Raw genomic sequence first — 114,628 nt, forward strand, 5'->3', positions numbered from 1 at the left:
GCGGGCGTAGACGTGGCGCTCGACGTCGTTGCGCCGCAGCGCCGGGTCGGGGCCGACCTGCACGGCCAGGGCCGCGCCGACGGGGACGTCCGCGACCGTGACGTGCAGGTGCCCGTCGGTGCCGCGGACGACGTCGGTCTCGACCGGGGTGCCGTCGACCGTCGCGGTGGCCGGCGGCAGGTCGGCGGCGACGGACAGGAACGTCGCCGTCCAGGTGCGGGTGCGCGGGAGGAAGCCGCCCGCGCCGGTGACCGGTCCGGCGGTGAACACGCCGGCGGCCTGGTCCCAGGTCAGCGGCGTGCGGGCGACGTGCGCGTCGTCGAGGCCGTCGCCCGTGCCGTCGTCCTCGACGAGGGTGAGCGCACCGTCGGCGCCGACGACCACGAGCACCTCCAGGTGCGCGGGCTCGACCGGGTCGTTGCCGGGCACCGCGGCGCCGTCGAGCGGCACGAGCGCCCCCGCGGGTGCGAGCACGGGCAGGTGCGCGAGGTCGCGGTGCAGGAGGGTCTCGCGGTCGCCGTCGTAGACCAGGCCGGTGAGCACGTCGACCCAGGAGCCGGGCGGCAGCCAGGCCCGCGCGGATGCGGTCGCGGAGGCGGGGGCGCGCGGCGTGGTCATCGGGACCACGAGCAGCTCGGAGCCGAAGCACGCCTGCTGCGGGACCGTGTACGCCTCGTCGGCGTGCGGCCAGCGGTGGTAGACGGGCACGACGAGCGGCACACCCTCGCGGGCGGCGCGGTGGTTCATGGTGTGCAGGTACGGCACGAGGCGGTGCCGCAGGCGCAGGTAGCGGGTCTGGACCTGCTCATGCTCGGGCCCGAACGTCCACGGCTCCTTGGTCATGAACGGGTTGTTCGAGGAGTGCAGGCGCAGGATCGGGGAGAACGTGCCGAGCTGGACCCACCGGGTCGCGAGCTCGTCGTCCTTGACTCCCCACAGGTGCCCGCCGACGTCGTGGCTCCACCAGCCGTACCCGATGTTCGCGGCCGTCGCGGTGAACTCCGGCTGGAACGCCAGGGACGCCCAGGAGACCACGGTGTCGCCGGAGAACCCGACCGGGTACCGGTGCGACCCCGGGCCGGCGTAGCGGGAGAACGTCAGCGGCCGGCGACCGTCGCGCGCGGAGTCGAGGAAGTGCCGGTGGTTGAGCACCCACAGCGGGTCGACGCCGGGCAGGCGCGAGTGGCCGCCCTGCTGCCAGTCGAGCCACCAGAAGTCGACGCCCTGCGCCTCGAGCGGGTGGTGCAGCAGCTCCAGGTACGCGGTGAGGAAGGCCTCGTCGGTGACGTCGAACGCCACGGGGTCGCCGGACTCGGGGTCGCGGCCGAGCGCCGCGCACATCGCGGCGTAGGCGTCCTCGTGCGCGCCGACGCCGTCCGCCGGGTGCACGTTGAGCGTGACGCGGTGACCGTGGTCGTGCAGCCAGCGCAGGAACGCGGGCGGGTCGGGGAACAGCTCGCGGTTCCACGTGTAGCCGGTCCAGCCGCTGCCGTGCGCGGGGTCGATGTCGACGAGGTGCCAGTCCATGTCGACCACCGCGACGGAGAACGGCAGGCCCGCGGCGGCGAACCGCTCCATGAGCGCGCGGTAGGAGTCGGCCGTGTAGCGGTGGTAGCGGCTCCACCAGCTGCCGAGCGCCCACCGCGGCAGCACCGGCTGCGGGCCCGACACCGCGTACAGCGCCCGCACCGCGGCGGCGTGGTCGTGGCCGTAGGCGAAGACGTACAGGTCGTGGCGCGAGCCGTCGCGGGGCACGGGCGTGCCGTGGTCGTCGAAGACGAAGGAGCGCGAGTCGTCGAGCACGGCGTACCCCCAGCGGCTGACGACGCCGGGGTCGAGCGGGATCGCGCCGTCCGCGAGGTCGAGGGTGCGGGCGGTGCCGCCGAGGTTGCCGCCGCGCCCGTCGCGGCCGCCGTCGCCGAACCGCCACACCGAGTCGTACGCGCTGACGGCGCCCAGCACGGCGACCTGCAGCCCGTGCGGGGCGAACGGGCCGCGGTCGTAGGTGAGCCGCAGCCGCGACGTCACGACCTCGACGTGCGTGGCGTGCTCGACGACCCGGACGTCCGGCACGGGCTGTGCGCGGTGCAGCGCGAACGTCGACGGCCGGTCCTCGAACACCCCGTCGGCGGCGTGCTCGAGGCGCAGCAGGCCGTCGGCCAGCACGGTGATCCGGTAGGTGTCGCCCTGGACGACGGCTCGGGGGTCGGCGACGGGGCGGGCGGGGAACGGGAGCACGGGGCCGGCCTCCGGCGGGTCGGGGGCGCCGTCCGTGCGCCGTCGCACGGTCTGGTTTAGCGCTATACCCGATCACGCTAGGCTCACCGCGTCCGGACCGTCAACCACGGGGGTCACGATGGCGCGGGTCACGCTCGCCGACGTCGCCGCGCACGTCGGCGTCTCGGTGATGACCGTGTCCAACGTCGTCAACGGCCGCCTCGGACGCGTCTCCGCTCCCACCGCCGCGCGCGTCCAGGACGCCGTGGCGTCCCTCGGGTACGTGCCGCACGGCGCGGCCCGATCGCTCGCCGCCCGCCGCACGCACCTCGTCGGCCTGCTCCTGCCGACCCGCGGCACGAGCCTGCTCGGCTCGCCCCACGACCAGACGCTCGTCGGCGCGCTCGAGGTCACGCTGCGCCGGCGCGACCACCACCTGCTGCTGCGCGGCGTCGAGACCGCCGCCGACGTGCGCGACTCCGTGCAGCGGTGGAGCCTCGACGGGATCGTCGTCCTGGGGTTCACCGACGACGAGCTCGCGGCCCTCGACCTGCCCCGTGGCGTGCCCACCGTCGTCGTCGACGCGCACGACGACGCACCGGGCCGCGGGCACGTGCGCTCCGACGACCACGAGGGCGGGCGGCTCGCCGGTGCGCACCTGGCCGCGCTCGGGCACCGCGACGTCGTGCTCGTCGGCCCGCTCGCCGGGGGCAGCCGGGTCGTCGCCGCCCGCCTCGACGGGCTGCGGCAGAGCCTGGGGGTCGGGCACGTGCCGGCCGTGGACGCCGCCACCACCTACGACGCCGGCGTCGCGGCCGCCCCTCGGGTGCTGCGCGACCACCCCGGCGCCACCGCCGTCGTCGCGACCGCCGACACCCTCGCCGCCGGCCTCTGCCGCGGGCTCGCCGACGCGGGCCGGCGCGTCCCGGGCGACCTGTCCGTGGTCGGCTACGACGACGCCGAGCTGGCCCGCTGCGTCACGCCCGCGCTCACCACGGTGCGGCAGGACGTCGCGCGCAAGGGCGAGGCCGCCGCCCGCCTGCTGCTCGCAGCGATCGGCGGCGCGCCGGACCTCCGCACCGAGCACGTGCACGTCGACCTCGTCGTGCGGGCCTCCACGGCCGCACCCCCTTCCTGAGGCCGGGACGGAATCCGGGCGGTGCGCGTCGCGTTGCCACCGGCATGACGCTGACCGGTGAGTACGCCCCGAGCCCCGACGACTTCACGCGCGAGCACGCCGCCCTGTACGAGTCCTCCGGCGGCACGGAGGGCACCACGCTGAACGGCCGCCCCGTCATCGTGCTGACCACGGTCGGCGCGAAGACCGGCAAGCTCCGCAAGACCCCGCTGATGCGGGTCGAGCACGACGGCGAGTACGCCGTGGTCGCGTCCAAGGGCGGCGCCCCGGAGCACCCGACGTGGTTCGGCAACCTCCTCGCGCACCCGCGCGTCGCGCTGCAGGACGGCCCGGTGGTCCGCGAGTACGACGCCCGCGTCGTCGAGGGCGACGAGCGCGCGACCTGGTGGGCGCGGGCCGTCGAGGTCTGGCCCGACTACGAGCGGTACACGACGCTCACCGACCGGCAGATCCCGGTCGTCGTCCTGACCCCCGCCTGACGCGCCGGGCCCGGGCCACCGGGCCACGGACGCAGCGACGCCCCCGCCGGCCGGCGGGGGCGTCGTCGTGCGTGCGGTGCGTCAGGAGGCGGTGCCGCTGCCCGTCGACGCGGTCGCGGTCGGCTGCGCCGTGATGCTGGAGACGAGCGCGCTGAGGTCGAGGCCCGTGAGGGACTTGATGACCTCCTGGCCCTCGCCGAGCACCTGGCCGACCGTGCGCGTGATCTGCGACGCGCCGTCGGTGGAGACGACCGTGAGCTGGTCGATGCCGCTGATCGGCTCGGCCGCGGCCCGCACGATCTCCGGCAGCAGCGCGATGACCTGCTGCGCGAGGACCGCCTGGCCCTGCTCGCGCAGCGCCTCGGCCTGCGCGCGGGTGGACTCGGCGGCGGCCAGGCCCTCGGCCCGGGCGGCCGCGGCGCGGGCCAGACCGAGCGCCTCGATGGCCTTGGCCTCGGCGACCTGGCGGTCGCGCTCGGCGTTGCCGGCGCGGATCGTCGCCTCGGCGGCGGCCTCGGCGTCCTGGACCGTGGCGATCTTGTTCGCCTCGGCGATCTTCATGCGCTTGAACGCGTCGGCCTCGGTCGACGCGTTGGCCGCGTCACGCTCGGCGTTGGCGCGCTGGACCGCGGCGTACGCAGCGGCCTCGGCCGGCTTGCGGACGTCGATGTCGAGCTGCTCCTCGGTCACCTTCGCCTTCTCGGCGAGGGCCTCGCGCTCCTGGGTCGCGACGAGGCGGTCCTGCTCGGCGCGGGCGAGCTGGCCGGCGGCGTTGGCCTCGGCGTTGGCCCGGTCGGTCTCGGCCTTGATCGCGGCCTGCTTGATCGCGAGGTCGCGCTGACGGGCCGCGATGGCCTCCATCGCCTGGATCTTGGCGAACTCGGAGACCTGCTGCGCCTCGGCCTCCTTGACCTCGGCGACCTGGCGGGCACGCGCGGACTCGGCGCGGCCGAGATTGGACAGGTAGTCCGAGCCGGGCGTCGAGATGTCGGAGATGTTGAGCAGGTCGACCTGCAGACCCTGCTCCGCGAGGTCCGCCTTGGTGGAGGCGACGACGCCGTCCTGCAGCGACTTGCGGTCGCTGATGATCTGCTCGATCGTCATGTCGCCGATGATCGAGCGCAGCGAGCCCTCGAGGGACTCCTTGATGACGTCGGTCAGCGTGGCCTGCTGCGAGAGGAAGCGCTGCGCGGCACGGCGCACGCCCTCCTCGTCCCCGCGGACCTTGAAGTTGATGGACGCCTTGATGGCGAGCTTGATGCGGTTCTTGTCGACACCCTCGACCGTGATGCCGATCTGACGCTGCTCCAGCGAGATCGGGAAGCCCTGCTGCAGCACGGGCCAGACGAACACGCGCCCGCCGACGACGACGCGCTGGCCGGCCTGCGCGTTGGCGCCCTTGCCCGCGCCGCGGCCGACGATGATGAGCGCCTCGTTGGGTGGCACCCGGCGGATCCGCTTGGTGATGAGCGCGATGACCGCGACGAACGCGATGATCAGCGCGCCGACGGCGAGGATGGTGGCGCCGTTCTCGACGATGTCCAGCATGGTGGGTCCCGGCCGGGCCGGGGCTCCTTCCTGTCGGTCCTGCGGGTGCGGCGCCGGCCGCGGGGCGGCCGCGCGACGCCATGGTCAGGGGCGGGGTCGGGCCCCGGTGCCGGGCGGGTGCGTCAGGCGCGGCGGACGAGCACGCGGGAGCCGCTGACGGCCACCACCTGCACGCGCGTGCCGGCCGGGATCTCGTCGTCGGCCCACGCCAGGCGGGCCTCGAGGTCCTGCACACCCTCGAGCCGGACCTCCCCGCCGCCGGGACCGGTGGTCGCGGTCGTCATGCCGAACGCGCCCTCCAGCGGCGGCGGCGGCGCGTCCTCCGTGGCCGCGAGGCGGTGGATGAGGCGCTGCGAGACGAACGCCGCGACGAGCGCGAAGCCGATGCCGATGACCGACGCCCACACGAACCCGAGGTCCGCGGAGAACGCGATCACGCCGCTCGCCCCGAAGACGACGGCGCCCACGCCGGCGGCGATGCCGGACAGCCCGCCCTCCCCGACGCCGAAGGACTCGAACAGGTCGCCGAACACGAGGGACGCCAGCAGCAGCACGAGGCCGATGCCGCCGATGACGAGGAAGAGGGTCACGTGCGCGGGGTCCCTTCGATGGGTGGGCGCGGTCAGTATGCCGCAGCGCGCCTCGCCCCACGGGGGCCCTGTGGACCACCCGACCGACCCGGTCGGGTGAACCTGCCGTCAGTGACCGTCGGCCGGCAGCGGCGTCGGGTCGGGTGCGCCCCGCCCGACGAGCGAGCGCCGGTAGGAGTAGAGGAAGTAGATGAGCACGCCCGCCGCGAGCCACGCCAGGAACCGCAGCCAGGTCAGCGTCGTGAGGTTGAGCATGAGCCACAGGCACGCGACGCCCGCGATCACCGGCAGCGCCGGCGACCACGGCACGCGGAACCCGCGCGGCAGGTCGGGGCGGGTGCGCCGCAGGATCGGGATGCCGAAGCTGACCAGCACGAACGCGGACAGCGTGCCGATGTTGATCATCTCCTCGAGCAGCTCGACCTCCGCGAGCCCGGCGATGAGGGCGACCACCACGCCGGCACCGACCTGCAGCGCCAGCGGCGTGCCGAACCGCGGCGACGTCCGCGACAGGCCCCGGGGCAGCAGCCCGTCGCGGCTCATCGCGAAGATCACGCGCGTCAGGCCCAGCAGCAGCACCATGAGCACGCTCGTCAGGCCGACGAGGATCCCCACGGAGATCACGCGCCCCGCCCAGTCGGCGCCCACCAGCACGAACGCCGTGGTCAGGGACGGGTGGTCGGCGGCCGCGAGGTCGCGATAGCTGACCATGCCCGTCACGACCACGGTCACGAGGATGTACAGCACCGTCACCAGCGCCAGTCCGCCGAGGATGCCCCGCGGCACGGCACGCTGGGGGTCCTTGGTCTCCTCCGCGGTGGTCGCGACGACGTCGAAGCCGATGAACGCGAAGAACACGAGCGCGGCGCCCGACAGGATGCCCATGACGCCGTACGTCGTCGGCTCGAACCCCAGCAGGAAGCCCGTCAGCGGCTGGTGCAGCCCCGTCGTCCCGGCGGCGGCCGGCTCGGCGGGCGGCACGAACGGCGTCCAGTTCTCGGCCTTGACGTAGAAGAACCCGACGACGATCACGAACACCGTGATGCCGACCTTGATGATCGTGAACACGCTGTTCACCCGCGAGGACAGGCGTGTGCCGATCGCGAGCAGCGTGGTGAAGACCGCGACGATGAGCACCGGGCCCCACGCGACGTCCACGCCGAGCAGCGTCACCGTGGGCGGCACGTCGAGGCCGAACAGGCCGAACGCGTCGGACAGGTACACGCCCCAGAACTTCGCGATCACCGCCGACGCGAGCAGCATCTCCAGGATCAGGTCCCAGCCGATGATCCAGGCGACGAGCTCGCCCATCGTCGAGTACGAGTACGTGTACGCCGACCCGGCGACGGGGATCGTCGAGGCGAACTCGGCGTAGCACATGATGGCGAGCGCGCACACGAGCGCGGCGACCAGGAACGACACGATCACGGCCGGGCCGGCGTAGTTCGCCGCCGCCGTCGCGCCCACGGAGAAGATGCCCGCGCCGACGGCCACCGCCACACCCAGCACGGCCAGGTCCCACGCGGTCAGGGTGCGGCGCAGGCGGCGCTCGGGGTCGTCGACCGCCGCGAGCGAGGACTCGACGGACTTGCGGCGCAGCACGCTGCGCGGCCCCGGACCGCGGGAGGCGTACGGGCGGTCCGGCGGCGGGAAGGCGGGTCCTGCGCTCATGAGTGTGCTCCGGGGCGGCGGGTTCGGGCCGCGGACGGCGGCGGGTGCGTGCGGTGGGTCGCGGTCGGGCCGCTCGGTGCGCGGCGCACGGGCCGCGGTGGCGGCGTGCGGTACGACGGCCGCGGGTGGCGGCGCCGGGTGCGACGGCCGGGGGGTGGCGGCCTCGCAGCCGAGCATGGCGCGATCGGGCGCGGGCGGCCACCGGGTGCGGGCCGTGCGCGACCGACCGAGCATGAGGCATGGCCGAGACGGAGAACCTGGACGAAGGGCCCGACGCCGCGCACCGCGTGCCGCCCGGGGTGGACGACGCGACCGTGGAGGCGGTCGGCGCGGTGACGGCCGCGTTCGAGGTGGTCGAGCACGCCCGCGGCATGCTCTACGCGTTCCACCGGCTGCTCGGGCGTGCCGACCTCGAGCTCGGCGATGCCCTCGACCAGCTCGAGGCGGCCGGGCACGGCGAGCTCGCCGACCGGGTGCGCGCGGACGTGCTGGGGCGCAACGTCCTCGACGGCCGCTGGACGTTCCAGGTGGTCGAGGAGTTCGACGACGGGTACCACCGGGCGTTCGCGGACGCCGAGCGCGCAGTCCGCGACGAGCTGCTCGGCGGGCGACGGCACGTCGCGGAGGCGCAGATGAAGGAGCGCCGACGCACGCACGGGCGCCCCGGCCACGAGGCGCTGCCGCCGTCCTGACCGGCGCGGCGACCCGCCCACAGCCACACCGCGGACCGGGGACGACCCCGTCGCGGCCGACGCGACGGCACGTCCCCGGACGCCGACGGCGCACCCTGACGCCGTGGACCTCGCGACGATGCTCGCCCCGGAGCTCGCCGCGCACGCCGAGCACCCGGTGCCCGCGCGCACCGGTGCACCACCGCGCGTCCGGGACGCACGCACCGGCGCCTGGGTGCTGGCGCTCGTCGTCGCGCTCCTGCTCGGTCTGGGGCTGCCCTGGTGGCAGGGGGAGCGCGCGGCGGCCCAGCACCCCGTCACGGCGACCGACCTCGCGGCGGGCCGGGCGGCGCTCGACCGGGTCGCCGTGCGGACCGGCCCCGGGCCCGGCGGGTACGAGCGCGAGCTGTTCGGCGACGGGTGGGTCGACGTCGACGGCAACGGGTGCGGCACGCGCGACGACGTGCTGGTCCGCGACCTCACGGGCCCGGTCGTCGACGAGGACGGGTGCGTCGTCCTCGCCGGGACGCTCGACGACCCGTACACCGGCGCCGTCGTGGCGTTCGCGCGGGGCGAGCGCTCCGCGGACGTGCAGGTCGACCACGTCGTCGCCCTCGCCGACGCGTGGCGGTCGGGCGCGCAGGCGTGGAGCGCCCCCGCGCGCACCGCGTTCGCGAACGACCCCGCCAACCTGCTCGCCGTCGACGGGCCGGCGAACCAGGACAAGGGCGCGTCCGACGCGTCCGCGTGGCTGCCGCCCGAGGTCGGCTACCGCTGCGTCTACGCGCTGCGCCAGCTCCGGGTCAAGGACGCGTACGGGCTCAGCGTGACCCCGGCGGAGCGGGACGCGCTCGACGACGCGCTGGACGGCTGCGTCGTCGTGCCCGGGTGACGAGCGTGCGGCCCGGCGGCGTCAGCCGGCCCAGACGGCCAGCAGCAGCGCACCGCCCGCGACCAGCAGCCCCAGGCACACCAGCAGGAAGACGCCCACCCACACGACCGCCGGCACGTGCGTCAGCCCGGCGAGCAGGCCCGCGTCCGAGACGTCCCGGCCGCCCTGGCGCCGCACCCGCGCGCGCTGCGCCTGCAGCTCCAGCACCGCGCGCGGCGCCCCCAGCAGCAGGAACCACGTGATCGCGGCGGCGGTGACCTGCTGGACCGACGACGGCGCGAGCACCGTGACGACCCCGACCACGACCCCCGCGACGAGCACCGACCACAGGCCGTACCAGTTGCGGATCTGCAGCAGCACGAGCGCCAGGACGACGAGCAGCAGCCACAGCAGCCCGACGGCGTACCCGCGCGAGAGCAGCCACGCCGCCGCGAGGCCGAGCACCGCCGGCGCCGGGTAGCCGGCCGCCACGGTCGCGACCATGCCCGGGCCCGTGGGGCGCCCGCGCGAGACCGTCAGGCCCGAGGTGTCGGAGTGCACCCGGATCCCGGTCAGGCGGCGGCCGACGAGCACGGCCACGGCCGCGTGCCCCGCCTCGTGCACGATCGTCAGCCCGTGCCGCAGCAGGTGCCACACCCCCGGGGCGGCGAGCGCGACGAGCAGCACGACCCCCGTGATCACGACCGTGCGGACCTCGGGGGCGGGCTGCGGGGTCGTGACCTGCGCCCACACGTCCCCGACGGAGCCCGGCAGGTCCTCGCCCCAGCCGGTCACGGTGCCACCTCCAGCGTCACGTCCTGCCCCGCCGCGACGACCCGCAGGCCGTCGGGCACCACGGACGTCGACTCCAGGACGACCCCGTCGGGGAGACCCCCGACGGGGATCTCGATGCCGGTGAGCCGCCCGCCGACCGCCAGGTCGGCGACGTCGACCACCGCACCGCCGACCGTCACGTCCACCACGTCGGCGAGGAGCCGGCCGTCCTGGACGTACGGCTGGACGCCCGCCGTCAGCTCGACGCCGAGCACCTCGCCCGACGCCCGCAGCAGGTCGCCGTCGACCGTCAGGTCCACGGCCAGCCCCGACTGCTCGGCGACGACCTGCTGCACCGTCGCCGTCGGCAGCGTGAGGGCCAGCGTCGCGTCGGCCACCGTGGACGGCTGCCGGAGGGTGACGCCGCGGGCGTCGAGGCGCACGTCGACCGCGTCGACACCGTCGAGGCGCACCCCGTCGACGGTCGCGTGCACCTCGTCCAGCTCGCGCGCCAGCAGCTGGGTGAGGAACGGGAAGCCCTCGACGTCGACGGCCGGGGTGCCCGTCACGTCCAGACGCTCGGCGATCACCTCCGAGGCCCGCTCCTGCGCCACGCCCCGCGCGACCTGGTCGGCGACGACCAGACCGACCGCGCCCACCACCAGGACTCCCCCGGTCACCAGCACTGCCCTGGCACCCACCGTGCACCTCCGTCGTCGTCCCGCGCCCGCCGTCCGGGCCCACGCCTGCCCCGACCGGCCCTCACGGTAGGCGGTGCAGCCGTGCGGCGCCGGGGCACGGGCCCGTCGGTCGCACCCGACCCGGCAATCCTGTGGCGCCGGTCACAGGTCGTTCGTAGGCTGGGCACAGGCACGACGAGGGACGCGCGATGACCTGGGCACTCCTCCTCCTGGTGGCGACGACGCCGGCGCTGCTGCTGTGCGCCGCCTGGGCGCTCATCCCGTCCCCCGACGACACACCCCGCTGGCAGCTCGCCCTGGCCCGCCGGCTCGAGCACGTCGCCGACCGGCTGCGCCGGGAGCCGCCGCGCACCTACGACCCGTTCGCGACGCTGCGCGTGCAGGAGCGGCTCGGCGTCGTGGCCGCGCACGTGCGCGAGCTCGAGGGCGACGTGCACGCGTTCGCCCGCGCCGAGCGGATCATCTCCTCCCAGCTCGCCTACGACCAGCTGCTGGCCGAGGCGTGCCGGCTCGCCGAGGTCGAGGTGCGGCCCGCCGCCACGGGCGACCCGCACGAGCGGTTCCGCGAGGAGGTCGAGCTCACCGCCCGCGGCTGGAGCTGGTGACCGTCACCCCGCCAGGACCCGCAGCGTGCTCGGCCCCTGCCGGGTCGGGCGGACCTCGACGCGGTCGGCGATCGCCTGCTTGAGCGCCTCCACGTGCGAGACGACGCCGACGACCCGGCCGCCCGCGCGCAGCCGGCCCAGCTCGACGAGCACCTGGTCGAGCACGTGCGGGTCGAGCGCGCCGAAGCCCTCGTCGACGAACAGCGTGCCCAGCTCGATGCCGCCCGCCTCGGCCGTGACGACGTCGGCCATGCCCAGCGCCAGGCACAGCGACACGTAGAACGTCTCGCCGCCGGAGAGGGTCCGCGGGTCGCGCTCCTGCTCGGTCCGGTGGTCGACGACCCGCATCGACAGCCCCGTGGTGCGGGTGCGCACGTCCTCCTTGGCGTCCGAGCGCACGAGCTCGTACCGGCCGTCGGACATGACGCGCAGGCGGTCGTTCGCCGCCGCGACCACGTCCTCGAACCGCCGGGCCAGCACGTACGTCGGCAGCGACAGGGCCCGGGCGTTGTCGCCGCCGGTCCCTGCCGCCAGCGCCGCCATCCGCGCGACCGGGGCCGCGTGGGCGGCGGCCGTGTCGAGGGACCGGGCCGCCGCGAGCACGCGCGCGGCGGCCGTCGACGCCGCCCGGGCGCGCTCCCTCGTGACCCGGGCGCGGCCCGCGACGTCGTCCGCCGCGGCGCGGGCCGCCCGCTCGGCGGCACCCGTCGCGTCCAGGTCGACGGCCAGGTCCTCGGCCAGCGACGCGAGCGCGGGCTCGGCCAGACCGCCCAGCAGGCGCGCGCGCTCCGCGGCGACGTCCTGGACCTGGCGCTCGAGCGCGGCCAGCGCGTCGGGGGCGCACCACGCGTCGCGGGCCTCGTCCGCGGTCGAGAACCCGTGCTCGGCGAGCGCGGTCCGCAGCTCGGCCGTGCGGGCGGCGGCGTGCTCGGCCGCGGCACGCTCGTCGGCGAGGGCCTCCAGCAGGGCCGCCGCGAGGGAGGCCCGGGCGTCGAGCACCGCGTGCCGGGCAGCGACCGTCGGGTACCCGTCCCGCCCCTCGACGACCTCGGCCTCGGCGCGGTCGAGCTGCTCACGCCGGGCGACCAGCGCGAGCTCGGCGGTGCGCTGCTGGGCGTCGACCTCGTCCCGCAGCACGTGCCGGGCCTGCGTGGCGGCGTCGAAGGCCTCGGCCTGCGCGGCCAGGTCGGTCGCGGTCACGTCCGCCTGCTCGGCCTCGGCCAGCGCGGCCCGGGCCGCGTCCCGGGCGGCGGTGACGGCTGCCGTGTCCTGCCCGCCCGTCCGCGCGGCGAGCCCGGCGACGCGCTCCACCAGGGCCGCGTGGCGCGCACCCGCCTCGGCGAGCACCCGCTCGGCGCCTTCGCGCACCGCCTGCGCGGCGTCGACCTGCTCGTCCGTGACGTGGCCGTCCGGCACCGCGGCGGGCGCGGGGTGCTCGGTCGCACCGCACACCGGGCAGGCGCAGCCGGGGGTCAGCCCTGCGGCGAGCTCACCGGCGAGGCCGGCCACCCGCGCCGACCGCAGCTCCGCCTCGGCCCGGACGGCGGCGTGCGCGGCCCGGGCCGCCTCGTCGCGCGCGGCGGCCGCGACGGTCCGCTCGGCGTCGGCCGCCCGGTGCGCCTCGACGTCCTGGACGAGGCGCTCGGCGGCCTCCAGGCGTGCTGCGCGCTCGCCCGCCTCCGCGGCGGTGGCCCGTGCCGACTCCAGCCGCGTCACGAGCGCGGCACGACCCGCGGGGCGCCCGGCGAGCCACGCGTCGGCGAGCGCGACCTCGCTGCGCAGGTCGTCCAGCACCGCCGCCAGGGCGCGCACCTCGTGCCGGTCGGCGTCGAGCCGGGCCTCCACGGCCACGAGGCGCTCGAGCCGGGCCGCGTCGTCCGCGGCGGCGGACCGCGCGGCCTCGACCGGGTCGCGCCACCCCGGTCCGGGCTCGCCGGGCGGGAGCAGGTCGGCCGGGGCGGCGTCGACGGCGGCCGCGAGGGCCTTCCGGGCGGCCGCGTGGGCGGTCGTCGCGTCGTCCGCACCCGTCAGGACGGGCCGGACGGCGGCGGCGGCGCGGGCCGCGACGAGGCGGCGGGCGTCGGCGGCGTGCTCCTCGGCGTCGGCGTCGAGCCGGGCGAGTCCCGTGCGCAGCACGGCGCGGCGCTCGACGAGCGCGGCGGTCGCGCGGGCGGCCTCGTGCGCGTCGCGCGCCCGCTCCCACGCGGCGGTCGCCGCGACCGACGCGACCTCCTCGTCGTCGGCCTGACGGCCGAGGTCAGCCGTCGTCGACCCCACCACGGCGCCCACCCGGTCCGCCACCCGCGTGCCGGCGACCGCCTCGTCGAGCAGACCGCGCACCCGCACGGCGTCGTCGTCGGGGAGCGCGCACGCCCCGAGCAGGTGGGCGACGGCCTCGGCGAGGTCGGCGCGCGCGGCGTCCACGGCGCGGTCGGCCTCGCGGCGCATCTGCGCCAGCTGCTTCTGCACCTGCTCGTACACCTGGGTGCCGAAGATCTTCTGCAGCAGCCCGCGACGGTCCTCGGGGTTGGCGCGCAGGAACCGCGCGAACTCCCCCTGCGGCAGCACGATGGTCTGCACGAACTGGGTGCGGTCGAGCCCGACCACGCGCTGCAGCTCGGCCCCGACCTCGTCCAGACGCGTGCCGAGCAGGGTGCCGACCGTCTCGAGCACGTCCGGGCCGGCGGCCGGGTCCACGTCGGCGGGCAGGCGCCAGGCCTTGACGCTCGCCTGGGCGGTCGTGGTGCCGGCACCGCGACGCTTCGCCCGCTGGTACGCCGGGGTGCGTCGCACCCGGTGGACGCCCGCGGCGGTCTCGAAGACCAGCTCGACGACGCTCTCCACGTCGTCCGGCGCGTACGCCGAGCGCAGCCGCTCCTCGGACGCGTCGGCCCCCGCCACCTTGCCGTACAGCGCGAACACGACGGCGTCGATGAGCGTGGACTTGCCGGCCCCGGTGGGCCCTTCGAGGAGGAAGAGGCCGGACGTGCCGAGCGCGTCGAAGTCGACGGTGTGCCGGCCCGCGAACGGGCCGATGGCCTGGACGGTCAGCGAGCGCAGCCGCATCAGGCGCTCCGCTCCGCGGCCGCGACCAGCTCGTGCGCCCGCCGCAGCACGTCGAGCTCGGCGGCGTCCGGACGCGCGCCCGTGACGTGGTGGACGAAGTCGGCGGCGACGTCCACCGGGTCCGCCGCCGCGGTGACCAGGGCGGCACCCGCGGCGGGCACGACCCGGTCGGGCCGGTGCTGGACGACGAGCGCGTGGGGGAACCGCTCGCGCACGCGCCGGAACAGGTCGGCCGGTCGGGCGTCGTCGGTGACCGTGACCCGCGCCCACGCGTCGACGTGCGGCTCGCCGGCGGCACCCAGCAGCTCGTCGAGGGTGCCGCTGACGTCGGCGAGGCGGCGCGGCACGGGGGCCGGCACCAGCGTCGTCGTCGGCTCGTCGCCCGCGAGGTCGACCAGCACGGTCGACTTGGTCTGGTGCAGCTCGGAGAACGAGTACGCGAGCGGCGACCCCGAGTACCGCAGCACCGTGGGGCCGGCGCCGGTCACCGCCTGCGGGCCGTGCAGGTGCCCGAGCGCGACGTAGCCGACGCCCGCGAACACGTCGGACGTCACGTGGTCGACGCCGCCGACGCGGATGTCCCGCTCGGACTCGCTGGCCCGGCCCCCCACGACGAACGCGTGCGCGGCCACGACCGTGCGTGCGGGCCGCGCACCCGCCGCCGACCGCCGCGCGACGTCCGCGCGCACGCGGTCCATCGCCGCCGCGGTCACCGCCTGGTGCGACCGGGCCATCGGGCGGCGCGCCCCGGACTCGTCGACCGTCCCGAGCTCGCCGCGCACCGCGTCCGGGTCGAGGTACGGCAGCCCGTAGACCAGCACGTCCCCCGCCGCGGACGGGAGCACCACCGGCTCGTCGAGCGCGGCCACGCGGGTGCGCACGCGCACGCGCTCACGCATCAGCGCCGCGCCGAAGCCGAGGCGGGTCGCGGAGTCGTGGTTGCCGGAGGTCACGACGACGGTCGCGTGCTCGGCCAGCCGGGCGAGCGTGTCGGACAGCAGCGTCACGGCCTCGACCGGCGGGATCGCGCGGTCGTACACGTCACCGGCGACGACCACGGCGTCGACCGCCTCGGCCCGCACCACGTCGACGAGGTGGTCGAGGTAGGCGGCCTGGTGGTCGAGCAGGTCCACGCCGTGCAGGGTGCGGCCCAGGTGCCAGTCGGAGGTGTGGAGCAGCCGCATGCCCCGGACGCTATCCGAGGCGTCCGACACCCCGGCCCCGACGCTCAGGCGTCGTCGTCGGGGATCGCCCCGGACAGCCCGATGATCTCCAGGACGTCGCGCAGCACCCCGCGCGGGTCGCGCAGCGTCAGGGGCACCTGCGCCTCGGTGGCCGCCAGGTGGAGCTGGAGGACGAACGCCACGCCCGAGGAGTCGATGAACGTCGCGTCGGTCGCGTCGACGACCACGGGGACGCCGCTCATGAGGGCCATGCCCATCGACGCGCTGGCCTCGTCCCGCAGCGACGCGTCGATCTCGCCCACCAGCCGGACGACCGCGCGGCCGTCGTGCTGCTCGACGCGGATCGCGTGGACCACCTCGTCGAAGGCGTCCGTGCCCGTCACTGTCAGCTCTGCCATGCGCGCGCTCGTGCTCCTCGTCAAGTCGTCTGCGGTACGTCGTCGGACCGGTCCTGCGACGGCCGGGGCGACCGTACCCGCTGGCTGGGACATCGACACCTGGAACGACCGGCACCGCCCGGGTGTTCCCAGGATCACCCGCCCGCACGACCAGCGGTTGACCACCGCTTGACCGGCAGGCGAACGTCCGCGGGCGTCGGGCACCCCGACGGTCAGCCGATCTGCACCGTCCCGACGCCGGGGAGGTCGCCGAACCGTGCCCGCGCGTCCCGGGTCACGACCGCTCGGCCGTGCTCGGCCGCGTGCGCCGCGATGATCAGGTCGTGCGCACCGCGCGGCGCCCCGAGCCTGCGGACGTGGGCGAGGAGGCGTGCGTGCTCGGCAGCGGTGCGGGCCGTGTAGTCCAGGACCGTCGTCACGTCCAGGACGACGGCCAGGACGCGGGCACGACCGGCAGCCTGCTCCGCCGTCCGCGCGAGCTCGATCCCGGTGCGGAACTCGGCGACGGTGAGAGCGGCGATCGCGACGTCGTCGTCGTCCAGCGCCCGGGGGTCGGGCAGGGTGCCACGCTCCATCTCGATCAGCGTGTTCGTGTCGAGGATCAGCCGTCCCCCCACGGGTCCCTCTCGTCGGCGACCACCAGGGCCCGGGCCGCGGCGATGTCGCCGGCCATCTGGTCGTCCAGGCCCCCGGCGCCCGCGAGCGCCTCGCGCAGGCGCCGGCCGGTCGAGGGTGCCGCGGGCCGGATCTCGGCGACCACGGTGCCGGCGCGCGTGATGGAGACCACCTCGCCGCGCTCGACGGCGTCGAGGAGCTCGGAGAACCCTCGGGAGGCCGTGGTGGCGGTGACGGTGCGCACGTCCCGATCGTAGCTCGGGATCAGAGAATCAGACAGGCGTCCGACGCTCAGTCGGGGGTGATCTCGGCGACGCGGCCGTCCTCGACGTGCCAGCGGCGCGTCAGGCGGACGGTGTCGAGCATCCGCCGGTCGTGCGTGACCAGCAGGACCGTGCCGTCGAACTCCTCGAGCGCCTGCTCGAGCTGCTCGATCGCCGGCAGGTCCAGGTGGTTGGTCGGCTCGTCCAGCACCAGCAGGTTCACCCCGCGGGCCTGGAGCAGCGCGAGCGCGGCCCGGGTGCGCTCCCCCGGCGACAGCGACGCCACGGGCCGGGTCACGTGGTGCCCGCCGAGGCCGAACTTGGCCAGCAGCGTGCGCACGTCCGCGGTGGTCCAGTCCGGCACCTGGCGGGCGAACGCGGTGCCCAGCGGCTCGTCGCCCTCGAAGGCGGCCCGGGCCTGGTCGACCTCGCCGACCAGCACCCCGGAGCCGAGGTCGACGCGACCCTCGTCGGGGGTCAGGCGCCCGAGCAGCAGGCCCAGCAGGGTCGTCTTGCCGGCGCCGTTCGGCCCCGTGATCGCGACCCGGTCGGTGCGGTCGAGCTGCACGTCCACCGGCCCGAGCACGAACGACCCGCGCCGGACCACGGCGGCACGGACGGCCGCGACGACGTCCCCGGACCGCGGCCCGCTGGCGATCGTCATGCGCAGCTGCCACTCCTTGCGGGGCTCGGCCACCACGTCGAGGCGCTCGATCAGCCGCTCCGTCTGGCGGGCCTTGGCGGCCTGCTTCTCGGACGCGTCGGCGCGGAACTTGCGGCCGATCTTGTCGTTGTCGCCCGCCTTGCGGCGCGCGTTCTTCACGCCCTTGGCCATCCACGCGCGCTGGCGGCGCGCCCGCTGCTCCAGCGCGTCACGGCGGCCCGCGTAGTCCTCGTACGCCTCGCGGGCCTGGCGCCGGGCCGTCGAGCGCTCCTCCAGGTACGCGTCGTAGGAGCCGCCGTACACGGCCACCCGCTGCAGCGACCGGTCGATCTCGACGACGGACGTCACGGTGCGCGAGAGGAACTCCCGGTCGTGGCTGACCACGACGACGGGCGCCGTCGCGCGGTGCACGAACTCCTCCAGACGCTCGAGCCCGTCGAGGTCCAGGTCGTTGGTCGGCTCGTCGAGCAGGTACAGGTCGTACCGGGACAGCAGCAGCGCCGCGAGCCCGACCCGGGCGGCCTGCCCGCCGGACAGCGCCGTCATCGGGTGCTCCAGGTCGACGTCGAGGCCCAGGTCGGCCAGGACGGAGCCGGTGCGCGCGTCGAGGTCGCCGCCGCCGAGCGCCATCCACCGCTCGAGCGCGTCGCCGAACTCCTCGTCGGCGCCCGGCTCCCCCGCGCCCAGCCGCTCGGCCGCGGCGTCCATGGCCACCTGCGCCGGGCCGACGCCGGTGCGGCGCTCCAGGTAGGCCCGCACCGACGCGTCCGCGCGGTCGACCTCCTGCGCCAGCAGCCCGAGCTGCGCGTGCGGCGGCGAGACCTGCACCACGCCCGCCTCGGGGGCGCGCAGGCCCGCGAGCACGTGCAGCAGCGTCGACTTGCCCGCACCGTTCGGTCCGACCAGGCCGATCACGTCCCCCGGGGCGACGACGAGGTCGAGCCCGGAGAACAGCTCGCGGTCGCCGAAGCCGGCCGCGACCCCCTTGGCCTGCACGGTGGCGCTCATGGCGCCATTCAACAGCGTCGCGGGGCCCGGCCCGTCGCCCGGCGGGCGTCAGGCCTGCGGCTCGGACACGTCCGCGACGGTCGCGCCCAGCACCCGCACGAGGTCGTCCGCGGCGAGCGTCACGCCCACGCCGTGCCCGCCGCCGCCGATCGACACGGTCCGCCCCACGGCCCGCTCGTCGACGACCACCGGCCACGTGCGCGTCGTCCCGAACGGCGTGATCGTGCCCCGCTCGAACCCCGTCACCGCGAGCGCGGTCGCCGCGTCGGGCATCGACATGCGGCTGACGCCGAGGAGGGCGCGCAGGCGCGGCCAGGAGATCGCGCGGTCGCCGGGCAGCAGGACGAGGAGGAAGTCGTCGTCACCGCGGCGCACGACGATGGTCTTGAGCAGGTCCGCGGGCGCGATGCCCCGGGCGGCGGCGGCCTCCGCGAGGGAGCCGACGCGGCCGTGCCGGGTGCGGGTGTACGCGACGCCGGCGGCGTCGAGGGCCGCGACGACCCGCGCCTCCCCCTCGGTGCTCAGCCCGGCGCCCGGTGGGGCGGGGCTCGGCTCGGTCACACCCTCATGGTCGCACGGTCACCGCCAGCCCTGAGCCCGACGGACCTCGCGCCCGCCACTGCGTCGCCGACACGACGGGTCGCGGACGCAGAGAGCGCGAGGGTCCCGGATCGCCATCGCCACGCCACGATCAGCCGTCGGACGCCGATCACCGTAGGTAACGATTGCATAACACCCCCCCGAGAAGGTGAACCGGCCACGAGGAGCGTCGGCGATCGGTACCGTCATGGCTCGATTAACTCCGCTACTGATCACATCAACTGCACGGGAGACGCCATGAAGACCACTTTGCGCACAATCCTCACACTGGCCGTCGCCGCAACGTGCACCATGCTTGTCGCACCGGCGGCGCAGGCGGTCTGCGATGCAGGTCACATGTGCATCTACGTCAACAACGACTACTCGGGCACCATGCGCGGATTTTCCAACTCGAAGCTGAGCTGGGGTGGTTTCGGGCTCGACGACAAGGCGTCGTCCGCCTCGGCCAACGGCACTTCTTGCTCGAAGAGCTACTACTACGACAACAGGGACTGGACAGGGGACTACTTCTACCTGAACTCCTACACGATCACAGGCGCCAACTACCAGGACCCGAACCTGAGCAACGGAGCCGGGTACGGCACCTGGGCCACGAATAACGCGAACGACAAGATCTCCTCGGCGAACTTCGCGTCGTGCAGCTGATCCCGCGAGCCACCCGCGGATCGCGGTCCCTCCCGATCGCGATCCGCGGGGTCACCCTGACGGTCACGACAGCCTGCCTGATGGCCGCGTGCACCAGCGGGGCCCCTGATGCCGCACCGCGGCCGGACGCCGGTGCGACGTCAGCCGCACTGGCGGCAGGCGTGTCGCTCGTGGCGGAGCTCGACCCCGACGCGGGCTCGATCGCGCTCCCGTTCGACCAGTTCATGCCGACGTTCGACGACTCGGAGGTCCTGGACCTCGCGACGCAGCTCGAAGCCGCCTCCTGCGCGGGCGACCAGGGTGTGCACTACCGGATCCCTGCACGCGACACCCCGCCGGAGTACTCGCAAGACACGCTGGACGGGCCCTGGACGATCGCGCAGGCCGAGCGGTTCGCCTTCGTCCGGCCGATGACCGACGCCGACCTGAGGGGCAACGGGGTCGTCGGCGCGCCCGAGGCAGGCCCTGCCGTCGAGCGGACGGACACCGTGCTCGCCGACATCCCGGCCGAGAGTCCTCATCGCGAGATCGTCGAGGACTGCTTCGCCGCGAACGAGATCACGGACAGGTTCGGCTCCGCGCAGAGCCCGTCCGGCCCGTGGATGACGGAGATGAGCGCCGCCGTCACCGCCGCCCAGGCCTCCGACGAGGCGGATGCGCTCCGCTCCGAGCTGCGGGCGTGCTACGAGCAGCGCGGCATCGCGGTCGACACGTCCGCGTTCGACGCCGGGCGCCTCGGAGACACGGCCGGCGTCGCCGGCGCCGACTCGTCCCTCATCGACGCGCAGCAGATCGAGCTGGCGATCGCTGTCGTCGAGTGCAAGAACGACGTCGGCTACACCGAACGGGCGGCCGCCCTGGTCGCTCAGGCGCAGGCGCCGGTCGTCGTCGCCTACCTGGACGAGCTGCGCGCCTTCGCCACGGAGCTCGAGTCCACCAGGGACGAGGCGGAGCAGATCATCACCGAGCACGCGGACCTGACCACCACGTGGTGAACGAGCCGAGCCGACCGCACCGAGCGCGATGGCTGGTGCTCTGGGTCGTCGCGTCCGTCCTGCTCGCGGGCGGCGCCTACGCCGTCGGTGCCGGCGTGCGGTCGCCCTTCGAGGAGGCCGCTGCCAACAGTCAGGCATCCGTCCCGGTGACTGCCACCGTCTCGGAACGCACCGTGACGTCCGAGGAGTCGGTCGTGACCGGGACCGCGGCGACAGGAACCACCCGTGAGGTGACGCGCGCGGCCGAGGCAAGGACGATCGTCACCGCGGTGTCCGCAACCCCAGGGGACACCCTGCAGGCGGGGGCGTCTCCGGTCGAGATCAACAGCCGTCCCCTGATCGCCCTCACGCTGCCCTTCGACCTCTTCCGTGATCTGACGCCCGGGCTCGAAGGGTCGGACGTCTCGGCGGTGCAGGCGAGCCTGCAGGAGCTCGGCATGTACGACGGTGCGATCGACGGCGTGTTCGGGGCCAAGACGTCCGCTGCCGTCCGGTCGTTGTACGCGGGCGCCGGTGCACGCGCTCCGGAACCACCGCCAGGTGCCCTCGAGGCGCTCGACGCGGCGACGGCCGCCCTCGCGGAGGCGCAGGCGGCCAGGACGGATCAGGCCGACGAGGGCCCCGTCGACGACTCCACCTCGTCGGACCGCGCGGTTGCCGGCGCACGGGTCGCCCTCGCCAGGGCGCAGGCGGCGGCTGACACGCCACTTCCCTTCTCCGAGGTCCTCTCCCTGCCCACCGGGGCCACCACCGTCGTCGACGTCGCAGGGCTCGGCACGGACGTGAGCGAACAGACGCTCCTCACGATCAGGTCGGGGAGCGCCACGGTGACGGCGCGCGCATCGGTCTCGGCCGCCGACCAGCTCGAGGCGGGGGATCCCGCCACGATCACCGATGCCGCAGACACGCAGGTCGCCGTCACTGCGACCGTCACGTCGGCCAGCGAGTTCAAGCCCGCCTCCACCGACGGGGGCTCGCCCCCGGGCTACGACGTGACGCTTGCTCTGACCGAGTCCCCGTTCGCGGACGGCGCGCTGGTCGTCGTCACGCCGGCCGAGGCGGCCGCGTCGACCACGGGGCCCGCAGTCCCGGCCACGGCGCTGCGGCAGGACGAGCAGGGCGAGTACGTCGAACGCGCGGGAGGCAGAGAACGCGTGGCGGTGAAGGTGCTCGCGACGGGCGGCGGTTGGGCGGTCGTCGAGTCGTCCGCGCTCGACATCGGCGACGTCGTCCTGGTCAGCGGCTGATGGGAGCGGCGATCCGCGCCCCGTGCCGTCACGAAGACCTACCCCGGCAGGCCGCCGACACAGGTCCTGCGCGGCGTGGACCTCGAGGTCGAGGACGGGGAGCGCCTGGCGATCTTCGGTCGCTCGGGAGCGGGGAAGTCGACCCTGCTGAACATCCTCGGTCTGCTGGACGTCCCCTCGGCTGGAACCTACGAGGTCCTCGGCGTGGACACGCTGGCCCTGTCGGCGTCTGCGCGTGACAAGCATCGATCGTCCGACCTGGGCTTCATCTTCCAGGAGCACCGGGTCCTCGGCGCCCGGACCGTCGCGGAGAACCTGGCGATCAGGCTCTCGATCGCGCGGACGCCGCAGCGAGACCGGGGCCGCCTGGTGAACGACGCTCTGGGGCAGGTCGCCCTCGAGCACCGGCGCGACGCCCCAGGGCGGTTGCTCTCCGGTGGCGAGAAGCAGCGGCTCGCCGTCGCCCGCGCGATCCTGACGAACCCCCGCGTCCTGCTTGCCGACGAACCGACGGGCAATCTCGACCGCGGGAACGCCGACAGGATCCTCGAGCTGTTCGACGCGCAGGCGGCCCGCGGCGTCGCGGTCGTCGTCATCACCCACGACCCCAGCACCGCGGGGTGGGCCGACCGGTCGGTCGAGCTCGACGCGGGTGTCCTGACCGAGCGGGGTGCTCCATGACACTCTCGACCGTCACGGACCTGATCCGCGACGTGCTGGTCGAGATGCACACGCGGCACGCACGCACCGCTCTCATGGCAGCGGGTGTCGCACTCGCGACAGGAGCCCTCGTCGCGTCGCTGTCGATCTCCCGGCTCGCGGCGACCCAGATCGACACGGACCTGGCGGCGACGGCCACCAGGACCGTCACGGTCGCGCGCGTGACGACCGAGCAGGACGCGGGCGACGCGACCTTTCCGGAAGACGCTGCGTCCATCGCGTCGGGCCTCCCGCTGGTGGAGGCAGCAGGGCTGCGGCTGGACCTGACCGGCAAGACGAGCGTGACCGTCCGCACGGACGACCCTGTGCTGGGACCCGACGTCGACGGGCTCGTCGTCGCCGGCATCACGAGCGGCTACCCGGCCGCCGTCGGGGCGGAACCGGCCACGACGGCGTGGATGCTGGACGGCGAGCACCCCGTGGTCCTGCTGGGTCCCGGCGCTGCCGAGGCCCTGGACGTACCCGTCTCCGCCGATCCGACGGGGCACGGCGTCTGGGTCAACGGCGTGCGGCACCAGGTCGTCGGGTTCTTGGTCGGCTCGCCGGTCGTGGACGGTCTCGTGGCCCTGCCGTACCCGCGGGTCGAGAAGGAGCTGTCCACGGATGCAGACGCCACGATGACGGTGCTGACCGAGCCAGGCGCCTCGGGTCCGGTGTCCGCAGCGATCAGGGCTGCACTGCGACCGGACGTGCCGGCCGTGCTGCGCACGTCCGTCGTGGTCGATGCGAGCGAGGTCCGCCGCGGCGTCGCCACCCAGCTCGACCGCCTGACCGCAGGGATCGGCGCGCTCCTCCTCGCGCTGACCATGCTGCTCATCGCCAACTCGATGGTCGTCTCGGTGATGTCCCGCACGGCCGAGATCGGCCTCCGACGTGCCATGGGTGCGTCGCGCAGCGGGATTGCCGCGCTCGTGCTCCTCGAGGCTGCGGTGTCCGGGGTCGTCGGCGGGGTCTCCGGATCGGCTGTCGCGGCTGTCGTCGTGCTCGTCGCCGCCGTGGCCAACAGCTGGACCGCGCACATGGACGTCGGGGTGCTCGCGCTGGCACCCGTGGTCGGCCTCGGCGTCGCGACACTCGCATCCGTGTACCCGGCGTTGCGTGCTGCGGCAGTTCAACCCGCGACCGCCGTGCGCTCCGACTGAGCACGACCCGGGCCGCCCCGCCGGCGGCGACGGTCCTGCCCGGACCCGGGGTACGGCAGATCGTCGCCGCGCTGCCCAGCCGTGTCAGCGACGTGCCAGCAACGCGCGCAGCTCGTCGACGACCGCCGACACCCACGCCGCGACACGCGCTCGCATGCCGCTGCCGGGACACCCGGACCTTGCCGCGACGCCTCGGGCGAAGCGGTCCCACTCGGTGTCGGGCGACCAGGCGTGGTCGGGTGCGGGACGCGGATCCGGGAGCCACTCCTCGTGCGGCGTCCAGGACGCCTGGGGCGGCGCAGCCGGACGCTGCGAACCGTCGCCTCCGGCGGCCCGGAGGCTGCGCTCGTGGGGGGCGGGCTCACCTGCACGGCCCCCGCTGCGCTGCCACACGTCGCCGGGGGTCTGCGCCCAGCCGTCCTTGTGGCGGCGCGGGGGCTGGGGGGCGTCGGGCACGGTCACGTCGCACCTCCTGGCGCCGGTCGGGCGTCGGGCGTCGACGCGTCCCCCAGCATGGCGGTCGCGGACGTCCGATTCCTCCTGGTTCACCCGAAGGTGTCACGGCGTGTCGCACGGACGCCGCACCGGTCAGGCGCGGTTCGCGGCGTCCCCCGCCGGCGCCGGGAGCGCGGAGCGGAGCGGGACGACGAGCTCGGCGGTGGTCCCGCTCACGCCGTCGGAGTCCAGGTGCACGGTGGCGTTGTTGCGCAGGGCCAGCTCGCGGACGAGCGCGAGCCCCAGCCCGACGCCGGGCACGGACCGCTCGACGGCGTCGGGCGCGCGGTAGAACCGGTCGAAGACGCGGGCGAGCTCGTCCGGGTCGATGCCGCTGCCGGTGTCGGCCACCCGGATCCGCACGCTCCTGCCGTCGGACAGGACGTCGACCCGCACCTGCCCCCCGGGCGGGGTGAACTTCAGGGCGTTGCCGAGCAGGTTCGCGACGATCCGCTCGAGGTCCTCGACGACGAACGGGACCTGGACGCAGACGGACCGTGCGGCGCGCAGGTCGACCCCCCGCTCGTGGGCGACGGGGAGCTGGTCCTCCACGCAGCGGCGCAGGAGCGGGTCGAGGTCGACGTCGACGGGCACGCGTTCGGCGCGGGAGCCGAGCGCGAGCAGGTCCTCGACGAGGACGGACAGCCGGCGGGCGTTGCGCTCGACGACCGCGAGGTGCTCGCGCTGGGCCTCCGTGAGGTCGCCCTCGTCCTCCAGCAGCTCGGTGAACCCGACGATGCTGGTGATGGGCGTGCGCAGCTCGTGGCTGACGGCGGAGACGAAGTCGTCCTTCTGGCGGGAGACCGCGCGCAGGCGCTCGGCGGCGCGGCGCTCGTGGCTCAGCGCCCGGCGGACCGCGACGTCCGCCTGGTGGCGCTCGGTGACGTCGACGAGCTGCGCGGTGACGAGCCACTCCCCGCTGGGCCGCACGCGCCGCGTGACGATGAGCTCGACCTGCCGCGCGTCGAGCCCGGGGGTCCCGAAGTCCGAGTAGCTCTCCCCGTCGGGAGCGAGGGCGGCCTGCCGGACGGCGCGGCGCAGCGCGCGGACGTGCGCCCCGTCGTCGTCGGGGACGGCGGGCGGCTCGTCGAGGGCGCTGCCGTCGACGACCAGGGGGATGGCGCCCCCGAGGAGCTCGACGGCGCGGGCGTTGCTCTGCAGGACCCGCAGGTCGCCGTCGGAACGCTCGTGCATGATGACGAGACCGACCTGCGCGTCGAGGACGCCCCCCTGCAGCAGCTGCTGGCGCGCGGCGCGCTCCTCGACGGCGAGGAGCTGCTCGGTGCGGGTCGCGGACAGCAGCAGGACGGAGGCGGCGAACGTCACGAGGAAGGCCTGGACGACGAAGTTCCGCTGCAGGTCGGTCAGCGCGGCGTTGCCGGCGAACGGCCCCAGGCCGAGGGTGGTGAGGGTCGTCACCGCCACCGCGACGCCGACGAGCTGCACCGCCACGACCCGGGCGGAGTGCGCCAGCGCACCCCAGACCAGCACCGGCATGACCGCGAACGACAGCGGTGGTGCGCCCGGGGTCCCGAAGACGAGGGCGACCACGAGGACGAGCGCCGCCCACTGCGCGGCGCCGCTGCGCGGCCCCCGGGTGGCGGTCCCGCGCACGGCCGGTGCGGCGAGCGGGACGATCGTGACGATCGCCGAGGCGTGGCTGGCGACGACGGCCGGGGCCGTGGCCCAGAAGTCACCGCCGGCGAGGGTGGTCACCCAGAGGCCGGCGAGGGCCCCGGCGACGAGGGCGCCGACGGTCGCGGCGCCGAGGAAGGCGCGCACGTCGCGCACGGACTGCATGCGGAAGGGGCCGCGGCGACGCAGCAGCGCGACGACGACGAACGCCTCCACGCCGTTCGTCGCGCCGTACGCGAACGACAGCGCCGGGGAGCGACCGGCGACGAGGTTGGAGGCCGCCGTGACCACCACGACCGCGAGGCACACGACCCACGTCCACCGTGCGGGCGCCGCGAGCACCGCCAGCACGGCGGCCCCGGCGGCCGGCCACCAGGCGGACGTGGGCTGCCCGGAGGACGCCATCTGGACCGCGGCGACGCCCAGCAGGTAGGCCAGGCCCAGCATCACCGCGACGCGCAGCGCGGCTCCCTGCGGGGACGGGCGCTGCCCGTCGGCGTCCGACATGAGCCCCCACCCCGCCCGTGCACCGTGGTGCCGACATGACGCCGGCCCGATCAACATGCACGATGGCGGGGGACGCGGCAACACCAGGGGGGCACGTGGCGTCGGTGGTGGTGGTCGAGGACGACGCGGACATCGCCCGGCTCGTGGCGCGCACGCTGCGCGGAGCCGGTCACGAGGTACGGGTGGAGCACGACGGCCTGGCCGGGCTGACGGCCGTCCGCGAGGAGCGTCCGGACGTCGTCGTGCTCGACTGGATGGTGCCGCGGATGGACGGCGTCGAGGTGTGCGAGGCCGTGCGCGCGGACCCGGACCTCACCGGCGTCAGGGTGCTGCTGCTCACCGCCCGGGCGGAGGACGACGACCTGGCGTGGGCCTTCGCCGCCGGCGCCGACGACTACGTGGCCAAGCCGTTCTCGACGCGCGACCTCACGGCCCGCGTGCAGGCGCTGCTGGACCGTCGCTGACGACGTCCCCCGACGCGGGGCGCCGGCGCGGGCTCAGCCCGTCGTGGTGGACGGGCCGGGTGGCGGGACGTCCTCGACCCGGGCACCCAGGGCTGCCAGGCGTGCACCGAGGGCTGCACGACGGCCCGCGACGACGGGCACGTCCGCACCCACGAGCTCCGACGGCGGGACGAACCACCCCCTGGGTGCGTGATGCCGCAACGCGTGGAGCGTCTGGACCGGCGCGGGCCCGACGTCCGTGACGCGCACCGTCACGAGCTCTCCGTCGTCGCGCGGCGTGCCGCCCGACCGTGGCCACAGGGCGGAGACGAGGGCGAGCACGAGGCCGCCCAGGCGCAGCACGGTGCCCGTGACGTCCTGCCAGGGCGTGTCGGCCGTGGCTCCCAGCACCCACCCGGCGGCGACCAGCGCCACCCCGGCGCCGACCCCGGCAACCCGTCGCCCGAACGTCACAGCACCCCGTCCCCTCGCGTCCCGCCACGACCGGACCCGTCTGCGCATCCACGGCACCACGGGCGCGAGCCGCACGCCAGGACCGGTCCGCCGATGCTACCCAGCGGTACTCCCGCGTCGGACTGCGTGGCGCGTGCGGACACGCGGTCCCGACTCACCACCAGGGGGCGGGCTCCGCACGACGCACCATCCCGTCGAGCGTGACGTCGTAGCCGTACATCCTGTCGTCGGTCGACCCCTCCGCGCCCACCCACACGGACCTGCCGAGCGCACGCCCGACCGCGCGGAGGAAGTCGCAGAGGCCGTCCAGCTCCTCCTGCCCCCGGAAAGCCCTCGCGTCGAGGTCGAAGTCGATCGCGGTGGGCATGAAGAACCAGAGGTGAACCCAGGCCGCCGGTGCGACCTCGACCCGGATGGGCGGGGGCGACTCGGCCTCCGGGTCGGCGAGCCGCGCGGCGAGCCCCGCCGCCGTCGGGAACGCGTCCCCGTCGACGCGCCACGGCCCGGTGCGCACGAGGTCGAGGACGGTCTGCCAGTCGTCGACGGTGACGCCGCCCTCGACCCACCCGTCCGGGAGCGCGCCCACGACGTCCGCGTCGAAGAGGTCGCGGACGTCGTCCCACCGCAAGGTGCTCACACGACGATCTTCCGCCGGCACACGACCGACCTCCACCCCCGTCCTGCCCACACACACCTGCTGCCGGGGCGCCGACGGCAATCGAGGTGAAGCTCCGGCGGACGCCTGGGAGGATGGTCCGTCGTGAGCACGTCCGACCCCGCACCCGCCGCCCCCGCCGAGGGCGCGCGCGGTGAGCGTGCGCGGACCGAGGCTCCCGCCTCCGGGGGCGCACCCGGCGGGGGCCGGCGTCGGGGCGGACGCCCGGGGCGCGCCGCGGACGGCCGACGCGAGGGCGACGGCCGGGCGCGTCGCCCCCGCGACACCACCCGCCACCCCCACCGCGACGACGCGCGCCTGACCCGGGCCGCCGAGGCCCGCGCGGCGGTCGACCTGCCGGAGATCACGTACCCCGAGCAGCTCCCGGTCTCCGCCCGCCGCGAGGAGATCGCGGCCGCGCTGCGCGACCACCAGGTCGTCGTCGTCGCCGGTGAGACGGGCTCGGGAAAGACGACGCAGATCCCGAAGATCGCGCTGGAGCTGGGCCGCGGCCGGGCCGGGCAGATCGGTCACACGCAGCCCCGGCGGATCGCGGCCCGCTCGGTGGCCGAGCGCATCGCCGACGAGCTGGGCGTCCCCCTCGGCGGCGTCGTCGGGTACCAGGTGCGGTTCACCGACGAGTCCAGCGACTCGACCCTCGTCAAGGTGATGACCGACGGCATCCTGCTGGCGCAGATCCAGCGGGACCCGATGCTGCGGATGTACGACACGCTGATCATCGACGAGGCGCACGAGCGCAGCCTCAACATCGACTTCGTCCTGGGGTACCTGACGCGGCTGCTGCCGCAGCGCCCGGACCTCAAGCTCGTCATCACGTCGGCGACGATCGACTCCGACCGGTTCGCCCGGCACTTCGCCGGGCCGCCGACGCCGGAGCACCCGGACGGCGTGCCCGCGCCCGTCGTCGAGGTCAGCGGCCGCACGTACCCCGTCGAGATCCGCTACCAGCCGCTGAGCCCGGACGACGGGCCGGACCGGGACCTGGTCACCGGCATCACCGAGGCCGTCGACGAGCTCATGGCCGAGGGGCCCGGCGACGTGCTGGTGTTCCTGTCCGGCGAGCGGGAGATCCGCGACGCCGAGGACGCGCTGCGCGGCTCGCTCGGCCCGCGCGTGACCGACCCGCGGCACCCGGACGCCGTGGACGTCGTGCCGCTGTACGCGCGCCTGTCGGCCGCGGAGCAGCGCCGGGTGTTCGAGGCGCACACCACGCGCCGCGTGATCCTCGCGACCAACGTCGCCGAGACGTCGCTGACGGTGCCGGGCGTGCGGTACGTGGTCGACCCCGGCACGGCGCGGATCTCGCGGTACTCGAAGGCCACGAAGGTGCAGCGGCTGCCGATCGAGCCGGTGTCGCAGGCGTCGGCCAACCAGCGCTCCGGGCGGTCGGGGCGTGTCGCGCCCGGCGTCGCGATCCGCCTGTACTCCGAGGAGGACTTCGCGGGGCGCCCCGAGTACACCGAGCCGGAGATCCTGCGGACGTCGCTCGCGTCGGTGATCCTGCAGATGATCGCGGTGGGCGTGGTCGCCTCCCCCGACGAGGTCGTGGAGTTCCCGTTCGTCGACCCGCCGGACGTGCGGTCCGTGCGCGACGGCGTGGCGCTGCTCACCGAGCTCGGCGCCCTCGACGTGCGCGGCGGCCGCACCCGGCTCACCGACACCGGCCGCGCGCTCGCCCGGCTGCCCATCGACCCGCGGCTGGCGCGCATGGTCGTCGAGGCCGGTCGGCGCGGGGTCGCGCGCGAGGTGCTCGTCGTCGCGGCGGCGCTGTCGATCCAGGACCCGCGCGAGCGCCCCGCCGAGCAGCGCGAGACCGCCGACGCCCTGCACCGGCGGTTCGCCGACCCGTCGTCGGACCTGCTGTCGTACCTCAACCTGTGGACGTACCTGCGCGAGCAGCAGCGCGAGCTGTCCGGCTCGGCGTTCCGCCGCATGTGCAAGGCCGAGCACCTGCACTTCCTGCGGGTGCGGGAGTGGCAGGACGTCGTCGCGCAGCTGCGGCAGATGGCCAAGGACCTCGACATCGACGCCAAGGGCGCACCCACGCCCGCGTCCGACGCGGTGCCGGCCGCCGCGGGCCACGGGCGCGACGGGCGGCGCGACGGCGGCCGTCACACCCCCACGGGCGCGCCCACGCAGGACGCCGCCACGGTCGACGGCCCGGCCGCCGTGCAGACCCGGTGGACGTGGGACGGCGACGCGATCCACCGCGCGATGCTCCCCGGCCTGCTCTCGCAGATCGGCATGCAGATGGTCACGGACGTGGCCGCGGGCAACCCGCCGAAGGGCCGTGACGGCAAGCCGCGCAAGCCCGACGCGCGGGCCCGCAACGAGTACCTCGGCGCCCGCGGCGCGCGGTTCGCGATCTTCCCCGGCTCCGGGCTGGCGCGCCGTCCTCCGTCGTGGGTGATGGCGGCCGAGCTCGTCGAGACGTCACGGCTGTGGGCGCGCGACGTCGCGAAGGTCGACCCGGCGTGGGTCGAGGAGGCCGCCGCGCACCTGGTGAGGCGGACCTACTCGGAGCCGGCGTGGTCGACGCGGCAGGGCGCGGCGATGGTGACCGAGAAGGTGCTGCTGTTCGGGGTGCCCGTCGTCGTCGACCGCCGGACGCTGCTGGCCACGGTCGACCCCGAGCAGGCGCGCGAGCTGTTCCTGAGGCACGCCCTGGTGCAGGGCGAGTGGACGACGCACCACCAGTTCTTCCACGAGAACCGGCGCCTGCTCGCCGAGGCGGAGGGGCTGGAGGCGCGGGCCCGGCGCCGCGACCTCGTGGTCGACGACGACGTGCTGTTCGACTTCTACGACGAGCGGGTGCCGGCCGACGTCGTCTCCGCCCGGCACTTCGACCGGTGGTGGAAGGGTGCGCGCCGCACGACCCCGGACCTGCTGACGTTCACGCGCGAGCTGCTCGTCGGCGACGAGGCGCACGCGATCGACGAGAGCGCGTTCCCGTCGCGGTGGCCGCAGGGCGACCTGACGTTCCCCGTGACCTACCAGTTCGAGCCCGGCACCGAGGCCGACGGCGTCACCGTGCACGTGCCGCTCGCCCAGCTGCCGCGCGTGCGCCCCGAGGGCTTCGACTGGATGGTGCCGGGCGTGCGGGCCGAGCTGCTGACCGCGACGATCCGCGCGCTGCCCAAGCCGGTGCGCGTGCAGCTCGTGCCCGCGCCCGACGTCGCCCGCGCGGTGGACGCGTGGATGACCGAGCACGCGGCGTCGTGGGAGGACACGGTGCGCGCGGCCGACGCGGCACCGTCGTTCGTGGAGGTGTTCGCGCAGGCGGTGCGCGCGCTGCGCGACGTCGAGGTGCCGCCGGACGCGGTCGACCTCGACCGCCTGCCGCCGCACCTGCGCGTCACGTTCCGCGTGATCGGCGAGCAGGGCGGGCGCTCGGGCGGCGTGCTCGACGAGGGCAAGGACCTGCTGGTGCTGCAGCGCCGGCACGCGGCGCGGGCGCAGGACGCGGTCGCGTCGGCCGTGCGCACCGCGGTGCGGGCGGCGATGGAGGAGGCGATGACCGCCGGCGGTGCCTCGACCGTGCCGGGCGGTGCGGCGGACGGCGCGACGGTCGACCGGGCGAGCGGCGGGCGCGGTGCCGGGGCCGTGGGCGGCGGGCGGGCGGCGCGCCCGGGCCCCGCGCCGCGCAGCCCCGGCGTCGACCTGGAACGGACCGGGCTGACCACGTGGCCCGACCTGCCGGGCCCGCTGCCCGAGGTCGTCGAGGCCACCTCCGCCGCAGGCGGCGTGGTCCGCGCGTACCCGACCCTCGTCGAGGAGCCCGTGGGCGGGGCACCGGGCGTGGCGCTGCGGGTCCTCGCCGACGCAGCCGTGGCGCAGGACGCGGCGCACCGCGGCCTGCGCCGGCTCCTGCTGCTCGACGTCGGCCTGCCGACGGCCCGCGTGACCACCCGGTGGACGGGGCAGCAGGCGCTGACCCTGGCGGCGTCGCCGGCACCGTCGACGCAGGCCCTCGTGGCGGACGTGCAGCTCGCGTCCGTCGACCGGCTGCTGCGGCGCGCCCTGGCGGGCCGGCCCGCGAGCGCGGTCCGCGACGCGGAGGGCTACCGGGCGGTGCGGGAGGCCGTGCGGGACGCGCTCGAGGACGACGTGCACCGCACGGTCGGCGACGTGGTGACGGTGCTGACGGCGTGGCGCGAGGTCGAGGCGGAGGTGCGCGGCACGTCGAGCGTGGCGCTGCTGGCGACCGCGCAGGACGTGCGGGCGCAGGTCGGCCGCCTGGTGCACGACGGGTTCGTCACCGAGGTGGGCGCGGACCGGCTGCCGCACGTGGCCCGGTACCTCCGCGCGGCCCGGCACCGGCTGGTCAAGGCGGCGGAGAACCCGCGCCGCGACGCGGACCTGGCGTGGCAGGTGCAGGACGTGGAGGACCAGGTGGCGACGGTCCGGGCGCGTCTGGCCGCGGGACCGCCGGACCCGGTGCGGGCGGCGGCGCTGGCGGACGTGCGGTGGCTGGTCGAGGAGCTGCGGGTGAGCCTGTTCGCGCAGCAGATCGGCACGCCGGTGCCGGTGTCGCCGACCCGGATCCGCAAGGCGCTGGCAGCGATCGGGTGACCGCACGGCCCCTGGCCGCGCGCGGCCGCGAGGGGGTCGTCGTCGGTGCTGTGACCGCCCTCGGGCTCGTCTCGACCGGCTGACCTGCGACGACGTCGGGGCGGGCGCTCGGAGGGGTGAGCGGGCGTCCGGGTGGCGGCCGAGCGGGTGAAGCGTGCCTCCACAACGGGCGGGCTCCGGCGTTGTGGGACTCGGCAGGTCCGGCGCAGGGGGACGAATCGGTACGTTGCGGTCGGCGTGCCGGACGGTTGTCCGCCGCTCCCCCATGCGGACGACCGCACCGCCCCGGCGGCGGCGACCGCCCGACCGACCGGAGTCGTCATGACCACCCCCCAGCCCCCCGCCGCCCCCGAGCCCGTCAACCCCGCCCCGGTCCCCGCGCCCGCCGGTGCCGCGCAGGACGGCCAGAACGCGATGCTCGTGCACCTCGGCGGCATCCTCTTCGGCTTCATCCCCGGCCTCGTCGTCTGGCTGACCGTGCGCGGCCGTCAGACCTTCCTGGAGGACCAGGCGCTCGAGGCCCTGAACTTCCAGCTCACGCTGCTCGGCCTCTACATCGTCACGGCGATCCTCGCCCTGCTCGGCCTCCCGCTGGGCTTCCTCGTCTGGATCGCCGGCACGGTCTTCGCGATCATCGCGGGCCTCGCCGCGAAGGACGGCCGCGTGTACCGCTACCCCGCGACCCTGCGCCTCGTGAAGTGACGCACCGCTGAGACGACCCGACGGCGCGGTGCCGCGGGCGGGTCACACCCGTCCGGCGGCACCGCGCCGTCGTCGTACCCGGGCGGCGACCGGTCAGGCCTCGTCGAGCCGGGCGCGCACGTCGGGCTCGAGGTCGAGGTCGGCCGCGCCCAGCAGCTCGTCGAGCTGGGCGACGCTGCTGACCCCGACGACGGGGACCACGGGGACGTCGCCGCCGAGCAGCCACGCGAGCGCGACCTGGTGCGGCGTCGCGCCCAGGTCGGCGGCCACCTCGCGCAGCACAGCCAGCCGGGCGCGCGAGCCCGGGTGGTCGTAGCCGCCGGGCAGCGGCTTGTCCGGGCGCACGAGCGCACCCTGGAGCAGCGGGGAGTAGGCGGTGACGGTCAGGGGCGGCCGGCCGTCGACCCCGGTGGAGCGCGCGTAGTCGAGCAGGTCGGGCGTCGCGACGTCGGTGCGGCCGACCTCGGGGCGCGGGTGCAGGTAGCTCATCCGCTGCTGGACCACCGCGTAGGGGGCCACGCCGAGGCGGGCGGCCTGCTCGCGGGCCTCGACGACGCGCCAGGTCGCGACGTTGGAGATGCCGCTGAGGCCGACGAGGCCCTCGTCCTGGAGCGCCCCGAACGCCCCGACGGTCTCGGCGAGCGGGGTCTCGCGGTCGTCGACGTGGCCGTAGAGGACGTCGATCCGGTCGACGCCGAGGTGCTGCAGGCTCAGGCGCGCCTCGGTGGCGACGACCGGTGCGGACAGGCCCTGGAAGTTGGTCGGCGGGGTGCCCGAGAGCGGCAGGGCCGGGTCCTTCGGGGCCGCGCCCAGCTTGGTGGCGAGGCGCACGCGGCCGCACGCACCACGGTCGGCGAGCCAGCGGCCCAGCACGTCCTCGCTGTCCCGGCCGTAGCCCTCGCCCCACGCGTTGTAGTTGTTGGCGGTGTCGAGGAACGTCCCGCCGGCCTCGACGAAGCGGTCGAGGATCGCGTGGGCCGTGGTCTCGTCGGTGCGGGTGCCGAACCACATGGTGCCGAGGCAGAGGGTCGACACGTCGACCGTGGTGCGGCCGTCGCTCAGCGTGCGGTAGCGCATGGGGACTCCTTCCGGGCCGGGGACGGTCACTGCCGCACCGGTGCGTCCGGCGCGCCGTCCCTGCCGACGCTAGGTCCGCAACGGTCCGGGAGTACGGTCCGATCCGATGGCTCCCGACCAGACCGATCTGCCGCCGGCGTGGGACGTGCTGCTCGACCTGCGCGGCGACGGTCCCGTGCACGTTCGCCTAGAGGCGGCGCTGCGGCGGGCGGTGCGCGACGGTCGCGCGGCACCCGGTGCGGCCCTGCCGCCGAGCCGTGCGCTGGCCGCGACCCTCGGCGTCTCGCGCTGGGTGGTGACCCAGGCCTACGGCCACCTCGTCGCGGAGGGCGTGCTCGAGGCGCGCACGGGCTCGGCGACCCGGGTCGCGGCCCGCCCGGCCGACCTGCGGGGCCCCGTCGGGGGCGCGCGGCCGGCTCCCGCACCCCTGCCCGCGCGACGGGCGTTCGACCTGGCGCCGGGGGTGCCGGACCTGCGGCACGTGCCGCGCGCCGACTGGGTGCGCGCCACCCGCGCCGCGCTGGCCGCCGCGTCGGACGCCGACCTCGCGGGCCCCGTGCCCGGCGGGCACCCGCGCGCACGTGCGGCGGTGCTCGCGCACCTGCTCGCGGCCCGCGCCGTGACGGCGGACGACGTCCGGGTCACCAGCGGCGCGGCCGAGGGCATGCACCGCGTCGCGGTCATGCTGCTGGCAGCCGGTCACCGGGCGGTGCTGGTCGAGGACCCGGGGTGGCCCCGGCTGCGGGAGGTGGCGGGGGCGGCAGGCCTGACGACGGTCCCGGTCCCCGTCGACGAGGGCGGCCTCGATGTGGCGCAGGCGCGGCTGCGCGCGGCCCGTGCCGGCGCGCGGGCGGTGCTGGTGACGCCCGCCCACCACTTCCCCACGGGTGCGGCGCTGGCGCCGGAACGCCGTGACGCGCTGGTGCGGTGGGCCCGCGAGGTCGACGGGCTGGTGGTGGAGGACGACTACGACGCCGAGCACCGGTACGACCGCCGCCCGGTGGCCGCCCTGCAGGGCCTCGCTCCGGAGCGGGTGCTGCTGCTGGGGTCGCTGAGCAAGACGCTGTCGCCGGCCGTCGGGCTCGGCTGGGCGGTCGTGCCGCCGCGGTGGCGGGACGCGTTCGACGCCGCGGACGGCACGGACCCGTCGACGCTGACGCAGCTGGTGGTGGCGGAGCTGCTGGCCGGCGGGTCGTACGCGCGGCACGTGCGCGCGGGCCGGCTCCGCTACGCCCGCCGGCGCCGGGCCCTCGTCGACGCCCTGCGCCGCCACCTGCCGGGGTGCACGGTCGACGGCCTCGACGCGGGGCTGCACGTGCGGCTGCACCTGCCCGACGGGGTGGACGGGGACGTGGTCGCCGAGGCGGCCGCACGGCTCGGCGTCACCATCGCACCCGGGTCCAGGTACGACGCACCGGGCGGGTCCGCGTCGCGCGGCACGCTGGTCCTGGGCTACGGCGCCCTGGCCGACGCGCGGGTCGAGGGTGCCGTCGCCCGGTTGGCCGCGGCCGTGCGCGGCGTCGCGCGCGGTCCGTCGTGAGCCGCCCCCAGCCCTGCATCGGGTGGCCCGGTGCACGGACCGCGCGCCCGGCGCGGATGATGTCGGACGCCCGCACCAGACTCGGGGCATGACCGACGCTCTGCCTCTCGTCGCCGGCCGCTGCTTCGGCGACGGGGACCCGCTCTACGCCGCGTACCACGACACCGAGTGGGGCGTTCCGGTGCACGACGAGCACGCGCTGTTCGAGCGGGTGGCGCTGGAGTCGTTCCAGTCGGGGCTCGCGTGGATCACGATCCTGCGCAAGCGGCCCGCGTTCCGGGAGGCCTTCGCGGGGTTCGACCCGGGGGTGGTCGCGGGGTTCGACGAGGACGACGTGGCGCGGCTGATGGCGGACGCGTCGATCGTGCGCAACCGGGCCAAGATCGACGCGACGATCGCCAACGCCCGTGCGCTGCTGGCGCTGCACGCCGAGGGGAGCACGCTCGACGCGCTGCTGTGGTCCTTCGCCCCGCCACCGGGCCCTCCGCCGGCCGACCCGCAGCAGGTGCCGGGGAGCACCCCGGAGTCGACCGCCCTGGCGCGCGAGCTCAAGCGGCGGGGGTTCCGGTTCGTGGGGCCGACGACCGCCTACGCGGCCATGCAGGCGTGCGGTCTGGTCGACGACCACCTGGTCACCTGCCCGGTTCGCGCCGCTCTGCCCGGGTGATCTTCCGCGGGCGGGTGAACGTCCTGCTCAGAGCCCTCGGCTCGCGGGGTGCTGACGGTTAGGGTTCCTCCTGTGGCGGAGCACCCCGAGCGAGACGCAGGCGACGCCGTGCGCGCGGCGCAGGACGCCTGGCAGTGCACGGAGGACACGGACCCCCGTGTCCTCGCCGCGGTGCGCGACGGGCTGGCCGGGGTCCCCGCGGGTTCGCCGGCCGTGACGCGGGCGACCTGGTTCGGCATCCCGCACCAGCGCGGCTCGCGCGAGACGAAGCCGTCGATCCGCCGCCGCCGCCGCGGCTGACCTGACACCAGCCCCCGCGACGTCTCGGAGGCACGCCCGACGCCCCGCCGACGCCCGCTCCTGGCGCCCGTGGCACACCCGGGGGCTCCCGACGTGCGCGCCCCCCTCGCCGACCCGCGACGCGGCGTGGTCGGCACCCCCGCGACCGCTGAGCGAGCGTCGACATCTCACCCGTCGGAACCCGTTGTCCACCTGTCGGTCACGGGCTACGATCGCAGCAACCATCCAGAGCGGCCGAGAGACCTGGCTCGACGACGCCGCAGCAACCCCCCTCATCGCCTGAGGGTGTGGGTGCTTCCGCCAGGACCGATGGAGCGGACATGCGTCGACCTTGCCCTCACGACCCCACGCACCTGCCGGCCCCGTGCTGCGCGGTGCGTCGATGACCGCCGTGGTCGGCGTCGAGCCGCTGGCCGGCACCACGGACGCCCCGCCCGCCCGCCCCGCGCCGGCCGGGCGCGCGCGCGGCGGCCGGTTCGGCGCCCTCGACCGGCCCACGGTCTCGTTCGAGCTGTTCCCGCCCCGCAACCCCGACGCCGCGCCGCGGCTGTGGTCGACGGTGCGCGAGCTCGAGGCCGCCGAGCCCGACTTCGTCTCGGTGACGTACGGCGCCTCCGGGCACACGCGGGCCACCACGCGCGGGCTCGTGCGCCGCCTGCTGCACGAGAGCTCGCTGACCCCGATCGCGCACCTGACCTGCGTGGGGACCTCCCGCGAGGAGGTCACCGCGATCGTCGAGGAGTTCCTCGACGAGGGGGTGCGCTCCTTCCTGGCGCTGCGCGGCGACCCGCCCGCCGGCCAGGCCGACTGGCGGCCGCACCCGGACGGCCTGCAGACCGCGGCCGAGCTGGTCGAGCTGCTGCGCGAGATCGAGCACCGCCGCTGCGCGGGCAGCCCGTCGCAGGCGGTGCGCGCCCGCGTGCGGCCGCTCTCCGTGGCCGTCGCCGCGTTCCCGCGCGGCAACGCGGCCACCGGCGGCACCCGCGCCCAGGACGTGGAGGCCCTGCTGCGCAAGCAGGAGGCGGGTGCGGACTTCGCGATCACGCAGGTGTTCTACGAGGCCGACGCGTACCTCGGCCTCGTCGCGGAGGCCCGGGAGGCGGGCGTGACGATCCCCGTGGTCCCCGGCATCCTGCCGACCACCGACCCGGCGCGGCTCCTGCGCGTGCAGGAGCTCACGGGCGTGCCCGTGCCCCGCGACCTGCTGGCCCTGCTGGACGGCACCGACGACCCGGCCGAGCGGCACCGCCGCGGCATCCGCGCCAGCATCGACCTGGTCAACGGCGTGCTCGACGGCGGGGCGCCCGGCGTCCACGTCTACACGTTCAACCAGCACGGCGCCGCGCTCGACCTGCTCGACGGCGCCGACCTGCGCGGACGCGGCGCCGAGCAGCCCTGACCCGACCGACCACCGGGCCCGCCGTCGCGGACCCGACCCGCCGGGCCCGCACGTCCGGCGCGCAGCACCCGCCCCATCCGAGACGCACCACGAGGACTCACGCCATGAGCGACACCACCCCGACGCCCACCCCGGCGTTCCCGGCCGGCTCCGTGCTGGGCTACCCCCGCATCGGCCCCCGCCGCGAGCTGAAGAAGGCCATCGAGGCGTTCTGGGCCGGCCGCAGCACGGCCGACGACGTCGAGCAGGTCGCGGCCGACCTGCGCCGCCGCACCCGCACCCGCCTGGCGGGGCTGGGCCTGGCCACGGACGCCCCCGCGATCCCGTCGGCGTTCTCCTTCTACGACCACGTGCTCGACACCGCGGTGCTGCTCGGCGCCGTGCCGGAGCGCTTCGCGGACCTGCAGGACGCCGACGGCCGCCTCGACCTGGCCGGATACTCCACGGTCGCGCGCGGCCGTGGCGACGACCTGCCGCTCGAGATGACCAAGTGGTTCGACTCGAACTACCACTACCTGGTGCCGGAGATCGGCCCGGGGACGACGTTCCGGTACGCGAGCGACCGCCCCGTCGCCGAGCTCGCCGAGGGCCTGGCCGAGGGCGTGCTGACCCGACCCGTCGTCGTGGGCCCGGTGACCTTCCTCGCGCTGTCCAAGCCGACCGCGGACGCGCCCGAGGGCTTCACGCCGCTCGACCGCCTCGACGACGTGCTGCCGGTGTACGTGCGCCTGCTCACCGAGCTCGCGGCCGCCGGCGCCACCTGGGTGCAGCTCGACGAGCCGGCGCTCGTCTCCGACTCCACGGGCGTGCCCGCGCCACGCCTGCACGAGGCCGTCACGCACGCGTACCGCGTGCTGGCCACCGAGCTGTCCCGCCCGCAGCGGCCCGCGATCCTGCTCGCGGCGCCGTACGGCGACCTCGGCGCGGCGTGGCCCGTGGTCGCGGCGACCGACGTCGAGGGCGTCGCGATCGACGTCGTGCGCGGCGCCGCGCCGACGACGGCCCCCGACGGCCTGTCGACCAAGACGCTCGTCGCGGGCGTCGTCGACGGCCACAACGTGTGGCGTGCCGACCTCGACGCCAAGCTCGCGGTCCTCGAGCAGCTCGAGGGCCTGGGCGCCGCCGCCGTCACGGTCGGCACGTCCACGTCGCTGTTCCACGTGCCCCACGACGTCGCCGACGAGCCCGCCCTCGACCCGACCCTGGCGTCGTGGCTCGCGTTCGCCGACCAGAAGGTCGTCGAGGTCGCGACCCTCGCCGAGGGCCTGACCGAGGGCCGCGAGGCCGTGCACGAGCAGCTGCTCGCCGCCGCCGACGCCCTGCGCACCCGCGCCGCCGCGCCCGGCGTCGTCCGCCCCGAGGTCCGCGAGCGCGTGGGCGCCCTGACGGAGGCGCAGTTCAGCCGCGGCACGTTCGACGCCCGCCGCGAGGCGCAGGCCGCGCGGCTGGCGCTGCCGCCGCTGCCGACGACCACCATCGGGTCGTTCCCGCAGACGTCGCAGATCCGCAAGGCCCGTGCGGCCTTCGGGAAGGGCGAGCTCACGGCCGAGCAGTACGAGGACGAGATGAAGGCGGAGATCCGCCGCGTCGTCGAGCTGCAGGAGGGCATCGGCCTGGATGTGCTGGTGCACGGCGAGCCCGAGCGCAACGACATGGTGCAGTACTTCGCGGAGAACCTCGACGGGTTCTCGGTGACGCAGAACGGCTGGGTGCAGTCGTACGGCTCGCGGTGCACGCGCCCGTCGATCCTGTGGGGCGACGTCTCGCGGCCGGCGCCGATCACGGTGGCGTGGGCGCAGTACGCGCAGTCGCTCACGGACAAGCCGATGAAGGGCATGCTCACGGGCCCGGTGACGATCCTCGCGTGGTCGTTCGTGCGCGACGACCAGCCGCTGGGCGACACCGCGAACCAGGTGGCGCTGGCGCTGCGCGACGAGATCGCGGACCTCGAGGCGGCGGGCATCGCGATCGTGCAGGTCGACGAGCCGGCGCTGCGCGAGCTGCTGCCGCTGCGCGAGGCCGACCAGGCCGCGTACCTCGACTGGTCGGTGCGCTCGTTCCGCCTCTCGACCGCCGGCGTGCGGGACGACACGCAGATCCACACGCACCTGTGCTACTCGGAGTTCGGCGAGATCATCGACGCGATCGAGGGCCTGGACGCCGACGTGACGAGCATCGAGGCGGCGCGCTCGAAGATGGAGATCCTCGGCGACATCTCCGCCGCGGGGTACCCGCGGGGCATCGGCCCGGGCGTGTACGACATCCACTCCCCGCGCGTGCCGAGCGAGGGCGAGGTCACGGACCTGCTGGCCTCCGCGGTGCGCAGCATCGACGTCGGCCAGCTCTGGGTGAACCCGGACTGCGGCCTCAAGACCCGCCGCTACGAGGAGGTCACGCCCTCCCTGGAGCACCTGGTGCAGGCGACGAGGACGGTCCGCGCGACCCTCTGACCTGCTCGGACGCGGGGCCCCGGCCGGTGCGGCCGGGGCCCCGCGCCGTCTGCGCCGAGGTGCCGGAGGCGGGTGACGGGCGTCCGGGTGGCTGCCGACCGGGTGATGTGCGCCCGTGGTGCCCGGACCCTGCCCGCGCGGCCCCCGACGCCGGTAGCGTCGGGCAGATGGCGACCCCGTTCGACGTGCCCCTGGCGCAGCTGCGCACGCGGCAGTCCCTGAAGTGGCGCACGTACGCGCCCGACGTGCTGCCCATGTTCGTCGCGGAGATGGACGTCAGCGCCCTGGAGCCGGTGGTGCGCGCGGTGCACGACGCGATGTCCGCGGGCGACACCGGCTACGACCACGGCACCCGGTACGCGGAGGCCTTCGCGGAGTTCGCGCTCGAGCGGCACGGCTGGGACGTGCCCGTGGCGGGGACGCGGATGGTGCCGGACGTGATGATCGGGATCGTCGAGGTGCTCGGCGTGCTCACGCACCCGGGCGACGCCGTGGTCATCACGACGCCGGTGTACCCGCCGTTCCGCGCGTTCCTCGAGCACGCCGGCCTGCACGTGGTGGCCGTCCCGCTCACGGGGGCGGGCCGGCTCGACCTCGACGCGCTCGACGCGGCGTTCGTCGACGCCCGGGCGATGCTGCTGTGCCACCCGCAGAACCCGACGGGGACGCTGCACTCGGCGGCGGAGCTGACGGCGCTGGGCGAGCTGGCCGCGCGGCACCACGTGCGCGTCGTCTCCGACGAGATCCACGCCCCGCTGGTGCTGGACGACGAGCCGTTCGTCTCGGCGACCGCGGTGATCCCGCAGGCCGTCGCGCTGCACTCCGCGTCGAAGGCCTTCAACCTCGCGGGTCTCAAGGCCGCGGTGGCGGTGCCGGGCGCGGAGGCCGGCGCGGACCTGGCGCGCATGCCGGAGATCGTCGGGCACGGGGTCAGCCAGATCGGCGTCGTCGCGCACGTCGCGGCGTACCGCGAGGGCGGCGCCTGGCTGGACGCCGCGCTGGAGCAGATCCGCACCAACGTCGCGACGGTCGACCGGACGCTCGCCGACCGCCTGCCCGGTGCCCGGTGGACGCCGCCCGCGTCGACGTACTTCGCCTGGCTGGACCTGCGCGGGTGCGTGCCGCCCGACGCCGACCCGGCGCGCGTGCTGCTGCAGGAGGGTGCTCTGGCCGTGAACTCGGGCCCGACCTTCGGGGCGCAGGGTGCGGGCTTCGTGCGGATGAACCTGGCCACGTCCACCGACGTGCTCGCCGAGGGGCTCGACCGGCTGGTCGGCGCGCTGGTCTGAGCACCGTGGCCCGGGGCGACCTCGGGCCTCGGTGACGGCCCCGCACGCCGACGCCCGGGTGCCCCCGTAGGAGGGCGCCCGGGCGTCGGTTCGGTGCGTCAGCCGGCGGTGCCGGCCGGGGCGGCCTCGATCGAGGTCGCGGCGGAGCCGTGCTGCACCTCGATGCGGCGCGGCTTGGCCTCCTCGGCCACGGGGATCGTGAGCGTGAGCACGCCGTCGGCGTAGGTCGCGCTGATCTGGTCGAGCGCGAGGCCGCGGCCGACCGTGAGCTGGCGGGCGTACGTGCCGGCGGGGCGCTCCTTGGCCAGCCACTGCACGTCGTGCTCCGTGCGGCCGGACCGGTTGGCGCGGATCGTCAGCGTGCGGTCCTCGACCGCGACGTCGATCGTGCCCGGGTCGGCGCCCGGCAGGTCGACGTGCAGGACGTAGTGGTCGCCGTCCCGGTACAGGTCCATCGGCATCCCGGCCGACGCGCGGTCGGCGGCGAGCATCTGCCCGAGGACTCGGTCCATCTCCTGGAACGGGTCGAAACGAGTAGCCACACCCCTCACCTCCTCGACGTGGGGCCGCGGACCGCCCGCGGACCCGGATGCGCCCGGCGCGCCTGCCGCCGGGTGGCTACACGTCAAGGATTAGCACTCTGTGGTGCCGAGTGCCAACAGGTCGCGGGGCCCGGTTCGCCGACGGCGAAACGGGTCCCTCGTGGTGGGTGCCGCGGGCGTCAGGACGGGCCGGTGCGCGACGGGAAGGCCGCGACGAAGCGCTCCAGCGCCTCGACGATGGGCACGTCGGCGTCGAGCCACGGCACGTCGAGCCACTGCCCGTCGGGGAGCCAGCGCAGCTCGTCGTGCTCCACGAGCGGCTCGGGCACCCCGTCGAGGACCTCCGCGAACCACACCCGCATGACGTACCCCTCGGCGAGGCGCCACGCCCCGGCGTCGGGGCCGAGCAGCTCCACGCCCAGCCCGACGCGCACGCCGAGCTCCTCGCGGATCTCGCGGTGCAGCGCGAGCTCCGGCGTCTCGCCGGCCTCGACCTTGCCCCCGGGGAACTCCCACCGGCCGGCCAGGCTCGCGGGCGTGGCCCGCCGTGCGGCGAGCAGGAGGCGGGGGTCGTCGAGGTCGTCGACCAGCGCGGCGGCGACGACGAGGACATCGTTCATGGGGCGAGTGTGCCAGCCCTGCGTGACGCGGGGGTGTCGTCGACGACACCCGGGCGTGCGGGCCGGGTCACCCGTCCCGACGGACGACGTGGGTCGTCCGGGCGGTCAGGGGACCGCCGGGTGCCGACGTCGACGACGACGGTCGGCCCGGGCAGCCGCGCGGAGGGACGCGGCCGCCCGACGGGCGTTGCGGTGCAGACGGTGCAGCGGCGCAGACGGCGCGTGCCGTGCAGCGGTGCAGGACGTGCGTGCAGTGCAGGTCGTGCAGCGGTGCAGGACGTGCGGGTCGTGCGTGGGTCCGGGCGGCGCGTCAGCGGATGCCGTGGGCGCGGGCCCACGCGACCGCGTCGGTGCGGGTGGAGACGCCGATCTTGCGGTAGACGCTGCGGACCTGGGACTTGACGGTGTTGCGGGTGACGAAGAGTCGCGTCGCGATCTCCTCGAGGGTGACGTCCTCGGCCAGCTCGGCCAGGACCACGCGCTCACGGCGGGTGAGCGACTCGGTGGCGGTGGTGCTCGTCTCCAGCATGGTCATGATGTCCTCCGGTGTGCGCGGCTGAGCCGGACTGTCCGACCCCGCAGGGGCTGCGTACCGGATGAGAGCGGCCTCCCTCGCGTCCATGACGCGGGTTCGGAGACTTTTCTTCACCGACGGTTCCCCCCCGTGGTGCCGATGTCGCTGCCACCACGATGACTTCCTGATCGGCCGGGTGATACATGCCGCCGCCCCAAGCGTTCAGCAGTTCACCCGATCGGAGCAAGGCCTAGAGGGTGCTACCACCCAACTTCCTGTGGTAAGCGAGACACCGTTCTCATGGACCTCTCATTTCACCCCGAGAACCACCCGCGCCACAAGCACGACGGCCCCGCTCCCGCGGGTGGCGGGAGCGGGGCCGGGGCCGGTCGGACGGCCGCTGGTCAGGGGTTCAGCGCGGCGTACTCCTCGGCGGACAGCAGCGGTCCCGCCGACTCGACGTCGACGCGCAGCAGCCAGCCGGCGCCGTACGGGTCGGCGTTCACGGTCGAGGGGTCCGCGACGGCGGCGTCGTTGACCTCGACGACGGTGCCCGTCACCGGCGAGTAGAGCTCGGAGACGGACTTCGTGGACTCGATCTCGCCGATCACGGCGCCCGCGGTGACGGTGTCCCCGACGGCGGGCAGCTCGACGTACACGATGTCGCCCAGGGCGTCCGCGGCGACCGACGTGATGCCGACGGTCACGGGCGAGGCCTGGTCGACCCACTCGTGCTCGACGGTGTACTGCAGCTGGGCGGGCAGCTCGGCGGTCATCGGTGCTCCTGGGGTCGGGCGGGACTGCGTCGGGAAGGACTGCGTCGGGAGGGACTGCGTCGGGCGGCGGCGCGGCGGGTGCGACGTCGTCCGGGTGGTGCGTCCGTCATCGAGGACGACGGTAGAAGGGCATCGGCACCACGCGCACGGGCTCGCGCCGGCCGCGCACGTCGACGGCCAGCTCGGTGCCCTCCGCGGACACCTCGGGCGTCACGTACGCCATCGCGACCGGGTGGCCCAGCGTCGGCGACGGGGCCCCGGACGTGACCGTGCCGACCGCGGGGGCGTCGGGCGCGGTCGACGCCAGCACCGCGTACCCGTGCCGGGCCGCGCGACGGCTCAGGCCCTGCAGGCCGACGAGCACGCGCGCCGGGGCCGAGGTGGCGCGGGCGGCGAGCGCGTCGCGCCCGACGAACGGCACGGGCTCGCCGGTCGCGTCGACCTTGTCGAGCCGCACCACGCGGCCGAGGCCGGCGTCGTGCGGGGTCGTGGTGCGGTCCAGCTCGTTGCCGTACAGCGGCATGCCCGCCTCGAGCCGCAGGCTGTCGCGTGCCGACAGGCCCGCGGGCACCAGGCCGAGGGGCGTGCCGAGCTCGAGCAGCGCCCGCCACAGGGCCGGGGCGCGGTCGGCGGCCAGGAAGAACTCGAACCCGTCCTCGCCCGTGTAGCCGGTCCGGGCGACCAGCACGGGCTCCCCGTCCAGGCGCACGGGCAGGCACGCGTAGTACTTCAGGGTCTCCAGCGTGACGCCCTCCGGGCCGGCCGGGTCGGGCGCGAGGCCGGGAAGCGCCTGCGCGATCTCCAGCGCCCGCGGGCCCTGCACGGCGACCAGCGCCGTGGCGGCCGAGCGGTCGTCGACCTGGACGTCGAGGCCCGTCGCTGCCGCGCGCTCGCGCAGCTCGGCGAGCACGACGGTGTGGTTGGAGGCGTTCGCGACGACGAGGTACGCGCCCTCGCCGGTGCGGTAGACCACCAGGTCGTCGATCACGCCGCCGTCGGGGGCGACGATCATCGTGTAGCGCGCACCGTGCACGCGCAGGCCGCCGAGGTTGCCGACGAGCGCCCGGTCGAGGAACGTGCCCGCGTCCGGGCCGTCGACACCGATCTCGCCCATGTGCGACAGGTCGAACAGCCCGGCGGCCGTGCGGACCGCGGTGTGCTCGGCGATGTCCGAGGTGTACCGCAGCGGCATCTGCCACCCGGCGAACGACGTGAGCGCGGCGCCGAGGGCCACGTGCTCGTCGTGCAGCGGGGACAGCAGGTCGGGGGTGGGGGCGTCCTGCGTCATCGGGTCTCCCGGGGTCGTCGTGGGCGGGTCGGCGGGGCCGGTCACAGGTCGGCGTCCGCGAACGCCTCGACGGGCGGGCACGAGCAGACGAGGTTGCGGTCGCCGCGCGCGCCGTCGATGCGGCGGACCGGCGGCCAGTACTTGCCGGCGCGCAGCGAGGGCAGCGGGAACGCGGCCCGCTCGCGGCCGTAGGCGTGGTCCCACGCGTCGGAGGTCACCGACGCGGCCGTGTGCGGCGCGTTGCGCAGGGGCGAGTCCGCCAGCGGCCAGGTGCCGTCCGCGACCGCGTCGATCTCGCCGCGGATCGCGACCATCGCCTCGACGAACCGGTCGAGCTCGGCCAGGTCCTCGGACTCGGTCGGCTCGACCATGAGCGTGCCCGCCACGGGGAACGACAGCGTCGGCGCGTGGAACCCGAGGTCCATGAGCCGCTTGGCCACGTCCTCCGCCGTCACGCCCGTCTCCTTGGTGATCGGGCGCAGGTCGAGGATGCACTCGTGCGCGACCAGGCCGTTCGGGCCCGTGTAGAGCACCGGGAAGTGCGGCGCCAGGCGCGTGGCCAGGTAGTTCGCGGCGAGCACGGCCGTCTCGGTGGCCTGCTTCAGCCCGTCGGGGCCCATGAGCGCGACGTACGCCCACGAGATCGGCAGGATGCCCGCCGACCCCCAGGGCGCCGCCGACACGGGCGCGACCGGGCCGTCGGCCGCGGCGCCCGGCGTCGGGTCGCCCGGCAGGTAGGGCGCGAGGTGCGCGGCCACCGCGACCGGGCCGACGCCCGGGCCGCCGCCGCCGTGCGGGATGCAGAACGTCTTGTGCAGGTTGAGGTGCGACACGTCGCCGCCCATCTCGCCCGGGCGCGCGAGCCCGACGAGCGCGTTGAGGTTCGCGCCGTCGATGTACACCTGGCCGCCCGCGGCGTGGACGGCGTCGCAGACCTCGCGCACGTGCTCCTCGTAGACGCCGTGCGTCGAGGGGTACGTGATCATGATCGCCGCGACCCGCGGGCCGTGCTGCTCCAGCTTGGCATGCAGGTCCGCGAGGTCGACCTCGCCGTCCGGGGCCGTCGCGACGACGACGACCTTGAGGCCCGCGAGCGCGGCCGAGGCCGCGTTGGTGCCGTGCGCGGACGCGGGGATGAGGCAGATGTCGCGGTCGGGCGCTCCCGGCGCGCGGTTCGCCCGGTGGTACGCGTGGATGGCGAGCAGCCCGGCGAGCTCGCCCTGCGACCCGGCGTTGGGCTGCACGGACACGGCGGCGTAGCCGGTGATCTCCGCGAGCCAGGCCTGCAGGTCCTCGACGAGCTCGGCGTAGCCCTGCGTCTGGTCGGCGGGCGCGTAGGGGTGGATGCTCGCGAGCTCGGGCCAGGAGATGGGCTCCATCTCGACGGTCGCGTTGAGCTTCATGGTGCAGGAGCCGAGCGGGATCATCGTGCGGTCCAGCGCGAGGTCCTTGTCGGACAGCCGGCGCAGGTAGCGCAGCATCGCGGTCTCGGAGCGGTGCAGGTGGAACACCGGGTGCGTGAGGTAGCCGCTGGTCCGGGAGAGGTCCGCGGGCAGGTCGGCCGGGGCGGGCTCGACGAAGCCGAGGTCGAAGCGGCCGTCGTCGTCGGGCAGGGTCGTGGTGCCCGCCTCGGCGAACGCGAGGACGACGTCGAGCAGGTCCTGCCCCGTGGTCGTCTCGTCGCACGCGACCTGGACGTGGTCGGCGTCGGGGGCCCAGAGGTTGACGCCGCGGGCGGCAGCGGCCGTGACGACGGCGGCGGCGCGGCCCGGCACGTGGGCCCGGACGGTGTCGAAGAAGGTCGCGTGGACGACGTCGACGCCGGCGTCGCGCAGCAGGTCGGCGAGGCCGGCGGCGTGCCCGTGCACGCGGCGGGCGATCTGCCGCAGGCCGTCGGGGCCGTGGTAGACGGCGTACATCGAGGCGACGATCGCGAGCAGCGCCTGCGCGGTGCAGATGTTGCTGGTGGCCTTCTCGCGGCGGATGTGCTGCTCGCGGGTCTGCAGCGCGAGCCGGTACGCGGGCGCGCCGTCGGCGTCGACCGACACCCCGACCAGGCGGCCGGGCAGCGTGCGCTCCAGACCGGTGCGCACGGCCATGAACGCGGCGTGCGGACCGCCGCCGAACAGCGGGACGCCGAACCGCTGCGCGGAGCCGACCGCGACGTCGGCGCCGAGCTCGCCGGGCGTGGTGGCCAGCGTGAGGGCCAGCAGGTCGGCGGCGACGGTGACGAGCGCACCGCGCTCCTTGGCGGCGGCGACCACGGGGCGCAGGTCGCGCAGCACGCCGGACGCGCCGACCTGCTGCACGACGACCCCGACGAGCGGGCCCTCGACCTCGGGCAGCCCGGCGGACAGGTCCGCGACGACGACGGGCAGGCCCACGGCCTGCGCCCGGCCGAGCGTCACGGCCAGCGACTGCGCGAACAGCTCGCTGTCGAGCACGACGGTGCCGGTGGTGGCCCGCGACGCCCGCCACATGAGCGCGACGGCCTCGGCGACGGCGGTGGCCTCGTCGAGCAGCGACGCGTTCGCCACGTCCAGGCCCGTGAGGTCGGAGACGACGGTCTGGAAGTTGAGCAGCGCCTCGAGCCGGCCCTGCGAGATCTCGGGCTGGTACGGCGTGTAGGCCGTGTACCAGGCGGGCGACTCGAGCACGTTGCGGCGGATCACCGCGGGCGTGACCGTGCCGGAGTACCCCTGGCCGATCATCTGCCGCATGACCCGGTTGCGACCGGCCAGCGCGCGCAGGTCGGCGAGCACCTGCTCCTCGGACCGGGCCGCGGGCAGGTCGAGGGGGCGGTCGGTGCGGATCGACGCCGGCACGGCGGCGTCGACGAGCGCGTCGAGCGAGTCGTACCCGACGGCCGCGAGCATGCGGGCCGTCTCGTCCCCGCGCGGGCCGATGTGCCGGTCGGCGAACTCGGCGGCGGCCGGGGAGTGCGTCACGGGCGCCGCGGGGCGCTGGTCGAGGTCGGTCACGGGTGCTCCAGGGCTCGTCCGACGGTCGCCGGAACGGACAGGGGGCTCCCCGCTCTGTCATCCGGCCGCGCACGGCCGACCTGAGAGATTTGCCGGTCCGCCATGAGCCGCCGCCGCGAGGGCGGAGGGCTCCGGGGCGCGCCGGCTTGCACCGTCGGTGGGCGCCTGGGCGCCGCTTTCCAGAGTTGCCTCGCCGCGGCGGTACGTGGGCCTGAGAGATTCCCGGGGAGGGTTGCTCCTTCGGCGCCCCGCACCACGCCCCGGAGGGCGTTCTCGACGGGGACTCTCCCGCCGCGGTTCGAGCAGCGTGTTCAGTTGTGCGGTCCGCGGTCAGGGTACGGCACCCGTGTGTCGTGCGGGTTGCCCGCCCGGGACCGATCGCGCGCGCCCCGCGGGGGCACCGTCCGGGTCAGTCCCGTCCCGCGACAATCGCGGTCTGCTCGGTGGTGATCTCGACGGCGCGCTCCAGGTGGCGGGCGAGGAACCGCAGCTCGTCGAGGGTGTAGCCCGCGTAGAGCTCCTGGAAGGCCTGCCCGATGCCGGCGTAGACGTCCTCGCGCTCGGCGAGGCCCTCGGGCACCACGGACACGAGGACCCGTCGGCGGTCGGACGGGTCGTGCTCCCGGCGCGCCAGGCCCGCGGCGGACAGCCGGTCCACCACGCCCGTGACGGCGCCCGAGGTGACGTGGAGGCGCGCGAGGAGCGCACCCGCGGTCTGAGGGCCTTCGCGCAGCAGGATGCTCAGCGCCTTCATGTCGGTCACGCCGAGCCCGTACCTGGCCGCGGCGACCTGCTGGAAGAGCGCCGTCTGGGTCGCCTCCTCCTCGCTGAGCACCTGCAGCCGGCTCGTCAGCTCGTCACGCTCGCCCACCGGCACATCTTGTCACCTCATCATCTTAGTAAATAAGATAAAACCATGACCTCATCCCTCACCACGACGACCGTCGACGCCGCGGACGGCACGGCCCTCGCCCTGCACTCGGTCGGCACGGGACCGGACGTGGTGGTCGTGCACGGCGCGATGCAGTCGGGGCGCAGCCAGCGCGACCTCGCGGTGCTGCTGGCGGACCGGTTCCGCGTCCACCTGCTCGACCGCCGGGGCCGCGGCGCGAGCGGTCCGCTGCCGGTGCCGCCCACCCAGGACCTCGCGGTCGCGGACCTGCGGGCCGTGCTCGACGCGACCGGGGCCGACCGTGTCGTGGGGATCAGCTCGGGCGCGCTGATCGCCGCGCGCGCCGCCCTGGAGGACGAGCGGATCACCCGGCTCGTGCTGTTCGAGCCGCCGCTGCCGGTCGACGGCTCGATGCGCCTGGACCTGGCCGACGAGCTCGTCGCCGCCGTCGCCCGCGGCGACCTCGCCCGCGCCGCCGCGATCGGGATGAAGGTGGCCGAGATGGGGCCGCCGTGGATGTTCGGCCTGCCGCTGCCGGTCCTGGCCCTCGCCTCGCGCGCCATGCTCCGCTCGCCCGAGCGCCGGCGCATGGTCGAGGCACTGCCGGAGGACTTCGCGGTCGTCGCCGCGAACGCGGACCGCGCCGACGACCTCGCCGCGATCCGGGCCAGCACGCTGCTGGTCGACGGGACAGCGACCCGCCCCTACCTGCGCCTGGCCGTCGCGACCCTCGCGGCGACGATCCCGGGCGCCACGCACGTCGAGCTGCCCGGGCAGTGGCACAGCGCCACGCAGAACTCCGACGAGTACGGCCACCCGGAGCTCGTCGCCCCCGTGCTCGCCTCCTTCCTGACCCAGGGCGCCGGCGCCCGCACCTGACCACCGGGCCGTCGCGCCCGGGTGCGCGCGGGCGGTCGGGAGGTGCTGGGATGGGGGGATGGAATTCCGTTACCTCGGCAACAGCGGTCTCAAGATCTCCGAGATCACCTACGGCAACTGGCTCACGCACGGCTCGCAGGTCGAGAACGACATGGCGACGCGGTGCGTGCGCGCGGCGCTCGACGCCGGCATCTCGACGTTCGACACCGCGGACGTCTACGCGAACACCAAGGCCGAGTCCGTCCTGGGCGAGGCCCTCAAGGGCGAGCGGCGCGAGTCGCTCGAGATCTTCACGAAGGTCTACTGGCCGACCGGGCCCGGAGGCAAGAACGACACGGGCCTGTCGCGCAAGCACGTCATGGAGTCGATCAACGGCTCGCTGACCCGCCTGCAGACCGACTACGTCGACCTGTACCAGGCGCACCGGTTCGACACCGAGACCCCGCTCGAGGAGACGATGCAGGCGTTCGCCGACATCGTGCGCCAGGGCAAGGCCCTGTACATCGGCGTCTCGGAGTGGACCGCGGACCAGCTGCGTGCCGGTCACGCCCTCGCCAAGGACCTCGGCGTGCAGCTCATCTCGAGCCAGCCGCAGTACTCGATGCTGTGGCGCGTCATCGAGGACGAGGTCGTTCCCGCCTCGCGCGAGCTCGGCGTCTCGCAGATCGTCTGGTCGCCCGTCGCGCAGGGCGTGCTGACCGGCAAGTACAAGTCGGGCCAGCAGCCGCCGGCCGGGTCCCGCGCCACGGACGAGAAGGGCGGCGCGAACATGATCAAGCGGTTCATGAACGACGACGTCCTCACCCGCGTGCAGGGCCTGGCACCGGTGGCCGAGGAGCTGGGCCTGTCGATGGCGCAGCTCGCGGTGGCGTGGGTGCTGCAGAACGACAACGTGGCCGCCGCGCTCATCGGCGCCTCGCGCCCGGAGCAGGTGCAGGAGAACGTCAAGGCCGCGGGCGTGCGCATCCCGGCCGAGCTGATGGCCCGCATCGACGAGGTCCTCGGCGACGTCGTCGAGCGCGACGCGGCCAAGACCGCGGAGACGGCCCCGAAGGGCCGCGTCGCCTGACGCACGGGTGCCGACGCCCCTCACCCCGGGGCGTCGGCACCCGCCCGGTTGACGGAACAGGTGAACCAGGGTTCACTTTTTCCTCGTGGAGGGGAGTATCCCCCGACGCTGCGTCGTCACTACGGCCGTCCCACGGCGGCCCGGTGCAGCGGGCCCGCACGGCGGGCCGGGAGAGACCTCCGGTTGGTGCTGACGACCGGAGGAGTGCTCATGGACGTGCCCTTGTGGATCTGGCTGGCCGTGCTCGGCGCGATCGTGCTGATGCTGGCGATCGACCTGTTCGCGCACCGGCGTGCGCACGTCATCCACGTGCGCGAGGCCGCGCTGTGGTCGGCGGTCTGGGTGGGCTGCGGCGTCGGCTTCGGCGCCCTCGTGTGGCACTACGGCGGTGCCGTCGCCGGCCAGCAGTACTTCGCCGGCTACCTCATCGAGAAGTCCCTGGCGGTCGACAACGTCTTCGTCTGGGCGATCATCTTCACGTACTTCGCCGTGCCCCGGGAGCTGCAGCACCGCGTGCTGTTCCTCGGCGTGCTCGGCGCGCTCGTGTTCCGTGGGATCTTCATCGCCGGCGGTGCCGCGCTCATCGAGAGCTTCGGCTGGGTGCTGTACATCTTCGCCGCGTTCCTGCTGTACACCGGCTACCGCATGCTGCGGACCCGCAACGACCACCTCAACCCCGAGGACTCGCGGGCGTGGCGCCTGTTCCGCCGGACCGTGCCGATGACCGACGCGTTCCACGGCCAGCGCCTGCTCGTCCGCCAGAACGGCGCCCTGCTCGCCACGCCCCTGCTCGCCGTGCTGATCCTGGTCGAGGTCACCGACATCGTGTTCGCCGTCGACTCGATCCCGGCGATCTTCGCGGTGACCGACGACGTCTTCCTGGTGTTCACCGCCAACGCGTTCGCGATCCTGGGCCTGCGCGCGATGTACTTCCTGCTCGCCGACCTCATGCACCGCTTCATCTACCTCAAGATCGGCCTGTCGTTCGTGCTCATCTGGGTCGGCATCAAGATGCTGCTCAAGATCGACCTGTTCTACATCCCGACCGCCGTCTCGCTGGCCGTCATCACGACGATCCTCACCGTGTCGATCGGTGCGAGCCTGTACGCCACGCGGGGTCAGGGCCGCCGTGCCCTCGCCGAGCCGACCGACCCGCCGTTCCACGTCGCCACCCCCGAGGAGACCGCGATGCTCGAGCCCGTCTTCCGCCGCGCACGGACCACCGCACCCCGGTGACCGGCACGCCCGGGACGACCGACGCCCCCGCCCTCCCGGCCGACGAGGCCGGCGGGGCGACGGGGCCGACGCCGCCCGGGCGTCCGGCACGGTCCTCGTGGACCTTCCTGACCAACCACGCGCACGTCCTGCTCACGGTCGCCCGCGAGCCGGACGTGCGCGTGGCCGACCTCGCGGCCCGGGTCGGCATCACGGCCCGCGCCGCGCTGCTGGTGCTGCGCGACCTCGAGGACGCCGGCTACCTGCGCCGCGAGCGGGTCGGGCGCCGGACCCGGTACCGGGTGCAGGAGCACCGGCCGCTGCGGCACCCGAACGAGGCGTCGCACGAGGTGGACGAGCTGATCGCCGTCTTCACGGACCGACAGGACGACGGCGTCCGCGGGGGGTAGCGGTCGCCGTCGTCCCGTCGGGTCAGCCCGTCAGGAGGCCGAGCAGGTCACCGACGGCCACGTCCAGTTGCCGTTGTGCTGCACGGTGAAGCCGAACTGCACCGTCTGGCCCGCGGCCAGCGCACCGTTGCCGTTGGGCACCATGGTCATCACGTTGCCGGTGGAGTCCCACGACGGCGTGCCGCTCCAGGTCGCGATGATCTTCTGCGGCGAGCGCACCGTGACGGTCGAGCGCCAGCTGGAGATGGCCGAGTTCGCGCGGATCGTGACGACGCCGTTGAACCGGTCGCCCCACTTCTCGCCCTCGGAGTACGTCGCGGTGCAGCTCCCGCCGCCGGTGGGCGGCGGCGTCGTCGGGCCCGGCGTCGGCGTCGGGGTGGGGTTCGGGTTGGTGGTGCCGCCCGCGTTCAGGGCGTTCAGGACGCTGGTGTAGGCGGCCTTCTTGTTGCCCGAGCCGTCGAAGAGCAGCGGGGTGCCCGAGGCGCGCCACGAGTCGGTGTCCCGCACGCCCCAGACCGTGATGCCCGTGCAGCGGGCCACGGACAGGCACGCCTGGACGATGCCCTGGTACTGCTGCGCCTGCGAGGAGCCGGAGCCCTCGATGTCGAGCTCGGTGATCTGCACGTCGACACCCAGCGCCGCGAAGTTCTGCAGCGTCGTGTGGTAGTTCGACGGCACGGGGTTGCCCGAGTTGAAGTGCGCCTGGAAGCCGACGCAGTCGATCGGGACGCCCCGGGACTTGAAGTCCCGGACCATGGTGTAGACGGCCTGCGTCTTGGCGTGCGCCCAGTTGTCGGTGTTGTAGTCGTTGTAGCAGAGCTTGGCGTTCGGGTCGGCGGCGCGGGCGGCGCGGAACGCGGCCTCGATCCAGTCGTTGCCCGTGCGCTGCAGGTTCGAGTCACGCCGGGCACCGGAGGACCCGTCGGCGAAGGCCTCGTTCACCACGTCCCAGGAGTGGATCTTGCCCCGGTAGTACGTGGCGACCTGGGTGACGTGGTTGAGCATCGCGTTGCGCAGCGCGGTGCCGGACATGTTCTGCATCCAGCCCGGCTGCTGGGAGTGCCACGCCAGCGCGTGCCCGCGCACCTGCTTGCCGTTCTGGCGGGCCCAGTTCACGATCCGGTCGCCCTGGGTGTAGCTGAACTGCCCCTGGGACGGCTCGGTCGCGTCCATCTTCATCTCGTTCTCGGCCGTGATCATGTTGAACTCACGGTTCGCGATCGTCGAGTACGTCGAGTCCGACAGCCGGCTCGCCGCGATCGCGGTGCCGAAGTACCGCCCGCTCTCGCCCGCAGCGGCCTGCAGCGTGCTGCCCGCAGCAGCGGCCGGCAACGCCAGGGTCACGGCCAACGTGGTCGCGGCCAGGCCGCCCACGAACGCGCCCAGCCGGCGACGTCGGGCCCTCAGGTCGGGGTTCGTCATCGATCCCTCCTCAGTGGTGGAAGCGCCGGCAGCAGCCGGCGCGCCTCACCCTCGGGGCAGGGCCGTGACGTGGTCAACAGATCGATCGCGAGCAGATAGTTTCGATGCGTCTTCCGAAACGTTTCTTCACTCGTACGGGTGACATGTGGACGTTCTCAACGGGTTGAGCAGGCACTCAGCAGCGAGGTCACGGACACTCGAGACGGCCGCAAGCGGCATCTGTTGCCGAAAGTTTCGCCACGGTGTTCAGCCGTACGGCGGCTGGATGACCGTCGCGTCACGCGTCGCCCCCGCGGCCCGCGCGGCCTCGACCGTGAGCTCGACGTCGACCAGCGGCCCCTCGACCAGCAGCGGCTCGCCGTGCCCCGTCTCCCCCGACCACCGCACCGCCGCCCGCGCGGGCGGCACGAACGTCACGCCGGCCGGCAGGTGCACCACCGCGGCGGCGCGCACACCCAGGTCCTCCGCGCGCCGCACCAGCACCGACCGCACCTGGGGCAGGCGCTCGACCGTGCGGGCCAGCAGCCGCGCCCGGCGGTCCCCCGCGCGGAACGTCACCACGATCAGCCCCGCGTCGTCGTGCACGTCGCCGGTCGCCATGGAGTCCACGTTCACGCCACGCGTCGCGAACACCGCCGCGAGCGCCGCGACGCTGCCCGTGCGGTGGTCCGCGCGCACGTAGCCGACCCAGCGGACGTCGTCCTCGGTCATGCCCGGACCTCCTGCGGTGCGTGGAGCCCCGCGCCGGCCGGCACGGGGTCGAGCCAGGGCGCCGTGGCGGCGTCGATCGCGGCCGCGGCCTGCGCGAGCCGCGCGTCCTCGTCGGGCGGCAGCGGGTCGAGCAGCACGCGCGACCACCCCTCGGGCCCGAGCACCACGGGCACGCCGAGCACGCCGTGCGCGGGTGCACCGCCGACGGTCGCCTCGCCGTCGAGCACCACCTGCCCGGCGACGACGATGTCGCGGCCGTCGAGGATCGTGTCGAGCAGGTCGATCGTGGCCGACGCGGTGCCGGTGGCGGTCTTCGCGCCCGACTGGTGCGTCATGAAGGGCCGCATGACGACGCGCAGGTCCGGCGGCCACGAGTCGATCAGCGCGAACGCCTCACCGATGTCCTGCGAGGCGACGGCGATGAGCTCGGCCTTGGCCGCGGCGATCTCGTCGGGGAACGTGCTCAGCGTGCGGGGTCCGCGCAGGCGGGCGACGGCCCGCTCCCGCTCGGCGACGTCGAGGCCGCCGATCCGCACCGTCGACCACAGGGGCACCGCGTCCTCGCCGTGCTGCCCGCCCACGAACCCGCCGACGCGGTGCCGCCGGACCCCCAGCTGCACGGCCAGCTCGCGGCGGAACCGCAGCGTGTCCAGCCACGCCCCCATGCCGATGACCCGGTGCCGGCCCAGCCGCTCGGCCATGATCGCGACCGCCAGCTCGACCGGGTTGGACACCACGACGACGACCTCGCTGCCGGACCCGTGCTCGGCGAGCGCGTCCGCGTAGGCGCGGAAGACGGCCGCGTTGTCGGCGGCCAGGCCCGCCCGGCTCGGCGGCAGCCCGTCGTTGCGGGGCGTCACGGTGCGGCCCGCGGCCACCACGACGACGTCGGCGACGACGTCCGCAGGGTCGAGCGCGACGTCGAGCATCGGGGCGTGCTCGTCGTAGGCGTCGATCAGGTCGACCCGCAGGCCGTGCACCGCACGCCCCGACGCACCGCCCGGCCGCCCGACGAGCTGGAGCCGCGACGTCGTCGGCAGCAGCTGCCGCTCCACGAGCTGCGTGCACACCTGTCGTCCGACGTCACCCGTCGCCCCCAGCACCGCCACGTCCATCCTGTGAGACTACGGACGGCACGTGTCGTGCACGTTGCACGTCCCGCCGACCGGGTGCCGGCCACCCACGGACTGGGACGTGGGTCGTCTCAGGAACCTGCGGGTGCCCGTCCGGCGTCGAGCGCCCGGGCGACGAGCCGGGCGTTGCGCAGCGCCCGCTCCCGCAGACGGTCCAGCTCGTACGGCGTCCACGTGACGCGCGCGGGGGCGCGGGGGAAGTACTGCGGCAGGACGGCCGCGGTGAGCATCGCGTGCAGGCGGTCGGACATCCGTCCCCGGTCGCCGAGCGGCAGGGCGAGGGTCGTCGCGACGTCGGCCGCCAGGTTCCAGACGTCGAGCAGCGCAGCGGCCGGCGGCGGTGCACCCACCTGTGCCACCCAGCGGCGGGTGGCGTCGACGTCGACGGGCTCCGCGACCTCGGGCCGGGCGTCCTCGGCGCGGCCCGACCGCGCGTGCACCCATGCCGCGCACGCCTGCACCGTCGGCCAGACGAGCAGCGCGCCGTCGTGGACGAGCAGCGCGTCCGACCCGTCGGCGGAGGACTCCGTCCAGACCACCCGCAGGTGCCCGTCGACGAGCACGGACGACGGCCCGCCCCACGCACCGAGGCGCAGCGACCGCCCGTCGGGCGTCGTCACGTCAGGCCGGGCCAGGCGTCTCGGCGGGACCGGCGGGCTCGTCCTCGGGCACCGGGCGCGGCGGCGTCAGAGGCGGGAACATCGACCCGACGACGTACCCGCCGCCGATCGCGAAGGCGACGGGCACCCAGCGCGGGTGGTCGAGCAGCAGGATCATCGGGGTGATCCCGACAAAGTTGCAGGCGATCCGGGACCACGTGCCGTAGCGCAGCACCACGAAGCGCGACGCGTGCCCGAAGGCCAGCGCGACGAGCGCCGCCACGGCGACCGCGAGGAAGAGTTCCACGCGGGGACCCTAGCGGCCCGCGACGGCCCGCCGGCCGGGACCGGCCCCAGCGGCACCCGATCGGGCGACGGCGTCAGAAGTCGAAGATGTCCTCGAGCCAGGAGTCCTTCTTCTTGCGCTTGCGGCCGTCGTAGCCGTACCGGGGGTCGCGCGGATCACGGCGGCGGTCGTCGTACCGGGGGTCGTAGCCGGTGGCGCGCGGGTCGGGCGCCGGGTAGACGGGGCGCGGGTCGGGAGTCCCGTACACCGGGCGGGGGTCGGGGGCCGCGGCGCCGGGGACGGCGCGGGGGTCCATGCCGCCGACGGGCGTGGTGGCGGCGCGGTCGAGGATCTTGTCGAGCTCGCCGCGGTCGAGCCAGATGCCGCGGCACACGGGGCAGTAGTCGATCTCGACGCCCTGGCGCTCGGACATCACGAGCTGGGCCTGGTCCACCGGGCACTGCATGGGGTGCTCCCTCCGTCGTCTGCGACGAACCTACGCGATCAGGCAGGTCAGGCGGGCCGTCCAGGCAGGGTGCGCTGCCAGGCCACGATGCGGTCGACGGCCTCGGCGACGACCTCGGGGGCCGACGCGAACGACAGCCGCACCCAGTCGCGGCCGTGCAGCGGGTCGAAGTCCGTGCCGGGGGTCAGCGCGACGCCCGCCTCGTCGAGCAGCCGCGCGCACCACGTGACGGAGTCCAGGCCCGAGGCGGACACGTCCCCGTACAGGTAGAACGCGCCGTCGGCCGGGGCGACCGGGTCCCAGCCGAGGTCGGGCAGGCGCTCCAGCAGCAGCGCGCGCGAGGCCGCGTACCGCTCCACGTTGGCCCGGGCCGCGGCCATGCCCTCGGCGCTGAACGCCGCGACGCCCGCGTGCTGCGCGAGCGCCGGCGGGCAGAGCGCCACGTTGCCCGCGAGCGCGTCGACGGGGCCGACGAGGTCGTCGGGCAGCACGAGCCAGCCCAGCCGCCAGCCGGTCATGGCCCAGTACTTGGAGAAGGAGTTCACGACGACGGCGCCGTCGTGCAGGTGCGCGGCGGCGGTCGCGGGGGCGGGGGTGCTGCCGCTCGCGTCGGGGTAGGTGATGCCGTGGTAGATCTCGTCGCTGACCAGGCGGACCCCGTGGGCGCCGCACCAGCGGGCGAGGGCGGTGAGCTCGTCGGGCTCGATCATCGTGCCGGTGGGGTTGGCGGGGCTGGCGACGACGAGGCCGTCGACGGGCGGGTCGAGGGCCTCGAGCTGGGCGACGGTCGGCTGGTAGCGCTGCTCGGGGCCGCAGGGCAGGTCGACGACCTCGACGCCGAGCGCGGTGAGGATGTTCGCGTACGCGGGGTAGCCGGGGCGGGCGAGGGCGACGCGGTCGCCGACGTCGAACGCGGCGAGGAACGCGAGCACGAACCCGCCGGACGACCCGGTGGTGACGGCGACGCGCGCGGGGTCGACGTCGACGCCGTACGTCTGGCCGTAGTGCGCGGCGATCGCCGCGCGCAGCCCGGGCGCGCCCAGCGACTCGGTGTACCCGAGGTCGCCGGCGGTGAGCAGGTCGATCGCGCGCTGGCGGACCACGTCGGACGCGCCGGTGGAGGGCTCGCCCGCGCAGAGGTTGAGCACGTGCTCGCCCGCGGCGCGGCGCGCGTTGGCGGCGGCGAGGATCTCCATCACGGCGAACGGGGGCACGTGCGCACGGCGGGCGACCTTCATGCCCCCATCCTCTCGCCTCCGGTCGATTACCGGTCGTAGACCTCTCGCCGATGCGCGGCACGTACCACGGTGACGGTCAGGGTGGAGTCGACGACGTCGTAGATGACCCGGTAGTCGCCCACCCGGATACGCCATGCGTCGTCCTCGCCGACGAGCTTCCTCGCGCCCCGAGGGCGCGGGTCGACGGCCAGCGCCTCGATGGCGTCGACGATCTTGACCCGGACAGGACGCGGGAGCTTCTTCACCTGGCGCGCCGCAGCGGAGGTGAAGTCGATCTGCCAGGTCACGACGTCAGATCAGCTCGCAGGTCCTTCAGGGACACCCGCTCACCGTCGTCCTCAGCCTTGGCCCGGCGGTAGGCCTCGACGTCCTGCGCCATCTCGAAGGCCTCGAGGTCCTCGAGGTCCTCGACCCCGATCACGACCGCCGCGAGCTTCCCGTGGCGGGTCACACCGATCCGCTCGCCGCCGTACATGGCACGCCCCAGCACGTCAGCGAGGTGCTCTCGCAACTCTCGGGTGGTCACTTCCCCGGTGACGGTATCCATAGAGGCACTATAGCCACACATCAACATGTGTACACACCTACGCGTCTAGTTCATCCGCGGGTGTCGAGGGCGTCTCGGATGTGGGCGACGATGCCGTCGGCGGCGGCCTCGATCTCGGCGAGGGTCGTCTCGAAGCCGGCGTCAGGGCCGTACCAGGGGTCGTCGACGTCGAGCAGGTGCTCGGGCTGGTCCGGGCCGGGGGCCGCGGGGTCGAAGGTGCGCAGCATGCGGATGCGTCCGGTCAGGGCGGGGTCGTCGCCGGCGAGGCGGCGCAGCGCGCGGGCGTGGGCCGACGTCATGGGCAGCAGCAGGTCGCGGGCCAGCAGGTCGGACGCGCGGACCTGGCGGGCGTGGTGGCCCGTGCCGTCGTCGTACCCGTGCGCGCGCAGCACCGCGCGGGCGCGACGGTCCACGGGGTTGCCGTGCTCCTCGTCGCTGATGCCGGTGGAGTCGACCACGACGCGGTCACCGAGGCCGGCGGCCTCGAACCGGTCGCGGAGCACGACCTCGGCCATCGGCGAGCGGCAGATGTTGCCGGTGCAGACCGTCATCACCCGGTACACGTCCTGCTGCGTCACGCCCGTCCTCGCTCTCCTCGGTCCTCCGCGTCCGGCACCCGGTGCCGCCGTGAGCGTATCCGGCGGGGCGATTCGTCCCCTGTGCCCCCTTGTGACCGGCGGCGGACGGCCACACGGACCCAGCCGGGGGTCACGGCGGCGGCGGGGCGGGCGAAAGGCCTGGTCGGGGTGGGGTTGGATGGTGCCGTGGGGGATCAGGTGAGGGCGCGGGTGCGGCTGGAGTGGGGCCGCACGGGGGCGATGGCGCTGCTCGGCGAGCACGCGCCGCGGTCGATGGCGGTCGTCGTCGACGTGCTGTCGTTCGGCACGGCGGTGACGGTGGCGTGCGAGGGCGGGGCGCGGGTGCTGCCGGTGCCGTGGTCCGACCCGGCCGGGGCGGAGCGGCTCGCGGCGGCGACCGGGGCGGCGCTGGCCCGGCCCCGCGGGGACGGGCGGCTGAGCCTGTCGCCCGCGTCCCTGCGCGACCTGGGCACGCAGCGCCTGGTGCTGCCGTCGCCCAACGGGGCCGCGATCACGCACGCGGTGGCCGGGACGGGCGCGCGGGTCGTCGTGGGGTGCCTGCGCAACGCGTCGGCGGTCGCACGGGCCGCGGCGGCGCACCTGGACGCGGACCCCGAGCACGACGTCGTGCTCGTCCCGGCCGGCGAGCGGTGGCCCGACGGCGGCCTGCGCCCGGCGCTGGAGGACCTGCTGGCGGCCGGGGCGGTGGCCGCGGTGCTGCGCGCGCACGGCACGGGCCTGTCGCCCGAGGCCCTCGCGGCGGCGGCGCTGTGGTCGGCGACGCCCGACGCGGCGGCCGCGGTGCTGGCGTCGACCAGCGGCCGGGAGCTGGTGCGCACGGGGTGGCCGCAGGACGTCGACGTGGCCGTGGCCGTGGACGCGTCGCGGGTGGTGCCGACGGTGGTCGGCACGGACGACGGACCCGAGGTGCGGGCAGGCTGAGCGGCGCACCGGCGCCCGCGGGCCGGTGGAACGGTTCAGGTCTAGCGTGCCGTCCATGGGTGTGATCGCGGTGACGGGAGCCACGGGGCAGGTCGGTCGACGGGTCGCCGAGCGGCTCGCCGGCACGCGGGACGACGCGCAGCCGGTGGTGCAGCGGCTGCTCGTGCGGGACCCGAGGGCGATGGCCAGCGCCGCGGGCCGGGAGGTCGTCGGCGTGCAGGGGTACGCCGACGCCGAGGGCATGCGGGCCGCGCTGGAGGGCGTCGACGACCTGTTCCTCGTCTCCGGGCGGGAGTCCGCCGACCGCGTCGCCGAGCACCGGGCCGCGATCGACGCGGCCGTCGCCGCGGGCGTGCGGCGCGTGGTGTACCTGTCGTTCCTGGGCGCCGCGCCGGACGCGACGTTCACGTTCGCGCGCGACCACTGGGCCACCGAGCAGCACCTGGCCGCGTCAGGGCTGCGCTGGACGGCGCTGCGCGACAGCCTCTACCACGCGGCGTGGCCGGCGTTCGTGGGCGCGGACCTGACCCTGCGCGGTCCCGCGGGCGACGGGCGGGTCGCGAGCGTGGGGCACGGGGACGTCTCCGACGTGGTCGTCGGCGTGCTGCTCGCTGGCGACGCCTACGACGGGCAGGTGCTCGACGTGACGGGCCCGACCGCGCTGACCGTCGCGGAGGTCGCCGACACCGTCGGGCGGGTCACGGGCCGGCCGGTGACGTACGTGCCCGAGACCCTCGACGAGGCGTACGCGTCGCGGGCCGGGTACGGCGCCCCCGACTGGGAGGTCGCCGGCTGGGTGACCTCGTACGCGGCGATCGCCGCGGGCGAGCTCGACGTGGTCAGCGGCACCGTCGAGCGCGTCATGGGGCGCCCGCCGCAGGACCTGGAGACGTGGCTGCGCGCGCACCCGGAGACGTGGCGGCACCTCGTGCGCCGGTAGGCCGCGGCGGCGGCCCGTCCGTGGCGACGCGGTCGGCGGTGTCCCCGGCGCGACGGAGGATGGTGCGGTGGACCGGGGAGCAGACCGCGCGCAGCGGCTCGTGGACGCCGTGCGCGTGCGCGACGCCGCGACGGTCATGCACCTGGACGCCGACGCGTTCTTCGCCGCGGTGGAGCAGCGCGACAAGCCGTCGCTGCGCGGGCGCCCGGTGCTGGTCGGCGGGGTCGGGGGGCGCGGGGTCGTCTCCACGGCGTCGTACGAGGCCCGGCGGGACGGGGCCCGCTCGGCGATGCCCATGGCGCGCGCCCGGCGCCTGAGCCCGGCCGCCGCGGTGCTGACCCCGCGGTTCGCCGCCTACTCCGCGTACTCCGCGGTGATCATGGCGACGCTGCGCGAGCTCACGCCGGCCGTCGAGCCCTTGAGCATCGACGAGGCGTTCGCGGACCTTGCGCTCGCCGAGGGAGGGGCGCCGGACCCGCAGGAGGCCGGCGAGCGCGTGCGTGCCCTCGTCGCCGAGCGCACCGGGCTGACGGTGTCGGTGGGCGTCGGACGGTCCAAGCTCGTCGCGAAGATCGCGTCCGACCTGCGCAAGCCCGGCGGCCTGGTCGTCGTGCGGCCCGAGGACGAGGACGACGTGCTGCTGCCGCTGGACGTGCGGACCATCCCGGGCGTCGGGCCCGCCACGGCCGCGGCGCTCGAACGGCTCGGCGTACGCACCGTCGCCGACCTGCGCCGCCAGCCCCTCGACACCCTGACGATGACGCTCGGCGAGTCGTCCGGAACGAACCTGTTCCTGCTGGCCCGCGGCCTCGACGACCGGCCCGTCGTCGTCACCAGCGAGCGCAAGTCCGCCGGCGCGGAGCGCACGTTCGCGCACGACCTGTTCGGCCGCGAGCTCGTGCTGGCCGCGGTCGACGACGTGGTCGACGAGGCCCTGCAGCGGCTCGAGCGGCACGGCGGCGCCGCCCGGACCGTGGTGGCGAAGGTGCGGTACTCGGACTTCTCGACCGTGACCCGGTCGGTGACGTTCCCGCAGCCCACGGCGTCGGCGGCCGACCTGCGCGACGCCGCCCGCAGCGCGACCCTCGCCGCCGGCATCAACGACCCCGTGCGGCTGCTCGGGGTGTCGTTCCACGGCCTGTCCGCGCACGCGCAGCTCGCCCTGGACCTGCCGGGCGTGGCCGTCGAGCGCGGCACCGCACCGGTGGCGCTCGACGACGAGGTCGGCGACGCCCGGCCGGTGGTCCGGGTGCGGGCGGACCCGGACGCGGAGGCGCCGCGGCCAGCGGGTGAGCGGCCCGTGGTCGGGCGGCCGCTGGGCCCGGCGCCGCCCGGTCGCGCCCTCGACGTGACGAACGCCCGTCCCGGCCTCGACGTCGAGCACGCGACACTGGGACGCGGGTGGGTCGTGCACGTGCGCGGCCGGGAGGCGACCGTGCGGTTCGAGACCGCGCTCACGGAGCCGGCCCGCTCGCGCGTCGTCGACCTCGACGCCGACCCCCTGCTGCTCGTCGACCCCGTCGGCGTGACCCCGCCCGCCGCCGTCCCCGAGCACCTCCGGGAGCCCGCATGACCCCGCACCCCGCCCCGCACCGCGCCCGCCCGGCAGGACGCGTCCCGCTCCGCCGCGCGCTGGTCGGTCTCGTCGCGCTGCTCGCGGCCGCCGGCTGCTCGGGCACGCCGACGGGCAGCGGCACCGTCGCCGAGCCGCCCGCCGCACCGGCCACGGCCTCCCCGGCGACGTCCGTCGCGCCCTCCGCGACGACGTCCGCCGCGGCGACGGGCGAGGCCTCCCCCGTCGCCGACGCCGCACCCCCGGTCGCGCTGCCCCCGTCGGGGGCCGTGTTCGAGTACCAGCTCGGCGGCGCCGACGAGCCCGCGGACGGCACCGAGGTCGTCATCCGCGACTCCACCGAGCCACCGTCGGGCGGGTACGACATCTGCTACGTCAACGGGTTCCAGACCCAGCCCGGGGACACCGAGCAGACGATCCGCGACGAGCCCGACCTCGTCCTGCACGTCGACGGCGAGCCGCTGCGCGACCCGGGCTGGCCCGACGAGGTCATCTTCGACGTCTCGACGCCCGCGCTGCGCGAGCGCGTCGCCGCACGCGTGGGCGCGACGATCGACGGCTGCGCCGCTGCCGGGTTCGACGCGGTCGAGATCGACAACCTCGACGCCTACACGCGCTCGGCGGGCCTGCTCGACGAGGACGACGCCCTGGCCACCGCGGCGCTGCTGATCGACCGCGCGCACGCCGCGGGCCTGGCGTTCGCGCAGAAGAACACCGCCGAGCTCACGGAGCAGGTGCGGGCCCTGGGCGCCGACCTGGTGGTCGCCGAGGAGTGCGCCGCGTGGGAGGAGTGCGGGGTGTTCACGTCCGCCTACCCCGTGGTCCTCGACGTGGAGTACGACGCCGACGCGTTCGCCGCGGCGTGCGCCGCCCAGACCGACCCGGGCACGCACGACCCGCACCTGTCGGTGATCCTGCGCGACTACGACGTCTCGCCGCGCTCCGCCCCCGACGCCGTCCACGAGACCTGCTGACGCACGCCGCTCACCGGCGGGGGACGCCCGCCCGCCCGGTCACCGCCTCGCTCTCATCCGCCCGGTCCACGTGCGCCATCTCGCCGTCCACCTGTACCGACGCCCCGACCACCGGCTCTTGCGCGCCGCACGCCGGTCCTTCCGCTCGTGCTCGGCTTGCAGCCGGAACCACCGAGGCATCAGCACCCGCGGCCACCAGACCGTGCTCAGGATGCCCATCAGGAAGCCGGACATGGCGAGGGCGAGAATGGCGACGGCTGCCGACCGTGGGATCCCGATCACCGGGGATCCGAGTGCCATCAGGAACCAGGCCACCCCGGTCGGAGGCAGGCCGAGCGGCCACGCGTAGACCGGACGCCCCGGCGAGGCCCACTCCCGCCAACGGCCCGTGTACGCGAGCGCGCCGAAGCCGACCGAGGCGAGTCCCATGAGCAGGCCGTACAGGATGAGCAGCGCGTCCACGGGCGACGTGGGTCAGTCGCGGGCGGTGAGGACGACCGGGCCGCGCTTGGTGATGGCGATGGTGTGCTCGGCGTGCGCGGTCAGGGAGCCGTCGGCGCTGCGGATCGTCCAGCCGTCCGGGTCGACGACGTAGGCGTCGCCGCCGGCCATGAACCAGGGCTCGATGGCGATGACCAGGCCCGGCTTGAGCCGCTCCCCGGTGCCGGCGCGGCCCAGGTTCGGCACGTGCGGGTCCTCGTGCATGGTGCGGCCGACGCCGTGGCCGCCGAAGTCCGCGTTGATGCCGTAGCCGGCCTGCCGGCCGATGCGGCCGATCGCGGCGGACACGTCGCCCATGCGGGCGCCGGGCTGGGCGGCGGCGATGCCCGCGGCGAGCGCACGCTCGGTGGTGAGGATGAGCTGCTGCGCCTCGGGCGTGGGGGTGCCGAGCTGGAAGGTCAGCGCGGAGTCGGCGACCCACCCCTCGACCTCGGCGGCGATGTCGACGCTGAGCACATCGCCGTCCTGGAGCACGAGGTCCGACGGCAGGCCGTGCAGGGCCGCGTCGTTGACGGACGTGCAGAGCACGCCGGGGTACGGGACCGCCCCGAAGCTCGGGTGGTAGCCGAGGTAGACCGAGCGGGCGCCGGCCTCGTCGATGAGGCGGTGGGCGTGCGCGTCCAGGTCGTTCGTCGTCATGCCGACCTGCGCGTACTCGCGCAGCGAGGTCAGGACGGACGCGATGAACCGCCCCGCGGGGCGCATCTGCTCGATCTCGGCGGGTGTCTTGAGGGCCACGGGCCCAGCCTCTCATCCGGGCGGGGTGCCGGAGCCGGGCAGGCAACAGCCCGTGGGCCGGGCCTCTCGGGAGAGGTCCTGCCGCGAAGGACGAGGTCGCGGCAACCCACGGGCTGCGGTGACTGCCGGAGATTCACCAGGCGCCCGGCCGGGTTGCCGGCGGGGCGATCAGCGGATCGAGCAATCCGTCCGATGCTTCGGGCGACTAGCGGGCAGCCACCTCACGCGTCCGGAAAGACTTCATGTCTCGGACCACCTCCCTTCAGTGTGCGACCGACGCTACGCCGCGTCCGGGGAGGCGCCAACGGCTTTTTCCCGCCGATCTGCGACGGGCTCCTCAGCGCGCCAGGCGCAGCCGGGCGACCCGGCCCAGCACGCCCGTGACCAGCACCGCAGCCCCCACGACGAGGCTCGGCACCGGCAGGGTGGCGACGAGGACGACGCACCCGACGAGGCCGACGGCCTGCAGGGCGCGCGGGGTGCGGCGGGCGTCGCCGCGCTGCCGGGACGCGGCGAGGTTGGCGACCGCGTAGTACACGAGCACCCCGAACGACGAGAAGCCGATGACCCCGCGCAGGTCCACGGTGAGCACGAGCGCGAGGACCACGGCGCCGACGACGAGCGTGGCCCGGTGCGGGACCTGCCGCACCGGGTGCACGGCGGCGAGCGCCCCGGGCAGGTCGTGCTCGCGCGCCATGGCCAGCGACGTGCGTCCGACGCCGGCGAGCAGGGCGAGCAGGGCGCCGAGGGACGCGGCGGCGGCCCCGACACGCACGAGCGGGCCCGCCCACGTCCACCCGGTGGCGGCGACGGCGTCGGCGACGGGCGCGGCCGACGCGGCGACGCCGTCCGCACCGAGCACGCCGAGGACCGTCACGGCGAGCAGGACGTAGACGACCATGACGGCGCCGAGCGCGACGGTGATCGCGCGCGGGACGGTGCGGGCGGGGTCGACGACCTCCTCGCCGAGGGTGGCGATGCGCGCGTAGCCGGCGAACGCGAAGAACAGCAGGCCGGCGGACTGGAGCACGCCGTACGCACCGCCCGTCGCGGCGCCGCCGGCCAGCCCGCCGACGTCCCACGCGCCGCCCGCCGCACCGGCCACGACGACGACGGTCAGCGCGACGAGCACGAGCGCGACCAGCACGCGGGCGACGCGGGCGGTGCGGGTGACGCCGGCGAGGTCGACCGCCACGAGCGCGACGACCGCGGCCGCGGCGGCCGGGCGCTGCCACGGCTCGGGCACCGCGTAGGCCGCGAACGTCATGGCCATGGCCGCGCAGCTCGCGGTCTTGCCGATCACGAAGCCCCAGCCGGCGACGAACCCCCACCACGGGCCGAGCTCGGCGCGCCCGTACGCGTAGGTGCCGCCAGCGACGGGGTGCACGGCGGCGAGCTGGGCGGTCGCGGTGGCGTTGGCGTACGCGACGACGGCGGCGACGACGAGGCCGACGAGCAGCCCGGCACCGGCTGCCTGCGCGGCGGGCGCCCACACGGCGAACACCCCGGCGCCGAGCATGGCGGACAGGCCGACGACGACCGCGTCGGTCAGGCCGAGGCGGCGGGCGAGCGCGGGCGAGGTCACCGCGCGAGCCTAGGGTCCGTGCGCGTCGCCGCCCGGCCGTCAGGGGTGACGGCCGGGCGACGGGACGGTGACGGGCCGGTGGCGTGCGACCCGGTCAGGTCCGCGTGACCAGGTGCCGGGTGTACGCCGGGACCGTGAGGAACGTCGGGAACTCCTCGCCGAGCGCGACCTCCCGCAGCAGCGCCGCGGCGTCGTCGTACCGGTCGTGCGCGGTGCGGGGCAGGCCCGCGAGGACGTCGGCGAGGACCTCCTCGACGGCGGCCGCGTCCAGGTGCGTGCCCTCGGCGGTGGTGACGCCCTGGTGCACCCACTGCCACAGCTGCGAGCGGGAGATCTCGGCGGTGGCCGCGTCCTCCATCAGGTGGTCGATCGCGACGGCGCCGGTGCCGCGCAGCCACGCCTCGAGGTACCGCAGCGCAACCGAGACGTTCGTGCGGACGCCCACGTCGGTGACCGCCCCGGGCTCGCCGCCGCCCGCGGACGCGACGTCGAGCAGGTCGGCGGCGGTGACCGCGACGTCCTCGCGGAGCCGGTCGCGCTGGTCGGGCCGGTCGCCGAGCGCGTCGTCGAACACCGCCCGGGCGGCCGGGACGAGGTCCGGGTGCGCGACCCACGTGCCGTCGAACCCCTGCCCGGCCTCGCGCTCCTTGTCGGCGCGGACCTGCGCGAGCGCCCGCGTCGTGACCTCGGGGTCGCGGCGGTCCGGGATGAACGCGCTCATGCCGCCGATCGCCTGCGCGCCCCGACGGTGGCAGGTGGCGACGAGCAGGTCGGTGTACGCGCGCATGAACGGCACCGTCATCGTCACCCGCGCCCGGTCGGGCAGCACGAACCGCGTGCCGCGGGCCCGGAACGTCTTGATGACGCTGAACACGTAGTCCCAGCGGCCCGCGTTCAGGCCCGCGCAGTGGTCGCGCAGCTCGTAGAGGATCTCCTCCATCTCGAACGCGGCCGTGATGGTCTCGATGAGGACGGTCGCGCGGATCGTGCCGTACGGCAGGCCGAGGTACGCCTCGGTGAAGCGGAACACCTCGTCCCACAGCCGCGCCTCCAGGTGCCCCTCGATCTTGGGCAGGTACAGGTACGGGCCACGGCCGGCATCGACGAGCGCCCGGGCGTTGGTGAACAGGTACAGACCGGCGTCGACGAGGCTCGCGGACGCCGAGCACTCCTGGCCGGCACGGTCGGTGAACCGCACGTGCTTCTCCGTCAGGTGCCAGCCGCGGGGGCGGAACACGATGGTCGGCGTGGTGGCGCCGACGCGGTACTCCTTGCCCTCGGGGCTGGTGAAGTCGACCTGGCCGCGGATCGCGTCGTGCAGGTTCACCTGCCCGGAGACCACGTTCGCCCAGGTGGGGCTCATGGCGTCCTCGTGGTCGGCGAGCCACACGTGCGCCCCGGAGTTGAGCGCGTTGACGGTCGTCTTGCGGTCGGTGGGGCCGGTGATCTCGACTCGACGGTGCTCCAGGCCGGGGCCGGGGCCCGCGACGCGCCACGTCGGGTCGGCGCGCAGGTGCGCGGTGATCGGCAGGAACCCGGGGTCGGCGCCGTTGGCGAACCGGTCGCGGCGGCGCTGCCGTGCCGTGAGCAGCTCCTGCCGGCGGCCCGCGAACCGGGCGTGCAGGTCGGTGAGGAAGTCCAGCGCGTGCCCGGTGAGGACGGCGTCCCCGCCGGGCACGGGCGGCCCGGCGACGACGAGCTGCTCGCGCCGCCCGGCGCTCACGATCCTGCTGGTGGGTGACGTCTCGACGATGGTCATGACACTTCTCCGTTCATGGATGCCTCCCGACCCCGCTCCACCGGTCCCGTCCCACGTGCCACCCCTCCGCCGACCTCGTCATCCCTGCCGCCACCTCCACCCCGCCCGTCACGGATGACGGGTTCGCCGGAGGGGAGGTCTGTTGCCCCTCCCGCCGACCCCGTCATTCCTGACGGCCATGAGGATTCGGCAGGCACCGATGACGGGGTGGGCGAGCGGTGGCCGAGCCCGTCATCGGTGGCGGGTCGGCCGACGCCGACGGCATCGATGACGGGGTCGGCGGGGGTGGGTGGGTAGTCGGCGGGTGGCGAGATCGTGATCGGTGGTGGTCCGGCGGTGTCCGGGGGCATCGATGACGGGGTCGGCGGGATGGGTGGGGCGGGATGGGGTGGGGTGGGTGGTGGGGTGGATCAGTGGAACTGGGCGGTCTCGGTGGAGCCGGCGAGGGCGAGGGTGGTGCTCGCGGGGTCGATCGCGGTGGCGACCTGGTCGAAGTAGCCGGTGCCCACCTCGCGCTGGTGGCGCGTCGCGGTGTAGCCGTCGACCTCGGACGCGATCTCGGCGTCCTGGAGCTCGACGTACGCGCTCATGCCGCGCTCGGCGTAGCCGCGGGCGAGGGTGAACATCGAGTGGTTGAGGGCGTGGAAGCCCGCGAGGGTGATGAACTGGAACGCGTACCCGTGCCCCGCGAGCTCGCGCTGGAAGCGGGCGATCTGCGCGTCCGTCAGGTGCGATCGCCAGTGGAACGACGGCGAGCAGTTGTACGCCAGCAGCTTGCCGGGGTGCCGCTCGTGGATCCGCTCGGCGAACTCCACCGCGAGCGCGAGGTCCGGCGTGGCCGTCTCGACCCACAGCAGGTCCGCGAAGGGGGCGTACGCGTCCTGGCGGGCGAGCACCGCGTCGAGCCCGGGGGTGACCCGGTGGTACCCCTCGGCGGTCCGCTCGCCGGTGAGGAACGGGTGGTCCCGCTCGTCGACGTCGGAGGTGAGCAGGTCGGCGCCGAGGGCGTCGGTGCGGGCGACGACGAGGGTGGGGACGCCCGCGACGTCGGCGGCGAGCCGCGCCGCGGACAGGGTCCGCACGTGCTGGGACGTCGGGACGAGGACCTTGCCGCCCAGGTGCCCGCACTTCTTCTCCGCGGCGAGCTGGTCCTCCCAGTGCACGCCCGCGGCGCCGGCGGCGATCATCGCGTGCATGAGCTCGTAGGCGTTGAGCGGCCCGCCGAACCCGGCCTCGGCGTCGGCCACGATCGGGGCGAGCCAGTCCCGGGTGGGGGTGCCGTGCTCGGCGACGTCGACCTGGTCGGCGCGCAGCAGCGCGTTGTTGATGCGCCGGACGACGGCGGGCACCGAGTTGGCGGGGTAGAGCGACTGGTCGGGGTACGTCTGGCCGGACAGGTTCGCGTCGGCGGCGACCTGCCACCCGGACAGGTAGATGGCCTCGAGCCCGGCCTTGACCTGCTGCACGGCCTGGTTGCCGGTGAGCGCGCCGAGCGCCGGCACGTGCGTGCGGGTGTGCAGCAGCTCCCACAGCCGCTGCGCCCCGCGGCGGGCGAGCGTCGGGTCCTCACGGACCGAGCCGCGGAGCCGGACGACGTCCTGCCCGGTGTGCCGCCGCTGCACCCCGGCCCAACGGGGGTCGGTGCGCCAGGCGTGCTCGATCTGCTCGGCGGTCTCGCGCTGGTCGCCCGGGAGCACGCGGGGCACGTCGACGACGACGCGGCCGGCGCCGGGCGCCGTGGGGGCGAGGGACGTGGGGGTGGCGGTCGGTGCGGTCATCGCGTCCTCCGGTGGGGTCGGCTGGAGCCCCCACGCTGGACCCCGCAGCACCCGCCCGGACCGTCGCGCAGCCCGGAAGATCGGCCCGTCTTCCGCCCGCGGCAAGCCCTGCCGCTCTTCCGGGCCGCGGCTGCCTAGGGTGACGGGCGTGACCTCCCCCGGGACGCGTGCCGAACGACGCCGGGCCGCTGCCGGCACGGACCTGACCGCGGTCGTCGCCACGGCGCTGGCCACGGACCCCGACCGCCAGGTCCGTCAGGCGCTCGCAGCGAACGTCCGCACGCCCGACGCGACGCTGCTGGGCCTGCTGACCGACCGCGACTTCCACGTGCGGTGGAACGCGGCGCAGAACCCGGCGGCGAGCGACACCGTCCGGGCGCGGGCGCTGGAGCTCGGCGGCGACGTCGCGGAGGCCGTCGGGCAGCTCGCCGACTCCCTGAGCCCGGCGCTGGTGGACGCCGTCGTGGCGCACGCGCAACGGCGGGTCCGCGAGCAAGCCGTCTGCGTCGAGCCGGCGGTGCACAGCCGGCTCGCGGCGGACCCCGAGAAGCTCGTCCGCCGTCAGGTCGCGGCGCACACCACGGACCCGGACCTCCTCGCCGGGCTGGCCGGGGACCGCGCCGCCGAGGTCCGGTTCGCGGTCGCGCAGAACCTCGCCTGCCCGCGCGGCACGGTGCTCGCGCTGGCGGGCGACCGGTCGAAGGTCGTGCGGTGGGGCGTGATGGCGCACCGGCGGGGCGACCATGAGCTCAGCGCGCTGCTCAAGAACGACCCGGACGAGGACGTGCGCGTCGCCGCCGGTGCGTGGTGAACGGCTGTCGGCCCGACGGCCGCACCGCCCCTCCGCGGCCGGCTAGAGCTGGCGGCCCAGGAGGCCGACGAACTGCTGGATCCGCTCCTCGTCGCGCCGGTAGTGGGTCCACTTGCCGACGCGGGTCGAGATGACGAGGCCAGCGGACTCGAGCGTGCTCATGTACGCGGACACGGTCGACTGCGCGAGCTGCGCCTTCTCCGTGATGTGGCTGACGCAGACGCCGACCTCGTCGGGGTCGGCGATGGCCCGCTCCTGCGGGAAGTGGGCCCGCGGGTCGCGGAGCCAGTGCAGGATCCGCAGGCGGACGGGGTTGCTCAGCGCCTTGAACGCCTCCAGCACCTCGGGGGCGACGACGTCGTCGTCGACTCGCGTGGTCATGGCAGGCAACCTCCGTCGTCCGACTCATCGCAAAATCTCGATGCCTGCCGAACGTACCACCGGCACGCGCCGGGCCCGGGCCGGGGCCCGAGGCCGACGGACACCTGTCAGGGGGCGGGCACGTGCGGGCGCACCGACGGACCGACCACCGCCACGGCACGGGCGTCGGCGCGCCGCGCCCGGTACGAGGCCGGGACGACGACGACCAGAGCCGCAGCAGCCAGTCCGGCCCCCGCCCACAAGGGCGAGACGAACCCGAGGCCGGCGGCGATCGTGAGACCGCCGAGCCACGCACCGACGGCGTTGCCGACGTTGAGAGCGGCGATGTTGGTGCCCGAGGCCACCGTGGGGGCGTCACCGGCGAACTGCATGATCCGCAGCTGCAGGCCGGGTGCCGTGGCGAAGCCGACCGCGCCGAGCAGGAACATCGCCACGACCGCGACCCACGCCACGGACGCGGTGAGCGCGAACGCGCCGAGCACGACGACGAGAGCGGCGATGATCCCGATCAGGGAGCCGTCGAGGTTGCGGTCGGCGGCGCGGCCGCCAGCGAGGTTGCCGAGGAAGGTCCCGACCCCGAACAGGAGCAGCAGCCACGGGACGGCGCTGGCGGCGAACCCGCTGACCTCGGTGAGCGTGAAAGCGATGTAGGTGTACGCGCCGACGAGGCCGCCGAAGGTCAGGACGCTCACGAGCGCGGAGAGCAGGACCTGGGGCCGGCGCAGCACGCCCAGCTCCGATCGCAGGCCGGCCGACGGCGGCGCGGGCGTCCGGCGGACGAGCACCTGGATGCCCGCGAGTGTGAGGACCCCGATCGCCGTGATGGCCCAGAAGGTCGCGCGCCAACCGAGCTGCTGCCCGACGAAGGTGCCGAAGGGGACGCCCACCACGTTGGCGACGGTGAGCCCGGCGAACATCAGCGAGATCGCGCCGGCCTTGCGGTTCTCCGGGACCATCTCCGACGCGACGACAGCGCCGACGCCAAAGAACGCGCCGTGGCACAGCGCTGCGACCACCCGGCCGGTGAGCATGACCCCGTAGGTGGGGGCGAGCGCCGAGATGAGGTTCCCGGCGATGAAGAGCACGACGAGCCCGAGGAGCACCCGCTTGCGCTCGACGCGGGCGAGGGCGGCGGTCAGCGCGATCGCCCCGACCGCCACGCTCAGCGCGTAGCCGGAGACGAGGTGACCCGCCACCGCCTCGGTCACGGCGAAGTCCCTGGCGATCTCGGGCAGCAGCCCGACGATCCCGAACTCGGTGAGCCCGATGCCGAACCCTCCGAGCGCCAACGCCACGAGCCCAGCGGGGAGAGCGCCTCCTCGTCCGTCCTGACCGTCTTGGTTCATCGGGCACCCCTCTCACCAACAGATCGACGAATCGCAGATTAACGATGCGTTGGTGGGTGGTCAACGGCTTGTCGCCTGCTCGTCGGTCGTGCGCGCTCGGCGGGTGACCCGGCGTCCGTACCGGTCGAGGGCTAGGCCCTCAGCCGGACCACCGGGATCTCGCGGTCGGTGCGCTGCTCGTAGCGGCCGAACTGGGCCGTGGTCGCGACGATCTGCGTCCAGGCGGCGGCGCGCTCCTCGCCGTGCAGCTCGTCGGCGGTGACGGGGGTGCGCACGCCGCCGATCTCGACCTCGACCTGGTCGGGGTGCGCGGCGACGTTGTAGTACCAGGCCGGGTGGTCGGCCGAGCCGCCGGCCGAGGCGACGACGAGGCGCGTGCCGTCGGGGCCGGGGAACCACGCGAGCGGGGTCTGACGGGGCTCGCCGCTGCGCCGGCCGACGGTGTGCAGGACGAGCACGTCCATGCCCATGAACGACTGGCGGCCGGAACGCCGCGTGCGCCAGGACACGATCCGGTTGAAGAAGCGGATGACCGGGCCCCGCGGCGGTGTGCCGCCCCGCGACCCGCGAGGGGTGGTGAACGACATGGGTCGCCTCCGTCCTGTCCGGGCGAGCCTACGACGCGCGCACCACGGGACTCGCATCGCCACTGACGGCGGCAAGACCTACGGGATACGCATCTCGTGGAGCGGGTCCCGGTTCGCGGCGACCGTTGCCGGGCCGAGCGCTGCGAGCAGAGCAGTGAGCACCGCAGCGACAGCCACTGCCACGACGAAGGCGAGCCCGGGGACGGGTGCGCCTCTGGCCATGCTCGGGACGATCACCGCCGTCGTCCCCAGCACCGCACCTGCGACAGCGAGGACGCCCACCTGCGTGAGCAGGAGCGTCACGATCTGCCCGCGCGACGCACCGAGTGCGCGACGACGCCCGAAGTCCTTGCGCCGCAGCTGGACGAGCCCGAACAGGTTCGCCGCGACCAGGAGACCGGCAACTGCCAGGATCCCGAGCACGGCTGATCGCCCGTAGGTCACGAGCTCGCCGCCCACCGCCGCTCTGATGGCGGCCAGCTCCGCCGAGGTCTCCAGGGTGACGGCGCTGGGGTCGTCCGCGGCGACGAGACCCACGACCGCCGCGGACAGCGGCGCCACCGTCTGGGGTTCGTCGGCGACGACGACCAGGACGGCCACCGGGCCAGTGCTGGCGGCCGGGATGACGACCAAGGGCTCCATCTCGCGCAGGTGGTCGGGTACGTCAAGACCCGCGACCACGACGAGCTCTCGGCCATCGGTGGTGACGATGCTGCCCGAGCCGTCGACGAGTCCGAGTGCCTGCACAGCGAGGTCGGACGCCGCCGCCAGACCGTCCGACGGCACGTCCCCGAGGTCGCCGTACACCGCACGGACAGGGACGGGGCGACCCGCGGGCACGTTGCTGTTGCGCGCGTCGACGATCGGCCCGAGGGCCACGACCGACTCCACTCCCTCCAGCGCCCGGACGCGGTCGACCACGGCAGACGTGACGCCCGCATCCACGTCTGCCCGGACGACGACCGACCGGGTGCCGACGGCGTCGATGCGCGCGAGCGCAGCGGCTTCGGCGGCCGCGGTCTGACCTGACGTGAGCAGCGCCGCCGCGCACATGCCGGCGACCATGGCAACCGTCAGCAGGCTCGGCACAGGCTGGCCGACCGCGCTCGCGACAGCCTCCCGCAGCATCGCCCGTGCGCGCCCGGGCACGTGGAGGGCACGGCTCACAGCGGGGCCCCGAGGGCCACCTGCTGGTCGCAGGCTCCGACCACGCCGGGGTCGTGAGTCGCGACGACGACGCACGCGCCGAGGCGTGCGCGTTCACGCAGCACCTCGACCACCAGATCCCGGGTCGTGGGGTCGAGGTTGCCGGTCGGCTCGTCCGCCATGACGAACGCGGGGGACCACAGCAGCGCACGGCAGAGTGCGATGCGCTGCGCCTGCCCCCCGGAGATCTGCCCCGGCCTGTGTGACGCGCGCAGACCGACGCCGAGGTCATCGAGCAGGTCGGTCGCTCGAGCCACGGCGCGAGCACGCGACTCCCGGCGGTAGAGCGCGGCTTCGACCACGTTGTCGATGACCGTGCGTGACGGATCCAGTGCCGCATCCTGGAAGACGAACCCGAAGCGGTGCGCCCGTAGCCGAGCTCGCGCGGAGTCTGCCAGCGCCGCCGTGCTCTGCCCGTCGACGAAGAGCTCACCCCTCGTCTGACGGTGCATGAGCCCGAGGATGTAGAGGACCGTGGACTTTCCGCTCCCCGAAGGCCCGGTGACAGCAGTGACCGCGCCGGCCGGGAACTGCGCGTCCCAGTCGTCGACCACGTGCGTCCCGTTGGGATACGTGTAGCAGATTCCCTCAGCCACGAGCCCCGCGGTGCGCGCCGGCCGGCTCACGGCAGCCTGCCTGGGACACGTACGGACGTCGTCTCCTCGATCCCTTCGACCACGGCGTTCCCGAGTGCGCTGGCCACCACGGTGACGGGCTGGAACGTCCCGTCGTCGAGCACGACGCCGGGGACGCCCGACACGTCAGAGACGAGTGCGGCCGCCGGGACGACCAGCCCTTCGACCTCAGGGACCACGATGACCTCGGCCGGGACGAGGGTCGTGCCGTCCACCGGGATCGACGGGCACTCGTCTCCGCAGATCGATGCTCCGTCGGCAGGTGCGAGCACGGCACGCGCTGGCTCCTCACCGCCCGCGGTCTGGACCTCCTCGACACGCGCTTGCCAGAGCGAGTCACCGAAGGCGAGCTCCACGGCAGTTCCGGCAACGACAGTCGAGCGCTGACCGTCGGTGAGGGCGATCTCCATCTGGGGCTCGGCGGGCAGCACCTCGACCACCACCTCGCCGCCACCCAGCGTGAGGCCGACGTCGACGCCCTCCGCCAGGGCGAGCCGCGCGGGCAGTGCGCCGACGGCGACGACGTCACCACGAAGGACCTTGCCTCCGTCGGCGCCGGCTGCTGCGATGCCGAGGCCTGCGTGCCACGCACGCACGGCTCGCTCGGTCGCCCCACCAAAGACGCCGTCGGCCGGGCCGATCAGGTACCCGGAGCCGATCAGGAGGTCTTGGAGCTGTCGGACGTCGGGCCCCTGGTCGCCGCGGCCGAGGTCGCGGTACATGGGGATCTGGCCGGCAGCGACGACGACGGGCCGCATGTCGACGGTGAAGAGCCGGTCACCGGTGTCGGCCCAGTCGCCGTCGGCGAGGTCACGCGTGGTCACGGTCCCGACCGCGTGCCCACGCACGCTCTGCGCCGCCGACCAGGTCGCGGACGCGTTGAGCCGGATCACCTGACCTACAGTGCCTGGATCGGCGCGCGCAAGGACGAACGGAGGTGACTCCAGGACGTCCGGAGCCGGGGCCAAGAGTGTGGCTCCGGCCCAGGTGCCCGCGACAGCCGCGACGAGGGCGGCAATCACCCCGCCCCCTGCGGCGAGCCCCCGCCGGCGCGGCGCTGTCAACCGGTGACTCCCCACTGAGGCTCGGGGCATTCGCTGTACACGCGCTCGAGCTCGTCTCGCGCGATACCCGTACCGGTGAAGAGCGCGCCGTACGGCGACCACAGCGGATCGATGATCGAACCGCTGAGCATCGACTCGACGGATGCCTCCCTGCTCGGTGGCTCGTCGACGTCGTACCCGAGCGCCGCGACACAGTCAGACGTAGCGACGAGCGCGTCGTAGAATGCTTCGGCACTCTCCCGGGACTTTACAATCTCCAGCGGATTCCGCGCCAGACACTCGTCAAAATCTGCCTGGAAAGCCGATTGCTGCTCGGCCGGAACTTCTTCCATGTCGAGAACGTCACCAGAACCGACGAGATCCATCGCCCAACCGCGCTCAGCCATACATTCTTGGATCATCACCGGACGGCCACTCGAAGCTGTCGCGAGGGCTACCTCCGGTTGATCGCCGGAGGCGCATCCCGAGAGAACCGAGAGGGCTCCGACGACAGCACAAGCAGTCACCCGAAATCTCCGGTCGGCCCACACCTCTCGCACGAGCCCACGCCGCCCTTCAACCGGTCTGGCCATCGTCACCCGCAATGACCGACGACGCTGGTGATCGCCTCGGCCTTCACGCCGTAGCTGCTGAAATTCTTGGCGGTGGTCCAGGTGAAGCGTTCCATCAGCACAGCCGACTGAGCCGTCGTGAAGAACGCCGCGCGAGGTGAACCACCTCCAGGGGTGTAGTTGTGAGTGATAACATAACCCCAGGCAGCACTTGAAGCGGCCCGGGAAGACACACCCGCTCTATACGTCTCTGCACAGAGCTGCTGACCCTTTGTCAAGGTCGCCGCCGACGCGGCACTCATGCCAGCAATGTTCACCCCAAGAGCAAGGGTGATCACGATCGTTGCGGAAAGAACCGGTCGAAGCAGTTGCATCGAGCGCCAGCACCCCTCGTTCTTCAGATTGGCGGCCCGACGTGGGCCCGACGTGGGCCCGACGTGGGCCCGACGTGGGCCCGACGTGGGCCCGACCTGAATATAGCGACACACCCATCTGCGCGAGCGCAGTCAGATAACGAAGCAATAACGACCGTCCCGCCCTCAGAATCAGGTGGTGGGCGGGGCCGTCGAGGCGCGGACGGTCAGGCCCGGGGAGACCACGACGTGGCGCGGCTGCGCGCCGCGGAGCTGGGCGTCGAGCATCTGGACGGCGCGGCGCCCCATGGGCAGGCGGGGCTGGTCGACGCTGGTCAGCGCGGGGCGGACCTGGGCGGCGCGGTCGGTGTTGTCGTAGCCGACGACGCTGAGGCGGTCGGGGACGGCCACACCCGCGTCGAGGGCGGCGCCGAGCAGGGCCGTGGCGTGCCGGTCGGTGGCGGCGAACACGGCCGTGGGGGCGTCGGGACCGGCGGAGCGGATGCGCGCGACGAGGTCCGCGAGCGCGTCCGGCACCGGGGTGCGCTCGGCGGCGGGCGGGGGCGACGAGCGGGGGGTGCGGACGGTCCAGGGGTCGGCGGTCGCGGGGTCGGCGACGACGACCTGCGCGCGGTCCTCCAGACCGAAGGCGCGCATCGTCGCGGTGAACGCCTCGGCGCGGGCGCGGGCGGCGGCGCTCGACGCGGACGTCAGGTGCGCGACGCGGCGGTGGCCGAGCGCGACCAGGTGCTCCAGGGCGGCGCGGGTGCCGGCGGCGTCGTCGCCGTGCACGGCACCGACCTCCTCGGGCACGGCGTCGGGGCGGCCGACCACGACGGTCGGCACGCGGCGACCCAGGTCGGCGAGCTGGTCGTGGTCGAGCAGGCCGGTGACCAGGACGAGGCCGTCGACGCCGAGGCCGAGCATCGCGTCGACGCGGGCGGCGAGGGTGCGGGCGTCGCGGCGGCCGTGGCCGAGCAGCACGCCGAGGCCGTGCTCGTCGGCGGCGTCCTCGACGCCGTGGGCGACGTCGGTGTGGAAGGCGGAGTGCAGGTCGGTCAGGACGACGCCGAGCAGGCCGCTGCGCCCGCGCGCGAGGCTGCGCGCCCACGAGTTGGAGCGGTAGCCGATCTCCTCGGCCGCCTCGAGCACGCGCCGTCGGGTCGCGTCGCTGACGCCCGGGTCGCCGCGCAGCGCGAGCGAGACCGCCGACTTGGAGACGCCGGCGGTCAGCGCGACGTCGACGATCGTCGGTCGGTGGGTGGCGGTGCGCGGCACAGGTCAGTGGTATCCGGCCCGAGGACCGGGAGAACGTCGGGACGGTGACCAGGGTCCGTCGTCCGGGTGACGGCCCGGCCAACACGAACGGGTGATGGAACGCTCCAGCGTCGCGTCCTGGAGCGTTCCACGGTCGTTCGTCCGACCGTCGCCCCGCGGCCGTGCACCCTCCCTAGCGTCGTCGTCGACCGGCGGGGCCACCTGGCCCCGCGCGGAACCGACGCGAAGGACCACCCGTGACGACGACGCCCACGACCCGCCCGACGACGGCGCCGGCCGCGCCCGGCAGCGCGCTGGACGTCGCGCCGCGCGCCCTGCTGCTCGACTTCGGCGGCGTGGTGTTCGAGACGTCGAAGGTGCCCGGCGGGCGTGACGACGTCGCGGCGGAGCTCGTGGCGCTGCTGGCGCGTGCGGGGCAGCAGGTCGACCCGGTGCGGGTACGGACCTCGCTCGACGCCGCGCTGACGGCGCTCAAGCACTGGAAGCACGCGTCGAGCCGTCGCCTCGCCCCGCGGGAGATGGACCACCGCGAGGTCGTCGGGGACTTCGTCGCCGCGGACCTGCCGCCCGCCGCGCGCGCGGTGCTCGTGGCGGAGGCCGACCACGTGCTGGACCTGCTGACCAGCCGCCTGTCGACGCACCGGGTGCGCCCGGGCGTGACCCGGCTGCTCGACCTGGCTGCGGCGCACGGCGTGCGCGTCGGCATCGTCTCCAACGCCCACTCGGGCCTCAGCCACCGCCGCCTCATGGCCGCGCACGGGCTCGACCGGCACGTGGGCGTGCAGGTGTACTCGGACGAGGTCGGCATGCGCAAGCCCGACCCGCGCACCCTGGCGCTGGCCGCGCAGGCGCTCGGGGTGCCGCTCGACGCGTGCTGGTACGTGGGCGACACCCTCGACCGGGACGTCGTGGCCGGCCGGCGCGCGGGCGTCGGCGCGACCCTCGTGACGCGCAGCCACCACACCGACAGCCCGCCGTTCGCGGTCGACGCGGTGCCCGACGCCGTGGTCGACACCCCGGAGGGTGTCGCGGACCTGCTCGAGCGGGCCCTCGCGACGGACGCCCCCGCCCCGGCCGTCGCGGCGCCATCCCGCCCGACCCGCGGCGCCCTGCTCATCGACCACGGCGGTGTCATCTCCACGTCCGTGCCCGACCCCGTGGCCCTCGACGCGTTCGTCGACCACCTGCGCCGGCTGCTCGGCGCGCACGCCGACGGTCTGGACGTCGCCCGCCTGCTCGCCGACGGGCGCACCCGGTACGCGGCGCTCAAGCGCGAGCGTCACGGGGCGGCCCTCGACGGCGCGCCGCTGCGCGAGGTCGACGCGGTGACGTTCTGGGTCGACGTGGTGGGTGCCGCGCTCGACGACCGGCGCCGCGCGGTGCTGCGCGCCGAGGCGCACGACCTGACGTACCGGTTCGGGCGCGCCAAGAGCCGCCGTGCGCTGCGCCCGGGCGTGCGCGCCCTCCTCGAGCACGCCCGCGAGCGCGGCATGCCCGTGGTCGTCGTCTCCAACACCGTCAGCGGGCGGGCGGTGCGCGCGGAGTGCGCGGCCCACGGGCTGACCGACCTGGTCGGGGCGTCGGTGTGCTCCGACGAGAACGGGCACCGCAAGCCCGACCACCGGCTCGTCGCGGAGGCCCTGGCCGTCGCGGACGCCGACCCGGCCGCGTCGTGGTTCCTGGGTGACAAGCCCGAGAACGACGCGGTGGCCGCGCGGGCCTGCGGGGTCGCGCGGCGCGTGCTGGTGCGCGGCGGGTCGACCCCGGACGTCGAGCTCGACGCCGCCCTCGCCCGCGGGCTGGCCACCGACGTCGTCGACGACGCGTCGGGCCTGCTCGCCCTGCTGCGCGCGCACACCGGCGCACCCGTGCCCGCCTGACCCGTCCTGACCCACCGTCCCTGCACGCCCGAGCCGTCCCCCGACCGGAGGCCACGATGTCCCTGCACACCGGCTCCCCCGCCGTCCCCGACGACAGCACGACCGAGCGCACGGCCGCGCGCCGCGGCGCCCTGCGCGGCACCGGGCCCGGCGGCCTGCGCGAGCTCGCGCCGCCGCAGAAGCTCATGGTGTTCGTGCTGTCGATGTCCCTGTTCGGGCTGTCGAACATCCTGCTCGAGGTGGTCCCCGACGTGTCGCTGGGGCCGGTGGACGTCTCGGTGGCGTACTTCGTCTTCGTGCCGCTGACGATGGTGGCGCTGTTCAGCCCGTTCTGGGCGGCGCTCGGCGCCCCGCTCGGCGAGATCGTGTTCACCGACCTGCTCATGGGCGACTTCTCGGGGCTGTCGGAGATCGAGGGCTTCCTGCAGATGTTCCTCGCGCTGTACGTGGCGGGGTCGCTGATCCGCAACCCGCGCAGCCGGGGGCAGATCTGGCTCGGGGCGCTGACGGTCGTGGTGATCGACAAGGTGCTCTCGGCGCTGGTGGACCTGTCGAAGGTGTGGGTCGGCGTGGAGGACGCGGAGCTCGTCGAGGGTCTGCCGCAGTCGATCCTGCTGCTCGAGGGCATCGGGCTCGGGGTCGACGTGATCCTGTCGGGCATCCTGTTCGGTGCGATCCCCGCGATGTGGCTGATCCCGGCGCTGCACGGGCGGATCGAGCCGATGCTGGGGCTGCGCCCGCGCGTGCCGGGCGAGCCGGTGCAGGGCACGGCGCCGCGCAGCGCGTGGTTCGTGGTGGTGGCGCTGCTGCTGTCGGTCGCGTCGTTCGTGTTCGCGTTCCTCGAGGCGTGGGACATGTCCGTCGGCGCGTTCGAGCCGGACTTCGTCGGGACGTACGGCGACGGGTTCCTGTGGGTGTCGGTCGCGGCGCTCGTGGTGGTCGGCGGGGCGACGTTCCTCGTGGCCCGCCGCGGGCAGGCCCGGGACGCGGCACGGCGGGACGGCGCCGACCGTGCCGACGACGCTGCGCGGGACGCGCGGTGAGCGACCCCGTCATCGCGCTGGAGGCCGTGAGCTTCCGGTACCCCGGCGCCGCGCGCGACTCGCTGCGCGACGTGGACCTGACGGTCGAGCGCGGGGACGTGCTCGCGGTGGTCGGCGGCAACGGGTCGGGCAAGACCACGCTGTGCAAGACGTTCAACGGGCTGGTGCCGCACTACTGGGCCGGGGAGTTCGCCGGGGTCGCGCGGGTGGACGGCATCGACACGTGGGACTCGTCGGTCGCGGTGCTCTCGGAGCGCGTCGGGTACGTCTACCAGGACTTCCAGCACCAGCTCGTGCGGCCCACGGTGCGCGACGAGCTGGAGTTCGGGCCGGTGAACCGCGGCATGGCCGACTACCGCCGGCGTGCGGCGGAGGCCATGGAGATGCTGCGGATCACGGACCTGGCGGACCGGTTCGTGTGGCAGCTGTCCGGCGGGCAGGCGCACCTGGCGGCGCTGGCGTCGGTGCTGGCGATGCGGCCGTCCGTGGTCGTCGTCGACGAGCCCGTGGCCGAGCTGGACCCGGCGCGGGCGGAGGACGTGTACGAGCGGCTGCTCGTGCTCAACCGCGAGCTCGGGCTGACGGTGGTGACGATCGAGCACCACGTGGAGTTCGTCGCACGGTTCGCGCGGTCGGTGGTGCTGATGGCCGACGGGACGCCGCGCTGGCACCTGCCGGTGGACGAGGCGATGGCCCGCACGGGCGAGCTCGCGGACCACGGGATCCCCGCGCCGCAGGTGGTGCGGGCCGTGCAGGGCCTCGGCGTGGACGCGGCGCCGCGGACGGTCGAGCGGGCCGCGGCCCTGCTCCGGCCGCTGCTGGCCGGGGCGCCCGCGCCCGCCGGCGACGGCTCGGCGACCACGTCCCCGACGGACGGCGGCGCCGCGCGGGCTCCCGGGCGGGAGGTCGTGGCACGGGCCGTGGGTGTGCGGCACGCGCGCCGCACCGTGCACGGCGACCTGCACGTCGTGCTGCCGGGCCTGGACCTGGACCTGCACACGGGCGAGCGTGTCGCGCTGGTCGGCGCCAACGGCGCGGGCAAGACGACGCTGCTGCGCATGCTCGCGGGCATCGACGTGCCGCGCGAGGGCACGGTCGAGCTCGACGGCGTCGACACCCGGTCGGCGCCCGCACCGCGCCTGGCGGACCTCGCGTCGTACCTGTACCAGGACCCGCGCCGCATGCTCTTGACGCCCAGCGTGCGCGAGGACGTGGCGCTGTTCCCGCGCGGGCGGGGGCGGGCCGACACCGACGAGCTGACCGAGCGGGTGCTGGCGCGCGTGGACCTGACGGACCTCGCGGACCGCGACGGGCGGACCCTCTCGGGCGGGCAGCAGCGGCGCGCCACGCTGGCCGTGGGCCTGGCGATGCGCCCGCGCCTGCTGCTGCTCGACGAGCCGACCGCGAGCCTCGACGTGACGAGCCGGGACGCCGTCACGGCGCTGCTCGCGGACCTGGCCGGCACGATCGCGTGCACGGTGGTCGCGACGCACGACATGCAGCTCGTCGCGGAGTGGGCGTCGCGCGTCGTCGTGCTGGAGGGCGGCGACGTGCTGGCGGACCTGCCGCCGGCGGACCTGTTCGCCCGGCCCGACCTGCTGGCGCGCGCGCACCTGGTGCCGCCGCAGGTCACGCAGCTCGGCCTGGCGCTGGGGCTGGACCCGGTGCCGCTGGACGTCGACGGGCTGGTCGCCGCGGTGGCGGCCCGCCGCACGGACGCGGTCGGGGCGGTGGCCCGGTGAGCCGGCAGCACCGCGACGTCCTGTCGCTGGAGTGGGTGCGCCTGGAGCTGGTGCGCACCGCCTACGCCACCCGCGGGGGCGTGCTCGCAGCCATGGACCCGCGGGCCGTGCTGGCCTGGTACGTGCTGCTGGCGCTGGCCCCGTGGTTCACGCACAACCTCACGGTGCTCGGCGCGCTGTTCGCGGTCGGGGCGGTGAGCGTGCTGCTCGCGCGCGTCGGGCCGCTGGTGCTGGGGCTGTTCGGCATCGGCCTGGTGCTCGAGCTCGCGTACATCGCGGGGGCCGCGTGGCTGTTCGGCGGTGACACGCAGACCGTGCTCGCGCTGGTCGAGCTGACGCTCAAGCTGGGCACGGTGTCGCTGGCGAGCATGGCCGCGTTCGTCTCGCTCGACCCGGAGAAGCTCTCCGACGCGCTGCTGGCGATGCGCGCGCCGACGATGCTCGCGTTCGGCGTCAGCTACGGGTACCGGATGCTGCCGCTGCTCGTCGACGAGTTCAGCGACGTCGTCGAGAGCTACCGGCTGCGCACGCCCGCGCCCGCGCCGGGGTTCCTCGCCTGGCGCTCGGTCGTGCGGCTGGTGCGGCTCGTGGTGCTGGCGTTCTACCCGGTGTTCCTCAACACCGCGCAGTCGGTGCGGACGACCGTCGAGGCGCTCGAGACGCGCGGGTTCACCTCGGCCGTCACCGACGGGCGCGGGCGGCGGCTGCGGGTCGGCCACCTGCAGGTCACGGGGTACGACGTGGCGGTGATCGCCGTGACCGCGGGCGCCGTCACGGTGGCGTTCTGGGCCGGGGCGCAGTGGCCGCTGTTCCGGTGACGCGGGCGCGGTCATGATGGTCGGACCCGCACCCCGCGGGCCCGACCGCCGACGAGAGGACCCGCCCGTGCCCCAGGCTCCGCTGCCCGACGACGTCGCTGCGCTGCTGGCCCGCCCGAACCACGCCGTGATGGCGACCGTCCGGCCCGACGGCGCCCCGGTCACCGTGGCGACCTGGTACCTGCTCGAGGACGACGGCCGCGTGCTGCTCAACCTCGACGCCGGCCGCGCCCGCCTCAAGCACCTGCGCGCGAACCCGCACGTGGCCCTCACCGCGCTGGCCGGCGACGACTGGTACACCCACGTGAGCGTTCAGGGGCGGGTCGTGGACATCCACGACGACGTCGACCTGGTGGACATCGACCGGCTTGCGCGGCACTACACGGGCAGCCCCTACCGGGTGCGGGACCGCGCCCGTGTCAGCGTGCTGGTCGAGGTCGACCGGTGGCACGGCTGGGGCGCCGCGCAGGCGGACTGACGCCGCGGGCCGCAGCGTCGCGCATCGTCAAGAAGCGGGGTCCTTCGCACGCACGGTCCGCGTCCTCGCCGCCTGCCGGCCGCTGCGGCGCCGACGGGCGCAAGAACGCCGATCCTTCTCGGGGACGGTGTCTGGACCACGCACGAGCGCCCATGTGACGGTGGTCACATGGCGACGACGGCGTACCGACCCGGCACCTCCCGACCCCTGCCGCGGGTCGCCGGGGTCCCGCCGCGCCCCGGCGCGCGGGCCGTCGCCGACGCCCGGGCCACCGGCGGGGGTGCCGCCGGGCAGCACGACGGCCCTCCCGACACGCTCGTGCTCGGGCGGCGCATCCGGCACCTGCGCACCGCGCGCGGCATGACGCTGGAGGACCTCGGGCGCGCGATCGGCCGGGCGCCGTCGCAGGTCTCGATGCTCGAGAACGGGCACCGCGAGCCGCGCGCGTCCCAGCTCACCGCGGTGGCCGAGGCGCTGGACGTCCCGCTGCGCGAGCTGCTGCGCCCCGAGCCCCCGACCCGGCGGGCGGCCCTGGAGGTCGCGCTGGAGCGCGCGCAGCGCGGACCCCTGCTCGCCGGGCTGGGAGTGCCGTCGGTCAAGGTGGGCCGCTCGCTGCCGACGGACGCGCTCGACGCGCTGGTGACGCTCGTCGACCAGGTGCAGCGCCTGCTCGTCGAGCACGCGGCCACCCCGGAGGAGGCCCGCCGCGCGAACACCGAGCTGCGCGCCCGCATGCGCGCGCAGGACAACCACTTCCCCGACCTGGAGGAGCACGCGCGCACGCTGCTCGCGGCCGTCGGGCACCGCGGCGGACCGCTCTCGCAGCGCGCGACCGCGGAGATCGCCGCCCACCTGGGCTTCACGCTGCACCACGTGGCCGACCTGCCGCACTCCACCCGGACCGTCACCGACCTCGCCCACCACCGGATCTACCTGCCGCACGGCGAACCGGGTGTGCACGACTCGCGCTCGCCCCTCCTCCAGGCGCTGGCCTCGCACGTGCTGGGCCACACCGAGCCGCGGGACTACGCCGACTTCCTGCGGCAGCGCGTCGAGGCCAACTACCTGGCGGCCGCGCTGATGCTGCCCGAGGCGTCCGCGGTGGCGCTGCTGCAGGAGGCGAAGGCCGAGCGGCGGCTCTCGGTGGAGGACCTGCGCGACGCGTTCGCCGTGCCGTACGAGACGGCGGCGCACCGGTTCACCAACCTCGCGACCCGGCACCTGGGCGTGCCCGTGCACTTCATGAAGGTCCACGAGGGCGGCACGCTGCACAAGGCGTACGAGAACGACGGGGTGGTGTTCCCGTCCGACCCGCTCGGCGCGATCGAGGGGCAGCCGGTGTGCCGGCAGTGGACCGCGCGGGTGGTGTTCGCCCGCGACGACCGGCTCAGCCCGTTCCACCAGTACACCGACACCACCGCGGGCACCTTCTGGTGCACCTCGCGCGTGCAGGGGTCGGCGCAGGGGCACTTCTCGGTGAGCGTCGGCGTGCCGTTCGCGCACGTGCGGTGGTTCCAGGGGCGCGAGACGGCGGCGCGCGCGGCGTCCCGCTGCCCGGACCCGACGTGCTGCCGCCGTCCCCCGGAGCCGCTCGCGCAGCGGTGGGCGGACCGCTCGTTCCCGGCGGCCCGCCCGCACGCCAGCCTGCTCGCGGCGCTGCCGGTCGGGGTGTTCCCCGGCGTCGACACCACCGAGGTCTACGAGTTCCTCGACCGGCACGCACCGTGAGGCCCGCCGGTCACGCCCGGGGCGCGACCCGCCCGGACGGCGCCGGCCGCCACATCGCCATCGGCGCCGCGCCCGGCATCCCGCGCACCGGGGCGACCTCGAGGAAGCCGTGCCGGCCGTACAGGCGCCGGTTGCGGGGCGTGGAGGACTCCAGGTAGGCGGGCGCGTCCTCGGCGTCGGCGGTGGCCAGGCGCGCGGCGAGCAGCGCCGTGCCGACCCCCAGGCCCCGGGCGTCGGCACCGACGCCGATCTCCTGCAGGTACCAGTGCGGCTGGCGGGGGCGGTGGGCCTCGAGCGCGCGCTTGGCGGCCGCCTGCCGCCGCAGGCCCGCCAGGCCGTCCACGCGCCAGAAGGTGGGCAGCTGCGCGAGGTGGGCGAGCAGCCCGGTCGTGGCACCGGGCTCCTCCCACACCGCCACGCCGAGGATCTGCGCGGACCCGGCGCGGCGGGCGACGTCGACCGTGCCGGCCCGGGCAGGGCCCGAGCGCATGAGACCGGTGAACATCCGGCGCACGCGCTCGCGCCGCGTCGGGCCGTCGGGGCCGCCGACCACGGGGGCCAGCGCCGGGTCGTGCTCGAAGGCCTCCGCCAGCACGGCGGCGGCAGCGGGGATGTCGGCGGGGGCGGCGGGTGTCACGACGATCATCGCGGTCTCCTCGGTCCGGGTGGGCGGCGAGCGTAACCCGATCTTGGCCAACCGACCAAGTCATCTGGCCAAGTCGGCGTAGGCTGGTGTCGTGGACGGGACGACGGCACGACGGGACGACGCGGCGCGCACCCCGGACGGGCGGGCACGGGGAACGCGCGGCCCGTCGGGCGGCGGCGGCACCCACCGGACGGCGGACGAGCGCCGCGCCCAGCTGCTCGACGCCGCCGTCGAGATCCTGCGCGAGCAGGGGCTGCGCGGCCTGACCACCCGGGCCGTGACCACGCGGGCCGGCGTGACGCACGGGATCTTCCACTACTGCTTCGGCTCCAAGCAGGGGCTCGTCCGCGCGCTGCTCGAGCGGGAGCTCACGGGCACCCTCGACTCCGCCTGGGGCGCGGCCACGGGCGCGGACGACGTGCGCACCGCCCTGCACCAGGGGCTGCTCGCCCAGCTCGACCGCGTCCGCACCGACCCCGGCCGGCTCGTCCTGCTCGACGAGCTCGTGCGCGCGGCGCGGCAGGAGCCCGACCTCGAGGACCCCGCCGCCTGGGAGCAGGCCCGCTACCTCACCGAGATCGAGTCCCGCCTCGACACCTGGGCGCGCACCGCCGACCTCGTGTGGCTGGCACCGACCGCCGACGTCGCCGCCCTCGTGCTGGCGACGGCCGACGGGACCGTCCGCACCTGGCTCGTCGACCGCGACGACGCCCGGGCGCGGCGCACCGTCGACCTCGCCGCGACCGCGATCGCCTCGCTCGCCCGCGAGCGCCCCTGAGCCGGCCGCAGGCCCACGGGCCGGGTGTGGGCGGCCCACGCAGCGCGTGCCCTCGTCGGACAACCGTCCGATTTTCACCCGGCGACACGCCGGGGACACGCCGTTGCCCGAGGCGCCCGTTCGGGTGTTTCTGACCTATTTCTGTGAGAAGTCCGATATCTGGCGATGCCTCCCGCTATCGTCCGAGGCGCCCACGGCCGTCGCTGGTCGCGGGCACGTCCCCCCCTCTCGCGGCCGAAGGAGCTCGTCCCGTGCCTCGACGTCTGTCAGTCGTCCTGCTGTCCACCGCCCTCGTCATCGCCCCCGCCACCGCGTCGTTCGCGGGCGGCGGCAACAACCACGGGTCGGGAGGTGGTTCCGGGTACGACGGAGGTTCGTCCGCCGAGCTCTGCGGCGGCAAGCGTCAGGGTGAGGTCATCCCCTGGTCCGCGTACGACTGCGAGAAGGCCACGGCGTACTACCTCTACAAGAAGGTGGACCCGGCCAAGCCCGCGGGCTGGTCCAACAGCGGCCCGCAGCACCGCATCGCCCTCCACGACGTCTGGGCCTGGCCCGCCGACGAGGAGACGCCCCGCTACGAGGCGTCGTACCGGCTGCCCGCCGAGTCCGAGGTCATCCCCGTCGAGGTGCCCTCCGACGACGTCGCCGAGGTCTGCGCCGAGCCCGGCGCCTACGGCGTGCAGGTCGACCTCGCCGGGAACGGCATCGCCGGCCGCGAGCTCGACCTCGTCTCGGTGATCCCCGTCGACATCACGCCCCCCGACGGCGGCTTCCACACCAAGAACACGCTCGCGTACTACGGCCACTACGACGTCACGGACGTCGTCGACGTCGAGACGCTGTGCGCCCCGGCGGAGACCCCGGCGCCCACGCCCGAGCCGACCACCCCGGTCGACGACGGCGAGGTCGGCGAGCCCGAGCCCGTCCCGACGCCGGAGCCCACCGTCGAGCCCACGCCCGAGCCGACGCCGGAGCCCACGCCGGTCGACGACGTCGACGTCGACGAGCCGACGCCGGCGCCGACGGACGACGTGTCCGCCGCCGAGCCCACGCCGTCGCCCTCGTCGACGTCCGACGTGCTCGCGGCCACGGGTGACTCCGACGGCGAGTCCCTCGCCGCCACCGGTGCGAACGCGCTGATCGGCGTCCTCGCCGCTCTCGCCGCCCTCGCCGCCGGCGGCGCCCTGGTCCTCGTCCGCCGCCGCGCCGCTCAGGCCGGTCGCTGACGCAGCACCCCGCACCACCCGTAGCGCCCCGCCCGTCGCACCTGACGGGCGGGGCGCTGCGCGTCCGGGCCCTGCCGGCCCCGGACGGCCCGACCGCCCCGACGAGCGCCCTCGCCCGGCGCGCCGTAGCGTCGTCGCAGCCGTGCGGCCCCGCACGAGCCCGGACGGAGGACGCATGGGACTGCTCGGCCGACGACGACGCCCGCCTGCCGCACCGCCGCGCACGGCGACGCCGCCCCCGCGGCCCCCCGAGCCGGCCCCTCCCGCCGCCCGAGGGCTGTGGTCGGACGGGTTCGGCACCGCCGGCACCCGGGCCGTGCAGATCCTCGCGATCGTCACCGTCGTCGCCGTCGCGGTCTTCGCGCTGACCCGGCTGACGCTCGTGGTCATCCCCGTGCTCGTCGCGCTCGTGCTGGCCGCCGCGATCAGCCCGCTCGTGGGCTGGCTGCGCCGCCGCGGGCTGCCGTCGATGCTGGCGACCTGGGTCGCGCTGCTCGCGCTCGTCGCGCTGCTCGCCGGTGTCGTGTGGGCCGTGGTCTGGGCGGTGGTGCGGCAGTGGGACGAGCTCGCGACGCAGGCCGTCGACGGGTTCGACGAGCTGCGCACCTACCTCACGGGCCTGCCGATCGAGATCACCGACCAGCAGATCTCCGACCTGCAGGACACCGCGGCCGGCCTGCTGCAGTCCGACGCGTTCGGCTCCGGCGCGATCGCCGGCGTCTCGCAGACGGTCAACTTCGTCACCGGCTTCTTCATCATGGTCGTGGTGCTGTTCTTCTTCCTCAAGGACGGCCCGAAGATCTGGGAGTTCCTGCTGCGGCCCTTCGAGGGGCCGGGGTACGCGCGCGGACGCCGCGTCGGCGAGTCGACCGTCCGCACCCTCGGCGGGTACGTGCGGGGCACCGCGATCATCGCGGCGGTCGATGCGATCGGCATCGGCATCGGCCTCGCGATCGTGGGCGTGCCCCTGGTGATCCCCCTGTCGGTGCTCGTGTTCCTGCTCGCGTTCATCCCTCTCGTCGGCGCCACGCTCGCCGGGATCCTCGCGGCACTGGTCGCGCTGGTCGCGCTCGGGCCCGTCGAGGCGCTGATCGTCGTCGCGATCGTCGTCGTCGTGAACCAGCTCGAGGGCGACCTGCTGCAGCCCGTCGTCATGGGCCGCTCGCTGCGCCTGCACCCGCTGGTCATCCTCGTGGCCCTGACCGCCGGCACGGTGCTCGCCGGGATCACCGGCGCCGTCCTCGCCGTGCCGATCGCGGCCTCGGTGTGGCGGGCGGTCCAGGTGTGGGACGGCGACGACCTGCCGGCCCGGTTCGCGCGGCAGAAGCGGCCCGAGACGGTCTGACCCGCTCGACCGCTCCCCGGACCGGCGCCGGAGCCCTACCGTCGACCCGTGGCACGCACGGGCAGGGTCGAGGTCGAGCTCGTCGAGGACGACGCGGACGGCGGTCCCGGCGCGCCCGGGCCACGCCCCGACGGCGAGCCCGCACGCGCGACGGCCCGGCGCGCGGGTGCAGCCGTCGGGAGCGCGGCCCGCGGGCTGCGGCGCCGGTTCCGCCCGTGGTGGCTCGTGCCGCCGCTCGTCCTGGCGCTCGCGCTGGGCGCGGCCCAGCACGTCACCGACGCCCGCGAGCGCGAGCGGCTGGCGGCGCTGGCGCATGTCCCCGGGGTGCTGCCGCCGCTCGACGGCCCGCTGGCGCCGGTGTGGACGAGCAGCCCGGACGGTGACGCGTGGCCGTTCGCGGTGACCGACGAGGCCGTGCTGGTGGAGCGCTACGCCCTGGCCGGACCGACGTCGGTGGACGCGCTGGACGTGGCGACGGGTGAGCTGCTGTGGTCGGCGCCGCTGCCGTCCGCCGTGCCGCAGACCGGGGAGGGGACAGGCTGGACCGGCAGCGGTTGCGCACCTCCGAACGGCGGCTCCCTGGTGTGCTTCACGTCGTCGTGGTGGGATCCGCACGGCGCGGCGCCGGGTGGTCCCGCCGCGGTAGGCCGGGTCGACGCGGTCGTCGTGGACCTGACGACCGGAGCCACCGACGTCGGCCTCACCATGCTCGTCGATCCCCCCACCTCCGCGACGGTCGCGGGAGACGCGGTCGTCGTCGTAGGGCTGGACGAGCACCGGTCGCCGGTGGTCCGCGCCGTTGACGTGCGTGGCGGGCAGGAGCTGTGGCGGACGGTGCTGGACGCGCGCCTGCCCGAGGACCTCCGGTCCCCGTGGCTCCCCGCCGTGATGCGGCCGGTCGTCCCCGGGGTCGTCGTGCTCGACCTGGGTGATCCGCTCGGCGTCGTGCTGCTCGACGCGGACTCCGGACGCGTGCTCGACGAGGTCGGCGGCGCGACGGTCCCGTGGTTGTCGGGTCGCGAGGACCGGCTGATCCTGGACACGGGTGGCCGGACCCTGATCTGGTCGCCCGCGGCCTCGGCCGACGTCGCGGGGTCGCCGCTGATGTCTCCCGTGGACGACGGCACGTTCGGCGACGTCATCCCGGTGCTCGACGGGGAGGACATCGTCCTGGCGGGGCCGGACGGCACGGAGCGCGTGCGGGTCGGGACGGCCGGTGGTGACGTCGTGCTGCTCATGGACGGCCGCCTCGTCGTCGCCGACGGGTCGCGGACAGCGGCCGTCGACGGCGACGGTGAGCTGGTCTGGGAGCACCGCGGCACCGGACCCTCCGACGTATCGCCCACGTTGCTGACGGACGGCTCGGTGGTCGTACGGCAGACGGGGGACACGAGCGTGCATCTCAAGGCCTTCGACGTGCACGACGGCCGGCCGGCCTGGTCGACGACGCTGCCAGGGGTGGTCGACCTCGTCCTGGTCGACGGCCGTCTGCTGGGGATGACGTCCGACGGTGGCGTCGCGCTGCTGCGCTGAGCCAGGTGCGCCGACCAGGTCAGCCGATCAGGGGTACCGAGGTCAGGCGCGCTGCTGCAGGGCGCTCTCGCCGGTGCGGGGGGCCGGGACGGCGGGGGTGGCGGTGAAGCCGGCCACCAGGTCGTCGACGGGCACGGCGGGGGCGCGCAGGAAGCCCTGCCACCGGTCGCACCCGAGCTGGCGCAGCACCTCGAGCGTGGGGGTGTCCTCGACGCCCTCGGCGAGCACCTCGACGCCGAGCCGGTGGGCGATCGCGATCGTGCCGGACACGATCGCGCGCGTGCGGGCGTCGGTGGCCAGGCGGACCGTGAAGCTGCGGTCGAGCTTGAGCTCGTGCGCGGGCAGGTCGTGCAGGTATGCCAGCGAGGCGTAGCCGGTGCCGTAGTCGTCGATGGACACGACGACGTCCCGCTCGCGCAGGCGGCGCATGGTGTCGCCGGCGACCTCGGGGTCGCGCATGAGGCTGGTCTCGGTGACCTCGACGACGAGGCGGTCGGCCGCGAGGTCGGACGTGGCGAGGGCCTGCTCGACCGCGCCGAGCAGGCCGGGGTGGGACAGGCAGGTGGCGGACACGTTGACCGCGAGGCGCACGTGCTCGGGCCAGCGGGCCGCGTCGCGGGCGGCGGTGCGCAGCACGTGGGCCGTGAGCGCCGGCATGAGTCCTGCCTCCTCGGCGAGCGGGAGGAACTCCATCGGCGGCAGCAGCCCGAGCACGGGGTGCCGCCAGCGCACGAGCGCCTCGGCGCCCACGACCGCGTCCGTGACCACGTCGACCTGCGGCTGGTAGTGCACGACGAGCGTGCCGCGGGCGGCGCCGGGCTCGTCGAGCAGGACGCCGCGCAGGTCCTCCAGCAGCAGGTGCCGGCGCTGGACCTCGTCGTCGACGGCGGCGTCGTAGGTGCGCACGCCCCCGCCGGCGCGCTTGGCCATGTACATGGCGGTGTCGGCGCGGCGGACCAGGTCGGTGCCGTGGTCGGCGAGCTCGTTGGACGCGACGCCGACGCTGGCGCCGAGCCCGAGGCGCTGCGCGCGGACCTCGACGGGCACGGCCAGCAGGGCGAGGACGTCGTGGGCGGTGCGGGTGGCGTCGTCCAGGCCGGTGCCGCGCAGCACGATCGCGAACTCGTCGCCGCCGAACCGGGCGAGCAGCGCGTCCGCAGGCAGGTGCCGGCGCAGGCGGTCGGCGATCTGCCGGATCACCTCGTCGCCGCCGGCGTGGCCGAGGCGGTCGTTGACGTTCTTGAACCCGTCGAGGTCGATGACCAGCAGGGACGTGCTGCTCTCCAGGGCGTACGTGGCCTCGACGGCTTCGACGAGGGCGCGGCGGTTGGCGACGCCGGTGAGCATGTCGGTGCGCGCCTCCACCCGCGAGTCCGCGAGGTCGGCGAGCTCGCCGACGAGCCGGGTCAGGCGGGTCGCGGCGATGAGGCCCGCGAGCAGGCTGAGCGTGAACGTCACGGGGCTGGGGCCGCCGGGCACGGCGGCGTCGACGACGACGAGCACGAGCGAGGCGAACAGCACGACGACCGCGCCCACGGCGGTCGCGACGGACGACGCGTCGCGGCGCTGGTCCGCGCTCACCCGCACCGTGCTGATCGCGGCGGCGCAGACGGCGAGCCCGCCCCAGGCGGCGGCGAGCACGAGCCGCTCGGACGAGCCCTCGGTGAGCAGCGCCCGCACCTCGCTCCAGCCGTCGACGACCACGACGACCCACACGACGGCGATGAGCACCGCGGGCAGCGCCCGGCGGGCGAGCCCGCTGATGACGAGGATCGTGGTGGCGGTGCCGAGCACGACGACGAGCGCGCCGACCTGGACGGCCATGCCGTGCAGGGCCCACGGGTCGGCGCCGGGCGGGCTGACCCGTGCGCCGATCACCTCGGCGAGCGCGACCCCGGTGAGCAGGGACGACACCCCGTTGGACCAGTCGCCGGGCGCGGCGGTGAGCGTGACGTCGCGGTTCCAGTGGACGAGCCCGCGGTAGACGGCGAGCGTGGTGAGCACCGACCCCACCCCGAGCACGGCGCCGGACAGCGCGAGCGGACCGCCGGTCGCCGCGATCACCGTCTCGACGGCGAGCATGGCCACGACGACGAGGGCCGCGCGCCACAACCACTGCCACACGACGACGTCGAGGCCGCCGCTGCGGGCACGACGGTGCAGCACCACCGCCGCGACCGCCGACGCCACCAGCCATGCCGCCGGCTCGAGCACCCGCTCCTCCTGTCGTCGTCGATGAGGAGACCCCATCGACTACGACATCGGCTCGCCACCGTCCAGGGCGAGCGTCCAGGAGGTGAATCCCCCGGAGTTCACCCGCGCGTGGGTCTGCGCGTCACCCGTGCGCCGCCGCCGGCCTGCACGGGGACGGCAGACGGGTGGTCCCACGCGGGTCCCGGACGCACGCAGGCCCGCCCCGGGCGGACGGGGCGGGCCTGCGCGTCTGCGGGTCGCGTCAGACGCGCGACCACTTCTGGTTGGCGGTGCCCGCGCAGGTCCAGATCTGCAGACGGGCGCCGTTGGCGGCGTTCCAGTCGGTGATGTCGAGGCACTTGTCGGCCTGCGGGTTCACCAGGTCGCCGGCGTCGGACAGCACCCACCGCTGGGCGGCGTTGCCCGAGCACGTGGCGATCTGCACGGGCGCGCCGTTGCCGACCGCGCCCCACGCCACGTCGAGGCACTTGCCGTTCTGCGTGCGGATCGTGCCGTCGACCATCTCCCACTGCTGGTTGGTGCCGCCGGTGCAGTCCCAGGTCTGGACGCGCACGCCGTCGCCGAAGCTCCACGCGGGCACGTCGAGGCACTTGCCGTTCCAGTCGCTGACGAGCGCGACGGTGCTGCCGGAGCCGCCGCCGTCGCCACCACCGGAGTCGCCACCACCCGTGTCGCCGCCACCCGTGTCGCCACCGCCGGTGCCGGCACCCGTGAGGGGCGACAGGTCCAGGCGGGCGCTGCGGGGGTCGCCCGAGTGCACGAGGGACTCGAACGCGCCGACGTCGTCGAACGCGAACGCGTACGCCCGCCCGTCGGCCATCGCGGCGTGGACGGTCCGACCGTAGAGGTTGGCCGGCGTCGAGGTGTAGAACTTCGAGGCCTCCGTGACCGGCTCGGTGGTGCTGGTGCCGAGCGTGCCGCGGAAGAGCGCGGCGCACAGCGTGCGGGCGATGGGGCCGACGACCGCGTCGTTCGGGGCGTGCAGGGCGCCGTCGCAGCCCCAGACGTCGGACGACGAGGGGCGCTGGAAGGTCGCGACCTGCGCGCCGGAGCTGTCGGTGAAGCGCATCGTCGTGCCGGAGGTGCGCCCGGTGTACCGGACCTGCGGCCGGTCGAGGAAGGGCGTCACGACGAGGTCGCGGCTGCTGTACGCCGACCACGCCTGGGCGATGTACGCGTCGAGGAACGTCGTGCTCAGCAGCCCGGCCGAGGCGGCCTTGCCCGGGGCGAGCACCCGCAGGACCGTGCCGTCGTCGCGGGTGACCACGCTCTTCGCCCACGCCGGGTCGGCCTGCAGGGCCTTCACGACGGCCTCCCGCCCACCCGCGACGACCTGTCCCGTGGTGGCGGTCTTCCCGTCGGCGCCCGTGACGGACACGGCGTGCGGGACGCCGAACATGTCGACCTGCGAGCTGTTGATCCACAGCCCCGCGTCGTTGTAGGTCAGCTCGGACCAGTCGAACAGGATGTCCTGCGTCGGGTCGCCGGCCGCCCACGGGGCGGGCTGGACGAGCCCGCCCGTCGTGAGGGAGAACGGCAGCTTCTCGCCGAACGAGAAGTAGATGCGGCCCGAGAACCCGCGCGGCACACGGACCGTGGTGCTGCGGCCGGTCGCGGCGCCGTCGATCGAGGCGTCGGGCGCGGGCGACGGCGGGTTGCTGCCCGCGGGCCACGCGTGGAAGGTGCCCCCGGCGTCGACCCAGCCGAGCTTGCCGGACCTCAGGTCGGTGCCCAGCACGTACAGGTGGACGTCGTCGCCCAGCCCGGACTGGTTGGCCACCGTGATCGGCAGCGTGTCGGGCCCGACCGCCTGGGCGGGTGCTGCCAGGCCGGCGCCGGCGACGACCGCCAACGCCCCTGCGGCGGCCGTGGCCGCCCATCTCGTGATCCTGCGCATCGTCGTTCCTCTCGCCCCCCGAGCGGAACCGCGGGTGCGCCCCGCGGCGTCGCGCCGTGCGCGAGCACCGTCCCTGGTGCGGCGCGCGGCGGCGTGCCGGCGCACCGGCACGAAGATTCGTCAACCACCCTTACATATCGGAACGGTAACGGTCGTCACCCATTCGGGTGCAATCGCCTCCGCTTCACCTGCGGCTTCACCCCCCGGGAGCGCGCAACGACGCCCGCTCCCGACCGATCCACACCCGGACGGCGCCACCCGGGCCCCGACGGACACGAAGCAGGGGACCCGATGAGAGCCCTCCCGCGCGCGCTCGCCGCCGCACTGACGCTCACCGCCGTGGCGGTCGTCCTTCCCCCCGTCGTCGCGTCGGGCGCCCCCAGCCCCGACAAGGTGACGATGTGCCACCGGACGCGGTCGGTGACGAACCCGTACCGGCTCATCACCGTCGCCACGTCGTCCGTCACGGGCAACAACGGCGTCGGCTCGGGGAACACCAACGGGCACGGCGGGCACCAGGGGCCCGTGTTCGTCAGCACCCCCGGCTACTACGACTCCCACGCCAAGGACTGGGGCGACGTGATCCCGCCGTTCAGCCCCAACTACCCGGGCCTGAACTGGTCGGGCGCGCTGCCCGGCTCCCCCACCTGCCGCGGCATGGGTGCGGCCGAGTTCTACAACGTGCAGCGCGAGGCCGGCGTCCCCCGCGACGAGGTCGTCGCGGACCTGCAGGAGCAGGGCGCCGAGGGCGACCCGGCGCCGACGGACCTGGCGGCGCTGACCTACACGGGCTCGGACCCGGCCGTGCAGGCCGACGAGGACGCGACGCTCGGCGTCACCCCCGAGCCCACACCGACGCCCACCCCGGAGCCCACGCCCACGCCCACGCCCACGCCGGACCCCACGCCCGAGCCGACTCCGGAGCCCACGCCCGAGCCCACGCTGGACCCCACGCCCGAGCCCACTCCCGAGCCCACGCCGAACCCCACCCCCGAGCCCACGCCCGAGCCCACTCCCGAGCCCACGCCGAACCCCACCCCCGAGCCCACGCCCGAGCCCACGCCCGAGCCGACTCCGGAGCCCACTCCGGAGCCCACTCCCGAGCCCACGCCCACGCCCACGCCCGAGCCGACACCGACACCCGAGCCGACGCCTACGCCTACGCCTACGCCGAGCGCGACTCCCACACCGACGCCCACGCCCACCGCATCGCCCACCCCGACGCCCAGCCCGACCCCGACGCCCCCGAGCACCGTGCCTGCGCCTCCGCGGGACGTCACGCAGCGCCTCACCGGCGCGGTGTGGCTCGACCTGGACCGTGACGGCCTGCGCTCGGGCGGCAGCGAGGTCGGCCTGCCGGGTGTGCGCGTCGACCTGTACGCGGTCGAGGTCGACGGCACCGGCGCCGCGGGGACGGGACGGGTCGCCTCGGCCCGCCACGCGCTGACGCGCACCCTCGTGACCAGCCGGCTCACCGACGCGAGCGGCACGTTCACGTTCACCGGGCTCCCCGTCGGCATGTACGCCGTCGACGTGCAGCAGCCGGCCGCGCTCGACGTCACGTGGGACTCCGAGGGGCGTGCCGACGCGACCGCGACCGTGACGGTGCCGGAGGGCGGCGAGGCGGAGGCCCAGGTCGCCCTGGCCGGGAACGCGACCGCCGACCTCCAGGTCCTCGACCCCACGGGCGCCCCGCTCAGCGGCACCGTGCTCCTGCGGTGGGCGGGCCAGGACGACCGCTTCACCACGGCGGACGACGCCGTCATCCCCGTCACCGCGGTGGACGGGCGCGTCACCGCCTCCGGCCTGCCCGCGGGCAGCTACCGCGTCGAGACGCCGGACGGCACCACCTCGGCCACGCTGACCCTCGGCACCACCGGCGCGTCGTCCTCGGTGGTCCGGCTGGGCGGCGGCTCCGTCGGGCTGGCGGCGACGGGCTACGACGCCCGGGACGGGGGCGCGGCCGCGCTCGCGCTGCTCGCCGGGGGTGCGTTCCTCGTCGCGGGGGCGTGGGCGGCGCGTCGGCGTCGCCGTCCCGTCTGACCCCGGCCCGTCCGGCGCGTGGTCGCGCCACCCGCCGTGCGCCGGGTGAGGGTAGCCTCACCTCCAGCAGGACGGGGCCGCCGGCGCCGGACGTGGCGGAGGGGCGACGATGGCCAGGCAGCAGCTCGCACGGGTCAAGCCGGAGACCTCACGGTCGCTGACGCTCGAGGTGCTGCGCACCACCCGGGTCTCCCCCGCGTTCGCCCGGGTCACGCTGGGCGGCGGCGACGTCGAGCACTTCCGCCCGCTCGGGTTCGACCAGTGGTTCCGGCTGTTCCTGCCGGTCAGCGCGGACTCCCTCGACCACGTGCCCGACCGCCTCGACACCTTCACGTACCTGCGCCACCTCATGACCTCGTCGACGTCACGCCCGGTCATCCGCAGCTACACGGTCCGCGCGTACCGCCCGGACGGTCCGTCGGGGCCCGAGATCGACGTCGACCTGGTGCTGCACGGCTCCGCCGAGGACGGCACGGCCGGTCCGGCGGCGACGTGGGCGAGCACCTGCCGCGCCGGCGACCACGTGGCGATCATCGACGAGGGCATCCTCTTCGTCCCGCCCGCCGGCACCACGCACGTCACGCTCGTCGCCGACGAGACCGCCCTGCCCGCCGTCGCGGGCGTGCTCGCGTCGCTGGACGCCGACGCCGTCGGCACCGCCGTCGTCGAGGTCCCGCACGCCGACGACCGCCAGGACCTCGACGCGCCCGTCGGTGTCGACGTGCGCTGGCTGGTGCGCGGCGACGACCCGCGCCCGCCCGGCAGCCTCGCGCTGGACCACGTGCGCGCGAGCACCACGGCCCCCGGCCCTACCTGGTACGGCTGGGCGGCCGGCGAGTCGACCCTGGCCACCGGCGCACGGCGGCACTGGGTCTCCACGGGCGCGTCCCGCGACCAGATCACGTTCTGCGGCTACTGGAAGCACCGCACCCGCCACTGACCAGGATCAACGCCCAGCGCGCGCGGCCCACACGACCAGCGGCCACTGCAGCGGCAGCCGCGCGAGCGTCAGCAGCGCGAGCGCCCACCGGCGCGGCGTCGGGCGCCGACGGGCCGCGCGGACCGCGCTGACGGCCATCTGCACGTTGGCGGGGAAGACCCCCACCAGCAGTGCCGCACCCGCCGCCCCGGCCGCACGCCGCGTCCGCGGCACGAGCATCCCCGCCGCGCACACCAGCTCGGCCACGCCCGACCAGACCACAAGCGCCCGCGGCTCGGGCAGGCCCCGCGGCACGACGGGCTCGAAGACCTCGGGGCGCACCAGGTGCACCGTCCCCGAGACGAGGAACGCGGCCACGAGCCCGCGGGCCCCGGTGCGCAGCGGCTGGACCGACGACGTCATCCCGAGATCCTCCGCCGCCAGGACCGCCGGCACCACCGCAGGCCCGCCAGACCCGTCACGTCAAAGGCCCCCTGGGCACGACCGCCCCTGTCACGCCAGACCCGCGAGCCGGTACAGCACGAGCGAGCCCGCGACGGCGACGTTGAGGCTCGAGCCCGTGCCCACCATCGGGATCTCCACGGCGAGGTCCAGCAGGTCCAGCGCCTCGCCGGGGATGCCGGTCTGCTCGTGGCCGAGCACCATGACCGTGCGCCGCCGCGCCGTGGGCAGGTCCGCAAGACGGACGGCCTCCTCCGCGAGCTCGACGCCCACGACCGCGGAGCCGCGGTCGCGCTGGCGCTCCAACCAGCGGATCGGGTTCCCCGTCCAGTGGACGCACGCAGGACGGCGCAGGGTGTTGCCGCGTTCCAGGGCCTCGGGGACCCACGGCAGCCGCGGGACGGCGAGGCACGCACCGACGGCGTCGCACGTGCGCAGCAGCGTGCCGAGGTTGGCGCCGTGCAGCGGCCACAGGGGCGCGGCGACGAGGTGGTCCCAGCAGGAGTGCGGGCGCGGGCGTCGTTCGCGGCGCAGGTCGTGCGGGGTGCGGACCCGCACCTGCGGGCCGTTCACCGGCGGACGAGGGCAGCCCCTCCAGGCGTGATGCTCATCGTGGTCGTGCTTCGCGGCGCACGTGGGCCATCGTCGGGAGCGACCATCATGGCACCGCCCTGGAACCACGAAGCTCCCGGTCAGAGACCTGACCGGGAGCTTCGTGACTGCGTGAGCCGCTCGTCTCCGAGCTGCTGCTGTGTGCGCGAGGCGGGATTTGAACCCGCACGCCCTTTCGGACACTGGCACCTGAAGCCAGCGCGTCTGCCGTTCCGCCACTCGCGCGCGGTGTAGAACGTTAGCACGGCCTCCCGGCCGAGCCGACCACCATCCCGGCCCGCCCGCACCCCGACCGGACCCGCCCGCGGGTGCCGACCCCGTCGTCGATGACGCGAGGGGGCGACGGGCGTCACCGATGACGGGGTCGGCGGCAGACGGGCGAGACCGGTCGGCGGGGGGGACGGGGCGAGGTGAGGATGGTCACCGAGGTCCCTCGCGCGCGCGGGCGCGGAGTTCTACGGTTCACGCACAGGATCTCGACACATGTCCAGGTGTCCGAGATGCCGTGCAGGGGCGGGGTCGTGGATACCATCAACCCCGGAACGTCGTGGCACCTGGCACCGACGGTCCGACGAGCACGCCGGGGCGGGACGGGGCGTGGACCGGGCCGGACCGGCGGGAGGAGGTGAGCGTGGGGTTCCTCGACAAGTTCGAGAACGGCGTCGAGCGCGTGGTCAACAACGCGTTCGCGCGCGCCTTCCGGTCGGAGGTCAAGCCGATCGAGATGGCCGACGCGCTGCGTCGTGAGCTCGACGACCGTGCGGCGGTCGTCGGCCGTGACCGCACCGTGGTGCCCAACGAGTTCACCATCGAGCTGTCCACGCCCGACTACGACCAGGTCGAGGCGTGGGGCGCCGAGGCCCTCGCGGAGGAGCTCGCGGCCAACGTCACGACGCACGCCGGCGAGCAGCACTACGCGTTCGTGGGCCCCGTGACGGTCTCGTTCTCCGAGAACACGACGCAGGAGTCGGGGCGGTTCGCGGTGCACAGCGCGACGGTGCGCGGGGCGGTGGCGCCCGCGACGAACGCGGCTCCCAGCCCGCGGCACCCGCTGGTCGACATCGACGGCCAGCGCTACATCCTCACCGGCCCCGTCACGGTCATCGGCCGCGGCTCGGAGGCCGACATCATCGTCGACGACCCCGGCGTCTCCCGGCGCCACCTCGAGATCCGCGTGACGCCCGACGGCGTGGTGGCCTCGGACATGGGCTCGACCAACGGGCTGTACGTCGAGGGCCACCAGGTGCCCGCCGCGACGCTGCTGGACGGCAACACGCTGACCATCGGGCGCACGCGCATCCTCTTCTGGACCGGCGGCGACGCCGACGGGGACGAGTGACACACCGCGCATGAGCGAGCTGACCGTCACCCTTCTGCGCCTGGGCTACCTCGCACTGCTCTGGCTGCTCGTGCTCTCGGCGATCACGGTGCTGCGGCGCGACCTCTACGGCACGCGCATCGTGGACCGCCGCCGCCCGGGCGGCCCTCCCCCGCGGCCCGCCTCGGCGTCCGCACCCGTCGAGGTCGGCGCTCCCCCGGCCGCACCCGCCGCCCCGACGCCCGCCGAGCCGCCGACGCGCACGTCGCGCCGGTCCAGCCGCAGCGCCGGCCCGAGCCGCCTCGTCGTGACCGAGGGCCCGCTGCGCGGCACCACGATCCCCCTGAGCGGGTCGTCGATCCTCATCGGCCGTGCACCGAGCTGCACGCTCGTGCTCGACGACGACTACTCCTCCTCGCGCCACGCGCGCCTGTTCCCGCAGGGTGAGCAGTGGTACGTCGAGGACCTCGGCTCGACCAACGGGACGTTCGTCGCGGAGCAGCGCGTGGACGCCCCCACCCCGGTGCCGAACGGCACGCCCGTGCGGGTGGGGCAGAGCGTCCTCGAGCTGCAGAGGTAGCCGGTGACGGTCGCCCTGCGCTACGCGGCGCGCTCGGACGTCGGTCTCGTCCGCAGCGACAACCAGGACTCGGCGTACGCCGGTCCGCACCTGCTCGTCGTCGCCGACGGCATGGGCGGGCACGCGGGGGGCGACGTGGCGTCGTCCGTGGCCGTGGCCGCGTTCGCCCCGCTCGACGGCGAGTCCCACGGCCCCGACGACGCCCTCGACGAGCTCGAGGTCGCGCTCGACGACGCGCGCGCCGAGATCATCGCCCGCAGCCAGGCCGACCCGGACCTCGCCGGCATGGGCACGACGGTCACCGCGATCCTGCGGGCCGGCAACAAGCTCGCGATGGTGCACCTCGGCGACTCGCGCGGGTACCTGTTCCGCGAGGGGCACCTCGCGCAGGTCACCACGGACCACACGTTCGTCCAGCACCTCGTCGACACGGGCAAGATCACGCCCGAGGAGGCCGAGCACCACCCGCAGCGGTCCGTGGTCATGCGGGTCCTGGGCGACTTCGACGCCGAGGTCACCGCGGACCTGTCCGTGCGCGAGGCCCGCGTCGGCGACCGGTGGCTGCTGTGCTCCGACGGCCTGTCGGGGTTCGTCTCGGCGGAGACCATCGAGGAGACGCTCGCGACCATCGCGGACGTCGACGTGTGCGCCGACCGGCTGGTGCAGCTCGCGCTGCGCGCCGGCGGCGGCGACAACGTGTCCGTGGTGCTCGCCGACGTCGTCGAGCTCGACGACCTGCCCGACGGCGCGCTGCCCGGCACCGCGGCGACGGTCGTGGGTGCCGCCGCGCTCTCCCGACGCCGCCCCTCCGCCGCGGCGGACGGCCCCGCCGCGCGCGCCGCGTGGCTGACGCAGCGCGGCACCGGGGAGATCGAGGCCGTGCCCGACCCGGCCGCGGCCACCGGCGCGGAGCTGGTGCTGCACCGCGCGGTCGAGGACGAGGAGCTCGCACCGCCCCCGCGCCGCGTGGGCATCGTCGTGACCTGGGTGCTCGCGATCCTCGGTGTCGTCGGCCTGACCGCGCTGACGTACGTGTGGACGCAGGACCAGTACTTCGTCGGTGCGTCCGAGGGGAGCGTCGCGGTGTTCCGCGGCATCCCGCAGACGCTCGGCCCGCTGGAGCTGGCCGACGTCGTCGAGACCAGCGACGTGGTCGTCGCCGACCTGCCCGCCTACGTGCAGGAGCGCGTGGCGGCGACGATCAGCGCGGCGAACCTCGACGAGGCGCGCGCGCTCGTGGCGACGCTGGCCGAGGACGCCGAGGCCGCGGTCGTCGAGCCCGGGCCGACGGCGACCGCCGAGCCCACCGCGACCCCGACGCCGACGCCCACGCCGTCGCCCACCCCGAAGAGCACCCCCACCGCGGACGCCGCGCCCGCCGGGGCGGGCGCACCCGCGGACAAGACGGAGTCATGATGGCCAGCATCCAGCCCCACCGGGTGCGGGCGGGACGCGGCACCGAGCTCGTGCTGCTCGTGCCCGCGCTCGGCCTCGGCATCGCCGGGTACGTGCTCGCGGGGCTCGGCATGACCGGCGAGGTCCCCCAGCACGTGATCGCCTACGCCGTCGGCACCACCGTGCTCGCGCTGGCCGTGCACGTGGTGCTGCGCCTGCGCGCGCCGTACGCCGACCCCGTGATCCTGCCGGTCGTCGTCGCGCTCAACGGCATCGGCCTGGCGATGATCTACCGCATCTCGATCGCGTACGCCGAGCGCGGCCGTACGTCCGACTTCGCGGACAAGCAGCTCGCCTGGGCGGCGATCAGCGTGGGCCTGGCGATCGCCGTGCTGCTCGTGCTGCGCGACCACCGCACGCTGCGCCGGTACATGTACACGGCGATGGTCGCGGGCCTGGCGCTGGTGCTCCTGCCGCTCACGCCGATCGGCACCGAGATCAACGGCGCGCGCATCTGGGTCTCGCTCGGCCCGGCCGGCATGCAGCCGGCGGAGTTCGCGAAGATCGCCTTCGCCGTGTTCTTCGCCGGGTACCTCGTCACGCACCGCGACACGCTCGCGCTGGCCGGCAAGAAGGTGCTCGGCCTGCAGCTGCCGCGGGCGCGCGACCTGGGGCCGATCATCATCGTGTGGGCGGTCTCGCTGGTGGTCCTCGTGCTCCAGCGCGACCTGGGCACGTCCCTGCTGTTCTTCGGCCTGTTCGTCGCGATGCTGTACGTGGCCACCGAGCGGACGAGCTGGATCGTCATCGGCCTGCTGCTGTTCGTCGGCGGCGCCGCCGCGGCGGCGTCCACGTTCGGCCACGTGGCGGCCCGGTTCGACGTGTGGCTGCACGCGCTCGACCCCGAGATCTACGACCGCGACCCCGGCGGCTCCGGCCAGCTCGTGCGCGGGCTGTTCGGCATGGCCAACGGCGGGCTGTTCGGCACCGGGTGGGGCCAGGGACGGCCGGACATCGTGCCGTACGCCGAGTCGGACTTCATCATCGCCTCGATGGGCGAGGAGCTCGGGCTCACCGGGCTGCTCGCCATCCTCGTGCTCTACACGATCCTGTTCCAGCGCGGCATGCGCACCGCCATCGGCGTCCGCGACGGGTTCGGCAAGCTCATGGCCGGCGGCCTGTCCTTCGTCGTCGCCCTGCAGCTGTTCATCGTCGTCGGCGGCGTCACCCGCCTCATCCCGCTGACCGGGCTGACGACGCCGTTCCTCGCGTACGGCGGCTCCTCGCTCGTCGCGAACTGGGTGATCGTGGCGCTGCTGCTGCGGATCTCGGACGAGGCCCGCCGGCCGGCACCCGCGATGACCCCGGTCCTGACCCCCGACAGCGGCGTCCCCGTGTCCACGGCCACGGAGGTCGCCGGTCGCGGCGACGGCCCGGCCGACGACCGGGGTGACCGGCGCGGCTCGGACGACGAGACGTCGCTGATCGAAGGGCTCGACGGCCCGCCTCCCGGCACGCCCCAGGCGGGCACGCCCCGGGCAGGGACCCCCCGGCTGGGTGTGCCCCGGACGAGCACGCCGCGGGGCGGCACCCCGCAGGCACCCGCCCCTGCGACCGCCACCGGGCCGGTGCGCCGCAGCGCGCGCCCCGCCGAGGGCCCGGACGACCAGCACACGCAGTGGATCGGAGGTGACGGACGGTGAACACCCCGGTCCGCCGCCTGGCCACGATCATGCTGGCCCTCATGGTGGCTCTCATGGGCAGCGCCACGTGGGTGCAGTACGTGCAGGCCGACGCGCTGAACAACGACACCCGCAACTCCCGCACCCTGTACCGCGAGTACAACAACGCCCGCGGGCCGATCGTCGTGGCCGGCGAGGCGATCGCGTCCTCGACCCCTGTCGACGACCCTTTCGGGTACCAGCGCACGTACGCGAACGGCGAGCTGTACTCCGCGGTGACCGGCTTCTACTCGGTGGTCAACGGCCGCAGCCAGCTCGAGAAGGCCTCCAACGAGGTCCTCACGGGCGACTCCGACCAGCTGTTCTTCACGCGCGTGCGGGACCTCCTCACCGGTCGCACGCCCGAGGGCGCCGCGGTCGAGACGACCATCCTGCCCGCCGCCCAGGAGGCGGCCCGGGCCGGGCTCGGCGACCAGCAGGGCGCGGTCGTGGCGATCGAGCCGTCCACGGGTCGGATCCTCGCCCTGGTGTCCACGCCCGGGTTCGACCCGAACGAGCTCGCCGTGCACTCGACGAGCGACGCCTCGGCGGCGTACAACCTGCTCAGCGTCGCGGACGGCAACCCGCTGCGCAGCAACGCCACCCAGGAGCGGTACGCGCCCGGGTCGACGTTCAAGCTGGTGACGGCGGCGGCCGCGCTCGAGAGCGGCGACTACACGAGCGCGACCGAGCTGCCCGCGCCCGTCGAGCTCGACATCCCGCAGACGTCGTCGACGATCGGCAACTTCGGCGGGGGCGGGTGCGGCAGCGACCCGGTGACGCTGGCGAACGCGCTGCGCGTCTCGTGCAACACGTCGTTCGCCCAGCTGGGCCTCGACCTGGGCGAGGACGCGATCGCCGAGCAGGCCGAGCGGTTCGGGTTCGGCGACGACTCGCTCACCGTGCCGCTGCCCGTCACGGGCAGCGTCTTCCCCTCCGAGCTCGACCCGCCGTCGCTCGCGCAGTCCGCCATCGGGCAGCGCGACGTGCAGGCCACGCCGCTGCAGATGGCCATGGTCGTCGCGGCGATCGCCAACGACGGGGAGCTCATGCGACCGTACCTGGTCGACACCGTCCGCTCCGCCGACCTCACGGTCGTGTCGGAGACCGACCCGGAGCGGTACTCGCAGCCCCTCTCGGAGGAGAACGCCGACGCGCTCACCGAGATGATGGTCGGCGTCGTGGAGGACGGCACCGCGACGTCCGCGCAGATCTCGGGCGTGCGCGTGGCGGGCAAGACGGGCACGGCGCAGACCGTCGAGGGTCAGCCCCCGCACGCGTGGTTCACCTCGTTCGCGCCCGCCGACGACCCGCAGGTCGCGGTCGCGGTGCTGGTCGAGAACGGGGGGTCGCTCGGCAACGAGGCGACCGGTGGTCAGGTGGCCGCGCCCATCGCGCGCGCCGTCATGGAGGCGGTGCTCGGCGGATGAGGACGACGCATGGTGTGGCGCTCGGGGACGGCCGGTACCGGCTGCTGCGACGCATCGCCGTGGGCGGGATGGGCGAGGTCTGGGAGGCCAAGGACGACGCCCTGGCCCGGCCCGTCGCGGTCAAGGTGCTGCGCGAGGAGTACGCGGGCGACGCGGGGTTCCTCGAGCGCTTCCGCACCGAGGCGCGCAACTCCGCGGCGCTGTCGCACCCGAACATCGCCGCGCTGTTCGACTACGGCGAGCAGGACGGCTCCGCGTACCTCGTCATGGAGCTCGTCGTCGGCGAGCCGCTGAGCGACCTGCTCGAGCGCGAGCCCGTGCTCAAGCCCCGCGCCCTCGTGCCGATCCTCGCGCAGTCGGCGCGCGGCCTGCACGCCGCGCACGTGGCGGGCGTCGTGCACCGCGATGTCAAGCCGGGCAACATCCTGCTGGCCCGGCAGGGCAAGGTGAAGATCACCGACTTCGGCGTCTCGCTGGCCACGGACCAGAAGACCATGACAGCGACGGGCATGGTCATGGGGACCGCCCAGTACCTGTCCCCCGAGCAGGCCGTCGGCAAGGCCGCCACGCCCTTGTCCGACCTGTACTCGCTCGGCGTGGTCGCGTACGAGGCCATGGCCGGGCACCGCCCGTTCACCGGCCCGACGGCCGTCGACATCGCGGTCGCGCACGTCAACGACCCGGTGCCGCCGCTGCCGTCGCACGCCGACAAGAAGCTCGGCGCGCTGGTCATGCGCCTGCTGTCGAAGGAGCCGAGCGAGCGGCCCGCGTCGGGCGAGGAGCTCGCCGAGCTGCTCGACCGGATGGCGCCGCGCACACCGGCCGGCGGGATCCCGGTCTTCACGTCGACGCCCCGGCGCGCGGCGGACGGGCGGCGCGGCGAGCCCGCGGAGCGCAAGCCCGCACCCGCACCCGTCGCCGGCCGCCCCGCGTCGCCCCGTCCGGGCGACGCGACGCCCCCGTCGTACCAGCCGACGACCCGGCGCGAGCGCGCCGGCCGTGGCGAGCCGTCCCGGCCGAGCGGCCGCCGCGCCGCGCCGCCCGTCACGGGTGGCGCGCACCGGGCGGGGCAGCACGGTCCGCCGCGGTCCTGGCTCGACCGCCTCCCCCGCGAGGTCGGGGTCGGCGGGTACCGGGTGCGGCTGCCGGTCGCGGTCGTGATCCTCGTCCTCGTCGCCCTGCTGGGTGCCCTCCTCGCGGACCGGATGATCGGCGCGGACGGCGCCGGGGGCACGTCGGTGACGCAGACGGCCGCAACCGTGACCGTCACGAGACCGGTCGTGCTCCCCTGCGGCACGTCCGACCAGTACCCTCGTGCACGCTGGTCGGATGGGATGATCTGCCCGGAGCAGGCGCAGACGGCCGCGGGCAGCGACCAGGTAGGCCGGACGTGGGCGGACGCCCGTGCGCCGCGAGCGACGGAAGTGAAGGACGCCTAGTGGTGGATCACGCATCCCGCATCCTTGCCGCACGGTACGAGGTCGGCGAGCTGATCGGGCGCGGCGGCATGGCCGAGGTGCACATCGGCCACGACACGCGGCTCGGCCGCACCGTCGCGATCAAGATCCTGCGGTCCGACCTGGCCCGGGACCCCTCGTTCCAGAACAGGTTCCGACGCGAGGCGCAGTCGGCGGCAGCCCTGAACCACCCCGCGATCGTGGCGGTGTACGACACGGGCGAGGACGTCATCACCGAGCCCACCGGTGTGGTGCAGCACGTGCCGTTCATCGTCATGGAGTACGTCGAGGGCCACACGGTCCGCGACATCCTGCGCGACGGGCACGCGGTGCCGATCGAGGAGGCCGTGGAGATCGCCGCGGGCGTCCTCTCGGCGCTGGAGTACTCGCACCACGCGGGCATCGTCCACCGCGACATCAAGCCCGCGAACGTCATGATCACCCCGACGGGCGCCGTCAAGGTGATGGACTTCGGCATCGCCCGCGCCGTCGCGGACTCCGCGGCGACGATGACGCAGACGCAGGCCGTGATCGGCACCGCGCAGTACCTGTCGCCCGAGCAGGCCCGTGGCGAGCAGGTCGACGCCCGGTCCGACCTGTACTCCAGCGGCTGCCTGCTGTTCGAGATGCTCACGGGTCGCCCGCCGTTCATCGGCGACTCCCCCGTCGCCGTCGCCTACCAGCACGTGCGCGAGATCCCGCCGGTGCCGAGCTCGATCGCCTCCGACGTGCCCGAGACGCTGGACCGCATCACGCTCAAGGCGCTGGCCAAGGAGCGCGACGCCCGCTACTCGTCGGCCGCGGAGTTCCGTGCCGACCTCGAGGCGATGCTGCGCGGGCAGGCCGTGGGCGCGCCCGCCGTCGGTGCCGCGGTGGCGCCCCTGGGCGGAGCCGAGACGACGCAGCTCATGGCGCCGCTTCCCGCCGCGGACGCGACGCAGGCCATGCCGCCGGCGATGCAGCCGTGGGGCGGCACGCAGCTGGCCGCCACCACGGCCACCACGGACCGTGAGGACGACGAGGACGAGAACAAGCGCCCCTGGCTGGTCTGGGTGCTCTCGATCATCGCCGTGCTGGCGGTCCTCGGGATCATCTGGATGCTCGTGCAGGGCAACCAGCCCCAGGCGCCGGAGACCGTCGCGGTGCCGGACGTCGTCGAGATGGAGTACGACGACGCGGTCGCCGAGCTGACGGCGCTCGGTTTCGAGACCCGGCGGGCCGAGGCGGCGGACGACTCGATCGCCGAGGGCCTGGTCGTCAGCACCGACCCCGAGGCCGGTACGCAGGCCGAGGACGGCGAGGTCGTCCTCGTCACGGTCTCGACGGGGCCTGGCTCGGTGCAGGTCGACGACGTGGCCGGTCGCTCGGAGGCCGACGCGAGGGCTGTCCTCGAGGGTCAGGGTCTGGTGGTCAACGTCGAGCAGCGCGACGACCCGTCGGTCGACGCCGGCATCGCGATCGGTACGGAGCCCGCCGCGGGCGCGACCGTGGCTCCGGGGCAGCAGGTCACCCTGTTCGTCGCGAGCGGGAACGTCACCGTCCCGAACGTCGTGGGCAAGAACATCGAGGTCGCGCAGTCCGAGCTCGCCGAGCTGGGCCTGAACGTCAACAGCTCCCCCGTCGAGAGCCGCGACCAGGCCGAGGGCACGGTGGTCCAGCAGGACCGAGCCGAGGGCGACGTGGTGCAGGCCGGCACGACGATCAACCTGGGCGTCGCCGAGGCCCCGAGCACGGCGACGGTGCCGACGAACCTGGTGGGGATGACCTACGACCAGGCGGTGCGCGAGCTGCAGAACGCGGGCCTGAACAACGTCGCGCGCCAGGACCAGCAGGGGACCAGCCAGCCGCAGGGGACCGTCACGGCGGTCTCCCCGCAGGGCGGGACCGAGGTCGGTCTGAACCAGGAGATCACGCTGTACGTCTCGACCGGCAACAACGGGGGCGGGGAGACGACGCCGCCGGCCGAGGGCGACGGCGAGGACACCGGCTGGCCGTGGTGACCGACCGGCACTGACGAAGGGCCCCCGCGACCGACAGGTTGCGGGGGCCCTTCGTGCGTCGGGGCCGCGGCAGCCGCGCAGCGCGGGCCGCGGGGCCGTCAGAGCCGGACGAGCGGGTGCAGGCCCGCGGAGCGCTCGACGGCGTCCTGCGCGCCGCACAGCGTCAGCCAGTTGGCGAGCAGCCGGTGCCCGCCCTCGGTGAGCACCGACTCGGGGTGGAACTGCACGCCGTGCAGCGGCAGCTCACGGTGCTGCAGGCCCATGATGATGCCGTTCGCGCGCGCGGTGACGACCAGCTCGTCGGAGCACGTGCCGTCGACGACGGCGAGCGAGTGGTACCGCGTCGCGGTGAACGGCGACGGCAGGCCGGCGAGCACCCCGGTGCCGTCGTGCTCGACCTGGCTGGTCTTGCCGTGCATGAGCTCGGGCGCGTGCGTGACGGTGCCGCCGAACACCTCGCCCAGGGCCTGGTGGCCCAGGCACACGCCGAGCATGGGCGTGCCGGCCTGCGCGCAGTCGCGGATCACCTGCATGCTCTGGCCCGCGTCGGCCGGGGTGCCCGGGCCGGGCGAGACGAGCACGCCGTCGTAGCCCGCACGCTCGGCGGCCGACGGCACGGCGTCGTTGCGGACGACCTCCGTCTTGGCGCCGAGCTGGTCGAGGTAGCCGACGATCGTGTAGACGAACGAGTCGTAGTTGTCGACGACGAGGATCCGCGTCACGTCACTCACCCACCGTGGTCTCGTTGAAGGGCATGTACGGGGCGACCGCGGGGTACACCCACAGGAAGCACGCCGCGACGACCGCCGCCGCGAGCGCGAGCGCAAGGACGGCGCGCACGGGCGTCGGGCCGGGCAGGTGCCGCCACAGCCATCCGTACATCATGAGCCTCCTTGGTCGTGGTGCCCAGCCGCCGTCCGCGCGGTGGTCACGCGTCAGGCGTCCGGGAGCAGCTCGGCGGGGGTGCCGTCGGCCACGGGCGCCCAGTAGTCCAGCACGCCGTGCACGACGTACCGCTCGCGCGCCGAGAACATCGGGTGGCAGGTCGTGAGGGTGATCGACCGCTCCGTGGGTGCCACGCCGGGCTGGTTCGGGGTCGGGGCGATGACGTCCACCTGGGACGGCAGGACGACCTGCGTCGACGTGACGCGGTAGACGTACCAGGTGTCCGCCGTGCGGACGACGAGCGGGTCGCCGGTCTGCAGCTCCTCGATGCGGTTGAACGGCTTGCCGTAGGTCACGCGGTGCGCGGCGAGCGCGAAGTTGCCGACCTCGCCGGGCATCGCGGTGCCCTCGTAGCGGCCGATGCCGAGCACGTCGAGGACGGTCTCGCGGTCCGTGCCCTCGCTGATGGGCCGCTCGGGCTCACCGGCCCAGCGCGGGACCTGCAGGGTCGCGAACGACTCGGCGTGCTCGGGCACGGGTGCCACCGGCGGCTCGTCGCGGCGCGGCTCGGCGACGTCGGGGCCCTCGGCGGCGGGGTCTGCCGTGGGTGCCGGCTCGAAGGGCAGGGACTGCACGATGTCGGCCTGGACCCGGTCGGCCTCGACATCCGTCCACCACAGCTGCCACAGCAGGAACCCGAGCAGCAGCACGCCGAGGGTGATGAGGAGCTCGCCGACGACCCCCACGACCCCGTAGGCGACCGAGCTGCCCCGGCCGGGACGGGGCGCGCGGGCGTGCGCGGGCGGGCGGTACCGCCGCGTCGTGCGGGCGGGTGCTGCGGTCGTCACGTCGTCTCCTCGTCGGCGGGGAGGCCGGGCAGCACGTCGACACCGTCGGGGACGTCGGCCCAGGTCAGCTCGGTGGCGCCGGAGTAGGCGGGCAGCTCGACGGTGCTCTGGTCCTGGACGGACCAGCCGAGGCCGAGGTCGCCGGCGTCGCGGACGTACCCGGCGACGGCGGGGGACGCGGCGAGGGCGGCTCGCAGCCGCACGGGGTCGCCGACGACCTGGACCACGTAGGGCGGGGAGTAGATGCGCCCGTGGAGGCGCAGCACGTTGCCGACGCAGCGGAAGGCGCTGGTGGCGATCACGCGCTGGTCCATGAGCCCCATGGCCTCGGCCCCGCCGGCCCAGAGCGCGTTCATCACCGACTGCAGGTCCTGCTGGTGGACCACGAGGAGGTCGGGGTTGACGTCGGTGCGTCGCGACTCGGCGGGCGCGTCGTCGAGGACGACCGTGAGCCCCGGCCCGGTCACGGGCACGGTCCCGCCGGCGACGAGCTGGCCCGCGGTCGGGGGCTCGGGCGTGAGGCCCGCGGCGGCGTTCTGCTGCTCGGTGAGCCGCTCGACGGCGGCACGCAGCGTGTCGACCTCGGAGGAGAGGCGCTCGACGGTGGCGGCCTCCTGCTGGGAGAGCTCGGCGAGGTTCTGCGGGTGGCGCGAGCCGCCGTCGGCGGAGGCGCGGGCGTTGACGGTGAACATCAGCCCCGAGAGTGCGAGCACGAGCCCGACGGCGAGCGCCCCGCGGGCGATCCGACGCGGCGGCCACCAGCCGCTGGCGCGACCGGCCGGGGTCGGTGCGGCCACGTCGGAGGGCGCGGCGACGGGGGCGCGGTGCAGGTGCTGGTTCACCGGCGGCTCCCTCACGGCTGCTCTCGCGCGGGTGCGCGCGTGCGGCACCGCGACGGACGCGCGGTGCACGGCACTACGCTAGGTCACGTCCGGCGCCGGGCGGGGCCCGTGCGACGGACGAGTGCCCACCGGCACCCGTCACGACGCGTCGTGGGGGCACGCCGGCGTCGAGTCCACGTGAGGAGCACCGCCGTGCCCGAGTCGAAGTCGCGCAAGAAGGCGACGTACACGCCTCCGCCCACCAAGGCGTCCGCGCCGAAGCCGCTGCCGCGGTGGTTCCTGCCGACGTCGCTGGGCCTGATGATCTTCGGTCTGCTGTGGCTGGTGACGACGTACCTGACGAGCACGGCGTACCCGGTCGGGGCCCTCGGCCAGTGGAACCTCGCGGTCGGGTTCGGCTTCATCATCGTCGGGTTCGGCATGCTCACGCGGTGGCGCTGAGCCCGTCGTCCACAGGGTGACCGACTTACCCACAGCCTCATCCACAGGATGAGGGGCCTCGTCCCCACGTCGTGCACAAGCGTGTGGATAGTTACACCGGTGGGATTCCCCAGGTCGTGAGCACTGTTCCCCAGGTGTGAGCAAACCTGGGGACGGTCATACCCGGGCGAATCGGGCAGCACCCCGCGTAGCCCGCGCTCCGCCCCTGCGGCCGTCGTCGGACGGACCCGGGCGGGGGTCAGACGAGGCCGACGGCGGCGTAGGCCACGAGCGTGGACACCACGAGGACGGCGCTGACGGCCACGGTGGCGCCCACGGCGACGAGGGTGCGGCGCTCGCGCGGGGCGTAGGCGTAGGCGGCCCCCAGGGCGGCGCCGACGAGCAGGCCGCCGAGGTGCGCCTGCCAGGCGACGTTCGGCAGGACGAACCCGAGGACGCCGTTGATGACGAGGATGCCGACGATCCCGCCGGCGTCACGGCCCAGGCGCCGCAGCACCACGAGGACGGCGCCGAAGAGGCCGAACACGGCACCCGACGCACCGACGATCCACTGGTCCCAGCCGAGCAGGGGGGCCAGCAGCACGGCGGCGACGGAGCCGCCGATCGCGCTGAGCAGGTAGAGCGTGGCGTAGCGCGCCCGCCCGAGCGTCTGCTCGAGGTACGGGCCGACCATCCACAGCGCGATCATGTTGAACAGGATGTGGAAGATCTGCCCCGAAGAGTGCAGGAACGCCGCGGTGAGGAAGCGCCACGGCTGGTAGGCGCCGTACACCGGGTTGAAGATCCACGCTCCGGTCCACCAACCGACCACCAGCTGGGCGACGTAGCTCGCAGCGCACAGCGCGATGATCGTGATCGTCACGACCGGGCGGCCCTGGTGCAGGCGCCCGCCGAAGACGGTGCGCCCCGTGCGGACGGTCTTCGCGGCGGCGGCCACGCAGTCCACGCAGTGCACCCCCACTGCCGCGGGGCGCTGGCACTCCGGGCAGGCCGGGCGCGCGCACCGCTGGCAGCGGACGTACGCGACGCGGTCGGGGTGCCGCGGGCACACGGGCTCGGCGGCGTCCGACTGGTGCGGGCCCGCCCCGGGCAGCCCGCCGCCCGCCGCCGCCGGGTCGGCGGGGCGGGCGGGGGGCTCGGG

At 75.0% G+C, this 114,628-nt stretch carries 106 protein-coding genes, 1 tRNA gene and 2 riboswitches (2 of these 109 running past the window's edge); of the genes, 48 read left to right on the forward strand and 59 right to left on the reverse strand.

Annotation, left to right across the window (positions count from 1 at the left end):
* Window positions 1-2,286: the 5' portion of a glycoside hydrolase family 31 protein gene (locus FBY24_RS05720; RefSeq protein WP_255432251.1), read on the reverse strand. It extends 159 nt beyond the left edge of the window; the window shows 2,286 of its 2,445 coding nt (coding positions 1-2,286); the start codon lies at window positions 2,284-2,286; the stop codon falls past the left edge of the window.
* Between the two features lie 70 nt (window positions 2,287-2,356).
* Here FBY24_RS05720 and FBY24_RS05725 point away from each other — a divergent pair, with 70 nt between their 5' ends.
* Together FBY24_RS05725 and FBY24_RS05730 are read left to right on the forward strand one after the other, a co-directional pair.
* On the forward strand, window positions 2,357-3,355 hold the full coding sequence (locus FBY24_RS05725) for a LacI family DNA-binding transcriptional regulator (protein WP_142158833.1): 999 nt from the start codon (window positions 2,357-2,359) through the stop codon (window positions 3,353-3,355).
* Window positions 3,356-3,399: 44 nt separating this feature from the next.
* Window positions 3,400-3,834 (forward strand): nitroreductase family deazaflavin-dependent oxidoreductase, encoded by a 435-nt coding sequence (locus tag FBY24_RS05730; RefSeq protein ID WP_142158836.1) that lies wholly within the window; start codon window positions 3,400-3,402, stop codon window positions 3,832-3,834.
* Between the two features lie 81 nt (window positions 3,835-3,915).
* Here the strand turns inward: FBY24_RS05730 and FBY24_RS05735 are convergent, their stop codons facing one another.
* The 3 genes from FBY24_RS05735 to FBY24_RS05745 all read right to left on the reverse strand — a co-directional run bounded on the left by FBY24_RS05735 (window position 3,916) and on the right by FBY24_RS05745 (window position 7,643).
* The gene (locus FBY24_RS05735) at window positions 3,916-5,382 is read right to left on the reverse strand and encodes a flotillin family protein (RefSeq protein WP_142158838.1); all 1,467 of its coding nucleotides are present in this window, start codon (window positions 5,380-5,382) and stop codon (window positions 3,916-3,918) included.
* A 122-nt stretch (window positions 5,383-5,504) separates the two neighbouring features.
* A complete protein-coding gene (locus FBY24_RS05740; RefSeq protein ID WP_142158840.1) occupies window positions 5,505-5,972 on the reverse strand; it encodes an NfeD family protein in 468 nt (155 codons plus the stop codon).
* Between the two features lie 108 nt (window positions 5,973-6,080).
* Window positions 6,081-7,643, reverse strand: coding sequence for an amino acid permease (locus FBY24_RS05745; protein ID WP_142158842.1), 1,563 nt, complete (start codon window positions 7,641-7,643; stop codon window positions 6,081-6,083).
* Between the two features lie 239 nt (window positions 7,644-7,882).
* Here FBY24_RS05745 and FBY24_RS05750 point away from each other — a divergent pair, with 239 nt between their 5' ends.
* Complete coding sequence (locus FBY24_RS05750; RefSeq protein ID WP_174243469.1) at window positions 7,883-8,335, forward strand: hypothetical protein; 453 nt, start codon at window positions 7,883-7,885, stop codon at window positions 8,333-8,335.
* Window positions 8,336-8,438: 103 nt separating this feature from the next.
* Complete coding sequence (locus tag FBY24_RS05755) at window positions 8,439-9,206, forward strand: HNH endonuclease family protein (RefSeq protein ID WP_255432252.1); 768 nt, start codon at window positions 8,439-8,441, stop codon at window positions 9,204-9,206.
* 21 nt (window positions 9,207-9,227) lie between these two features.
* Here the strand turns inward: FBY24_RS05755 and FBY24_RS05760 are convergent, their stop codons facing one another.
* Both FBY24_RS05760 and FBY24_RS05765 read right to left on the reverse strand, forming a co-directional pair.
* Window positions 9,228-9,980 carry a M50 family metallopeptidase gene (locus tag FBY24_RS05760; RefSeq protein ID WP_255432253.1) on the reverse strand — a complete coding sequence of 251 codons (753 nt, stop codon included), beginning with the start codon at window positions 9,978-9,980 and terminating at the stop codon, window positions 9,228-9,230.
* Complete coding sequence (locus FBY24_RS05765) at window positions 9,977-10,660, reverse strand: DUF2993 domain-containing protein (protein WP_142158844.1); 684 nt, start codon at window positions 10,658-10,660, stop codon at window positions 9,977-9,979. Before FBY24_RS05765 ends, FBY24_RS05760 begins: the two co-directional genes overlap by 4 nt.
* 188 nt (window positions 10,661-10,848) lie before the next feature.
* On the opposite strand from FBY24_RS05765, the gene FBY24_RS05770 reads away from it, so the two are divergent.
* A complete protein-coding gene (locus FBY24_RS05770; protein WP_142158846.1) occupies window positions 10,849-11,265 on the forward strand; it encodes a hypothetical protein in 417 nt (138 codons plus the stop codon).
* Window positions 11,266-11,268: 3 nt separating this feature from the next.
* Here the strand turns inward: FBY24_RS05770 and FBY24_RS05775 are convergent, their stop codons facing one another.
* The 7 genes from FBY24_RS05775 to FBY24_RS05805 all read right to left on the reverse strand — a co-directional run bounded on the left by FBY24_RS05775 (window position 11,269) and on the right by FBY24_RS05805 (window position 19,024).
* Window positions 11,269-14,331, reverse strand: a complete 3,063-nt coding sequence (locus tag FBY24_RS05775; protein WP_142158848.1) for an AAA family ATPase — start codon at window positions 14,329-14,331, stop codon at window positions 11,269-11,271.
* Window positions 14,331-15,515 carry an exonuclease SbcCD subunit D gene (locus FBY24_RS05780; protein ID WP_142158850.1) on the reverse strand — a complete coding sequence of 395 codons (1,185 nt, stop codon included), beginning with the start codon at window positions 15,513-15,515 and terminating at the stop codon, window positions 14,331-14,333. The genes FBY24_RS05775 and FBY24_RS05780 overlap by 1 nt, the downstream gene beginning before the upstream one ends.
* Window positions 15,516-15,559: 44 nt before the next feature.
* On the reverse strand, window positions 15,560-15,913 hold the full coding sequence (locus tag FBY24_RS05785; protein WP_142158852.1) for an STAS domain-containing protein: 354 nt from the start codon (window positions 15,911-15,913) through the stop codon (window positions 15,560-15,562).
* Window positions 15,914-16,125: 212 nt separating this feature from the next.
* Window positions 16,126-16,530 carry a PIN domain-containing protein gene (locus FBY24_RS05790; protein ID WP_142158854.1) on the reverse strand — a complete coding sequence of 135 codons (405 nt, stop codon included), beginning with the start codon at window positions 16,528-16,530 and terminating at the stop codon, window positions 16,126-16,128.
* The gene (locus FBY24_RS05795; protein WP_142158856.1) at window positions 16,515-16,772 is read right to left on the reverse strand and encodes a type II toxin-antitoxin system Phd/YefM family antitoxin; all 258 of its coding nucleotides are present in this window, start codon (window positions 16,770-16,772) and stop codon (window positions 16,515-16,517) included. The genes FBY24_RS05790 and FBY24_RS05795 overlap by 16 nt, the downstream gene beginning before the upstream one ends.
* A 47-nt stretch (window positions 16,773-16,819) precedes the next feature.
* Window positions 16,820-18,463 carry an ABC-F family ATP-binding cassette domain-containing protein gene (locus FBY24_RS05800; RefSeq protein ID WP_142158858.1) on the reverse strand — a complete coding sequence of 548 codons (1,644 nt, stop codon included), beginning with the start codon at window positions 18,461-18,463 and terminating at the stop codon, window positions 16,820-16,822.
* A gap of 48 nt (window positions 18,464-18,511) precedes the next feature.
* Window positions 18,512-19,024 carry an aminoacyl-tRNA deacylase gene (locus tag FBY24_RS05805; protein ID WP_255432254.1) on the reverse strand — a complete coding sequence of 171 codons (513 nt, stop codon included), beginning with the start codon at window positions 19,022-19,024 and terminating at the stop codon, window positions 18,512-18,514.
* Between the two features lie 330 nt (window positions 19,025-19,354).
* Between FBY24_RS05805 and FBY24_RS18930 the strand changes: the two genes are divergently transcribed.
* From FBY24_RS18930 to FBY24_RS05830, 5 genes are all read left to right on the forward strand, one after another.
* Window positions 19,355-19,708, forward strand: coding sequence for a peptidase inhibitor family I36 protein (locus FBY24_RS18930; protein WP_255432498.1), 354 nt, complete (start codon window positions 19,355-19,357; stop codon window positions 19,706-19,708).
* 161 nt (window positions 19,709-19,869) lie between these two features.
* Window positions 19,870-20,703 carry a hypothetical protein gene (locus FBY24_RS05815; RefSeq protein ID WP_160158441.1) on the forward strand — a complete coding sequence of 278 codons (834 nt, stop codon included), beginning with the start codon at window positions 19,870-19,872 and terminating at the stop codon, window positions 20,701-20,703.
* Between the two features lie 269 nt (window positions 20,704-20,972).
* Window positions 20,973-21,950: a peptidoglycan-binding domain-containing protein gene (locus FBY24_RS05820; protein WP_160158442.1), complete on the forward strand. Its 978-nt coding sequence runs from the start codon at window positions 20,973-20,975 to the stop codon at window positions 21,948-21,950.
* A gap of 75 nt (window positions 21,951-22,025) precedes the next feature.
* A complete protein-coding gene (locus FBY24_RS05825; RefSeq protein ID WP_255432255.1) occupies window positions 22,026-22,631 on the forward strand; it encodes an ABC transporter ATP-binding protein in 606 nt (201 codons plus the stop codon).
* Window positions 22,628-23,812 carry an ABC transporter permease gene (locus tag FBY24_RS05830; RefSeq protein ID WP_142158868.1) on the forward strand — a complete coding sequence of 395 codons (1,185 nt, stop codon included), beginning with the start codon at window positions 22,628-22,630 and terminating at the stop codon, window positions 23,810-23,812. The genes FBY24_RS05825 and FBY24_RS05830 overlap by 4 nt, the downstream gene beginning before the upstream one ends.
* 588 nt (window positions 23,813-24,400) lie before the next feature.
* Here the strand turns inward: FBY24_RS05830 and FBY24_RS05835 are convergent.
* Window positions 24,401-26,449, reverse strand: coding sequence for an ATP-binding protein (locus FBY24_RS05835; RefSeq protein ID WP_160158443.1), 2,049 nt, complete (start codon window positions 26,447-26,449; stop codon window positions 24,401-24,403).
* A 95-nt stretch (window positions 26,450-26,544) separates the two neighbouring features.
* Between FBY24_RS05835 and FBY24_RS05840 the strand changes: the two genes are divergently transcribed.
* Entirely contained in the window at window positions 26,545-26,913 is a 369-nt protein-coding gene (locus FBY24_RS05840; protein ID WP_142158872.1) for a response regulator transcription factor, read from the forward strand.
* Between the two features lie 33 nt (window positions 26,914-26,946).
* On the opposite strand, the gene FBY24_RS05845 is transcribed toward FBY24_RS05840, so the two are convergent.
* Window positions 26,947-27,366: a hypothetical protein gene (locus tag FBY24_RS05845; protein WP_142158874.1), complete on the reverse strand. Its 420-nt coding sequence runs from the start codon at window positions 27,364-27,366 to the stop codon at window positions 26,947-26,949.
* Between the two features lie 154 nt (window positions 27,367-27,520).
* Window positions 27,521-28,003 carry a hypothetical protein gene (locus FBY24_RS05850; protein ID WP_142158876.1) on the reverse strand — a complete coding sequence of 161 codons (483 nt, stop codon included), beginning with the start codon at window positions 28,001-28,003 and terminating at the stop codon, window positions 27,521-27,523.
* 123 nt (window positions 28,004-28,126) lie between these two features.
* Between FBY24_RS05850 and hrpA the strand changes: the two genes are divergently transcribed.
* Both hrpA and FBY24_RS05860 read left to right on the forward strand, forming a co-directional pair.
* Window positions 28,127-32,614 carry an ATP-dependent RNA helicase HrpA gene (hrpA, locus tag FBY24_RS05855; RefSeq protein ID WP_142158878.1) on the forward strand — a complete coding sequence of 1,496 codons (4,488 nt, stop codon included), beginning with the start codon at window positions 28,127-28,129 and terminating at the stop codon, window positions 32,612-32,614.
* Between the two features lie 321 nt (window positions 32,615-32,935).
* Window positions 32,936-33,316 carry a DUF4870 domain-containing protein gene (locus tag FBY24_RS05860; protein ID WP_142158880.1) on the forward strand — a complete coding sequence of 127 codons (381 nt, stop codon included), beginning with the start codon at window positions 32,936-32,938 and terminating at the stop codon, window positions 33,314-33,316.
* A 93-nt stretch (window positions 33,317-33,409) separates the two neighbouring features.
* Here the strand turns inward: FBY24_RS05860 and FBY24_RS05865 are convergent, their stop codons facing one another.
* Window positions 33,410-34,393, reverse strand: coding sequence for an aldo/keto reductase (locus FBY24_RS05865; protein WP_142158882.1), 984 nt, complete (start codon window positions 34,391-34,393; stop codon window positions 33,410-33,412).
* A gap of 106 nt (window positions 34,394-34,499) precedes the next feature.
* Between FBY24_RS05865 and FBY24_RS05870 the strand changes: the two genes are divergently transcribed.
* From FBY24_RS05870 to FBY24_RS05895, 6 genes are all read left to right on the forward strand, one after another.
* Window positions 34,500-35,933 carry a PLP-dependent aminotransferase family protein gene (locus FBY24_RS05870; RefSeq protein ID WP_142158884.1) on the forward strand — a complete coding sequence of 478 codons (1,434 nt, stop codon included), beginning with the start codon at window positions 34,500-34,502 and terminating at the stop codon, window positions 35,931-35,933.
* A gap of 88 nt (window positions 35,934-36,021) precedes the next feature.
* Entirely contained in the window at window positions 36,022-36,600 is a 579-nt protein-coding gene (locus FBY24_RS05875; protein ID WP_142158886.1) for a DNA-3-methyladenine glycosylase I, read from the forward strand.
* A gap of 72 nt (window positions 36,601-36,672) precedes the next feature.
* Window positions 36,673-36,900 carry a hypothetical protein gene (locus tag FBY24_RS05880; protein WP_142158888.1) on the forward strand — a complete coding sequence of 76 codons (228 nt, stop codon included), beginning with the start codon at window positions 36,673-36,675 and terminating at the stop codon, window positions 36,898-36,900.
* Window positions 36,901-37,118: 218 nt separating this feature from the next.
* Window positions 37,119-37,216, forward strand: a riboswitch (SAM riboswitch).
* A 66-nt stretch (window positions 37,217-37,282) separates the two neighbouring features.
* On the forward strand, window positions 37,283-38,299 hold the full coding sequence (locus FBY24_RS05885; protein WP_142158890.1) for a methylenetetrahydrofolate reductase: 1,017 nt from the start codon (window positions 37,283-37,285) through the stop codon (window positions 38,297-38,299).
* Window positions 38,300-38,403: 104 nt separating this feature from the next.
* On the forward strand, window positions 38,404-40,749 hold the full coding sequence (gene metE, locus FBY24_RS05890) for a 5-methyltetrahydropteroyltriglutamate--homocysteine S-methyltransferase (protein WP_142158892.1): 2,346 nt from the start codon (window positions 38,404-38,406) through the stop codon (window positions 40,747-40,749).
* A 167-nt stretch (window positions 40,750-40,916) separates the two neighbouring features.
* Window positions 40,917-42,038 carry a MalY/PatB family protein gene (locus tag FBY24_RS05895; RefSeq protein ID WP_142158894.1) on the forward strand — a complete coding sequence of 374 codons (1,122 nt, stop codon included), beginning with the start codon at window positions 40,917-40,919 and terminating at the stop codon, window positions 42,036-42,038.
* Between the two features lie 98 nt (window positions 42,039-42,136).
* Here the strand turns inward: FBY24_RS05895 and FBY24_RS05900 are convergent, their stop codons facing one another.
* The 7 genes from FBY24_RS05900 to FBY24_RS05930 all read right to left on the reverse strand — a co-directional run bounded on the left by FBY24_RS05900 (window position 42,137) and on the right by FBY24_RS05930 (window position 49,630).
* Entirely contained in the window at window positions 42,137-42,580 is a 444-nt protein-coding gene (locus FBY24_RS05900; protein ID WP_142158895.1) for an Hsp20/alpha crystallin family protein, read from the reverse strand.
* 179 nt (window positions 42,581-42,759) lie between these two features.
* Entirely contained in the window at window positions 42,760-43,200 is a 441-nt protein-coding gene (locus FBY24_RS05905) for a (deoxy)nucleoside triphosphate pyrophosphohydrolase (RefSeq protein WP_142158897.1), read from the reverse strand.
* Window positions 43,201-43,510: 310 nt separating this feature from the next.
* Window positions 43,511-43,735 (reverse strand): LuxR C-terminal-related transcriptional regulator, encoded by a 225-nt coding sequence (locus tag FBY24_RS05910; protein ID WP_140459257.1) that lies wholly within the window; start codon window positions 43,733-43,735, stop codon window positions 43,511-43,513.
* Between the two features lie 383 nt (window positions 43,736-44,118).
* Entirely contained in the window at window positions 44,119-44,490 is a 372-nt protein-coding gene (gene gcvH, locus FBY24_RS05915) for a glycine cleavage system protein GcvH (RefSeq protein WP_142158899.1), read from the reverse strand.
* 106 nt (window positions 44,491-44,596) lie between these two features.
* Window positions 44,597-45,778, reverse strand: coding sequence for a glycine cleavage system aminomethyltransferase GcvT (gene gcvT, locus FBY24_RS05920; RefSeq protein ID WP_142158901.1), 1,182 nt, complete (start codon window positions 45,776-45,778; stop codon window positions 44,597-44,599).
* Between the two features lie 41 nt (window positions 45,779-45,819).
* Window positions 45,820-48,759, reverse strand: coding sequence for an aminomethyl-transferring glycine dehydrogenase (gcvP, locus tag FBY24_RS05925; protein WP_142158903.1), 2,940 nt, complete (start codon window positions 48,757-48,759; stop codon window positions 45,820-45,822).
* 189 nt (window positions 48,760-48,948) lie between these two features.
* Window positions 48,949-49,060: riboswitch (glycine riboswitch) on the reverse strand.
* Window positions 49,061-49,168: 108 nt separating this feature from the next.
* A complete protein-coding gene (locus tag FBY24_RS05930; protein WP_222117210.1) occupies window positions 49,169-49,630 on the reverse strand; it encodes a MarR family winged helix-turn-helix transcriptional regulator in 462 nt (153 codons plus the stop codon).
* 45 nt (window positions 49,631-49,675) lie between these two features.
* On the opposite strand from FBY24_RS05930, the gene FBY24_RS05935 reads away from it, so the two are divergent.
* From FBY24_RS05935 to FBY24_RS05950, 4 genes are all read left to right on the forward strand, one after another.
* Window positions 49,676-50,530, forward strand: a complete 855-nt coding sequence (locus FBY24_RS05935) for an alpha/beta fold hydrolase (RefSeq protein WP_142158905.1) — start codon at window positions 49,676-49,678, stop codon at window positions 50,528-50,530.
* A 58-nt stretch (window positions 50,531-50,588) separates the two neighbouring features.
* Window positions 50,589-51,599 carry an aldo/keto reductase family protein gene (locus FBY24_RS05940; protein ID WP_142158907.1) on the forward strand — a complete coding sequence of 337 codons (1,011 nt, stop codon included), beginning with the start codon at window positions 50,589-50,591 and terminating at the stop codon, window positions 51,597-51,599.
* Window positions 51,600-51,809: 210 nt separating this feature from the next.
* Entirely contained in the window at window positions 51,810-52,835 is a 1,026-nt protein-coding gene (locus FBY24_RS05945; protein WP_142158909.1) for a TerC family protein, read from the forward strand.
* The gene (locus FBY24_RS05950; RefSeq protein WP_370510972.1) at window positions 52,832-53,224 is read left to right on the forward strand and encodes a MarR family transcriptional regulator; all 393 of its coding nucleotides are present in this window, start codon (window positions 52,832-52,834) and stop codon (window positions 53,222-53,224) included. The genes FBY24_RS05945 and FBY24_RS05950 overlap by 4 nt, the downstream gene beginning before the upstream one ends.
* Before the next feature lie 30 nt (window positions 53,225-53,254).
* Here FBY24_RS05950 and FBY24_RS05955 read toward each other — a convergent pair whose 3' ends face one another.
* The 10 genes from FBY24_RS05955 to FBY24_RS06000 all read right to left on the reverse strand — a co-directional run bounded on the left by FBY24_RS05955 (window position 53,255) and on the right by FBY24_RS06000 (window position 60,177).
* On the reverse strand, window positions 53,255-54,646 hold the full coding sequence (locus FBY24_RS05955; RefSeq protein ID WP_142158911.1) for an endo-1,4-beta-xylanase: 1,392 nt from the start codon (window positions 54,644-54,646) through the stop codon (window positions 53,255-53,257).
* A gap of 246 nt (window positions 54,647-54,892) precedes the next feature.
* Window positions 54,893-55,357, reverse strand: a complete 465-nt coding sequence (locus FBY24_RS05960) for an ACT domain-containing protein (RefSeq protein WP_142158913.1) — start codon at window positions 55,355-55,357, stop codon at window positions 54,893-54,895.
* On the reverse strand, window positions 55,354-56,472 hold the full coding sequence (locus tag FBY24_RS05965; RefSeq protein WP_142158915.1) for a lactate dehydrogenase: 1,119 nt from the start codon (window positions 56,470-56,472) through the stop codon (window positions 55,354-55,356). Before FBY24_RS05965 ends, FBY24_RS05960 begins: the two co-directional genes overlap by 4 nt.
* An 89-nt stretch (window positions 56,473-56,561) precedes the next feature.
* Window positions 56,562-57,110, reverse strand: a complete 549-nt coding sequence (locus FBY24_RS05970; RefSeq protein ID WP_142158917.1) for a hypothetical protein — start codon at window positions 57,108-57,110, stop codon at window positions 56,562-56,564.
* Between the two features lies 1 nt (window position 57,111).
* Window positions 57,112-57,396 carry a hypothetical protein gene (locus FBY24_RS05975; protein WP_142158919.1) on the reverse strand — a complete coding sequence of 95 codons (285 nt, stop codon included), beginning with the start codon at window positions 57,394-57,396 and terminating at the stop codon, window positions 57,112-57,114.
* A 73-nt stretch (window positions 57,397-57,469) separates the two neighbouring features.
* Window positions 57,470-57,841, reverse strand: coding sequence for a zf-TFIIB domain-containing protein (locus tag FBY24_RS05980; RefSeq protein WP_142158920.1), 372 nt, complete (start codon window positions 57,839-57,841; stop codon window positions 57,470-57,472).
* 47 nt (window positions 57,842-57,888) lie between these two features.
* Complete coding sequence (locus FBY24_RS05985; protein WP_142158922.1) at window positions 57,889-59,079, reverse strand: aminotransferase class I/II-fold pyridoxal phosphate-dependent enzyme; 1,191 nt, start codon at window positions 59,077-59,079, stop codon at window positions 57,889-57,891.
* Between the two features lie 26 nt (window positions 59,080-59,105).
* Entirely contained in the window at window positions 59,106-59,366 is a 261-nt protein-coding gene (locus FBY24_RS05990; RefSeq protein ID WP_142158924.1) for a type II toxin-antitoxin system RelE/ParE family toxin, read from the reverse strand.
* Window positions 59,363-59,626 carry a type II toxin-antitoxin system Phd/YefM family antitoxin gene (locus FBY24_RS05995; RefSeq protein WP_142158926.1) on the reverse strand — a complete coding sequence of 88 codons (264 nt, stop codon included), beginning with the start codon at window positions 59,624-59,626 and terminating at the stop codon, window positions 59,363-59,365. Before FBY24_RS05995 ends, FBY24_RS05990 begins: the two co-directional genes overlap by 4 nt.
* A gap of 50 nt (window positions 59,627-59,676) precedes the next feature.
* Window positions 59,677-60,177, reverse strand: coding sequence for a low molecular weight protein-tyrosine-phosphatase (locus FBY24_RS06000; RefSeq protein WP_142163234.1), 501 nt, complete (start codon window positions 60,175-60,177; stop codon window positions 59,677-59,679).
* Window positions 60,178-60,390: 213 nt separating this feature from the next.
* Here FBY24_RS06000 and FBY24_RS06005 point away from each other — a divergent pair, with 213 nt between their 5' ends.
* The 4 genes from FBY24_RS06005 (at window position 60,391) to FBY24_RS06020 (ending at window position 64,633) form a co-directional block, all read left to right on the forward strand.
* On the forward strand, window positions 60,391-61,146 hold the full coding sequence (locus FBY24_RS06005) for a 2-phosphosulfolactate phosphatase (RefSeq protein ID WP_255432256.1): 756 nt from the start codon (window positions 60,391-60,393) through the stop codon (window positions 61,144-61,146).
* A gap of 55 nt (window positions 61,147-61,201) precedes the next feature.
* Window positions 61,202-62,086: an NAD(P)H-binding protein gene (locus FBY24_RS06010; protein WP_142158928.1), complete on the forward strand. Its 885-nt coding sequence runs from the start codon at window positions 61,202-61,204 to the stop codon at window positions 62,084-62,086.
* Window positions 62,087-62,153: 67 nt separating this feature from the next.
* Window positions 62,154-63,659 (forward strand): DNA polymerase IV, encoded by a 1,506-nt coding sequence (locus FBY24_RS06015; RefSeq protein WP_142158930.1) that lies wholly within the window; start codon window positions 62,154-62,156, stop codon window positions 63,657-63,659.
* On the forward strand, window positions 63,656-64,633 hold the full coding sequence (locus FBY24_RS06020) for an endo alpha-1,4 polygalactosaminidase (protein ID WP_142158932.1): 978 nt from the start codon (window positions 63,656-63,658) through the stop codon (window positions 64,631-64,633). The genes FBY24_RS06015 and FBY24_RS06020 overlap by 4 nt, the downstream gene beginning before the upstream one ends.
* Before the next feature lie 39 nt (window positions 64,634-64,672).
* Here FBY24_RS06020 and FBY24_RS06025 read toward each other — a convergent pair whose 3' ends face one another.
* The 5 genes from FBY24_RS06025 to aceA all read right to left on the reverse strand — a co-directional run bounded on the left by FBY24_RS06025 (window position 64,673) and on the right by aceA (window position 70,994).
* A complete protein-coding gene (locus FBY24_RS06025; protein ID WP_142158934.1) occupies window positions 64,673-65,095 on the reverse strand; it encodes a hypothetical protein in 423 nt (140 codons plus the stop codon).
* A gap of 12 nt (window positions 65,096-65,107) precedes the next feature.
* Window positions 65,108-65,872 (reverse strand): type I methionyl aminopeptidase, encoded by a 765-nt coding sequence (map, locus tag FBY24_RS06030; RefSeq protein ID WP_142158937.1) that lies wholly within the window; start codon window positions 65,870-65,872, stop codon window positions 65,108-65,110.
* Between the two features lie 337 nt (window positions 65,873-66,209).
* On the reverse strand, window positions 66,210-67,457 hold the full coding sequence (locus tag FBY24_RS06035) for an APC family permease (protein ID WP_142158939.1): 1,248 nt from the start codon (window positions 67,455-67,457) through the stop codon (window positions 66,210-66,212).
* 94 nt (window positions 67,458-67,551) lie between these two features.
* Entirely contained in the window at window positions 67,552-69,216 is a 1,665-nt protein-coding gene (aceB, locus tag FBY24_RS06040) for a malate synthase A (protein ID WP_142158941.1), read from the reverse strand.
* 410 nt (window positions 69,217-69,626) lie between these two features.
* Window positions 69,627-70,994 carry an isocitrate lyase gene (aceA, locus tag FBY24_RS06045; protein WP_142158943.1) on the reverse strand — a complete coding sequence of 456 codons (1,368 nt, stop codon included), beginning with the start codon at window positions 70,992-70,994 and terminating at the stop codon, window positions 69,627-69,629.
* 148 nt (window positions 70,995-71,142) lie between these two features.
* Here aceA and FBY24_RS06050 point away from each other — a divergent pair, with 148 nt between their 5' ends.
* A complete protein-coding gene (locus FBY24_RS06050; protein WP_142158945.1) occupies window positions 71,143-71,805 on the forward strand; it encodes a hypothetical protein in 663 nt (220 codons plus the stop codon).
* Between the two features lie 42 nt (window positions 71,806-71,847).
* On the opposite strand, the gene FBY24_RS06055 is transcribed toward FBY24_RS06050, so the two are convergent.
* The 9 genes from FBY24_RS06055 to FBY24_RS06090 all read right to left on the reverse strand — a co-directional run bounded on the left by FBY24_RS06055 (window position 71,848) and on the right by FBY24_RS06090 (window position 79,206).
* Window positions 71,848-72,186 carry a helix-turn-helix transcriptional regulator gene (locus tag FBY24_RS06055; protein WP_142158947.1) on the reverse strand — a complete coding sequence of 113 codons (339 nt, stop codon included), beginning with the start codon at window positions 72,184-72,186 and terminating at the stop codon, window positions 71,848-71,850.
* 107 nt (window positions 72,187-72,293) lie between these two features.
* The gene (locus FBY24_RS06060) at window positions 72,294-73,532 is read right to left on the reverse strand and encodes an MFS transporter (RefSeq protein ID WP_142158949.1); all 1,239 of its coding nucleotides are present in this window, start codon (window positions 73,530-73,532) and stop codon (window positions 72,294-72,296) included.
* Window positions 73,533-73,663: 131 nt separating this feature from the next.
* A complete protein-coding gene (locus FBY24_RS06065; RefSeq protein ID WP_142158951.1) occupies window positions 73,664-74,119 on the reverse strand; it encodes a nitroreductase/quinone reductase family protein in 456 nt (151 codons plus the stop codon).
* 78 nt (window positions 74,120-74,197) lie between these two features.
* The gene (locus tag FBY24_RS06070; protein ID WP_142158953.1) at window positions 74,198-75,247 is read right to left on the reverse strand and encodes an ABC transporter permease; all 1,050 of its coding nucleotides are present in this window, start codon (window positions 75,245-75,247) and stop codon (window positions 74,198-74,200) included.
* A gap of 35 nt (window positions 75,248-75,282) precedes the next feature.
* On the reverse strand, window positions 75,283-75,951 hold the full coding sequence (locus tag FBY24_RS06075) for an ABC transporter ATP-binding protein (RefSeq protein WP_142158955.1): 669 nt from the start codon (window positions 75,949-75,951) through the stop codon (window positions 75,283-75,285).
* On the reverse strand, window positions 75,948-76,784 hold the full coding sequence (locus FBY24_RS06080; RefSeq protein WP_160158444.1) for a peptidoglycan-binding protein: 837 nt from the start codon (window positions 76,782-76,784) through the stop codon (window positions 75,948-75,950). Before FBY24_RS06080 ends, FBY24_RS06075 begins: the two co-directional genes overlap by 4 nt.
* A 236-nt stretch (window positions 76,785-77,020) precedes the next feature.
* The gene (locus FBY24_RS18935; RefSeq protein ID WP_160158445.1) at window positions 77,021-77,389 is read right to left on the reverse strand and encodes a hypothetical protein; all 369 of its coding nucleotides are present in this window, start codon (window positions 77,387-77,389) and stop codon (window positions 77,021-77,023) included.
* Between the two features lie 209 nt (window positions 77,390-77,598).
* Complete coding sequence (locus tag FBY24_RS06085) at window positions 77,599-77,949, reverse strand: hypothetical protein (RefSeq protein ID WP_142158959.1); 351 nt, start codon at window positions 77,947-77,949, stop codon at window positions 77,599-77,601.
* A gap of 171 nt (window positions 77,950-78,120) precedes the next feature.
* A complete protein-coding gene (locus FBY24_RS06090; protein WP_222117211.1) occupies window positions 78,121-79,206 on the reverse strand; it encodes a LacI family DNA-binding transcriptional regulator in 1,086 nt (361 codons plus the stop codon).
* 236 nt (window positions 79,207-79,442) lie between these two features.
* On the opposite strand from FBY24_RS06090, the gene FBY24_RS18940 reads away from it, so the two are divergent.
* The 6 genes from FBY24_RS18940 to FBY24_RS06120 all read left to right on the forward strand — a co-directional run bounded on the left by FBY24_RS18940 (window position 79,443) and on the right by FBY24_RS06120 (window position 86,895).
* Window positions 79,443-81,086 (forward strand): HAD-IA family hydrolase, encoded by a 1,644-nt coding sequence (locus FBY24_RS18940; RefSeq protein WP_160158446.1) that lies wholly within the window; start codon window positions 79,443-79,445, stop codon window positions 81,084-81,086.
* Between the two features lie 56 nt (window positions 81,087-81,142).
* A complete protein-coding gene (locus FBY24_RS06100; protein WP_255432257.1) occupies window positions 81,143-82,129 on the forward strand; it encodes a cell division protein FtsQ in 987 nt (328 codons plus the stop codon).
* Window positions 82,126-83,871, forward strand: coding sequence for an ABC transporter ATP-binding protein (locus FBY24_RS06105; protein ID WP_142158961.1), 1,746 nt, complete (start codon window positions 82,126-82,128; stop codon window positions 83,869-83,871). The genes FBY24_RS06100 and FBY24_RS06105 overlap by 4 nt, the downstream gene beginning before the upstream one ends.
* Window positions 83,868-84,689 (forward strand): energy-coupling factor transporter transmembrane protein EcfT, encoded by an 822-nt coding sequence (locus FBY24_RS06110; RefSeq protein WP_222117212.1) that lies wholly within the window; start codon window positions 83,868-83,870, stop codon window positions 84,687-84,689. Before FBY24_RS06105 ends, FBY24_RS06110 begins: the two co-directional genes overlap by 4 nt.
* Before the next feature lie 67 nt (window positions 84,690-84,756).
* Window positions 84,757-85,167 carry a TIGR03618 family F420-dependent PPOX class oxidoreductase gene (locus FBY24_RS06115; protein ID WP_142158963.1) on the forward strand — a complete coding sequence of 137 codons (411 nt, stop codon included), beginning with the start codon at window positions 84,757-84,759 and terminating at the stop codon, window positions 85,165-85,167.
* A 168-nt stretch (window positions 85,168-85,335) separates the two neighbouring features.
* Window positions 85,336-86,895 (forward strand): XRE family transcriptional regulator, encoded by a 1,560-nt coding sequence (locus FBY24_RS06120; RefSeq protein WP_142158965.1) that lies wholly within the window; start codon window positions 85,336-85,338, stop codon window positions 86,893-86,895.
* A 10-nt stretch (window positions 86,896-86,905) separates the two neighbouring features.
* Here FBY24_RS06120 and FBY24_RS06125 read toward each other — a convergent pair whose 3' ends face one another.
* Complete coding sequence (locus FBY24_RS06125; RefSeq protein ID WP_142158967.1) at window positions 86,906-87,541, reverse strand: GNAT family N-acetyltransferase; 636 nt, start codon at window positions 87,539-87,541, stop codon at window positions 86,906-86,908.
* A gap of 91 nt (window positions 87,542-87,632) precedes the next feature.
* On the opposite strand from FBY24_RS06125, the gene FBY24_RS06130 reads away from it, so the two are divergent.
* The 4 genes from FBY24_RS06130 to FBY24_RS06145 all read left to right on the forward strand — a co-directional run bounded on the left by FBY24_RS06130 (window position 87,633) and on the right by FBY24_RS06145 (window position 92,423).
* Window positions 87,633-88,319 carry a TetR/AcrR family transcriptional regulator gene (locus tag FBY24_RS06130; RefSeq protein WP_142158969.1) on the forward strand — a complete coding sequence of 229 codons (687 nt, stop codon included), beginning with the start codon at window positions 87,633-87,635 and terminating at the stop codon, window positions 88,317-88,319.
* Window positions 88,320-88,570: 251 nt separating this feature from the next.
* Window positions 88,571-89,545, forward strand: coding sequence for a hypothetical protein (locus tag FBY24_RS06135; RefSeq protein WP_142158971.1), 975 nt, complete (start codon window positions 88,571-88,573; stop codon window positions 89,543-89,545).
* Window positions 89,546-89,720: 175 nt separating this feature from the next.
* The gene (locus FBY24_RS06140) at window positions 89,721-90,890 is read left to right on the forward strand and encodes an AI-2E family transporter (RefSeq protein ID WP_142158973.1); all 1,170 of its coding nucleotides are present in this window, start codon (window positions 89,721-89,723) and stop codon (window positions 90,888-90,890) included.
* 48 nt (window positions 90,891-90,938) lie between these two features.
* The gene (locus tag FBY24_RS06145) at window positions 90,939-92,423 is read left to right on the forward strand and encodes a PQQ-binding-like beta-propeller repeat protein (protein ID WP_142158975.1); all 1,485 of its coding nucleotides are present in this window, start codon (window positions 90,939-90,941) and stop codon (window positions 92,421-92,423) included.
* Between the two features lie 42 nt (window positions 92,424-92,465).
* Here the strand turns inward: FBY24_RS06145 and FBY24_RS06150 are convergent, their stop codons facing one another.
* A complete protein-coding gene (locus FBY24_RS06150; protein ID WP_142158977.1) occupies window positions 92,466-94,637 on the reverse strand; it encodes a bifunctional diguanylate cyclase/phosphodiesterase in 2,172 nt (723 codons plus the stop codon).
* 241 nt (window positions 94,638-94,878) lie between these two features.
* A complete protein-coding gene (locus FBY24_RS06155; RefSeq protein WP_142158979.1) occupies window positions 94,879-96,534 on the reverse strand; it encodes a beta-1,3-glucanase family protein in 1,656 nt (551 codons plus the stop codon).
* 291 nt (window positions 96,535-96,825) lie between these two features.
* Between FBY24_RS06155 and FBY24_RS06160 the strand changes: the two genes are divergently transcribed.
* Window positions 96,826-98,577 (forward strand): SdrD B-like domain-containing protein, encoded by a 1,752-nt coding sequence (locus FBY24_RS06160; RefSeq protein WP_142158981.1) that lies wholly within the window; start codon window positions 96,826-96,828, stop codon window positions 98,575-98,577.
* A gap of 109 nt (window positions 98,578-98,686) precedes the next feature.
* Window positions 98,687-99,517 carry a siderophore-interacting protein gene (locus FBY24_RS06165; protein ID WP_142158983.1) on the forward strand — a complete coding sequence of 277 codons (831 nt, stop codon included), beginning with the start codon at window positions 98,687-98,689 and terminating at the stop codon, window positions 99,515-99,517.
* Between the two features lie 6 nt (window positions 99,518-99,523).
* Here the strand turns inward: FBY24_RS06165 and FBY24_RS06170 are convergent, their stop codons facing one another.
* The 3 genes from FBY24_RS06170 to FBY24_RS06180 form a co-directional block, all read right to left on the reverse strand.
* Window positions 99,524-99,919 carry a DoxX family protein gene (locus FBY24_RS06170; RefSeq protein ID WP_142158985.1) on the reverse strand — a complete coding sequence of 132 codons (396 nt, stop codon included), beginning with the start codon at window positions 99,917-99,919 and terminating at the stop codon, window positions 99,524-99,526.
* Between the two features lie 90 nt (window positions 99,920-100,009).
* Window positions 100,010-100,531 carry a TrmH family RNA methyltransferase gene (locus FBY24_RS06175; protein WP_142158987.1) on the reverse strand — a complete coding sequence of 174 codons (522 nt, stop codon included), beginning with the start codon at window positions 100,529-100,531 and terminating at the stop codon, window positions 100,010-100,012.
* 181 nt (window positions 100,532-100,712) lie between these two features.
* Window positions 100,713-100,795 (reverse strand) — tRNA-Leu (locus FBY24_RS06180).
* Between the two features lie 406 nt (window positions 100,796-101,201).
* Between FBY24_RS06180 and FBY24_RS06185 the strand changes: the two genes are divergently transcribed.
* Genes FBY24_RS06185 through pknB form a run of 7 tightly spaced genes read left to right on the forward strand, consistent with a single transcriptional unit; the run spans window position 101,202 to window position 110,471 of the window.
* A complete protein-coding gene (locus FBY24_RS06185; RefSeq protein ID WP_142158989.1) occupies window positions 101,202-101,909 on the forward strand; it encodes a DUF3662 and FHA domain-containing protein in 708 nt (235 codons plus the stop codon).
* A 10-nt stretch (window positions 101,910-101,919) separates the two neighbouring features.
* A complete protein-coding gene (locus FBY24_RS06190) occupies window positions 101,920-102,468 on the forward strand; it encodes an FHA domain-containing protein (RefSeq protein ID WP_140458267.1) in 549 nt (182 codons plus the stop codon).
* A 3-nt stretch (window positions 102,469-102,471) separates the two neighbouring features.
* Window positions 102,472-103,884 (forward strand): PP2C family serine/threonine-protein phosphatase, encoded by a 1,413-nt coding sequence (locus FBY24_RS06195; RefSeq protein ID WP_142158992.1) that lies wholly within the window; start codon window positions 102,472-102,474, stop codon window positions 103,882-103,884.
* Entirely contained in the window at window positions 103,884-105,566 is a 1,683-nt protein-coding gene (locus tag FBY24_RS06200; protein ID WP_255432258.1) for an FtsW/RodA/SpoVE family cell cycle protein, read from the forward strand. The genes FBY24_RS06195 and FBY24_RS06200 overlap by 1 nt, the downstream gene beginning before the upstream one ends.
* Window positions 105,563-107,014, forward strand: coding sequence for a penicillin-binding protein 2 (locus FBY24_RS06205; protein WP_142158994.1), 1,452 nt, complete (start codon window positions 105,563-105,565; stop codon window positions 107,012-107,014). The genes FBY24_RS06200 and FBY24_RS06205 overlap by 4 nt, the downstream gene beginning before the upstream one ends.
* Window positions 107,011-108,453 carry a serine/threonine-protein kinase gene (locus FBY24_RS06210; protein WP_142158996.1) on the forward strand — a complete coding sequence of 481 codons (1,443 nt, stop codon included), beginning with the start codon at window positions 107,011-107,013 and terminating at the stop codon, window positions 108,451-108,453. The genes FBY24_RS06205 and FBY24_RS06210 overlap by 4 nt, the downstream gene beginning before the upstream one ends.
* Window positions 108,453-110,471 (forward strand): Stk1 family PASTA domain-containing Ser/Thr kinase, encoded by a 2,019-nt coding sequence (pknB, locus tag FBY24_RS06215; RefSeq protein WP_142158998.1) that lies wholly within the window; start codon window positions 108,453-108,455, stop codon window positions 110,469-110,471. The genes FBY24_RS06210 and pknB overlap by 1 nt, the downstream gene beginning before the upstream one ends.
* 98 nt (window positions 110,472-110,569) lie before the next feature.
* On the opposite strand, the gene FBY24_RS06220 is transcribed toward pknB, so the two are convergent.
* From FBY24_RS06220 to FBY24_RS06230, 4 genes are read right to left on the reverse strand one after another with little or no spacing between them, the layout of a single operon-like run.
* The gene (locus FBY24_RS06220; protein WP_142163244.1) at window positions 110,570-111,193 is read right to left on the reverse strand and encodes an aminodeoxychorismate/anthranilate synthase component II; all 624 of its coding nucleotides are present in this window, start codon (window positions 111,191-111,193) and stop codon (window positions 110,570-110,572) included.
* A gap of 1 nt (window position 111,194) precedes the next feature.
* Window positions 111,195-111,356 carry a hypothetical protein gene (locus FBY24_RS18945; protein ID WP_160158447.1) on the reverse strand — a complete coding sequence of 54 codons (162 nt, stop codon included), beginning with the start codon at window positions 111,354-111,356 and terminating at the stop codon, window positions 111,195-111,197.
* Between the two features lie 50 nt (window positions 111,357-111,406).
* The gene (locus tag FBY24_RS06225) at window positions 111,407-112,204 is read right to left on the reverse strand and encodes a class E sortase (RefSeq protein ID WP_142159000.1); all 798 of its coding nucleotides are present in this window, start codon (window positions 112,202-112,204) and stop codon (window positions 111,407-111,409) included.
* Window positions 112,201-113,046 (reverse strand): DUF881 domain-containing protein, encoded by an 846-nt coding sequence (locus tag FBY24_RS06230; RefSeq protein ID WP_255432259.1) that lies wholly within the window; start codon window positions 113,044-113,046, stop codon window positions 112,201-112,203. The genes FBY24_RS06225 and FBY24_RS06230 overlap by 4 nt, the downstream gene beginning before the upstream one ends.
* A 192-nt stretch (window positions 113,047-113,238) precedes the next feature.
* On the opposite strand from FBY24_RS06230, the gene FBY24_RS06235 reads away from it, so the two are divergent.
* On the forward strand, window positions 113,239-113,487 hold the full coding sequence (locus tag FBY24_RS06235) for a cell division protein CrgA (protein ID WP_142163247.1): 249 nt from the start codon (window positions 113,239-113,241) through the stop codon (window positions 113,485-113,487).
* 238 nt (window positions 113,488-113,725) lie between these two features.
* On the opposite strand, the gene FBY24_RS06240 is transcribed toward FBY24_RS06235, so the two are convergent.
* Window positions 113,726-114,628: the 3' portion of a rhomboid family intramembrane serine protease gene (locus tag FBY24_RS06240; RefSeq protein WP_370510973.1), read on the reverse strand. It continues 3 nt past the right edge of the window; 903 of the gene's 906 nt are visible here — the last part of the coding sequence; the start codon falls outside the window, past its right edge; it ends in the stop codon at window positions 113,726-113,728.

Source organism: Cellulomonas sp. SLBN-39 (assembly GCF_006715865.1).
Taxonomy (GTDB): Bacteria; Actinomycetota; Actinomycetes; order Actinomycetales; family Cellulomonadaceae; genus Cellulomonas.

Coding starts and splice junctions, on each gene's coding strand:
- FBY24_RS05940 (WP_142158907.1), top strand. CDS start 50,589: ATGGAATTCCGTTACCTCGGCAACAGCGGTCTCAAGATCTCCGAGATC.
- FBY24_RS05780 (WP_142158850.1), bottom strand. CDS start 15,515: ATGCGGCTGCTCCACACCTCCGACTGGCACCTGGGCCGCACCCTGCAC.
- FBY24_RS05910 (WP_140459257.1), bottom strand. CDS start 43,735: ATGACCATGCTGGAGACGAGCACCACCGCCACCGAGTCGCTCACCCGC.
- FBY24_RS05865 (WP_142158882.1), bottom strand. CDS start 34,393: ATGCGCTACCGCACGCTGAGCGACGGCCGCACCACGGTCGACGTGTCG.
- FBY24_RS06065 (WP_142158951.1), bottom strand. CDS start 74,119: ATGTCGTTCACCACCCCTCGCGGGTCGCGGGGCGGCACACCGCCGCGG.
- FBY24_RS05995 (WP_142158926.1), bottom strand. CDS start 59,626: ATGGATACCGTCACCGGGGAAGTGACCACCCGAGAGTTGCGAGAGCAC.
- FBY24_RS05870 (WP_142158884.1), top strand. CDS start 34,500: ATGGCTCCCGACCAGACCGATCTGCCGCCGGCGTGGGACGTGCTGCTC.
- gcvH (WP_142158899.1), bottom strand. CDS start 44,490: ATGACCGCCGAGCTGCCCGCCCAGCTGCAGTACACCGTCGAGCACGAG.
- aceA (WP_142158943.1), bottom strand. CDS start 70,994: ATGACCGCACCGACCGCCACCCCCACGTCCCTCGCCCCCACGGCGCCC.
- FBY24_RS05860 (WP_142158880.1), top strand. CDS start 32,936: ATGACCACCCCCCAGCCCCCCGCCGCCCCCGAGCCCGTCAACCCCGCC.
- FBY24_RS05960 (WP_142158913.1), bottom strand. CDS start 55,357: ATGACCGAGGACGACGTCCGCTGGGTCGGCTACGTGCGCGCGGACCAC.
- FBY24_RS05980 (WP_142158920.1), bottom strand. CDS start 57,841: ATGCAGTGCCCGGTGGACCAGGCCCAGCTCGTGATGTCCGAGCGCCAG.
- FBY24_RS06210 (WP_142158996.1), top strand. CDS start 107,011: ATGAGGACGACGCATGGTGTGGCGCTCGGGGACGGCCGGTACCGGCTG.
- FBY24_RS05885 (WP_142158890.1), top strand. CDS start 37,283: ATGACCGCCGTGGTCGGCGTCGAGCCGCTGGCCGGCACCACGGACGCC.
- FBY24_RS06070 (WP_142158953.1), bottom strand. CDS start 75,247: ATGCTGCGGGAGGCTGTCGCGAGCGCGGTCGGCCAGCCTGTGCCGAGC.
- FBY24_RS06155 (WP_142158979.1), bottom strand. CDS start 96,534: ATGCGCAGGATCACGAGATGGGCGGCCACGGCCGCCGCAGGGGCGTTG.
- FBY24_RS05800 (WP_142158858.1), bottom strand. CDS start 18,463: ATGAGCGCCACCGTGCAGGCCAAGGGGGTCGCGGCCGGCTTCGGCGAC.
- FBY24_RS05775 (WP_142158848.1), bottom strand. CDS start 14,331: ATGCGGCTGCGCTCGCTGACCGTCCAGGCCATCGGCCCGTTCGCGGGC.
- FBY24_RS05875 (WP_142158886.1), top strand. CDS start 36,022: ATGACCGACGCTCTGCCTCTCGTCGCCGGCCGCTGCTTCGGCGACGGG.
- FBY24_RS06120 (WP_142158965.1), top strand. CDS start 85,336: ATGGCGACGACGGCGTACCGACCCGGCACCTCCCGACCCCTGCCGCGG.
- gcvT (WP_142158901.1), bottom strand. CDS start 45,778: ATGACGCAGGACGCCCCCACCCCCGACCTGCTGTCCCCGCTGCACGAC.
- FBY24_RS06085 (WP_142158959.1), bottom strand. CDS start 77,949: ATGCAACTGCTTCGACCGGTTCTTTCCGCAACGATCGTGATCACCCTT.
- FBY24_RS18945 (WP_160158447.1), bottom strand. CDS start 111,356: ATGATGTACGGATGGCTGTGGCGGCACCTGCCCGGCCCGACGCCCGTG.
- FBY24_RS06140 (WP_142158973.1), top strand. CDS start 89,721: ATGGGACTGCTCGGCCGACGACGACGCCCGCCTGCCGCACCGCCGCGC.
- FBY24_RS06165 (WP_142158983.1), top strand. CDS start 98,687: ATGGCCAGGCAGCAGCTCGCACGGGTCAAGCCGGAGACCTCACGGTCG.
- FBY24_RS05945 (WP_142158909.1), top strand. CDS start 51,810: ATGGACGTGCCCTTGTGGATCTGGCTGGCCGTGCTCGGCGCGATCGTG.
- FBY24_RS18930 (WP_255432498.1), top strand. CDS start 19,355: ATGCTTGTCGCACCGGCGGCGCAGGCGGTCTGCGATGCAGGTCACATG.
- FBY24_RS06160 (WP_142158981.1), top strand. CDS start 96,826: ATGAGAGCCCTCCCGCGCGCGCTCGCCGCCGCACTGACGCTCACCGCC.
- metE (WP_142158892.1), top strand. CDS start 38,404: ATGAGCGACACCACCCCGACGCCCACCCCGGCGTTCCCGGCCGGCTCC.
- FBY24_RS05830 (WP_142158868.1), top strand. CDS start 22,628: ATGACACTCTCGACCGTCACGGACCTGATCCGCGACGTGCTGGTCGAG.
- FBY24_RS05955 (WP_142158911.1), bottom strand. CDS start 54,646: ATGACGAACCCCGACCTGAGGGCCCGACGTCGCCGGCTGGGCGCGTTC.
- FBY24_RS05745 (WP_142158842.1), bottom strand. CDS start 7,643: ATGAGCGCAGGACCCGCCTTCCCGCCGCCGGACCGCCCGTACGCCTCC.
- FBY24_RS06200 (WP_255432258.1), top strand. CDS start 103,884: ATGGCCAGCATCCAGCCCCACCGGGTGCGGGCGGGACGCGGCACCGAG.
- FBY24_RS05725 (WP_142158833.1), top strand. CDS start 2,357: ATGGCGCGGGTCACGCTCGCCGACGTCGCCGCGCACGTCGGCGTCTCG.
- FBY24_RS06000 (WP_142163234.1), bottom strand. CDS start 60,177: ATGACGGTCTGCACCGGCAACATCTGCCGCTCGCCGATGGCCGAGGTC.
- FBY24_RS05965 (WP_142158915.1), bottom strand. CDS start 56,472: ATGGACGTGGCGGTGCTGGGGGCGACGGGTGACGTCGGACGACAGGTG.
- FBY24_RS05730 (WP_142158836.1), top strand. CDS start 3,400: ATGACGCTGACCGGTGAGTACGCCCCGAGCCCCGACGACTTCACGCGC.
- FBY24_RS06055 (WP_142158947.1), bottom strand. CDS start 72,186: ATGACCACGCGAGTCGACGACGACGTCGTCGCCCCCGAGGTGCTGGAG.
- FBY24_RS05905 (WP_142158897.1), bottom strand. CDS start 43,200: ATGAACGATGTCCTCGTCGTCGCCGCCGCGCTGGTCGACGACCTCGAC.
- FBY24_RS06060 (WP_142158949.1), bottom strand. CDS start 73,532: ATGAACCAAGACGGTCAGGACGGACGAGGAGGCGCTCTCCCCGCTGGG.
- FBY24_RS06010 (WP_142158928.1), top strand. CDS start 61,202: ATGGGTGTGATCGCGGTGACGGGAGCCACGGGGCAGGTCGGTCGACGG.
- FBY24_RS18935 (WP_160158445.1), bottom strand. CDS start 77,389: ATGGATCTCGTCGGTTCTGGTGACGTTCTCGACATGGAAGAAGTTCCG.
- FBY24_RS06170 (WP_142158985.1), bottom strand. CDS start 99,919: ATGACGTCGTCGGTCCAGCCGCTGCGCACCGGGGCCCGCGGGCTCGTG.
- FBY24_RS06190 (WP_140458267.1), top strand. CDS start 101,920: ATGAGCGAGCTGACCGTCACCCTTCTGCGCCTGGGCTACCTCGCACTG.
- FBY24_RS06020 (WP_142158932.1), top strand. CDS start 63,656: ATGACCCCGCACCCCGCCCCGCACCGCGCCCGCCCGGCAGGACGCGTC.
- FBY24_RS05835 (WP_160158443.1), bottom strand. CDS start 26,449: ATGTCGGACGCCGACGGGCAGCGCCCGTCCCCGCAGGGAGCCGCGCTG.
- FBY24_RS05770 (WP_142158846.1), top strand. CDS start 10,849: ATGACCTGGGCACTCCTCCTCCTGGTGGCGACGACGCCGGCGCTGCTG.
- FBY24_RS06100 (WP_255432257.1), top strand. CDS start 81,143: ATGTCCCTGCACACCGGCTCCCCCGCCGTCCCCGACGACAGCACGACC.
- FBY24_RS05750 (WP_174243469.1), top strand. CDS start 7,883: ATGGCCGAGACGGAGAACCTGGACGAAGGGCCCGACGCCGCGCACCGC.
- FBY24_RS05735 (WP_142158838.1), bottom strand. CDS start 5,382: ATGCTGGACATCGTCGAGAACGGCGCCACCATCCTCGCCGTCGGCGCG.
- aceB (WP_142158941.1), bottom strand. CDS start 69,216: ATGACCATCGTCGAGACGTCACCCACCAGCAGGATCGTGAGCGCCGGG.
- FBY24_RS05895 (WP_142158894.1), top strand. CDS start 40,917: ATGGCGACCCCGTTCGACGTGCCCCTGGCGCAGCTGCGCACGCGGCAG.
- FBY24_RS05785 (WP_142158852.1), bottom strand. CDS start 15,913: ATGGCAGAGCTGACAGTGACGGGCACGGACGCCTTCGACGAGGTGGTC.
- FBY24_RS05985 (WP_142158922.1), bottom strand. CDS start 59,079: ATGAAGGTCGCCCGCCGTGCGCACGTGCCCCCGTTCGCCGTGATGGAG.
- FBY24_RS06125 (WP_142158967.1), bottom strand. CDS start 87,541: ATGATCGTCGTGACACCCGCCGCCCCCGCCGACATCCCCGCTGCCGCC.
- FBY24_RS05935 (WP_142158905.1), top strand. CDS start 49,676: ATGACCTCATCCCTCACCACGACGACCGTCGACGCCGCGGACGGCACG.